The following is a 107822-nucleotide window of genomic DNA, read 5'->3' as shown; positions in this document are numbered from 1 at the left end:
CGTAGCCGAAGCCGGTCCCGACCTCGAGCACGCGGTGGCCGGGCTTGAGGGCCAGCGCCTGGATCAGGCGCGCCAGCACCATCGGCGCCGGCATGAAGCGGGTCTCGCCCTCCTCCGTGCCGATTGCCTGGGGCTGGTCGATATAGGCGAAGGCTTCCCGGTCCGCCGGCATGAACCGCTCGCGCGGGACGGCGTCGAACGCGTCGAGCAGCGCGATGTCGGTCACGTCGAACGTCCGGAGCTGGCAATCGACCATGAGGCGGCGCGCTTGCGCGTAGTCGAGCATGAACGTCTCTGGAGAGCTTGAGCGACGGCCAAGCCGCGACGGTCAAGCCGTCGGGCGACGCGGTTGTGGTGGATCGCCGGCCAAAAGGCAAGGATCCGGGCAGGGAGCCACGACGACCCGGTCTCGCGCAGGCGCGCCGGGCCGGTCTGCAGTCTGGAGGGAGAAAAGAGAAAGGTGGAGGCCTCGCCCGGAATCGAACCGGGGTGCAAGGATTTGCAGTCCTCTGCGTAACCACTCCGCCACGAGGCCATCCGGGCCGGCGCTCAGCCGGCAATCGGGCGGGCCGGGCTCGTGAGCACCGGCTGCGCCGTCTCCCCGGCGTCGGGCGGACGACCCGGGGACGAGGGGTCATTAGCAGAGCCCGCCCCGGCTCCGCAACAGGGATCCGGCGGCAAAACCGCGATCGGGCCGGCGAAATGAGCCGGCTCCCGACAATCCCCGCCGGAGATCCCGCCTGGCCGGGGTCCGGGCCAGAAACCCCTTGCGCGCCCTGCCCGCCTTGGATAGAGGTCCGGCCGCGATCCCCGATAGCTCAGTTGGTAGAGCAGGCGACTGTTAATCGCCTTGTCGCAGGTTCGAGTCCTGCTCGGGGAGCCACCCTCTCCCGCCCATCGCGAGTCCGTCGCCGCACCGGCCCCAGCTTGTGCCTGCCCGCGCCTGCGCTTCAGGCCGGCGCGGGAGCCTGCACGGTCGCCCGCCGGCTTTCATCCGAAAAAATCAACGGAACCTGTCGCCCGGTCCGATGGTTTCTCGTTCAACTTGCTGCAACGCTTCTCTGCACGGCGCCGCGAAGCAACCCAGCAGCCTTCGATACGGGAGTTACCAATGATCGGCTGGGCTATCACCTTCCTCGTCGTCGCCCTCGTCGCGGCTCTGCTGGGCTTCGGCGGCATCGCCGGCACCGCCATGGAGGCGGCCAAGATCGTGTTCTTCGTGGCGATCGTGCTGTTCGCCGTCTCGGCGATCTTCGGCCTGATGCGCGGCCGTTCGCCCAGAATTTGACGCCGAACCCGGCGGGCGGGCTCGATGAGCCCGCCACCCCGGACCAGGGCGGCCCCCGCGGGGCCGCCTTTTTTGTTGGCTGAGTTCGACAGGCCGGCGCTGCGGCGTCAGCCCTCGGCGGCGCGCCGCATCCCGTCGGCCGGCGCCGGCCGCGTCCGCGCCCGGCGCGGCACCAGCCGGTGCACCGTCGCGGAGGGCAGCGGGCGCGACGCCGCGGCACGGGCGGCGCGCAGATCGGCGCAGAGGATGGCCGCGGCGAGGTAGCCGCGCGCGGAGACCTCGATCCTGTCGGGACGGATCGGCCATTCGAAGCGGGCCGTGGCGTTCATTCGCACCCTCCCTGTCACTGCGTTCGTCGAGTCACGCATGGGGTCGCACGCGCTCGGCGCGGCCCCGTTCGGTCTCCCGCGGCGGACGGGCGGGCCAGGCAGCCCTCGGAGTCTCACTGCCTGGCCCGTCGACCACGCCCGGCCGTGCAAGGGAGAGTGGACACGGCGGGTGCAGTGAAAGGCTGTTCGCAAGCGCCGTGCCAGATACGGCACGAGGGCGTATCGGAATGCGTTCAACGCGACGGGGCATCGGCCGGGCCTCTCGCGGGGGGACGGGACGCCCTCGTTCTAGGCAGGCCCCGCCCTCCCCTCGTTAACATTCGATAGGAATCGGGTCCGGGCCGGGTGAGGGACTGCGGCACCGCCCGCGGGTCCCGGGGGCGATCGCGCCGCGAAACGCCGCTTTCGCGCGCGGATGGGTGGCGGCCCCGCCCGGAATTCGGGCACAATGCTCCCGACCGGCCCAAAAGCCCTTCAGGCTCGAGACCCGTCTCGAGCGCCCCTTCTTCGGAGACAGACAGGCATGTCGATCGGCCCCTTCGTCACGGCGGACTGGCTCGCAGAGCGGCTCGCGGCGCCCGACATCGTCGTGCTCGACGGCTCCTGGTACCTGCCGGCGATGGGCCGGGACGCCGAGGCGGAGTTCCGCGCCGGCCACATCCCGGGGGCGATCCGCTTCGACATCGACGCGGTGCGCGACGAGGCGAGCGCCCTGCCCCACATGCTGCCCTCGCCGGAGGTCTTCGCCTCGCGGATGCGCCAGATGGGCATCGGCGACGGCATGACGGTCGTGGTCTATGACGGGATGGGCCTGTTCTCGGCCCCGCGGGTGCGCTGGACCCTGAAGGCGTTCGGCGCCCGCGACGTCGCGATCCTGGAGGGCGGCTTCCCGGCCTGGGTCGCGGGCGGTCACCCGGTCGAGGAGGGCGAGGCGCGGCCCCGCGACCGGCGCCACTTCACCGCCCGCCTCGACCATTCGGCGGTGGCGAATGTCGGCGACGTGCAGCGGGCGCTCGCCGGCCAGGCCCAGGTGGTCGATGCCCGCTCGGCCGCCCGCTTCGCCGGCGAGGAGCCCGAGCCGCGCCCCGGCGTGCGTCCCGGCCATATGCCCGGCGCCCTGAACCTGCACTACGCGGTGTTGCAGGAGAACGGCCGGCTCAAGGACGAGGCGTCGTTGCGCGCGGCGGTGGCGCAGGCCGGCATCGACCTCGACCGCCCGGTCGTCACCACTTGCGGCTCCGGCGTCACCGCGGCGATCGTCGGCGTCGCCCTCGAGAGCCTGGGACGGCCGCCGCGCGCCCTCTACGACGGCTCGTGGTCGGAATGGGGTTCGCGGGAGGACCTGCCGGTCGCGACGGGGCGGTAGGTCCCTCGCCCGGCTGGGGCACAGTCAGCGACGGGACCTGCCATCCTCCATCGTCATCCCGGGGCCGCGCAGCGGAACCCGGGATCCATAACCGCCGACGCTTCAGGACGAAGCGGAACGCACTCCGCCTCGTTCTCCGACCTCAGCGGTTATGGATCCCGGGTTCTCGCCTGCGGCGAGCCCCGGGATGACGTGGAGGATGACTTGATGCAGGAGCGGGTTTGATCCGCGCCGGGCTCCCGCATCGACCCTCAATGCAGGATCTGGCTCAGGAACAGCCGGGTCCGCTCGTGCTCGGGCGCGCGGAAGAACGCCTCGGGGGTGTTCGATTCGACGATCTGGCCCTCGTCCATGAAGATCACCCGGTCGGCGACCTGGCGGGCGAAGCCCATCTCGTGGGTGACGCAGAGCATGGTCATGCCCTCGTCGGCGAGCCCCACCATCGTGTCGAGCACCTCCTTGACCATCTCGGGGTCGAGCGCCGAGGTCGGCTCGTCGAACAGCATGATCTTGGGCGCCATGCACAGGGAGCGGGCGATCGCCACGCGCTGCTGCTGGCCGCCGGAGAGCTGGCCCGGATACTTGTGCGCCTGGTTCGGGATCTTCACCCGGGTCAGGTATTTCATCGCGACCGCCTCGGCCTCGGCCTTCGGCATCTTCTTCACCCAGATCGGCGCCAGCGTGCAGTTCTCGAGCACGGTCAGGTGCGGAAACAGGTTGAAGTGCTGGAACACCATGCCGACCTCGCGCCGGATCTCGTCGATCCGCTTGAGGTCATTGGTGAGCTCGATCCCGTCGACGACGATGCGCCCGGCCTGATGCTCCTCCAGGCGGTTGATGCAGCGGATCAGGGTCGACTTGCCGGAGCCCGAGGGGCCGCAGATCACGATCCGCTCGCCCTTGCGCACGCTGAGGTCGACATCCCGCAGGACGTGGAAGGCGCCGTACCACTTGTTGACCCGCTCCAGCGACACCGCCGTCGGCGCGCTGGCGAGGCGCGTCGCCGAGGTGTTGCGGGGCGCGAGGTCCGGGTCGGTCTCCGGCAAGGGGCCAGGGGCTGTGTGGAGGGGGGAGGAAGCCATCGGGGATCTCACCGTGTCTGGCCGGCCGCGAGCCGCCACTCGACGAAGCGGGCGTAGCGCGACATGCCGAAGCAGAAGACGAAGTAGAACAGGGCGGCGAAGGCGTAGCCGGTCATCACCACGGTCGGCGCCGCCCAGGCGGGATCGACCCGTGCCGATTCGATCGTGCGGATGAAGTCGAAGATGCCGACGATCGAGACGAGGCTGGTGTCCTTGAACAGCGCGATGAAGCTGTTGACGATGCCGGGAATCACGATGCGCAGGGCCTGGGGCAGGATGATCAGGCGCATCCGGTGCCAGGGGCTGAGGCCCAGCGACATCGCCCCCTCGGTCTGGCCGCGCGGGATCGCCTGCAGGCCGCCGCGCACCGTCTCGGCCATGTAGGCGGCGGAGAACAGCGCGATGCCGACGAGCGGCCGCGCCAGCCGGTCGACCGTGACGTCGCCGGGCAGGAACAGCGGCAGCATCACGTTGGCCATGAACAGCACGGTGATCAGCGGCACGCCGCGCCAGAACTCGATGAAGATGACGCAGAACAGCCGCACGATCGGCAGGCGCGAGCGCCGCCCGAGCGCGAGCAGGATGCCGAGCGGCAGCGAGGCGACGATGCCGACGAGCGACACGATCAGCGTCACCAGCATGCCGCCCCAGAGCGCCGTCGGCACGGCGGGCAGGCCGAGGCTCGGCATCCCGGTGAGCAGCAGGTAGGAGGCGACCGGGAACACGACGAAGAAGTAGAGCGCGCCCCACGCGCGCTTGGGCGCGTCGAGCCACAGCATCCACCCCACCCCCACCGCCATCAGGGCGAAGAAGACGTTCGGCCGCCAGCGCTCCTCGATCGGGTAGGAGCCGTAGATGAAGTAGTTGATCTTGGCTCCGATGAAGGCCCAGCAGGCGCCGACCGGGCGGCCGATCACCTCGGCCCGGCAGGCGTCGCGGTTCTCGCCGGTCCAGACCGCGTCGAAGACGAGGAAGCGCAGGAGCGGCGGCACCGCGAGCGCGATGACCGCGAGCGCCGCCAGCGTCATCACGGCGTTGGCGGGGCTGGAGAAGAGATTCTGGCGCAGCCAGGCGAGCGGCCCGGCGACCAGGGAGGGCGGCGGGGAAGCGGGTACCGCCTCGCGGCGGACGAAGGTGAGCGGCAGGGGCTGGGAGCCGGCAGTCATCGGGTTCTCACCGCTCGATCAGCGCGACGCGCCGGTTGTAGAGGTTCATCGCGAAGGCGGTGACGAGGCTGATCGTCAGGTAGACCGCCATGGTGATCGCCACCACCTCGACCGCCTGGCCGGTCTGGTTCAGCACTGTGCCCATGAAGACCTGGACCAGGTCCGGGTAGCCGATGGCCACCGCCAGCGACGAGTTCTTGGTGAGGTTGAGGAACTGGCTGGTCAGCGGCGGCACGATCACCCGCATCGCCTGCGGGATAACCACCAGCCGCATCGTCGGGCCCGGCTGCAGGCCGAGAGCCCGCGCCGCCTCGGTCTGGCCGCGGTTGACCGCCTGGATGCCGGCCCGCACCACCTCGGCGATGAAGGCGGCGGTGTAGACCGTGAGCCCGAGCACCAGGGCGACGAATTCCGGATAGAGCTGCATCCCGCCGCGCAGGTTGAACGTGCCCTTGACCGGAAAGTCGAGCGCCACCGGGGCGATGCCGAGCAGCGCCAGCACCCCGTAGGCGAGGAGCGGCAGGCCGAGGACGAGGGCGAGGCCGACCGCCAGCACCGGCAGGCGCCGGCCGGTCCGCGCCTGCTCGCGCCCGGCATGGGCCCGGAACAGCAGCGTGCCGGCGATCCCGATCGCAAGCGCCAGGGGCAGCGCCCAGGCATCCGCCGCGAGCAGGGGTTTCGGCAGGTACAGGCCGCGCTGGTTGAGGAAGACGGAGGTGCCGAGCGCGTAGGAATCGCGCGCGGAGGGCAGGCTCGCCAGCACCGCGACGTACCAGAACAGCAATTGCAGCAGCAGCGGGATGTTGCGCAACACCTCGACGTAGATTGTGGCGAGCGTCCGCACGATCCAGTTCGGCGACAGCCGCGCCACGCCGACCGCGAAGCCGAGGAGTGTGGCCAGCACGATGCCGATGGCGGCGACGATCAGGGTGTTGGTGAGCCCGACCAGGAAGGCGGTGCCGTATGTGGAGGTCGCCGCCGTGAAGGGGATCACCGTCTGGTTGACGTCGAACCCCGCGGTGTTGCCGAGGAAGCCGAAGCCCGAGGCGACGCGGGCGTTGCGCAGGTTCTCGGCGGCGTTGCCGATCGCGATCCAGGCCACCACGCCGACCGCGAGCAGCAGCAGGATCTGGTAGGCCGCGCCGCGGATGCGGGGATCGTAGAAGGGCGAGACCCGGGGCGGACCGGACGGCGCATCGGCCGGAAGCTGCGTCGGCAAGGGGGCGTGCTCGCGTCTGTGGTGGCCGGGGGCGGCGCCCGGGGGGGCGCCGCGTGTCATGAGGTCAGCGGATCGGCGGGCCGTATTGCAGGCCGCCCTTCGACCACAGGGCGTTGACGCCGCGCTGGATCTTCAGCGGCGAGCCCTGGCCGACGTTCTTCTCGAACACCTCGGAGTAATTGCCGACGAGCTTGATGATCCGGTAGGCCCAGTCGTTGGTCAGCCCGAGGTCGGTGCCGTACTTGCCCTCGGTGCCGAGGATGCGCTTGACGTCCGGGTTGTCGGACGACTTCACCATCTGGTCGACGTTTCCTTGCGTGATGCCGGCCTCCTCGGCGTTGAGCATCGCGTAGTGGGTCCAGCGGACGATGTCGGCCCACTGGGCGTCGCCCTGGCGCACCGCCGGTCCGAGCGGCTCCTTCGAGATGATCTCCGGCAGGACGATGTTGTCGTCCGGCGCCGAGGCGCGCAGGCGCTCGGCGTAGAGGCCCGAGGCATCGGTGGTGAAGGCGTCGCAGCGGCCGGAATCGTAGGCCTTGAAGGTCTCGTCGGCGCTGGCGAAGGCCACGACCTCGTATTTCAGCTTGTTGGCCCGGAAGTAGTCGGCCAGGTTCAGCTCGGTCGTCGTGCCCTGCTGGGTGCAGACCGAGGCGCCGTCGAGCTGCTTGGCCGAGGTCACGCCGAGCTTCTTCTTCACCATGAAGCCCTGGCCGTCGTAGAAGTTGACGGCCGGGAAGTCGAGCCCGAGGGTCGTGTCGCGCGACATCGACCAGGTGGTGTTGCGCGACAGGATGTCGACCTCGCCCGACTGGAGCGCCGTGAAGCGGTCCTTGGCCGAGAGCGGGATGAAGCGGACCTTGGTGACGTCGTTGAAGATCGCCGCGGAGAGCGCGCGGCAGAAATCGACGTCGAGCCCGGTCCAGCGGCCCTGCGCGTCCGGCACGCCGAAGCCGGCGAGGCCCGGGTTCGAGCCGCAGGAGATGTAGCCCTTCTGCTTGATGCTGTTCAGCGTCCCTTGAGCCTGGGCGGCGCCCGCCAGCAGGGTGGCACCGAGCCCGAAGGCCAGGGCCGCAACGATTCTCTTCATGCGGTGTGCGTCTCCCGTTCCGGTTGCGGCACCCTGTCGGCCGCCACCCGTTTGCCCAAGCACGAACGCTGCCTAAGCAAGAGGCATTCCAAGCGAAGCGGATTGTCCGGTCAAGGGGTTGGCCCGTGCGACGAACAGCCTAGACGGGGCCGGGCTCCCTCGACCCAGGCTTGACGGCGACCGGTGGCGCGGGATGTGCTCCGGCGCGACAGATCACGCACCAGGGTCCCGATGAGCATCACCCCGCCCCGCGACAAGAGCCGCCTCGGCACCCGCACCCGCCTGGTCCATGCCGGCCGCGACCCGTCGCAGCAGCACGGCTTCGTCAACACCCCGATCTATCGCGGCTCGACCGTGCTCTACGAGAGCTACGACGCGCTCAAGCACCGGCGGTCGGACTACACCTACGGGACGGTGGGCACCCCGACGATCCGCTCCCTCGAGACCGCCTGGACCGAGCTCGCGGGGGCGGCCGGCACGGTGCTCACCCCCTCGGGCCTCGCCGCCGTCACGGTCGGGCTGCTCTCGTGCCTCAAGGCCGGCGACCACCTGCTGGTGACCGATTCCGCCTACCGCCCGACCCGGATCTTCTGCGACGGGTTCCTGACGCGGTTCGGGGTCGAGACCACCTACTACGACCCGACGCTCGGCGCCGGCATCGCCGAGCTGATGCGCGAGAACACCACAGCCGTGCTCACCGAGGCGCCGGGCTCGCAGAGCTTCGAGATGCAGGACATCCCGGCCATCGCCGAGGCGGCGCATGCGCGGGGCGCCTGCGTGCTGATGGACAACACCTGGGCGACGCCACTCCTATTCCCGCCGCACGAGCGCGGCGTCGACATCGCGATCGAGGCCGGCACCAAGTACCTGTCGGGCGGCTCGGACCTCCTGCTCGGCCTCACCTCCGCCAACGCGCAGTACTGGCCGGCCCTGCGCCGCACCTTCGACCAGCTCGCGATCTGCGCAGGCGCCGAGGACGTCTTCCTGGCCTTGCGGGGCCTGCGCACCCTGCCCCTGCGCCTGCGCGAGCACGGCGAGCAGGCGCTGGCGCTGGCCCGCTGGTTCCAGGACAGGCCGGAGGTCGCCCGGGTGCTGCACCCGGCCCTGCCGGAGGATCCCGGTCACGCGATCTGGTCGCGCGACTTCCTGGGCTCGTCGGGCCTGTTCTCGATCATCCTCAAGCCCTGCCCCGAGGCCGCCGTGGCGGCGATGCTCGACGGGCTGGAACTGTTCGGGATGGGGTTCTCCTGGGGCGGCTTCGAGAGCCTGGTGATCCCGTTCGACTGCGCGCCCTACCGCACCGCCAACCCGTGGGCGCCGGGCGGGCCGGGCCTGCGGTTCCAGGTCGGGCTGGAGGACATGGACGACCTGACGCGGGACCTCGAGGCGGGGTTCGCGCGGTTGCGGGCGGCGAGCTGACAACAGAATTCACTATCATTGCAAGTTAGAGCGCGCCTCCCCTCTCCCGTGTGGGAGAGGGGCCGGGGGTGAGGGTGACACGCTTCCGTGTAAAGCTCGAATCGCTGTGCTGGTGGCTCTGCTGTCCAGATCTATCCTGAAGCGCGCCGCCCTCACCCCTACCCCTCTCCCACACGGGAGAGGGGATCCCGCGACTCAATTTTATTCCGAATAGACATAGAATTATTCTTACGGCGCCAGCCACGTCGCCCCCGGCTCCGCCCCATCCCAGGTGAACGACGCCCGCCGGTGCCCCGCCCGGGCGAGGTACAGGAATTCGAGCCGGGCGGCGGTGAGCACCACGACGCGAAACTCCGGGAAACCCGCCTCCACCGCGGCGTCGTCCTGCGGCTGAGTATAGGCGCCGCCCTCGGGCAGGGGCGTGCCGGGGCCGGGCGCGGTGCCGTAGCAGATCCGGCTCATCGGCCGCGACGCCGCCCAGGCGGCCCGCGCCACGTCGTCCTGCCCGTGCAGCCGGGCGGTGCCCTCGATCCGGACCTGGATCTTGGCCTTGGGATCGTAGGCGTGGAGCGCCGCCCGGGGATCGGCGGCGATCTCGGCGGCCTTGGCGGAGCGGGCGTCGCAGTGGATCCGCAGGGTGCGCCGCTCCCGGTCGACCCCGCGCAGCACCACCGTGCGCAGGCGCGGGGCGCCGTCGCGGCCGAGGGTGGCGAGCGCCGGCGCGTGGAAGCCGCTCTGATGCGCCGCCCCCTCCTCCAGCCGGCGCCAGGCCTCGGCGAGGCAGCCCGCGAGGTCGTCGTAGAAGGGGGGCAGCTCGGTCATGCGGGGCTCACGCCCTCCGGTTCGTTCACCAATCTAGGGCACGTTCCGCGGAACCGGGATGCCCCGGTGAAGCTTGTCTGACGAAGCTTGTCCGTCAGGTCACCCTGCCCGAGGTTTTTGCGCGATGACGCTCGGTATGACGCTCCGTACGACGCTGGCCTGGCTGCCCTTGATGGCCGCCCTCACGGCCCTGCCGGCGATGGCGGCCGACATGCCCGGCGCCTACGCGGCGCGCGGCGGGGTGGAACCCTCCGCCGGCTGGCTGCCGCCGCCCCCGCCGCCTCCCGCTGTCGCGGTCGAGGCGGAGGTGGTCGTCGTCGAACCGCCGCCCCGCCGGCTCCTCGGATTCGGCTACGCGCCGGTCCTGCCCTATTACGGCGTCTCGACCGGCCCCTACAACTATCCGCCGCGGCGCGAGCCCGGGGTCGGCGTCGGGCTGTTCTGAGATGCGGGCGCCTCGCAGGCGGCGAGCCGCTCGGCCACCAGCGCCTGCATCGCGAAGAGGTGGCGGTCGCGGATGCCCGTCGCCTCGCAGGCCGCCACCGTGTTGAGCAGGTACTCGGCGCTCGGGCCGGTGGGGCCGCAGGCCGCCGCGACGTGCGCGGCGATCTGCGCGTCGGTCAGCCGGCCGGCGTAGCGCGCCCCATTCCGGTCGGCCACGAAGGCGAGCGCCGGCACCGGGCCCTCCGCGGTCTCGGCGGCGACCCAGCGGGCTTCGTAGCCGCGCCCGCGCATCTCCCGCCGCCAGACCGGCCGCACGGAGGCCCGCAAGTCGTCGCCGGCGATCCGGTAGGCGAAGCCGCGGCACTGCCCGCCCCGGTCGAGGGCCAGCATCACCCCGGGCCGCTCCGGCGTGCCGCGAAAGCCCGGCTGCCACAGGCAGAACCGGCGGTGCCAGCCCCGCACCCGGGCCTCGCGCCTTTCCGAGAACGGGAATTCCGGCCGCCACATCAGGGCGCCGTAGGCGAACAGCCAGAGCGTGCCCGCCTCGCCCGGCTTCTCGGCCAGCGCCGCGTCGAGGCGCGCATCGGCCTCCGCCTCGCCCATCAGCGCCATGCCGTAGCCGGGGCCGCGCCCGTCGGCGGTCACCGGGTGGGGATGGGCCCGGGCGATCAGCGCGGCATCGAGCGTGAGGGAGCGTTTCGGCATCGCAACCGTTAGTCGGTGAGGGGGGCGGCAGCGCGGCTGTGGGTCGATCGCGGCGGATCGCCTTTTCGCCAAGCGTGGCCGCCCCATGTTAGTGCCGTGCTAAACAGCACAGGTCCAGGTTGATCCCGGAAGGTGATCCGGGATCGGGTTGTCCGGGAATGGAGGACGCGTCATGGCCATCACGGGTCGCTTCAATTTCCGCAAGACCTTCACCGGCAAGCTCGTCCTGCAGGTCGAGACCGAGCGCCGCTCCTGGTGGCCCTTCGCCCGCGCCGCCTCGCCGGGCCATGTCTGGCGCGACGCCACGCCGAAGGACCTGACCGCGGTGGAATTGCAGCAGCTGCTCAACCTGCGCCGCAACCCCGGCTACATGCCGCGCAACCCGGTGATCTTCATGATGGGCCAGGGTCAGAAGGAGACCCCTTCCGCCGAGGTGGTGACCCTGGCGGTCCATCGCGCCGCCGGCCAGCAGCAGGCGGGGTGAGGCGCGGCACCGCGCGCGCCCGGCCGCGTTGTCCCGGTCCGGACGGCCGCTCGATGACGGCCGCGTCGAACGGGAGAGAGCGCAGCATGGGCATGACCTCCGTGAACCAGGCCGTGATCGAGGCGCTGTCGGAGCAGATCGTCACGACCTATTGCGACGCCGCCGAGCCCGCCGAGGCGCCGGCCCGCGCCCGGCTGATGGGCGAGGTGATGCACGCCATCGAGGAGCCGGTGGGCACCCGCACCCTGGCCGAGCACGGCCCCGAGCGGGTCAACGCCGTGCTGGCCGACTGGGAGGCGCAGGAGGGCCGCAGCTTCGGGCTGCGGCTGATCGAGATCGATCCCGGCCGCACCCTCGTCACGATGGGCTGACGGCTCAGGCCCCGCCGAGCTCGACCAGCAGGTCCGCGAGCGGGCCGGGGGCGCTCACCATCGCGTCGTGGCCGGTGGCCAGGTCCCGCCAGCCCCAGCCGGGCTGGCGCCGGACCCAGTCCTTGACCCGGTCGAGGGTGGCGTAGGACGGCGCGGTGCAATCGACGTAGGTGCGCGGCAGGCCGTTGCCGACCGGGCCGCGGATCGGTAGCGGGCTCTCGTAGGTGCTGAAGGGGTGCGGGGTCAGGCGCCGCTCCACCCAGGCCGCATCGGCCGGGTCGAACACCCCGAAGGCGGCGGCCGTCGGCGGCGGCAGGCTCAGGCCCCCGCTCGATTCCTCCGCCGCGTGGCGGCGGGCCGCCACCACCTCGGGCGGCAGCCCGTCGAAGGGGGAGCGGCCTGCTTCCGCAATCAGCGCGTCGAGGTAGACGAGGTGGCGCAGCCGCTCCGGCATCGCCTCGGCGACGCCGCTGATCGCGAGGCCCCCGAAGGAATGCCCGACCAGCACGACGTCGCTGAGTTCCTCGGCCGCGATCACGCCGGCGACGTCGCGCACGAAGGTATCGAGGGTGATCGTGTCGGAGAGGAGGTGCGCCCGCTCGCCGAGGCCGGTGCAGGTCGGGGTGAAGACCCGGTGGCCTTGCGCCCGCAGGATCTCCGCGACGCGCACCCAGCACCAGCCGCCGTGCCAGGCGCCGTGCACCAGCACGAAGGTCAGACCATCCGGCATCCCGCCCCTCCCGTCATCGGTCGGGAGAGCGAAGCGCGAACGGAGGCGGCGCGCAAGGACGGATCACACGAACGGATCACTCGTCCGCTTCGTCCCGGTCCTGCCGGTTCGCGTCGAAGCCGGCGATCATCCGCTCCAGCGACTGGAAGCTGCGGACCGCCTCCTGGGTGCGGCCGGCGGCGCACTTGCCCTCGGCCGAGCGGTACCACAGCAGCATGCTGTTGAAGGCGTGCTGGTGCGGCGCCTCGGCGACGCGGGCGCGCCGGGCGGTCTCGGCGTCGAACCAGACCCGCACGGCGTGGCCGGCATTGGTGCAGACATCCGCCGAGGGCGGCAGGGCGGCGCGGGAGACGGTCGGATCGCACAGCATGGCGAACCAGATCGCCCCGGCGGCGAGGCCGGAGGCGCCGACCATGCCGGCGGCGCCGCGCAGGCGCCGGCGCCAGTCGGGCCGGGTCGGTTCGGAAGCCGGCAGGGCCTCCACGGCTTCGGGCCAGCAATGGGTGTAGTGCACCGAACCGTCGGTGTGGTGGTGGGGCCACGGATGGGTCATCGAGCACCCCCTTCGGGCAGGGTGGGACTCCGGGGCCTCGCGTGATGGATCAAGGTGGCCGGGTCGCAAAAGGGTCGGCAGGAGGGTCGCGGCAGGACGAAAAGCCGCGGCCGATCGCCGAACGATCTTGCGGCGGCATCGGGACCTCGCGAGGTGGGCGAAGGCTTAGGCCTTGTGGGTGGCCATGGGCGTGTTCCAGCGCACATTCCGCGCGCAGGGGTGGATGATTTCCAGGCGCCTTTGCCCTTCCCGGCGGCAAGCGTTCCGTGGTCGATTGGTTCTCGGCAAGGGCGCGGCGACAGCGCCCGGGATCGGGAGGACGACATGCATCGGCACCCAGCGGCCATCGCGGCCGCGGTCTTGCTCGGACACGCCGCGGCCGTGGCGGCCGCGATCTGCCTTGGAGCCGCCTGGGCCGCCCCGGTCCGGGCGCAGGATGGGCGGCCCCCCGAGGCCGGGACTTCGGCGACGGCCGGAGCTTCGGCGACGGCCGGAACTTGGGCGACCGCCTGGGCCGGCTCGGTCCAGGGGCCCTATCCGGTCGGCAACCCGTCGGCCCAGCCCGATCAGAGCTTCGCCTTCCCCGACCCGGCCGAGGGCGCCCGCGACCAGACCCTGCGGCTGGTGCTGCGGCCGGACGTCTGGGGCCGCGAGGCCCGCATCCGGATCTCCAACGCCTTCGGGACCCGGCCGCTGACCCTCGACGGCGTCCATGCCGGGCTGCAGCTCGGCGGCGCGGCCCTGGTGCCGGGCACCAACCGCCCGGTGCGCTTCGCCGGCCAGGACCGGGTCACGGTCCCGCCCGGGGGCGAGGTGTGGTCGGATCCGATCGCCCTGCCCTTCGCGGCCGATCCGGACGCAGCCCTGCTCGCCGGGCGCAAGCTCGCGGTCTCGCTCCACGTCGTGGGATCGAGCGGGCCGATGACTTGGCACGCCAAGGCCCTGCAGACGTCCTACGCCACCGCGCCGGGCGCCGGATCGCGGGGCACTGACGAGGGCGAGGCCGCCTTCCCCTACTCCACCGCCTCGTGGTTCTTCGTCGACGCCGTCGACATGGCGACGAGCGCGCCGACCCCGGTCGTGGTCGCCTTCGGCGATTCGATCACCGACGGCACCGCCTCGACGATGAACGGCGACGACCGCTGGCCCGACGTGCTGTCGCGCCGCCTGCACGCGACGCGCGGCAACCGGGTCGCGGTGGTCAATGCCGGAATCGGCGGCAACCAGGTGGTCGGCCCGGCGGAATACGGGCCGCAGAAACCCTTCCCGGGCGGGCCCTCGGCCGTGTCCCGGCTCGATCGCGACGTGATCGGGCTGTCGGGGGTCGCCAGCGTGATCTGGCTCGAGGGCATCAACGATTTCAGCCGCAACGGCGAGGCCTCGCTCGCCGCCGTCGAGGCCGGGATACGGGAGGGCGTCGCGCGCCTGCGCGCCCGCATCCCAGGCGTGCGGGTGATCGGCGCCACCCTCCCGTCCGCCAAGGGCAGTTCCAGCGCCGCCCACGGCCATCCCGAGCAGGACGAGAAGCGCCGCGGCCTCAACGCCTTCATCCGCGAGTCGGGGGTGTTCGACGGGGTGGTGGATTTCGACGCCGCGACCCTCGACCCGGCGACCGGGGGCTTGCGCCCCGAGATGGTCCCGGAGAGCACCACCGGCGGCAAGGGCGACCGGCTGCACCCGAACCGGGCCGGCTATCTGGCGATGGGGAGCGGGATCGATCTCGGGGTGGTCTTGAAGGGGCGGTGACGATCGAGCGGTGGAGGGTGGGTCATCGTTCCACCGCACAGGGTCATCCCGGGTTCCGCTTTCGCGGCCCCGGGATGACGATGGAGATTGTAGGATCAGCCGAAGTTCATTGGAAATGCGAGCCTCACGCCCGCGCGTACAACCGGTCCGCCCGGCTCTCGAACGCGTCCGTGAACTTGCGGAAGGCCCGGTCGAACATCTTCCCCATCAGAAGCCCCAGAGCCAGGCTCTTGAACTCGTAGGTGATGAAGAACTCGACCGTGCAGCCGCCATTCGGCGCCTCGCGGAAGGTCCAGCGGTTCTCCAGATGCCGGAACGGGCCGTCGATGTACTCGGCCAGGATCTTGTGGTTCGGCCGGTCGAGGCGGACCCGGGTGGTGAAGTGCTCCGAGATCGCCTTGTAGCCGACGCCCATGTCGGCGACGAGCGTCTCGGTGCCGTCCTCGACCTCCTGCCGGCGCAGCACCCGCAGCGACTCGCAGAGCGGCAGGAACTCGGGATAGCGCTCGACGTCGGCGACGAGGTCGAACATCTCCGTCGGGCTGTGGCGGACGGTGCGGGTGGTGCGGAAGCTCGGCATCGGGTCAGACGGTCCCCAGCCGGTCGAGCCGGGCCTGCTTGAGCCGGGCGAAATCCTCGCCGGCATGGTGGGAGGAGCGGGTGAGCGGCGTCGCCGAGACGAGCAGGAAGCCCTTGGCGTAGGCCGTGGTCTCGTAGGCCTTGAACGCGTCCGGCGTCACGAAGGACAGGACCGGGTGGTGCTTCTTCGTCGGCTGCAGGTATTGGCCGATCGTCAGGAAGTCGACCTCGGCCGAGCGCAGGTCGTCCATCAGCTGGAGCACCTCGTTGCGCTCCTCGCCGAGGCCCACCATGATCCCGGACTTGGTGAAGATGGTCGGATCGAGCTCCTTGACCCGCTGCAGCAGGCGGATCGAGTGGAAGTAGCGGGCGCCGGGGCGCACCGTCAGGTACTTCGACGGCACGGTCTCGAGGTTGTGGTTGAACACGTCGGGGCGGGCCGCCACCACGACCTCCAGGGCGCCGTCCTTGCGCAGGAAGTCGGGGGTCAGGATCTCGACGGTGGTGGTGGGACTCAGGCGCCGGATCGCGCCGATCACCGCAGCGAAATGGGCGGCGCCGCCGTCCTTCAGGTCGTCGCGGTCGACCGAGGTGATGACGACGTGGTGAAGGCCGAGCTTGGCCACCGCCTCCGCCACCCGCTCCGGCTCGGCCAGGTCGAGGGCCTCCGGCATCCCGGTGCGCACGTTGCAGAACGCGCAGGCCCGGGTGCAGGTATCCCCCATGATCATGAAGGTGGCGTGCTTCTTCTCCCAGCACTCGCCGATATTGGGGCAGCCGGCCTCCTCGCACACCGTCACGAGCTTGTTCTCGCGCACGATGGCCTGGGTCTCGGCCCATTTCGGCGAGCCCGGCGCCTTAACGCGGATCCAGTCCGGCTTGCGCAGGATCGGCTGGTCGGGCCGGTGCGCCTTCTCCGGGTGACGGGGACGCTGGTCGTTGCGCAGGAGATCGAGGACGACGGCCATGGGATCCGGAACGGCAAGGGGTTTCGAGACGAAGAGCGCCCGCGAACCCCTCGCGGCGCCTCCGTGACTTAAGATGTCCGGGCCCTCGGGGCAAATGGGGCGTGACGCGCCGCCGCGCGGCGCGCCATGCATGTCGTGGCGTCGTCGGACCTCGGCCGGACTTGGAGGCCGTCCGGCACGCGCCTGTCCGGGCCTTCCGCTGCGCGAGGCGCGGCGGTCAGTAGCGCCGCTCGCCCCGGACCGCCCGCACCACCGCGATGATGATGACCGCCCCGATGGTGGCGGAGAACAGGTTGCGCCAGAACCCGAAGATCGGGATGTGGAACTGCGCCGCCAGGAAGTTGCCGACCACGCCGCCGATGATGCCGAGCACGATGTTGCCGAGCAGGCCCATGTTGGAGTTCATGAACCGCTCCGCCAGCCAGCCCGCCAGCGCTCCGATGACGATGGCCATCAGGAAGCCGACGCCCGGCTGACCGAGCGCTCCGTACACGTGACCGTCCATGGTGTTCCCCTGTCTCGCCGCGTGGCGCGGCCGCCAAGCTCCTAGATGGGGCTCGCGTGGCCGCGTTGCACCCGGCCGCCGCGCATCGCTCGGCCGAAAACCTGACGATGCGGAACTCCGCCGGCGCGGGCCCGTTCTGCGAGCGGGCCCGCCTCGCCCCACGTGCGGGCCTTCCCCCGGAGAGATTTGTCCCATGACGCTGAAGACCGCCCTCGCGACGGCCGCCCTCCTGCTCGCCTGCGGGCCAGTCCTGGCCCTGCCGGCCACGGCCCAGACCGCGACGCAGCCGGAGACCGGCGCGATGACGACGCAGCGGGTCAAGACCGCGACCGTGCAGTTCATCACCCTCGAGCCCGCCGCCGCGGTGACCTCGCGCCTCCTCGGCACCAAGGTCACCAACACCCAGAACGAGTCGATCGGCGACATCGCCGACCTCGTGATCGTCGACGGCAAGACCGTGCAGGCGGTGATCCTCGGCGTCGGCGGCTTCCTCGGCATCGGCGAGCGCTACGTCGCGGTCAGCCCCGAGAGCGTGACCCTGGTCCGCGACGGCGACGGCTGGAAGGCGAGCGTGGCCGCCACCAAGGACGAGCTGAACAAGGCCCCGGCCTTCGAGTACAAGAAGAAGGGCTGACGGCAGCCCGGCGCCCCGGTCCGCCGGGGCGCTCCTCAGGCGCGGGTGCTGCGGCGCTCGCGGAACACCAGGGCGAGGTTGCGCAGGTAGATCACCGTGCCGAGGCTCTGGCCGAGGATGAAGACCGGGTCGCGCCGGTAGAGCGCGTAGCCGAGCAGCACCGCCGAGCCGCCGAGCGACAGGAACCAGAACGAGAGCGGGATCACGCTGCGCCCCGCCTTCTCGCTGGCGATCCACTGGACCAGGAAGCGGGCGGTGAACAGCCCCTGCCCGACGAGGCCGACCATCAGCACGAGATCGATCGGGCCGGTGAACAGCGACCAGAAATAGGCGCTGAGCCCGTGCATGATGTCGGCGACCATCGGGCTACTCCGTCTTCGCCGTCGCGGCTTGCTCTGCCGCGACCACCTGCGGCACCCGGCGCCGGCGGCGGATCAGCCACCACACTCCGGCGAGGTCGAGGATGCCGACCCAGAGCCGGTCGAACAGGCCGTAATTCGAGTGCCCGGTGAGGCGCGGCCGGTCGACCACGTCGGCGTGGACGACGGCAAATCCCTCGCGGGCGACGAGGGCCGGCATGAAGCGGTGGAGCGCGTCGAAATACGGCAGGCGCAGGTAGACCGCCCGGCGGAAGACCTTGAGGCCGCAGCCGGTGTCCCGCGTCGCGTCCTTGAGGATGCGGCCGCGCACCCCGTTGGCGATGCGCGACTGGATCATCTTGCGCCGCCCGTCCTTGCGGCCGACCCGCTGGCCTTGCGCCAGCCCCGCCCCCGGCCCGGCCGCGACGAGCGCGGCGGCGAGCGCCGGGATGAAGGCCGGGTCGTTCTGGCCGTCGCCGTCGAGGGTCGCGACCAGTTCGCCGCGCGCCGCCAGCACGCCGGTGCGCACCGCCGCGCTCTGGCCGCAGCTCTCGCGGTGGCGCAGCACCCGCAGTTCCGGATGGCGCGCCCGCGCCTCCGCCAGCGCCGCCGGGGTCGCGTCCGTCGAACCGTCGTCGACGTAGACGATCTCGAACGGGCGCAAGGATGCGCAAGATGCCGCGATCTCGGCGACGAGGGGCGCGATGTTGCCGGCCTCGTTCTTCACCGGCACCACGACGCTGAGGCGGATCGCCTCCCGATCCGGCATGGCGTTCGGGCTTTCCTGCAAGGTCTGGATCACGGCGTCACCGCATAGGCCGACAGGCCGACCGGCTTGCCGCCGTTGATGTTGAAGCCCGTCACGCGGCCGACGGGTTGGGGCGGAATGCCGGCATGCGCGGCCGCGAACGCCGGGGCGAAGCGGTCCTCGACGTAGACGAGGCGGCAGCCGCCCTGCCGGAGGAAGGCCGCGGCCTCCTCGGCCGAATCGAGCATCGCCAGGTCGGTGCCGATCAGGAAGACCAGGCTCGGCTCGCGGTAGCCGAGCGTGCCGACCTTCGGGTTCGGGCAGGGCAGCGCGTCGCGAAGTGAGGCGAGGCGCGGCGAGACCTTGAGGGCGGGCAAGGCCGGCTGGGTGAGCCCGAACACCGCCGGGCCGAGCAGCGCGCCTGCGAGCACCGCGACGGCGAGCGCGCGCTCAGGCGAGCCGCCGACGAAGGCGCGCCAGGCCAGGAAAGCCACCGCGCTCGCCGCGAGCAGCAGCGGCAGCCCCGCCCACGGGATCGTCCCGTCGAGGCGCCAGGCGGCGACGCAGAGACCCGCCGTCAGGCCGGCGGGGATGAACGGCACCAGCAGCGCCACCCACCGCGCTCCCGGCCGGTCGCGGTGCACCGCCCCGCGGGCGACCGCCGTGACGGCGAGGATCGCGAGGGCGGTGCAGAGCGGCAGCACGTAATGCGGCAGCTTGGTCGGCACCGCCTCGAAGACCAGCCAGGACGGCAGCACCCAGGCGATCAGGAAGGCGATTCCGTCCTCCCGCCGGTTCGTCCAGGCGAAGGGCAGCGCCATCGCCGCGAAGGCCGCCGCCGGCCAGAAGGTGGCGAAGATGACCAGCAGGTAGGTGCCGGGCGGCGCCCAGTGCTGGGTCTGGGCGGTGCCGACCTTGCCGAGCATGTCGTGCCCCACCGCCTCGCCGTAGAAGGCGCCGCCGCTCTTGAGCGTGATGGCGACGAACCACGGCGCCACCAGGATCAGCACCAGGACGAGGCCGAGGCCCGGCCGGAGGCGTTTGAGCCAGGCGCCGGAGCGGGCGAAGACCGAGAGGCTGAGCGCCGCGAGGCCGGCGAATAGCGGCACCATCGGTCCCTTGACCAGGATGCCGAGGGCGACCGCGAGCCAGAAGGTCAGGACGGTGGCGTTGTTCAGGGGGGCTTGCGGCAGCCGGGCGGCGGTCGCGCGGGCGAGCCAGGCCCGGGCGAGCGCCCCCATGGCGGCGACCGCGCAGGCGGTGAGCAGCGCGTCGGTCTTGGCGAGCCGCGCCTCGGCCGAGAGCATGACCGAGGCGCCGACGAGGGCGGCCGCGAGGAAGGCCCCGCGCCGCGGCAGGAAGGCGAGCGCGGCCCAGTAGCTGAGCAGCACCGTGGCGACGGCGCCGACGAGCGAGGGGATGCGATAGAGCCAGATGGCGGTGCGGGCGCCCGGCACGCCGAGCGCCTCGCCGGCCGCGACGACCGCGCTTTGCGCCCAGTAGATGCCGACCGGCTTCTTGTGCCGGGCCTCGCCCTGGAAGCGGATGTCGACGAGGTCGCCCGATTCGAGCATCTGCTTCGAGGCCTGGGCGAAGCGCGGCTCGTCCCGGTCCATCGGCTGGAGCGAGGCGAAGCCCGGCAGGAAGCAGACCAGCGACAGGACGACGAGCAGCGCGCAGGCCGCCCCATGGCTGCGCGCCCCGAGATCGAGGAGGCGCTCCGCGAGAAGGCCCACGGAGGCGGCGCGGCCGGGGCGGCGCCCGGCGGCAAGGCTCGTCAATGCAAAGCTCCGAACCGGGGAACCCGACGCGAACGGCGGCGGTCGCGGCGGGCGCCCGTGTCGGTGATCCGGTTCGGAAAGTCAATTTTCGCGGGCGGGGCAGCCCTGCGCCCTCACGCCCGCTCGAACAGGAACCCGTCCAGGGCCGGGATCGGCACCGACAGGCTCACCCCGCGCGAGGCCCGCGACAGGCGCCAGGGGCGTTCGCGGCCGGCGCGCACGGCCTCGGAGGGGCGCAGGGAGCGGGTGGCGCCGTCCTCGCCGACCTCGTCGATGGTGAGGAAGCCGTAGACGAGCAGGCGCGAGGCGAGCAGCTTGGTCTCCCGGTCGCCCGCCGCCACCGGCAGGGTGCCGGCCTCGTAGACCGTGTCCATCAGGCTGCGCTGGTCGCGCCGCGCGGCGGCGACCCGGGGGCTGGGGGCGAGCTCGTGGTCGAGGCCGTGATCCGTGCGGGCCGGCCGCTCCTTGCGCCGGAACGCCACCACGGTGCCGCTCTCGACGGCGCTCCTCTCGCCCGACAGGTTACGCATACGCCCGATACCCTTCGCGACACAGCCCGCCGGCGCCCTCTAGGCCGCGGCGATGCGCAGGATTCGACGAATCGGCTTAACGCCCGATTGACCCTGACACGGCGGGTCCCGTGCCGGATCGGTGCAGGCCCGCGCGCCCTCGCCGGCCCTCCCCGGCCCGTGTATGAGCGCGACGCCCCGACCCGCCCGCCGAGGAACCCCGCGATGACCGAACCGGCCCCGTCCCGCCCGGCGCCCGCCCTGGCGGTGGAGAACCTGGCCTGCCGCTTCGGCCGGGTGCAGGCCCTGGCGGGGGTCTCGCTCACCCTGCGGCCCGGCGAGGTCATGGCGCTGCTCGGCGATTCGGGCTGCGGCAAGAGCACGCTGCTGCGGGTGGTGGCCGGGCTCGAGGCGCCGGATTCCGGCACGGTGCGGCTCGACGGGCGCCTCGTCGCCGGAGAAGGGGCGGCGGTGCCGCCGGAGGCGCGCGGCGTCGGCCTGATGTTCCAGGACTACGCCCTGTTCCCCCACCTGACCGTCCGGGAGAACATCCGCTTCGGCCTCAAGGGCCAGCCGGCCGCCACCCGCGAGGCGGCCGACGAGCTTCTGGAGCAGGTCGGGCTGTCGGGCCGTGCCGGCGCCTATCCCCAGACCCTGTCGGGGGGCGAGCAGCAGCGCGTGGCCCTGGTGCGGGCGCTGGCGCCCGGGCCGCGGCTACTTCTCCTCGACGAGCCGTTCTCCAACCTCGACCGGCGCATGCGCGACCGGGTGCGGGAGGACACGGTGGCGCTCCTGCGCCGCACCGGCACCACCGCCCTGATGGTGACGCACGATCCCGAGGAGGCGCTCGCGGTCGCGAGCCGCATCGCCCTGATGCGCCGCGGCCGCATCGTCCAGGTCGCCACCGGCGAGGCCCTGTATCGCCGCCCCGAGAGCCTGTTCGCCGCCCGCTTCCTCGCCGACGCGGCCGAGATCCCGGCCCGGGTCGAGGCCGGCCGGGCCGGGACGCCGCTCGGGAGCGTGCCCGCCCCCCACCTGCCCGACGGCGCAATGGTCCGGGTCTGCCTGCGGCCCGAGGCGTTGCGGGTCGGGCGTCCCGGCGAGGGCATCGCCGCCCAGGTCACGCGCCGCACCTTCCTGGGGGCGGCGAGCGTGCTGCATCTCGGGGTGCCGGGCGTCGAGGGGCCGCTGCGGGCCCGCCTCCCCGGCCCGGGACCCTACGGGCCGGGCGACGCCGTCGGGGTGACGCTGGTGCCGGACGCGGTGCTGGTCCTGCCCGAGGAGGATGCCGCGTGACCGGAAGATCCGGACCGCTTTACATTGAAACAACTAAAATCTAACGCGCTTGATTTTGTTTCGGGTTTGCTTCTCAAGGGGGCGCCATTCCCGGGAGACGCCCCTTGTCCCTGTCACGCACCGCGCTCGCCCTCTTCGGTCTCGCCGCCCTCGCGGCCCCGGCCTCTGCCGAGAGCGAGGTGAACCTCTACACCACCCGCGAGCCCGGCCTGATCCGTCCGCTCCTCGACGCCTTCACCAAGGCGAGCGGCGTGAAGGTCAACACGGTGTTCGTCGACAAGGGCCTGGCCGAGCGCGTCGCCGCCGAGGGCGCCCGCTCCGCCGCCGACGTGGTGATGACCGTCGATATCGGCAACCTGATCGAGCTCGTCGACCGCGACCTCGCCCAGCCGGTGCGCTCCCCCGCCCTCGAGGCGGCGATTCCCGCCAACCTGCGTGATTCCGAGGGGCGCTGGTTCGCCCTCTCGACCCGCGCCCGGGTGGCCTATGCCGATCCGGATCTGCGCGACCTCGCCGGGCTGACCTACGAGGACCTCGCCGACCCGAAGTGGAAGGGCAAGATCTGCCTGCGCGCGGGCCAGCACCCCTACAACACTGCGCTGATCGCCGCCTACCTGGTCAAGCACGGCGAGGCGAAGACCGAAGCCTGGCTGCGCGGGGTGAAGGACAACCTCGCCCGCAAGGCCGGCGGCGGCGACCGCGACGTCGCCCGCGACATCGTCGCCGATCTCTGCGACATCGGCCTGGGCAATTCCTACTATGTCGGCCTGATGCGCAGCGGCCGGGGCGGCCCGGAGCAGAAGAAGTGGGGCGAGGGCATCCAGGTGGTGCTGCCGACGTTCCAGGGCGGCGGCACCCACGTCAACGTCTCGGGCGCGGTGGTGGCCAAGTCCGCCCCGAACCGCGACAACGCCGTCAAGCTGCTCGAATACCTCGCCTCGGACGAGGCGCAAGGCCTCTACGCCAAGGCCGATTACGAGTACCCGGTGAAGCCCGGCGTCGCGGTCGATCCGCTGCTCTCCGCCCTCGGCCCGCTCAAGGTCGACACGACGTCGCTCGTCGAGATCGCCCGCAACCGCAAGGCGGCGAGCCTGCTCGTCGACAAGGTCGGGTTCGACCGGTGAGCCCGAAGTTCGCGTGATCTGATCCGATAGAGATAAGTAGCGCTGGCTTTCCCCTCTCCCCGTCCGCGCAGAGCTGTCCGTGGAAAGGAATGGCGCATGCCTTTTCCCTCCCCCCTCTGCGGGGGAGGGTGCCCGGCGGAGCCGGGCGGGAGAGGGGCAGCGCGACGCTGATCCAGGTGGCGCGTGTCATGAAACGCGCGACGTCTCCGGAAGCGTCGCCCCCTCTCCCGGCCCCCTCGGGGGCCACCCTCCCCCGCAGAGGGGGGAGGGAAAAAATCCGCGCTTCAGCCTGACGGGACGGATCGGGCAAAAGCCCATCGATCACTACGCAGCCGACCGGAGCGAACAACCACAGTGGAGGGAAGAGCCTTCGTGCCGTCGGGCCCGCCGGCGGCCGCGCGCCAGACCGCACGGCCTCCTCGGCCGCGACCCGCGGCGGCCCCGCGGTCGCGCAAGCCGTGGCTGCAGGTCTGGACCCTCGCCGCCGGCCTCACCGCCCTCCTGGTCCTCGCCCCGGTCGCGGCCCTCGGCGTCGAGGCGTTGCAGGGCTCGGGCGGCCTCTGGCCCCACCTCCTCGCCCACGTCCTGCCCCCGGCCCTCGTCGAGACCGGCCTGCTGCTCGCCGGCGTCGGAATCGTCGTCGTGGCAGTCGGCACCGGGGCGGCCTGGCTCGTCGCGGCCTACGAGTTTCCGGGCCGGCGCCTGCTCGACTGGGCGCTGCTGCTGCCGCTCGCGGTCCCCACCTATATCGGCGCCTACGCCTATCTCGACCTGCTGCACCCGGTCGGCCCGGTGCAGGGCGCGATCCGCGCCCTCCTCGGCTATGCCCGTCCGCGCGACCTGATCCTGCCCGACCTGCGCTCGCTGCCGGGCTGCGTCCTGCTCCTCGGCTTCGTGCTCTACCCCTACGTCTACCTGCCGACCCGGGCGCTGTTCCTGATGCAGTCGGCGACCCTGGTCGAGGCCGGGCGCAGCCTCGGGGCCGGGCCGGCCTCGGTCTTCCTCCGGGTCGCCCTGCCGCTGGCCCGCCCCGCCATCGCGCTCGGCGCCAGCCTCGCCCTGCTCGAGGCGCTCAACGACATCGGGGCGGCGGAATTCTTAGGGGTCCGCACCCTCACGGTCTCGATCTACGATACCTGGGTCAACCGCTCCGACCTGCCGGGCGCCGCCGGCCTCGCCCTCGTGATGCTCGCCGCCTGCCTCGGCCTGATCGCGGTCGAGCGCCGGGCCCGGCGCGGGCGCGGCTATGCCGGGGCGGCGCAGCGCCCGCGGCGGATGGCGCGAAAGGTCCTCACCGGCCCGGCGGCGCTGGCGGCCCTGGGGCTCGGCCTCGTGCCGGTCGCCCTCGGCTTCCTGGCGCCGGCGGGCTACCTCGCGGTCGAGGCGGGAAAGCGCCTCCACTTCGCCGGCCTGTCCGGGGCGATCCTGTCGGAGAGCCTCAACACCCTGCTCTATGCCGGCCTCGCGACACTCGTCGCCACGGCTCTCGGCCTCGTCGTGGCGGCGGGCCCGCGGCTGCTCGGCGGGCGCTGGCGCGGCTGGCTCCTGCGCTGCGCCACCTTCGGCTACGCGGTGCCGGGCGCGATCCTGGCGATCGGCCTCCTGCCGCCGCTCTCCGCCCTCGACGGCCTGCTCGACGGGGCGAGCCGGGCGCTCGCCGGCGTTCCGCTCGCCGCGATGGGCCTCGGCACCGGGGCGGCTCTGGTCTACGCCTACGTGGTGCGCTTCCTCGCGGTCACCGCCGGCAGCAGCGAGGCGGGCCTCGCCCGGGTGCCGCGCTCCCTCGGCGACGCCGCCCGGGTGCTCGGCCGGGGACCGGCCGGCGCCCTGGCGCAGGTCCACCTGCCGCTGACCTGGCCGGCGATCCTGGGCGGCGCCCTCCTGGTCTTCGTCGATTGCGTCAAGGAACTGCCCGCGACCCTGATCCTGCGTCCGCTCAACGTCGAGACCCTGGCGACCCACCTCTACGGCGAGGCCGCCCGGGGCACCTACGAGGACGGCGCGGTCGCCGCCCTCCTGATCGTCGCGGTCGGGCTGCTGCCGGTCGCGCTGCTGCTGCGGGTCTCGACGCCGAAGGCGTGAGGCTCAGGCCCGGCGCGGATGCTCCAGGAAGAACCGCAGCATCTCCGCGCTGGCGTCGGGCCCGCGCGGCTCGGTGTAGGACCCGTCCGGGCTGCCGCCGGACCAGGCGTGGCCGGCCCCGTGCAGCACCCACGCTTCGACGATTCCCCGCCCCTCCGCATCGGCGTGGACGCGGCGCGTATAGGCGATCCCGCCCGGTGCCTCGCCCCGCGTCACGGTCTCCCGCAGCGGCGCCCCCGGCAGGGCCTGGGCCACGACCCGCTCGCCGTTGATCGGGTTCACGGTCCGGTCGCCGTCGCCGTGGAAGACGATGGTCGGCACGGTCGCGCCCGGCCGCGGCGGGGCGGCGCCGCCCTGGCCCATCGCCGCGAAGGCCGAGGGCATGTCCCGGGCCGCGCCGCAGGCGAGGCCCGAATGGATGCCCGCCGCCGCGAACACGTCCGGATAGGTCGCCGCCAGGATCGCCGCCGCCGCGCCGCCCGCCGAGAGCCCGGCGACGTAGACCCGGGTCGGATCGGCCCCGAACTCCTCGACCACGGCCTTCGCGATCCCGGCGATCAGCGCCGGCTCGCCGGCGCCGCGGCCCTGGTCGCCGGGCTGGAACCAGTTCCAGCATTTCTGCGCGTTGGCCGAGCGCTCCTGGCGCGGATAGACCACGATCGCGCCTCGCGCCTCCGCGAGGTCGTTCATCCGCGTGCCGAGGGCGAAGTCGTCGGGGTCCTGGGTGCAGCCGTGCAGCATCACCACGACCGGTAACGCGGTGCTGTGTTCCCTGCCCTCCCGGCCGGCCGGCATGTAGACCTTGTAGGTCCGGCTGCCGGCGGCGCTGGAGAAGCTGCGCTCCTCGAACCGCGCTCCCTCCGGCACCGGCACCGGACGGCGGGGCTTCAGGCCCTCGCCGAGGCCGCCGGCCAGGCCGCTCGCCAGACCGCCGGCCAGGTTGCCGGACAAGCCGTCGAAGGCGCCCTCGCGCAGCAGGCCAGTCAGGCCGGCCGGCTGGCGGAGGGTCTTCAGGGTCTCCGGCAGATCGCGCAGGGCGTCGGACATGCCCCGCAAAGCCTCGGACACGCCCGGCATGGCCTCGGGCATGCCCCGCAAGGCGTCGGGCTTGTCCCGCAAGGCGTCGGGCCTGTCCCGCGGCGGATCGGACGGCTCACGCGCGCCGGCCTCCCCCGCAACCGTCCAGGCGCCGCCCGGCTCGGCCGGGGCCACGAGGTCGACCGCCGGCTCGGCCGCTCGCGGGGCGGGCGCGTGGGTGGCGGGCGCTTGGGTGGGCTCGGCCGGCACGGGACGGCCCTGGATCAGCGCCACGGCCTCGGTCAGCCGGCCGGCGCGGGTGAGGCGGGTCACCTCGGCCATGTCGACGGTGGCGCCGAGTCCGCCCGAGAAAGATCCGCCCGAAAAAGATCCGCCCGCGAAGGGTCCGCCCGGAGGAAAAGTCCTGAATGCGCTCATGATTGCGGTCCTGTGCGAGAAAGGTGTCAGACGATGCGGTCGGCGAGCGCCGCCTTGACGGCGGCGCTGGCGTGGAAGGCGCCGAGCACGTGGATGGACGCGATGGCCGCGCGGGCGAGCTCCGGCGTCACGTCGTCGGCGATGCTGGCGAGCCCGAGGACCTGGATGCTGAGCGGGGTGCCCGCATCCCGCGCCGCCTCCAGTTCGGCCCGCGTGATGGCGGTGAGCCCGAGGCTGAGCTGCCGGCGCGCCACCGACTGGCGCAACGCCTCGTCCTGCCGGTCGAGCTGGTTGCGCACCGCCGTGCGGATGAAGTCGGCCCGGTTGGCGTAGAACCCGTCCCGCACCATCAGGTCGATGCGGCCGAGATCGACGAAGCCGAGATTGACCGTGACCTTCTCGCTGTCGGGCAGCTTGGGGCCCGGCCCCTTGTGTCCTGGATCCTTGGGCCGCAGCTCGTGCACGTTCTCGGTCATCGCCATCTCCAGACCATCCAACCGGATGGTCTGGAGATGGTAGGCGGCGTCGAACTCCGCAAGGGTGCGTCGCCGATCAGACGATGGGCGTCCGGCCCGTCCGGCTCCGGGCGCCTGCGCGATCCAGACCACCCGAGAGCCTTCGCCGAGGCTGAGCGAACGACCATCTCGCCTCGACGCATCCCCGCGCCCCGCGTAAGGCTTGACCTTGCAGGAGGGCTCGACCTTGCCGGACGGCTCGAGGCCTCAGTGACTGGCTTCCCATGATTGGTCCCGCATGATCGGCCCCGCATGAGCAGACCCCATCCGAGCCCGCCGGACCGCGGCGCGGCACCCGGCCCCGCCGGGGACGAGACCGGCCTCGCCGCCGGTCTCGCGGCGGGCACGGCCACCCGCGTGCTCGCGATGCGGCTGGTGATGCTGGGGGTGCTGGCGGTCTCGGCTCTTCTCAGCGACGGCGCGCTGCATGCCGGCAGCCACTGGTTCATCCTCGCCGGCTACGCGGCGTCCTCGCTCTGGCTCGCCGCCACGGCGCGGCGGCGCAACAGCGAGCGCCTGGCCTGGATCACGACGTTGCTCGACGCGGCGCTCGCCGCCTACATTGTGCTCGAATACATGATGGCCGCGGCCGACGCCGCCGACGAGCCCGGCACCCTGGCGAGCCGGCTGCCGGCCTTCCTGCTGCTGCTCGAATCCGGTCTGACCCTGCGGCCGCGCCACACGGCCGTGTTCGTCGCCCTCGTCGCCGGGGTGTGGTCCGGAGCGCTCGGCCTCGGCCTGCTCGAACCCCGCCTCGGCCTGCCGCCGGCGGGACCCAACATCTTCGGCCTCCTGTCCTTCCTGGTCGCGGGCGCCTTCGTGATCGAGGGCTCGCTGCGCCTGCGCCGGGGCGTGGCGACGATGCTGCGCCTGGAGCACGAGCGGGCGACCCTGGCGCGCTTCGTGCCCGCCGGCATCGACCTGGTGCGGCGCGACGGGCCGACGGCGCTCCAGCCGCGCCATGCCTGCCTCCTCGCCCTCGACATCCGGGGCTTCTCCGCCCTCACCCGGCTTTGGGGCGAGGCCCGGGTGCTCGACTGGCTGCTGGCGGTGCGGGCGCTCGCCCACGAGGCGGTCACCGGGCATGGCGGCCTCGTCGACAAGTATGTCGGCGACGGGGTGCTGGCCCAGTTCGTCGACGGCGCGCCGGCCGCGCAAGCCGCGGCGGCGCTCGCCTGCGTGCGGGAGATCGAGGTCCGGATGCAGGCGATGAACGAGGCGCGTCGGCGCCAGGACCTGCCGCCCCTGGCGCTGACCGCCTCGCTCCATGCCGGCGAGGTGCTGGTGGGGGTGCTCGACGACGGCTTGCGGGCCGAGTTCACCGTGCTCGGCCCGGCGATGAACGCGCTGGCCCGGGTCGAGGCCCGGGCCAAGCGCGAGAACCTGTCGGTCGCGGTCTCGAAGCGGGTGATGCGGCTCCTCGGCCCCGCCGCGCCGCCGGCCCGCCGCCTGCCGCGTCGCCCGGGCGAGGACGATTGCCCGGACCTGTTCGGCCTCGAACCCGTTCCTCTGACCGTGGCGTCGTGAGCTGAGTCCCACATGACCGAGTTTCGCGGGTTGGAGAGGTCCATGGTCGAGTCTTCGAGGGCCGAGTCTCCGGCGCACAAGTCTTCGAGTGCAGAGACTTCGAGGGCCGAATCTCCGAGGGCCCCGTTCCGCCGGCCGCCCCGGCCCCTGCGGGCCGACGGGACGCCCCGCCGCGTCGGCGTCGAGATCGAGTTCATGGGGCCCCCGGCCCGGATCGCCGCCACGGCGCTCGCCGCCGGCCTCGGCGGGCGCGTCGCCGAAGAGGATCCGCACGCCTTCCGGGTCGAGGGGACGTCGCTCGGCGACATCCGGGTCGAGCTCGACCTGCGCGCCGCCCATCCGCAGCGCCGGGCCCCCCCGCAAGGTTCTGGGCCCGGCCTGCCGGTCCGCGCCGCGGGACGCACCCTGGCGGCCTTCCTCGGGCCGGTGGTGCCGCGCGAGGCGATCACCGGCCCCCTCGCCTTCGACCGCCTGCCGGAGGTCGACCGCCTCGCCGCCCTGTTGCACGGCGCCGGCGGGCGGGGGCGCGGGGCGGTGCTGCTCGGCTCCCTCGGGCTCCACTTCAACGTCGAGCCGCCGGACCTCGACGCCGCCACCCTCACGGGCCTGCTCCGGGCCTATCTGCGGCGCGAGCCGGATTTGCGCCGGGCGACCGCCGCGGGCGGGTTCCTGGCCGCCCGCGGCCTGCCGCCGCCGTTCCCCGCGCCTTACGTCGCGCGGGTGCTCGATCCGGGCTACCGGCCCGACCTCGACGCGCTCGCCCGCGACTACCTCGCCGCCAACCCGACCCGCCACCGCGGCCTCGACATGCTGCCGATCCTCGCCCACCGCGACGAGGCCGGGGTGCGGGCGGCCCTGCCGCCGGACGAGAAGGTGAGCCCGCGCCCGGTGCTGCATTACCGGATGCCGCAGGCGCATGTGGGCCTCGCGGGCTGGAGCCTGGCCCCGGCCTGGAACCTGTGGGTCGGGGTGGAGGAGCTGGCGGAGGAGAGTGTTCCGCAGGCAGCAAGTCCGCAGGCAGCAAGCCCCGATCCCGCTTGAGCGGAAGGCGGCCGCGGCGTAGAGCGTGACGGTGATGACCGACCACCGTTCCCCTCTCGCGACCTGCTGGTGGCGCTTCCTCTGAGGAAGCGGCCGTCGTTCATCCTGTCACGACCGATGCCGCCGTCCGGTGGGCACGGTCGTTGGTTTTCCGGCACCCTTCGGCGCGGCGGCTCATCCTCCGGAGAGCCCCCATGTCCGTCGAAGCGCCGTCCCGGCCCGTCATCCTCACCGGCGACCGCACCACCGGTCCGCTGCATCTCGGCCATTACGCCGGCTCGCTGCGCAACCGCGTGGCGCTCCAGCACAGCCACCGCCAGTTCCTGCTCCTCGCCGACGCGCAGGCGCTGACCGACAACGCCCACGATCCGGCCCGCATCGCCCGCAACGTGATCGAGGTCGCGACCGATTACCTGGCGGTCGGCATCGACCCGGCGGTCACGACGATCTGCGTGCAATCGGCCCTGCCGGCGCTGGCCGAGCTGACCCTGCTCTACCTGAACGTCGTCACGGTGGCCCGGCTGGAGCGCAACCCGACGATCAAGGACGAGATCCAGGCCCGCGGCTTCGGCCGCGACATCCCGGCGGGCTTCCTGTGCTACCCCGCCGCCCAGGCCGCCGACATCACGGCGTTCCGCGCGACCCTGGTGCCGGTCGGCGAAGACCAGGCCCCCCTGATCGAGCAGACCAACGAGATCGTCCGCCGCCTCAACCGTCAGGTCGGCCACGATCTCCTGCCCGAAGCGCGGGCGCTGATCCCGGAGGTCGGCCGGCTGCCCGGCGTCGACGGACGGGCGAAGATGAGCAAGTCGGGCGGCAACGCGGTGCCGCTCTCGGCCTCGGAGCCCGAGATCGCGGCGGCGGTGCGGCGGATGTACACCGATCCCGACCACCTGCGCGCCAGCGATCCGGGCCGGGTCGAGGGCAACGTGGTCTTCACCTATCTCGACGCCTTCGACCCCGATCCGGAGGCGGTCGCGGCCCTGAAGGCGCATTACCGCCGCGGCGGCCTCGGCGATGCCGCGCTCAAGGAGCGCCTCGCGGGCGTGCTGCGCGACCTCCTCGGGCCGATCCGCGAGCGGCGGGCCGGGATCGCCCGCGATCCGGATCTCGTGATGGACGTGCTGCGCGCCGGCACCGCGCGGGCGAGGATTGTCACCGCCGCCACGCGGGACGCGGTGCAGGACGCGCTGGGGCTGTTCCGGCTCTGATCAGACCGCGCCGGAGGGCGTCGACCCGCTCCGGACCGTCCCGGGACGGGGTACACGACACTGGCACAAGGCCAAGTTTCGATATGGCCAGGTTCGGGGCGGCCAACATCCATTGGATCGACATTCCGTTTCCGCTTCTCCCTTTCCCGGACGACTGAAGAGAAGCGGAAGGAGATCCGGGATCCAGCAGAGAAAGTGCCGCGAAGCGGCTCTGAATACTACCCCGTCACAGGCACGAGGACGCTTCGCGACTTTTTGCGCTGGATCCCGGATCTCCTTCCGCTTCGCTACAGTCGTCCGGGAAAGGGGAGGAGCGGGAATGGACTGGCTGACGGAGGAGCCTTCGGCGCGCTGGACCTCAGCTTGATGCCGGTGTCGAAGACGGTGATCCCGGGGCGCGGCCGGCCACCCGGGATCGGCTCACCCCTCTCCCGCCTGGGACAGGGGATCCCGCGCCCGGACGGGATCGGGTGGGGACGGGCGGTCCTCGTCCTCCGCACCGCCCGCCCGCCGCGCGCTCGCCCGCTCGCCGGCCTCGGCGGCGCATTTGTCGGCGTGGACCGCCCGGTTGACCACCTGGAGGTTCGGCAGGCCCCAGTAGCCGAGGAGCTCGGGCCAGGGCCGCGCCCGCTCCTCGCGCCAGATCCGGTAGAGCGGCATCCGGTGGTCGACCTCGGCGGTCCGCAGCAGGCGCTTGCCGGACTGGGCGCAGCGATGGCCCTGGCGGCGCTTCAGTTCCTTCACGTGGTCGCTGGGGGCGGTCCAGAGCTTCCAGGCGGCGACGCAGGCGGCGTGCCATGCGGCGTTGCGGTTGGGCGTGCCCGCCCCCCACAGGTCACGGTGCCAGCCGAAGCGGTAGACCGGCTGGCCGCAGATGCAGCAATGCCCCTTGCCCCGGGCGTAGGGCGTCTCGCGGAACGGCGCCGGCGGCATCCGGAAGCTGAACGCCAGGCCCTTCTCGGACAAATCCTGGTCCGCCGGGTCGAGGCGCCGGTCGTCGGGGCGCCAGCTGCCGAGGCGCCAGGTCCAGCCCTCAGGCTGGCCGGAGGCGGCGGCGAGCGCCCGCGCCAGCCGGTCGGCCCGCAGGATGTGGTGGCGCCAGTAGCTCTCGACGGCGAGCCGCGGCGTCGGCGGCACCAGGGGCCGCGACAGGGCGTGGCGCAGCACGGGCAGCGGGAACACCACCGGCAGGGATTTTTCCAGCCGCGCCCGGGCGGCACCGTTGCGCGCCTCGCGCCACAGGGAGGTCGCCGAGGGCGGCTGGCCCGAGGGACCAGTCTGCGCGGCCACCGTCGTCGCCGGAAGCCGCTCCGCCAGACTCGGCTTGGCCGGAACACTCTTGGCCGCCTTCACCGTCTTCGCCGTGGCCGCTCGCTTCGCCATGCCGGTCCCGAATCGGCCCGCACCGGCCGCGGCCAGGGCATAACGCCGGAGCGCCGCCGCACCAAGCGGACCTCCCGGATACCCGCCTCGAGTCCGCCCCGCCCCGCTGGTCCGCGGCGGAATGCCGCCTATCTGACCACGGCGACGCTCGCGGCGCCGGGAGGCGCCGCCCCCCGGACCAGGAGCCAAAGCCACCATGACCGCCCCGTTCCTCGGCCGCCTGCGCCTCCTCGTCCTGGCGCTCGGCCTCGCCACCACCCTGTCGGCCTGCGACGCGGTCAACCGGGTGCCGACCCTGGAGGAGGCCGCCAAGTCGCGCTGGGGCGAGGTGCAGAACCAGTACCAGCGCCGCGCCGACCTGATCCCCAACCTCGTCGAGACCGTGAAGGGCTACGCCCAGCAGGAGAAGGACGTGCTGGTGCAGGTCACCGAGGCCCGCGCCAAGGCGACCTCGGTCAAGGTCGGCGCCGCGACGGTGAGCGACCCGCAGAAGTTCCGCGAGTTCCAGGACGCCCAGAACCAGCTCTCCGGCGCGCTCGGCCGGCTCCTCGTCACCGTCGAGCGCTATCCCGACCTGAAGTCGAACGCCAACTTCCTCGCCCTGCAATCGCAGCTCGAGGGGACCGAGAACCGCATCGCGGTGGCGCGGCGCGACTACATCCAGGCGGTGCAGGCCTACAACACCGAGATCCGCACCATCCCGGGCCGCTGGATCGCCTCCACCCTCTACCCGGAGGCCAAGCCCATGGAGGCCTTCACCGCCACGCCCGATGCCAGCCGCCCGCCGAACGTGAAGTTCTAGGGTGATGCGCCGGGTCCCGGAGGCGGTCCTCGCCCTTCTCCTGCTCCTCTGGGCCGGAGGGGCTTGCGCCCTCGACCTGCCGCCGCTCACCGGCCGGGTGGTCGACGGCGCCGGCCTGCTGCGGCCCGAGGAGAGCGCGGCGCTCGCCGCCAAGCTCAAGGCGCACGAGGACAAGACGACCGACCAGGTCGTGGTCGCGACCGTGCCCTCGCTCCAGGGCACCTCGGTCGAGGATTTTTCGAACCGGCTCTTCCGCGCCTGGGGCCTCGGCACCAAGGCGCGCAACAACGGCGTGCTGTTCCTGATCGCCCCCGCCGAGCGCAAGGTGCGGATCGAGGTCGGCTACGGTCTCGAAGGGGCGCTGACCGACGCCCTGTCCAAGGTGATCATCGCGAGCGCGGTGGCGCCGAAATTCAAGGCCGGGGATTTTCCCGGCGGCATCCAGGCCGGAATCGACGGGATCCTCGGCATCCTCGGGGGCGACGCCGCCGAGTGGCAGCGCCGGGCGGAGGTGCGCGAGGATTCGGGCGGCACCCTCGATCCGGTCCTGGTGCTGATCCTGCTCGGGGTGACCGGTTTCGTCCTCGTCCGGCTCCTCACCCGGGGCGGCGGCGGTCCCGGACGGCCGCACCGGCGCAGCGGCGGCCACTGGATCGTCGTGCCCGGCCCGAGCGGCGGCTATGGCGGGGGTTTCGGCGGCGGCGGCGGAGGGTTCGGCGGCGGCTTCTCGGGCGGGGGCGGCTCGTCCGGGGGCGGCGGCGCCTCGGGAGACTGGTGATGCCGGACGTGACGCCTGAATCGGCGAACCCGACGACGATCCTGAGCGAGGCGGAGTGCGCCCGCATCGCGGCCGCGGTCGCGGCGGCCGAGCGCGGCACGGCGGGCGAGATCGTCGTGATGGTGGCGGCCCGCTCGGGCGCCTATCGCAGCCTGCCGCCGGCGCTGGCGCTGGCGGGCGCGCTCCTGGTGCCCTGGCCGCTGATCCTGCTCACCGGGCTCTCCGCCACCCGGATCTTCGTGGTCCAGCTCGCCGTGGCCCTGGCGCTGCTCCTCGGCCTGTCCGCGGCCCCGATCCTCGCCCGCCTGCCGCGCGCCCTGCCCCGCGCCTTCCGCCGCGCCCGGGCGCGGGCCGCCGCCCGGCACGAGTTCCAGTCCCGCGGGCTGTCCCGCACGAGCGGCCGCACCGGCGTGCTGATCTACGTCGCCCTGGCCGAGCGCTACGCCGACGTGGTGACCGACACGGGCGTCGGCACGGCCCCCGAGGCCTGGCGGCCGGTGCTGGACGACCTCGTGGCGGCGCTCCGCCGCGACGCCCTGGCGGAGGGGCTGGTGCGGGCGGTGGCGGGCGCCGGCGCGATCCTGGCCGAGGCCGCCCCGCCGCGCCCCGGCGACGCCGACGAATTGCCGAACCGGGTGATCGTGACCGAGTAGGCGCGGCGCGATCCCCGGTCCGGTATGACCTCCCGGGTCATCCGGTGATGACCTCTCGGGTCATCGACGGGCGCCCGGTCTCCCGTCCATTCTCCTCCCCGCACCCACCCGGAGGAAGGACGCCCCGATGACCGACCCCGCCACCCTCGCCGCCCGCTACCTCGCGACCTGGAACGAGACCGATCCGTCCCGCCGCCGCGTGCTCCTCGCCGAGACCTTCACCGAGGGCGCGCGCTACCGCGACCCCGTGATGGCCGGCGAGGGCCATGACGGGCTCGACGCCCTGATCGGCGCCGTGCAGGCGCGCTTCCCCGGCCTGCGCTTCCGCCTCGCCGGCCGGCCCGACGGCTATGGCGACCGCCTGCGCTTTTCCTGGGCCCTGGCGCCCGAGGGCGGCGAGGGCGTGGTCGAGGGCACGGACTTCGCCACCCTGGAGGGCGGCCGCCTCGCCGAGGTGACCGGCTTCCTCGACCGGGTCCCGGCCTGAGGGAGGCCCCGCCGATGCTAAGTCCCGCCGGCCCGCCGGGCGGCATCCTGCGGGCGTGGCGCCGGCACCGGCACCTCAGCCAGCTCGACCTGGCGCTGGAGGCGGAGATCTCCCAGCGCCACCTGAGCTGCCTCGAGAGCGGCCGGGCCCGGCCGAGCCGGGCGATGCTGCTGCACCTCGCCGAGCGTCTCGGCATCCCCTTGCGCGAGCGCAACGCCCTGCTGCTCGCCGCCGGCTACGCCCCGGTCTTCGTCGAGCGCTCCCTCGACGACCCGGCGCTGGCCCCCGCCCGCCGGGCGGTGGCACGGATCCTCGATGGCCACGCCCCCTACCCGGCCCTGGCGGTGGACCGCCACTGGACCCTCATCGCCGCCAACGCCGCGGTGAGCCCCCTCCTCGACGGGGTCGACCCCGCCCTCCTCGCCCCGCCGGTGAACGTGCTGCGCCTGAGTCTGCATCCCGGCGGCCTGGCGCCGCGCATCCTCAACCTGGGCGAGTGGCGCGCCCATCTCCTCGACCGCCTGCGCCGGCAGGTCGCCGCCAGCGGCGATCCCGTCCTCGCCCGGCTCGCGGACGAGCTCGCCGACTATTCCGCCCCGCCGGGCGCGCCGTCCGGGGACGGGAGCGGCGACGGCGTCGCGGTGCCCCTCGTCCTCGCCCTCCCGGCGGGCCGCCTCTCGCTCCTGTCCACCACCACGGTGTTCGGCACGCCGGTCGACATCACCCTGTCGGAACTCGCCGTCGAGGCCTTCTTCCCGGCTGATCCCGGGACCGCCGCCCTGCTCCACCGCCTCCTCCCGCCGCTCCTGCCAGGAGACACGGACTCATGAGCCTCCCCGCCTACGCCGTCGCCCATCTGCGCACCGTGGACATCGGCCCCGCGATCGCGACCTATCTCGCGCACATCGACGCCACCCTGGCGCCGTTCGACGGCCGGTTCCTCGTCCACGGCGCCCGTCCCGACCCGCTCGAAGGCGACTTTTCCGGCGACCTCGTCGTCATCGCCTTCCCGGACCGCGCCCGGGCCCGGGCCTGGTACGAGTCCCCCGCCTACCAGGCGATCCTGCCCCTGCGCAGAGCCCATTCCGACGGCGTCGCCTTCCTGATCGACGGCGTCCCCGCCGGCCATCGCGGCCCCGACGCCCTCGCCGGTTGACCTGGGCATGCGGAAGGGGCTTGCGTCGCGATGAGCGCGGCGCTAATACCCCGCTCGCCCTCTTCGGGGCGTCGGAGCGTAGCGCAGCCCGGTTAGCGCACTAGTCTGGGGGACTAGGGGTCGGAGGTTCGAATCCTCTCGCTCCGACCATTCGAAATTCTGCTCGATCAGAGATTTACGACAGGCGGCCCTCGGGCCGCCTTCGTCGTTTCTGGGATTCGGTGGTCAGCGCTGCGAGCCACCTCGGGCCGATCCGTCGCACCGTCCTGCTTCGCCTTCACCGATCCGTCGAGCCGCACGAGGTGGAGGCCACGTCACGACAACTTAAGAAGCGCACTCTGTCCTCTTCCGGATCGAGCCCGGGACATCCTGGCAGAGGAGGCCGTCCTCGGCCAGGATGTCCCCGCCGGCCCCCGGGCTCACCCGCCCGAGATCGGCTTGAGGACTTTCGGCTTGAGGAACTTGGCCTTGCCGCGGAACGACCAGGGCCCCTCCAGCCCGTGCTCGGCGCAGAACGCGTCGACGGCGCGGCCGACGCCGGGAAATTTTCCGCCGAGGCGGTCGTAATCGTCGGCGATGAACAACCCGCCGGGACGCAGCACCGGCCACCACGCCCGGAGATCCGCCGCCACCGAGGCCTCCTCGTGGCCGGCATCGAGGTGGATCACGTCGGCGGCGACGCCGCGCAGGCGCATGAGCTCGGCGGCGTTCACCGAATCGAGCGGAAGCGGCACGATCCGGTCGGCCATGCCCTCGCGCAGGACGTTGGCCAGGAAGGTTCGGTAGAGGCTCGGATAGCCGTTCTCCGTCGCGAGCTCCGAGAACAAGGCCGGATCGGCCCAGTGGTCGACGGCGCCGAGCCAGGTATCGACCGCGATCACCGTGCCGGGCACGCCGGCTGCGGCCATCGTCCGGGCGAGGTGGAGCGCGCTCGCGCCTTTCCAGGTGCCGATCTCGACCACCACGCCGGGGCGCCACTCGTGCACCGCCTCGTCGAGATAGGGGTGGACGCTACGCCAGCCCTGGAGGTCGAGGGGGCGCAGGGTCTCCGGCGGATCCGCGAAGGGATCGCGGCCGTGCCACAGCGCGTCGATGATCGTCTGGCGGGTCATGGTGCGGCTCGGGAGGCGGGGGACGGAGACGGCGCGCCGGCGCGGGCCTCGGCGTAGAGGGCCTCGCAGGCATCGAGCCAGCGGTCGCGGGTGAACAGGCGCAGGACCCGCTCGCGCGGGACGGAGCGCGGCACGGCGAGGGCCGCCGGGATCGCCGCGGCCAGGGACGCGGTGTCCTCGGACGGAACCAGGCGGCCGGCCTCGCCGATGATCTCCGCGGCGGCGCCGCGGGCGAATCCGGCGACGGGCAAGCCGCAGGCCATCGCCTCGATCGCCGCGAGGCCGAACGGCTCGTCCCAGCACGGGGTGAACAGGAAGACCGAGGCGCGGCCGAGCTCGGCGGCAAGAGCCGGTCCGGGCAGGTGGCCGCCGTAGCGGACCGGCCCGCCGAGCTGCGGGACGATCGTACCCTCCCAGTAATCCGTCTCCTCGACCGGGCCGAACAGGGTCAGGGGCAGGCCGGCGCGCCGCGCCGCGGCCATCGCGAGGTGGGCGCCCTTCACGGCCGCGAGGCGCCCGCTCCACACGGCGGAGCCGTCGCCGCGCCCGCTCCAGGGCCAGGCGGCGGGATCGATGCCGTTGTGGAGGACGGAGGCCTCCGGCGGGGCGCCGTCCGGCCACCAGGACCGGAGATGCGCGGCCGAGGTCGCGGTGAGGCGGTGGGTCGGGCTGGGGCTGTCGTGCACGAACCAGCGCAGGGCGTCGTAGGGCGGCGCGTGGAGCGAGGTGACGGTGGGAACCCGCTCCGTGCGCCGCCGCTCGAGCGGCAGGCGGCTCAAGGAATTGTTGTGCAGGACGTCGAAGCCGCCCGCCGCGATCCGGTCGCAGGCGGCGCCGTAGGCGGCGTCGACATGGGATCTCAGCCCCGGATCGCCCCGGTGCTCCAGCCTCGGGAAGCGCGCCTCGTGGTGGACCGGGCTCACCGCGTCGAGGGTGAAGGACGGGTCGCTGTCGCCGGAGGCGAACAGCACGACCTCGTGGCCCCGGGCGGTCAGTCCCGCGGCGAGGTGCCAGCAATAGGCCTCGAGGCCGCCCGCGAAGGGCGGCGCGATCGGGTGGCGCAGATGGGCGAGGAGCGCGATCCTCACGCCGGCACCGCGACGGCACCCGCCTCCCCGCGGGCCTCGATGGTGCGGATGACGGAGGCCGAGTTGGTGTAGGGCTGGTGGCCCTGCTGGCCGGTGAGCGCGAGGTCGTCGGCGTCGGGGTGGCGCAGGATGCGGATCGGCCGGTCCGGCGTGTCGTCGATCAGCCCCATCACCCGGAAGGCGTGGAGCCAGTGCCCCATGGTGCGGTAGCCCCATTTGGCCTCGAACAATTCGGCGTTGCGCACCACGCTGTCGAGGTGGTGGACCGGCGGCATGTGGTGCGGGTGGTACTGGTGATAGGCGAGCCCGCCCTTCATCCAGGCGATCGGCAGGCCGCTCCGGTCGAGGGCCTTGCCGAAATCGGTGTCCTCGCCGCCATAGCCGGTATAGCGCTCGTCGAAGCCGCCGCTGGCCAGGAAGGTGGCGCGCCGGATCGCGAAGTTGAGCGACCAGAAGCAGCGGTAGTCGGGGCAGATCTCGAGGCCGGAGGCCGGGGGTCCGCGGCGGTCGGAATGCTTTTCCGCGACATCGGCCAGCCGCTCGTAGGTCCAGTCCCCGAGGGTGGCGTGCTCGGGCAGGTGCAGCACCTCGCCCATCAGCAGTCCGTCGAGGGCGGACAACCCCGCCGCGTAATCGGCGACGAGGTCGGGTGCGGGAATGCAATCGACGTCGAGGAAGACGATCGCCTCGCCGGTGGCCGCCGCGACGCCGCGGTTGCGCGCGGCGGCGAGCGGCAGCGCCGCGCCCGGCACCCGGGTCTGGCGCACCGGGAAGGAGGCCGTTGGCAGATCGTAGAGGTCGTCCTGCATCACCGCGACGATGAACTCGACGGGCTTTTGCGTCTGGCGCTCCAGGCCGCGCAGGACGTTCGCCAGATGGGCCGGCCGGCCCTTGGCCAGGGTCACGACGGAAACGGTGGACATGCGGGCTCTCGGCTCCGGCAAGAGAAATTCCGGCACAGGGGATGAGGGAGGTTCAACCGGCCGCGACGACGCGCAAAGGCGGCGCCGCGGCGGCGCCCTGCCACAACTCGTCGGTCAGCCCTTCGAGCCAGCCGGCGGCGCGGGCGGCGGCGTCCGGCGCGTAGAGGCTCTTCAGGGCGGCCCCGTCGAGGGCGCGGGCGCGGGCGAGGAGATCGCGCCAGCCCTGGAGGTCGCCGGGCCAGACCGGGGCCTGGACCGCGGCGCCGAGGCGCACCAGGGCCTCGGCCTTGCGGGTCTGCTCGCCGAAATAGCGCCATTCCGGCATCACGATCAGGCGGCCGCCGACGCGGGCGACCTCGTGCACCGTGTTGTCGCCCGCCGAGGCCACCACGAGGTCGGCCGCCGCCAGGTACTCGGTGACCGAGGGCACCCAGCCGAGCTCGCGCAGGTTGGAGAAATCCGTCTCGTGGCCCTCGCGGTGGGTCGGCCCGAGGGTCAGCCACAGGGCGTCCGGCGCGGCGCGGGCCGCGACCGTTAGCGGCGCGTAGGGCGTACCGCTGCCCCCGCCGCCGGTGACCGCCACGACGATCTCGCGATCCGGGTCGAGGCCGAGCCTGGCCCGAGCCTCGGCCCGGTCGGGCACCCGGTCGACGCTGGTGCACAACCCGCCGCTGTAGAAGGTCTTGGCCCGCAAGTGAGCCGGATACTCGTCCTGCTCCAGCCGCGCGTCGAACGGCGCCAGCATCCCGACGCAGGCCTCGTAGGACCCGACATGGCCGATATCCTGGCGGTCGCCGTGCATGCGGATCTGCACCGCCGGCACGCTGGCGATGCGGGCGAGCAGCGCGATCTCGGCCGAGACGTCGACGACGAACAGGCCGATGCCGCGCTCGTCGAGATGGTCGAGGATCTGGCGCATCGTCCGGCGCATCTCGGTGAGCCCGAGGGGGACGCAATGCATCACCTGCGGCGTCGGCTCGGCGTAGAGGCGCGGGGTCGGCACCGCGGCGCCGATCATGTTCGGCAGGGCCACGATCTCGACGTCGCGGGAAAAGCCCTCGAACAGGTGGGGACCGGCGGTCAGCACCGAGACCGGGCGGTCGCGGGCGAACTCCGCCGCCACCGCCATCGTGCGGTTGGCGTGGCCCCGGCCCTGGTGGTGGACGAAGAACGCGATCGGCTTCTTCATGAGATTTCTCAGGAGAACAGGGCGTCGGGCCGCAAGGCGGCGGCGATCTCAGGGAGGGTCGGGGGGCGGAGGAGGCGGATCGCCTCGGCGCCCTCGTCCCAGTCGATCAGCCCGGCGTCGCGGAACTGGCCGAGCCAGTAGGTCATGCACCAGCGCCCGTGCCGGGCCCGGAAGCGTTCCGCGTTGGCGAGGATCGGCACGAAGTGCTGCAAGGGCGGCACGTGGACCGGGTGGTGCTGGTGGTAGGCCCGTGCTCCCGCGACCCAGTAGGTCGGCAGGCCGCTCAGGCTCAGGCGGGCGGCCAGATCCGTCTCCTCGCCGCCATAGCCGGCGTAAGATTCGTCCATGCCGCTGACCGCGCGCCAGGCCCGCGCCGGCAGCGCGAAGGACAGGCCCCAGAGCTGGCCGGCATCCGGCTCGGGGCGGATCCCGGTCACGGGCGCCGGGGGGCGGGCCGGATGGGCGCGGCCGAGCCGGTCGAGCGCCGCCTCGTCGCCCGCCGCGGCGTCGGGGGGCAGGTACAGCACCTCGCCGAGGAACAGGCCGTCGGTCCGCGCGGCGGCCCCCGCATAGGCCGCGACGAGGCCGGCGCCCGGGATGCAGTCGACGTCGAGGAAGATCAGGAGGTCGCCGGAGGCGGCCTCCGCCGCCCGGTTGCGGGCGGCGGCGAGCGGCATCGGCTCGCCCGGCACGTGCAGGTGGCGGACCGGGCAGCCGGGATCGGGCAGCTCGGGAGCCGGCTCCGCCTGCATCCAGGCGATGACGAGCTCGCGCGGATGCGCGGTCTGGCGGGCGAGGCCGCGCATCAGGTTGCGCAGCCGGTCGGCCCGGCCGCGCACCAGGGTGAGCACGCTGGACTCAGCCCGCATGGGCGAGCGCCCGGCGGAAATGTCCCACGCCCTCGATGATGCCGCGGGCATGCGAGGCCCGGGCGACGTAGGAGTGCCGGAGCGCCGCGTGGCCGGCGAGGTCGTCGGAATAGTTCGCCACGATGATCGACTGGGCGCGGGCGCGCAGCATCTCGACGTCGTTGCCCGAATCGCCGGCCACGAACAGGGCCCGCTCGGGCAGGCCGTAGAGGGCGCGGACGTGGTCGACGGCGGTGCCCTTCGAGGCCCGCTCGGGCAGGACGTCGAGGTAGCGGCCGTGGCTGTGGATCACGCTGGCGCGCAAGCCCGCGCGGGCGAGGCGGGCCCGCACGCCTTGAGCCGCCGCGGCGTCGCCGAAATAGCTCAGCTTGAACGCGCGCTGCTCCAGCGGGCCCTGGGGTGCCAGCCCGTCGAGGCCGTCGAGCGCGGCGCGTACGTGCTCCCGCTCCCAGCCGGCGGCGATCGTCCCGCGCCAGGCGGCGTCCGCCGTGTAGGTCACGCCGTTGCCGTCGAGGTGGTAGATCTCGGAGCCGACCGAGGTGATCATCACCTGCGGCCGCGGGCTGTCCTGCTGCTCCAGCACCGCCATGGCGCTATGGAACGAGCGCCCGGTCGCGACCCCGAAGGCCAGCCCGGCCTGCCGGCTGCGCCAGCGCCGGAAGGTGCTCAAGCCCGCCGCGCAGCCGACGAGCGTGTTGTCGATGTCGCAGACCAGGAGCTGGCGCGGCGCCCGCAACGGGGGCACGGGCGTGCCGAGCGCCCGCAGCAGGGCGTGGTAGCGCGCCGCGTGCCGGTCCCAGTCGTAGGCGGCGGCCGCCCGCGCGCCGCCGGCGACGCAGGCCGCGTAGAGGCCTGCGTCGTCGAGGATGCGCGTGCAGGCCGCCGCGATGGCGCCGGGATCGCGCGGATCGACCAGGATTCCGTTGCCGCAGGTCTCGACGATGTCGTTGGGACCGCCGCTGTCGGTGGCGACCAGCGGCAGGCCGGCGGCGGAGGCCTCGAGCAGGGTCAGGCCGAAGGGCTCGTTGAGCGCCGGGTTGACGAACAGGCCGCCGCGCGCCCGCGCATGGGCGTAGAGCGCCGGCACGTCCTCGGGCCGGTGGGTCTTGGGATAGGCGATCCGGCCGTAGAGATCGTGGCGGTCGATCAGGACCAGGAGGTCGCGCATCGTCGCGGCCATGTCGCCGTCGAGGGCGTCGATGTCCTCCCGGGTGCCGGCGACGACGACGAGGTTCGCCCGCGCCTGGAGGTCTGCGCTCTCGCCGTAGGCCCGGACCAGGGCGGCGAGGTTCTTGCGCGCCACCGGGCGGGCCAGCGCCAGCAGCACCGGCTTCTCCGGATCGTGCAGGAAGCGCGCGATCGTGGCGTCGACCCGCGGGTCGGGCCGGCTGTCGGCGAAGCGGGCGAGGTCGCTGCCCGGCGGCAGGACGCGCACCCGGCCCGGATCGTAGGCGGCGTAGCCGGCGTACTGCACCTCCGCCTCGTCGCGCGAGGAGGCGATGACGAGGCTGGCGCGGGCGAGCGCCTCCTCCTCGGTGGCGATCCGGCGGGCGAGTGCGGGGTTCTCCGCCGCCCCCTTCCCCAGCATCGACGCCTTGACCCGGCCCAGCGAGTGGGCGGTGAACACGAACGGGATGCCCAGGCGCGCCTCGACGATCGCCGCCACCGCGGCGGCGTCGGCGTAATGGGCGTGGATCAGGTCGGGGGCCGATCCTTGCGCGCCGATCCAGGCGATCAGGCTCCCGGCGAAGCTCGCCACCTCCGCGTGCATCTCCTCCTTGGTCCGGTAGCCCGGGGACGCGCTCGCCAGCCGCACGAGCACGACCTTGTCGCCGACCCGCTCTTCGGGCACGGCGTAATCGGGCCCGGGCGGGCCGTCGAACAGGCGCGTCGCCACCACGATCCGGTCGATCCCGGGATCCTGCGCCGAGGCGGCGACGAGATCGAGCAGGTAGCGGATATGGCCGCCGGTATCGGCGGTGAGCCCGTAGACGACGTCCCGGCCGCGCAGGCAGCCCTGCAGGGCGACGTGAAGAACGAACATCAGGCCGCTGCCGTAGCGGAGTATCCCGAAGGACAGGACGATTCAGGTGAGGTACAGTCTGTGATTCGCGTCGCCCAAATCGCTCCGAACATCTTTCCCATTCCCCCGACCCATCACGGCGGCACGGAGCGGGTCATCCACGACCTCAGCACGGCGCTGCGAAGCTTGGGCGTGGAGGTAACGCTGTTCGCCCCCTCGGACAGTGCGACACACTTACCCCGTATCGGTAATTATCCGAGCCTTGCGGCCCTGGAGCACCGCTACGGCACCGTCGCGCCGGGCGTGCCGGCAGCTCTCGATGCCCTTCAGCTCGAAGCCCTGCGCCTGCGCCTCGACGACTTCGACATCGTCCATTGCCACGGCGAGTTCGCCCATGCCGCGCTCCTGGGCGAGCGCCGGCGCCGCAGCCTGACGACGATCCATTGGCGGGTCGACGAGCTCGACCGGGCGTTGTTCTTCGAAGGGTTTCCGGACCTGCCGGTGGCGGCGATCTCGGCGGCGCAAGCGGCCGGCATCCCGGTCTCGAACCGGGCCGGGATGGTGCATCACGGCATCGACCGGGACCGCTACGCCGCGTCCCTCGCGCCGGGCGGGTACCTCGCCTTCGTCGGGCGGATGACCGACCAGAAGCGGCCCGACACCGCGATCCGGGCGGCGCGGGCGGCGGGCGTCCCGATCCGGCTCGGCGGCACGATCGATGTCGGCAACCCGGGCTATTTCGACCGCGCGGTGCGCCCGCTGCTCGCCGAGGACGCGGTCTATCTCGGGCCGGTCGATGACGCGGCCAAGGGCGCGCTTCTCTCCGGCGCCGCCGCGCTCCTGTTCCCGATCGACTGGCCGGAGCCGTTCGGCCTCGTGATGATCGAGGCGATGGCCTGCGGCACCCCGGTGATCGCCTGGAACCGCGGCTCGGTGCCGGAGATCGTCGAGGACGGGGTGTCGGGCTTCGTGGTCTCCTCCGAGGACGAGGCGGTGGCGGCGCTGGCCCGGATCGGCGAGATCGACCGGGCGGGGGTGCGCCGCCGCTTCGAGGAGCGCTTCACCGCCGAGCGCATGGCGCGGGACTACCTCGCCCTCTACCGGCGCCTGCTGGCGGTCTGATGCGCACCGCCCTCCTCGCCTGGGACTACCCGCCGGCCCCGAGCGGCCTCTCGACCGCGGCGCGGGAGATCGCCGAGAGCCTGGCGGAGGCGGGCGCCGACGTGACGGTGTTCACCCTCGACCGCACGGGCACGGCGCGGGTCGGCGGCGTCACGGTGGTCGGCCTCGGCCTGCCGCCGGCGGGCCGCCTCGCGCGTTTACGCATCTGGGGCTCGGTCGGCCACCTCGCCGCGCCCCTCGCCTTCCGCCGCGCGGTGCTCGCCGCCCAGGCCCGCGCGCCCTTCGACGTGGTCGAGGCGACGAACTGGTACGCCCCGGCGGCCTTGCTCGCCGGGCGCCGCGACCTGCCGCTGGTGACCCGCTCCTCGACCCCGGCGGCCTTCACCCGGGGCCCCGCGACAACCTTGCGCGACCGGCTCGACGGGGCCACCGCCGACGCCCTCGAACGACGCCAGGCGCGCGGCAGCGCCGGCCTCATCGCCAACACCGCGGCGCATGCGGCGGTGATCGCCCGGGCCTACCGCCTCCCGGGCCGCCGGCCCGACGCGGTGATCGGCCTCAGCCTGCCGCCGGAGATCGCCACGAGCGCCCGCGACGCGCCCTACCCGGCGGCGGAGGCGCCTGTGCGCCTGCTCTTCGTCGGGCGGGCGGAACCGCGAAAGGGCTTCGACGCGCTGCTCGCCGCGGTCGCGCTGCTCGCCGCGGAGCAGGAGCGGGGCGAGGTGCCGCCGTTCCGGCTCGACCTCGTCGGGGTGCCGCCCGGCGACCTGCCGGCGGACCTGCCCGCGGCGGCGTTGGAACGCCTCCACGCCCGCGGCCGGATCGATGCCGGGGCGCTCGCCGCGGCCTATGCCGGGGCGCACGCGGTCCTGGCGCCCTCGCGCTACGAGAGCTTCGGCCTCGTCTACCAGGAGGCCCTGGCCTATGGCCGGCCGGTTCTGGCCTGCGCCGAGGATGCCAGCGCCCGCGCCTTCGTCGGCGTGCCCGAGGCGGGACCGCTCGCGGCCGCCGCCACCGGCCCGGCGCTCGCCGACGCCCTGCGCCCGCTGCTGCGCGATCCCGCCCTGCGCCGGGTCTACCGCGCCCGTGCGCTCGCGGCGGCCGGGCGGTTCACCCGGGCGAGCCTGGGGGCTGAGACGCTTGCGTTGTATTGGCGGGCGATCGCGGCGGCGCGTGGAGATGACACCGTTTCCCCTTGATCTGTCCGAGTAAAGGTGAAGCACGCCTCCCCTCTCCCGTGTGGGAGAGGGGTCGGGGGTGAGGGTGCTACGGTCCTGAGTCAGGCACCAAATGTTGATCTGCTAGTACGGCGCTTAGAGCTTCACACGGAAGCGTGTCACCCTCACCCCTACCCCTCTCCCACTCGGGAGAGGGGATCCCGCGATTTATTTCAGAATTGGCACATCAATCCAATCCGAAGCACGCAATCTCATTCCCGAAAAGGCTGCAGCAACGCCTCCTCCTCCTCGATCCGCCCCCTCCCCGGATCGAGCGCCTCGTAGGTCCGCGACCGGGCCAGGACGTGGGTGCGGCTCAAGCGGTGGTCGATCGCGCCGTGGAGGGCGATGAAGCCGCGGCGCCAGCCGCCGTCGAGGACCGGGCGCTCGTGGACGCGGCCGGCATAGCGTACGGTCGTCCGGTTCAGCCGGTACTGCACGTCCGGGTAGACGTCCGACAGGACCCCGTCGACGCGGTTGCGCCGGGGCAGCCCGACCGAGACGACGTCGCCGTCCTCGGCCAGCGCCGCGAGCGCCGGCAGCCGCCGCCCTGTCTCGGGCTCGAGGGTCTCGTCGGCGTCGAGCTGCAGCATCCAGGCGTGGCGCGCGAGGTCCTGGAGGGCGTTGCGCTGCCCGGCGAAGTCGCCCGCGAGGGGCCGGCTCGCCACCCGCACCGCCCCGTCCGCGAAGCCCGCGACCGCTACCGCGCGGGCCGGCGCGGCCGCGCCGTCGAGGAGGATCGCGACGTCGTCGGTCCAGGCGGCGTGCGGTGCGAGGCCGGCCAGCACCGCGGGAAGCTCCGCCGGGCGGCAGAGGAGGCCGAGGGAGACCGGGGGGCCTTCCGCGAGGTCGTGGAGCCGGGCCCGCGCCGCGAGCGGGCTGTGCGGCGCCAGGAGCCCGGCGCGGTCCCGCGGGTCGAGCGGGGCGACGCCGCGGCCGCGGCGGGTCGCGGCGATGCGCAGGGTGTAGAGGTCGAGCCCGTAGGGCGCCTCCGGATTGGGCACGAAAGTAGGCTCGTCGAGGCGACGTCCGAGGTCGCGCCAGCACGCCGCCGGATCCGCGTCCCGCTCGGTCAGGACGCCGCAGGAGCCGCAGGCCACCGGGAAGGCGCGCTCGCGCCCGGAAGAGTCGGTCAGGCGGCGGTCGCTCGGTGCCAGCATGGCGGCCGCGCAGAGAAAGCAGCGGCGCGAAGAGGTCGTCACGGGCATCGCTCGGGTCCGTACCGGTCGGGGCTGGTCGCGCGGGCCGGGCGCCATACCTCCGGGATGCATCCGACGAACCCGGTCGTCGGTTCCCCCCGCCCCGAGACATCTGCCGCGCGTGCCCGACGACGTCGACCCCCTCCGCGCGGCCTGGCCGGGCCTGTCCGACCTCGGCGCGGTCGCCCTCGTGGGCAACGCCCCCGGGACCGAGGCGGGAGCGGCCGACGCGGCCGCATCCGTCCTGCGCTTCAACAACGCGCCGGGCTTCGGCGGCCGGAGCGGATCGCGCGTCACCCATCTCGCCCTGGTCAATCGCGGCGGGCAGATGCGCGAATGGCTCGCCGATCCGGGCTTCCTCGACCGCCCGGTGGTCCGCCGGGCCGAGGCCTTCGTGCTGCCGTTCCCGATGCTGCCGGAGGCGCACAATCGCCCCGAGCCGATCTGCTTCACCCGCGGGGCGCTGGCTCTGCTGCGCCCCCTCGGCAAGCCGGTCCACGTCCTGCCCGAAGCGCTCCACGACGAGGCCCGGCGCGTGCTCGGGCCCTGTGCCGGCGGCCGCCCGAACCCGAGCACCGGCTTCCTCGTCGCGCTCGCCCTCCTCCTCGGGCGACCGGCGGGCGCTCCCGCGGTCGAGGCCCACGGCTTCGGCTTCGCCGGCTGGCCCGGCCACCCTTGGGCGGCCGAGCGCGCCTGGTTCGCCGATGCCGCGGCGGCCGGCCGCTTGCGCCTGCACCCTCCCTCGTCCGACGGATGACCTCTCCCTCATGGCAACCCTGATCACCGTCCTGAAGAGCGGCGGCCGCTACGACGCGACGTGGGTCGCGCGCCTCGCCCGCGGCGTGCGGCGCCATGCGCCGGCCTTCGGGCGGATCCTCTGCCTCACCGACCTGCCCCTCGCGGTCGCGGGCGTCGAGCGGGTGCCGCTCCGGCACGACTGGCCGGCCTGGTGGGCGAAGATGGAGGCGTTTCGCCCCGGCCTCGCCGACGGGACGGTGCTCCTGTGCGACCTCGACACCGTCCTGACCGGGCCGGCCGACGCGCTGGCCGAGCCGGGCCTCGCGGCGATGGAGGATTATTTTCACAAAGACCGCGTCTCCAGCGCGCTGCTGCGTTGGCAGGGCGACGCGCTGTCCCCGCTCTACGCGGCCTTCGCGGCCGAGCCCGCGCGCTGGATGGAGCCGGGCTCCTGCGGCCCGGTCCCGAACGCGGTCCACGGCGACCAGGTCGTCATCGACCACTGGCTCGCCCGCCGGGCGCTGAGGCCCGCCTTCGTCCAGCACCGGTATCCGGGCCTGCTCGACTTCTACGATCCCCGCCGTGACGCGCACGGCCCGGTCGTGATCTTCATCGGCGAGGCGAAGCCCGACACCGCCCGCGGCATGGTGCACGCGGCCTGGGCCGGAGAGGAAGGCCCTGCCCCGTCATGGCCGGATCGGTGACGGCACGGCCGCGGAAACGTCAGCCCTCGGCCGCCCGCAGCGAGCGGGCGCAGGCCGTCAGGATCGCCTTGGCGTGTTCGGGATAATCGTCCTGCACGACCGCCTCGAGGGTGCCGACGGTCTCGGCGAGCAGCGCCTCGCCGTCGGCGACGCCCTGCTTGTGCAGGGCCACCGCGAGGGCGGTCGCCAGGGTGGCGAAGGCCACCCCCACATCCTGATCGGTCATGAGGAGGATCCCGTCGGCGAGGAGGAGACGGCACCAGATGCGAGAGGGAGGATGGTGGGCGCGACAGGGATCGAACCTGTGACCCCTACGATGTCAACGTAGTGCTCTCCCGCTGAGCTACGCGCCCATCCGGCCTGCCGTCGTCGATATCCGGAGGCCTTGTCCGGCAACCCTCGCGAGCGAGGGGCCGTCACTCTCTGTCATCCGATCCGGACCAACCGGTCCGGCACCGCTCCGGGGAGATGAACTCCCGACATCCGGAGTGGTGATGGTGGGCGCGACAGGGATCGAACCTGTGACCCCTACGATGTCAACGTAGTGCTCTCCCGCTGAGCTACGCGCCCTCGGCGCCGCGTGTCGCGGCCCCGGTGTGAGAGGGCGTATAGAGGCAGTTGCGGCGGGTGACAAGCGGGTTCCTTCGCCGGCTCCGGCGGCCACGCAGTTTTCCATTTTCGGCCCTCGACGGCGCCGCGATCGCACGCCGACCATGCCCCTGGCGAATCGGGGAGCGGGCGAATCATGGACCTGATGCAGGATCAGGCGGCGCGGATCGTCTGGGGCAAGGCCCACCCCTTCCACCCGGCCTGGGCCCACGGCCTCGACGTGGCGGCCGCCGGCCGGGCGCTGCTGCGGGCGCGGCCGCGGGCGGCCCGGGCCCTGGCGGCGGGGCTCGGGCTCGACGTGCCGGCCTTCGAGGCCCTGTGGCTGCACCTTCTCGCCCTGCACGACATCGGCAAGTTCTCCCACCTGTTCCAGGCCAAGGTGCCGGCACTCTGCCCCTCCCACCTGCCGCCGCCCGGGATCCCCGATCCCGGCCACCCGGCGGCGGGCCTGCGCCTCGTCGGCGGCCTTCTGATGGCCCGGGCCGCGCCCTCCGGCCTGATGCGGGGCTGGGGCGCGGCGCCGCGCAACCGCCTGCTCCAGCCGATCTTCGGGCATCACGGCCGCCCGGTGGCGATGTCGGAGAGCTGGCAGCCGGAGGATTGGCGACCGCTCTTCCCGCCGGCCTCGGCATCTGCGGCCCTCGCCTACTGGGAGGCGGTCGAGACGCTGCTGCCGGCGCCGGAGGTGCCCGCCCCGCGCGCGGCCGCGGCGGCGCAGGCGAGCTGGCTCGTCGCCGGGATGACCGCGCTCGCCGACTGGATCGGGTCCAACCAGGCCTGGTTCCCCTACGCCGCACCCGGGACCGACCTCGCGGCCTACCGGGACGAGACCTGTGGCCGGGCCGAGGCGGCCCTGCGCGAGGCCGGCCTGGTGCCGGCGCGGCCCGGCCCGCGCCTCGCCTTCGCGGACCTGACCGGCCTGTCCCGCCCGCCGACCGCGGTCCAGGACTGGGCCGGGATGGTCCCCCTGCCGGACGGGCCGCTCCTGATCCTGATCGAGGACGTGACCGGGGGCGGCAAGACCGAGGCGGCCCTGACGCTCGCCCACCGGCTGCTCGCCGCCGGCCGGGCCGACGGGCTCTACCTCGCCCTGCCCACCACCGCGACCGCCAACGCCATGGTCGACCGGATCCTCCCGCTCGCCGGGCGGCTCTACGCCGAGGGCGCCCGCCCCTCCCTGGCGCTGGCCCATGGCCGGGCCGGCCTGCACCCGCGCTTCCGCGCCGCCGCCGCGGGATTTTCGGATCCCGAGCCCGGGGCCGATCGGGGTGAGGAGGCGGAATCGGGCGCGGTCGCCTCGGCCTGGCTCGCCGGCGAGAGCCGCCGGGCGCTGCTCGCCGATCTCGGCGTCGGCACCATCGACCAGGCGGTGCTGGCGGTGCTGCCGAACCGCTACGGCACGGTCCGCCTCGCCGGCCTCGCCGGCAAGGTGCTGATCGTCGACGAGGCCCACGCCTACGACGCCTATGTGAGCGCCGAGCTCGCCCGCCTCGTCGAGTTCCACGCCGCCGGCGGCGGCACCACCCTGATCCTGTCGGCCACCCTGCCTTCCGGAGCCAAAGCCGAGCTGGTGGAGAGCTGGCGCCGCGGCGCCGGCGCCGCCGGGGCGGTGCTCGCGAGGACCGACTATCCCCTCGCGACTCTGCTGGCCCCCGGGCGTGACCCGGCGGAGGCGCCCCTCGACGCCCGGGCGGACCTGTGCCGCACCCTCGCGGTCACCCGCGTGCCGGACAAGGACGCCGCCCTCGCGCGGATCCGCGCCGCCGCGGAGGCCGGGGCCTGCATCGCCTGGATCCGCAACAGCGTCGACGACGCGGTCGAGGGCGCGGCCGCCCTGCGGGCGGCGGGCCTCGATCCCGACCTCTTCCACGCCCGCTTCGCCATGGGCGACCGCCTCGCGGTCGAGGCCCGGGTCCTGGCGCGGTTCGGCAAGGCCTCGACGCCGGCGGAGCGGCGCGGCCGGGTGCTGGTCGCGACCCAGGTCGCCGAGAGCTCGCTCGACCTCGATTTCGACCTCGTGGTCACCGATCTCGCGCCGGTCGATTCGGTGCTCCAGCGCGCCGGCCGCCTGTGGCGCCACACCGGCCGCGACCGGCTGATCCCCGGCCCGGAGCTCGTCGTGGTCTCGCCCGATCCCGCCGGCGCCGTCGCCGCCGACTGGGCCGCCGCCGCCTTTCCCCGCGCGGCCTACGTCTACCGCGACCACGGCCTCCTGTGGCGCACCGCCCGGGAGCTGGCGGCCCGCCCCGCCTTCCGGGTGCCGCAGGACGTGCGCCCGGCGATCGAGGCGGTGTTCTCCGACGACGAGACCGACATCCCCGCGCCCCTGCTGTCGATCCACTTCGACGCGGTCGGCCGGTCCGGGGCCGAGCGCGCCGCCGCCCGCGGCGCGCTGCTCGCCGCCGCCGCCGGCTACTGGCCCGACCAGGCCTGGCCCGACGAGGGCACGGTGCCGACCCGCCTCGCCGAGGAGAGCCGCACCTTGCGCCTCGCCCGGGTCGCGGACGGCCGGCTGGTGCCCTGGCATCCCGACGCCGACCTCCGGCTGGCCTGGGCCCTCTCCGAGGTCACGGTGGCGGTCCGCAAGCTGCGCGGCCACCTCGCCCCCGCCGCGACCTGGCACGACGCCGTCGCGGCGGCCCGGGCCGGCTGGAGCCGCTTCGACGACGCCGTGATCCTGCTGCCCCTGGAGCCTCAGCCGGACGGCACCTGGCAGGGGACGCTGGTGGCGGAGGATGGCGGGTCCCTCGTCGTGACGTATGGGACGCGGCTGGGGCTCATGCTCTGAGCGGGCTTCGCGCCTTCCTGAACCCTGGCGCCCGGCGCCGATCCGGGGCATCGTCGCCCCCGCAGGCGCGGCAGGGCTGTCCGGCAAAAATGTAAGGCGCGGGTTTCCCCTCTCCCCGCGGGCGGGGAGAGGGCTGTGTTCCCGTTCAGGGAACGCAGCAAGCGAAGGCGAAGCTGGAGCGAGGGTGAGGGGGCTCGACGCGTGAGACTCGTCCGGAAACACCCCCTCACCCTCGCGGCGAACCTTCGGTTCGCTGCTCCCTGAGCCCCTTCGGAGCTCAGGCCTCTCCCCGCCCACGGGGAGAGGAGAATATCTGCGCCACGTCTTTCCCCGGACAGCCCTGCAGGCGCGGGGATGAACCGATGACGGCGATGGGGATGCCCGTCGCGGCCTCGTATTCCCTGCAGGCGCGCAGCAGATGAACCGATCGGGCGGGGCGAGGACGGTGCGTTCTACATGTGTTCCCCGCAGGCGCGGGGATGAACCTACGATCCAGAGGTTTCGACGCCGGAGGCCGTGCGGGTGAGCTATCCGCCCCGCTTCGTGCGCGAGCGCTACGGCCTGACCCAGGCCCAGTTCGCGGCGTGGATCGGGGTTCCGGTCGAGACGTGGCGCGAGTGGGAGCTGGGGAGCATCCGGCCCGATCCGGCGGTCAACCCGCTCCTGACCCTGCTCGCCCGGGAGCCGGAGGCGGCACGGCGAAGCCTCGGCTCTGCGGCTTGAGTGGGGGCGCCATTGCCAGAGGTTGGCTTCATCTTCAGTTGAAGGATAGGTGTGAGTCCTTGTCCTCTCGACATGCAGCGAGACAGGAGTATAATTGCGGTAGCCGTCCGTAAGGAGTGTTCCCCGCAGGCGCGGGGATGAACCAAGATGGTGCAAGCCGCTAGGACGGGTGCGTTCCCCGCAGACGCGGGGATGGAAGAGATGGTGAAATCCGCTTTAGCGGATCTCAAAAATTCTCGTTGACGCTGTTCGCGAGGTAGTCTCTGATGCACATCAGCCGGCAGGGAGGTTGCCCCCTGCCGGCTGGTGGTAAGGTCCGCTCAAAGAAGCCGCCTCGGAGGCAGCGAAAGGAGGTCTGGGCATGTGGCTCATGACCCAAGCCAGAAGAGCCTAATTTATCGGCCCTGACGCGCGGGACTCCACTCCCGCGCGTCTCTTGTTTTTACACACACTCAGAGTCGCCGGAAAGGGCCTTTTGCGCCTTCCGTAAGGTCGTGCGTTATGCAACCGTGACCTGAGACGACTCAGAAACGATTCGCCCAGGGAGTGCCGTGGTCCCACCCTTCTCTCTCCTGACCGAGGCCTGGATTCCCGTCCTGCGGGCGGACGGCGAGCCGGACATGATCCGGCCGGCCGCCCTCACCGACGACATCGACGGAAACCCGGTCGTCGCGCCGGCCTGGGGCCGGGCGGATTTCGATGCGGCGACGCGGGAATTCTGGATCGGGCTGCTGGCGGCGGCATGCGGCACCCGGGCGGACGAGGACGAGTGGCCGGCCTGGTTCGAGGCGCCGCCGACGCCGGCCGCGCTGGACGAGGCCTTCGCCCCCCTCGCCCACGCCTTCGTGCTCGACGGCGACGGGCCGCGCTTTGGGCAGGACCGCGAAGACATCACCGGCGAGACCAGGCCGGTATCGCAATTGCTGATCGAGGCGCCCGGCGTCAACACGGTGAAAAACAACCTCGACCATTTCGTCCGCCGCGGCGGGGTCGAGACCCTGTCGCGGGCCGGGGCCGCCATGGCGCTGTTCACGTTGCAGACCTACGCACCCTCGGGCGGGGCCGGCCACCGCGTCTCGGTGCGGGGCGGCGGTCCCCTGACCACCCTGCTGATCCCGGGGGCCGAGGACCGTCGGGCGCCGGTGCCGCTGTGGCGCAGCCTGTGGCTCGCGGTGCCCCACCGGGCGGACGGGCCGCCCGTGCCCGAGCGGGTGTTTCCCTGGCTCGTCCCCACCCGCGTCTCGGACAAGGGGCAGCCGACCACGCCCGATCAGGTCGATCCGCTCCAGGCCTTCTGGGGCATGCCGCGGCGCATCCGTCTCGTCGTCGAGGCCAATCCCGAGGGGCGCCCCTGCGACCTCACCGGCCGCGTCGATCCGCTGGTGGTGCGCCACTACCGCACGCGGCCGCACGGCACGAGCTATGCCGGCTTCACGCATCCGCTCTCGCCGCACTACCAGACCAAGCCCGGCGAGCCCTGGCTGCCCCTGCACGGCCAGCCCGGCCGGATCGGCTACCGCCACTGGGTCGGCCTCGTCGTCGGCGACGACGGGGACAAGACGAAGCGGCAGGCGGCCGCCTCTGTCCATGACGGCATCAAGCGCCTCCAGAACCAGGACGATCACGCGGCCCGCCTCGGCACCCGCCTGATCGCCGCCGGCTACGACATGGACAACATGAAGGCCCGGGACTTCGTCGAGAGCGAGATGCCGCTGCACCTCGTCGGCAAGGTGGAGTTCCGGCCCTACGATGAGACCGTGCGCCGGATGGTGCGGGGCGCCTTCGAGGCCGAGTTCATCCTGCGCGTGTCGCTGAAACAGGCCCTGGCGATCGAGAAGGGCGGTCTCCTCGACCTCGGCCGCGGGCGCTTCTGGGAGCGGACGGAGGCGGCGTTCGGCAAGACCCTGGCGGAGCTGGCGAAGGCCCTGCCGGGGGCCGGCCTCGAGGGCGACACGCCCCATGGTCCGACGCTCGACCGGTGGTGCGGTCACCTGCGGGAGGCCGCGACGGCGGTGTTCAAGGAGCTCGTGCCGGTCGAGGATCTCACGGATCTCCGCCAGAGCGTCGCGGCGGAGCGTGTCAAGGCGGAGATCGGCCTCGACTGGGCGATGCGCGGCTACGGCAAGCTCGGCCAGACCCTGTTCAAGGCCCTCGGCCTGCCGCTGCCCGAGGCCAAGCCCAAGGACGGCAAGACCAAGGACACGAAGTCCGAATCCACGAAGACCGAGTCCAAGCCGAAGAAGGCCAAGGGAGGCCGCGGGTGAGCGCAGGGGATGGGAGCGCGGACGGGGCGAGCGCGGGAAGGCGGCCTCCGGCCGATCCCGACGACGTCCGGGAGATTCCTCGCGAGCGGCGCTGGAAGATCCGGCGCTGGTGGGAGCGCCTGCCCCCCGGCCGCAACGGCGTCGAGCCGCACCTCCTGTTCGACCGCGGTGCCCTTGCGCGCCTGCGCCGCGCCGGGACGCCCCTCGACATCCTCGACGAGGCGGTGGTGTTCCACCTCCATCGCGGCCTCGGCTACGGACCCCGGCAGGCCGCCGACACCCTGGTGCCGGTGGCGGTCGCGGCCTGCGTGCTCGCCCGCGTCGCCGCCGACAGCCCGGCACGCAGCCTCGCGACCGTGCTCGGACCGCCCTACGGCGAGGCGAACGCCCAGCCCCTGCTCTCTCCGTTGCGGCTCAAGCGCCTGACCGCCGCCTGCGACCCCGACGACCTGCTGCGCCAGATGCGCCGCGCCGTCGACCTCGCCGGCGACCGCCCGGTCGACGTCGCCGGCCTCGGCGAGACGATCCTCGACTGGCTGCATCCGGAGCGCGGCGACCGGGCCCGGGCGACCTTCGCCTTCGACTACCACGCCGCCGCCCATCGGCCCCCCGGCCGGGCCCCTGAGCCCCCGGCCGCCTGACGCCCCCTCCCCATCCCGAGCCCGACCATCTCCCCGAGCCTGCCATGACCACCTTCGTGCAGCTGCACCTCCTGACCGCCTACCCGCCCGCCAACCTCAACCGCGACGACACGGGCCGGCCGAAGACCGCGCGGTTCGGCAATGTCGACCGGCTGCGGGTCTCCTCGCAGGCGCTCAAGCGGGCCTGGCGCACCTCCCCCGCCTTCAAGGCGGCGTTGGAGGGGCATCTCGGCGAGCGCACCCAGCGCCTCGGCGAGGAGATCGAGGGGCATCTCCTGAAGCAGGGCGTGGCGGAAGGCCCCGCCCGCAAGGCGGCCCGGGAGGTCGCCGACGTGTTCGGCAAGATCAAGGGCGAGGGCGACAAGTACCCGACCCGGATCGAGCAGCTCGCCTTCGTGTCGGCCGAGGAGCGCCGGGACGCCCTGGCGCTGGCCGAGCGGATCGCCGGCGGCGAGAGCATCGACCTGACCAAGACCCCGCTGCTGCGGCCCGTCGACGGCGCGGTCGATATCGGCATGTTCGGCCGCATGCTGGCCGACGACCCGGACTTCAACCGCGAGGCGGCGGTGCAGGTGGCCCACGCCGTCACCACGCACCGGGCGGTGGTCGAGGACGACTATTACACCGCCATCGACGACCTGAAGACGCCGGCCGAGGATGCGGGCGCGGGTTTCGTCGGCGAGGCGGGGTTCGGCGCCGGCACCTTCTATCTGTATCTCTGCATCGACCGCGACCTGCTCGCCCGCAACCTCGGCGGCGATTCCGACCTCGCGAAGCGCGGCCTCGCGGCGCTGATCCACGCCGCCGCGACGGTGGGGCCGAAGGGCAAGCAGGCGAGCTTCGCCAGCCGGGCGCTGGCGAGCTACGGCCTCGTCGAGGTCTCCGACGGGGCGCCCCACACCCTGGCGGCCGCGTTCCTCAAGCCGGTCGGCGGCGAGGACGTGCTCGCCGGCTCGGTCGCCGCCTTCGAGGCGACGCGCAACGGCTTTCGCACCGCCTACGACCTGCCGCCGAGCCCGCGCGACGAGAACCCCGACGGCTGGCGCGGCAACGACGATCCCTGGCCGGTCTTCAACACGCTCACCGGCGAGGGCAGCCTCAAGCGCCTGATCGCCTGCGCGACGCGCTGATGCCCGCCGGCCTTGCCTTCACGCTCTACGCCCCCCTCGCGGCGCTGGGCGACCTCGCGGTGGGGGAGCGCCGCGGCGGCTTCGACCGGCCGGGCCGCTCGGCGGTCCTCGGCCTCGTCGCGGCGGCCCTCGGCTACGACCGGGCCGACGAGGCGGGCCACGCCGCCCTCGATGCGGGCTACGGCCTCGTCCAGCGCGTGCGGCGCACCGGCCGCCTGATGACCGACTACCACACCGTCCAGGCGCCGCCGGCCGAGCGCAAATCCGCCTGGGCCACCCGCCGCGCGGCTTTGGACCGGCCCTCGCACCGGCTCAACACCCTCCTGTCGAGCCGCGACTACCGCGAGGACCTGTGGGTGGAGGTGGGGCTGGTGCAACTCAGGTCCGTGGGTCCTGCCCCCGCCGAGATCGCCGAGGCCCTGCGGCGCCCGGCCTACACGCTCTATCTCGGCCGCAAGTCCTGCCCGCTCGGCCGCCCGCCGGCGCCAAGCTGCCTCGACGCGGTGACGAGCCTCGCCGCCCTCCTCGACCGGGCGGACGAGCCGGTGCGCCTGATAGCCGACGCCGGGTCCTACCCGTTCGAGCCGCTGCGGCTGTGGGAGGAGTGGGACGAGGCCGTCGTCTACGCCGATGCCGAACTCGAAGGCCTGCTCGCCCCCGATTACAAGGCCGACCGGATCGAGCGCCGCCGCGACCGGGTGACGAGCCGGGTGCGCCGGCAATTCGGCCTGCGCGACGAGATCGTCGCCACCCGCATCCCCCGCCCGGAGCCGGAGGCCGCCCGGTGAGCCTCTTTCTCAGCCGCGTGCGCCTGCGCCACGCCCCCGACACCGCCGCCCTCGCCCGCCTGCTGCTGCCGGAGGACGACGACGCCCGCCTCGCCGCCGGCCACCGGCTGATCTGGTCGCTGTTCGCCGACCATCCCGACCGGGAGCGCGACTTCCTCTGGCGCGAGGATGGCGGCTCGGCCTGGCAGCGCACCACCTTCTTGGTCCTGTCGGCGCGGGAGCCGTCGGGCGGCGGCCTGTTCGAGGTCGAGTCGAAGCCCTTCGCGCCCGACCTGTCGGTGGGACAGGTCCTGCGGTTCCGCCTGCGGGCGGCGCCCTCCTTCAGCGTCCCGTCGGAGACGAAGGGCGAGCGGGGCGTGAAGGTCGATCCGGTCTGGCACCGGCTGAAGAACCATCGACCGCCGCTGGGGGAGATGTCGCCCGATGACCGGCAGGCCTTGCGCCTCACGGTCGAGCGCGAGGTCGTCGGCGACTGGCTCACCCGCCAGGGCGGGCAATCCGGCTTCCGTCCGGTGACCGCGCCGGACGAGGCTGGCGTCGCGCGGCCGGTGCTGACCATCGACGGCGACGTCCAGCGCCGGCTGCCCTACGATGCCAAGCGCCTGCGCGCGATGCCTGGGCGCCGGCCCCGGGCGGAGAATCCCCGGCGCAGACATCCGGCGGTCGCCTTCACGACCTTCGACCTCGAGGGCGAGATCGTGGTCGAGGATCCGGCGAAGTTCCTCGCCGCCCTCGCCCGCGGCTTCGGCCGCGCCAAGGCGTTCGGCTGCGGCCTGATGCTGATCCGCCGGCCGTGAGCGGCGCCGCCCTTCCCGGCCTCGCCCCGCCGAAGCCGATCCCGATCCGCGACCGCGCCTCGCTGGTCTTCATCGAGAAGGGCCGGCTCGACGTGCTCGACGGCGCCTTCGTGGTGGTGGACGAGCGCGGGGTGCGCACGCAGATCCCGGTCGGCGGCCTGGTCTGCCTGATGCTGGAGCCCGGCACCCGGGTCAGCCACGCGGCGGTGGGGCTGGCGGCCCGGGCCGGGACGCTGCTCGTGTGGTGCGGCGAGGCCGGGGTGCGGCTCTACGCGGCCGGCCAGCCCGGCGGCGCCCGCTCCGACCGGCTGCTCTGGCAGGCCCGCCTCGCCCTCGACGAGTCGGCGCGGCTCAAGGTGGTGCGGCGCATGTTCGCCGTGCGCTTCGGCGAGGAGGCGCCCGAGCGCCGCTCCGTCGACCAGCTGCGCGGCATCGAGGGCGCCCGTGTCCGCCGCTTCTACGAGATCCAGGCGCAGCAGCACGGGGTGGAGTGGCGCCGCCGCGCCTACGACCGCGGCGACTGGGACGCCGCCGACATCCCCAACCGCTGCCTCTCGGCCGCCACCGCCTGCCTGCACGGGCTGGCCGAGGCGGCGATCCTCGCCGCCGGCTACGCCCCGGCCATCGGCTTCCTGCATTCCGGCCGGCCGCTCTCCTTCGTCTACGACATCGCCGACCTGTTCAAGTTCGAGACCGTGGTGCCGGCGGCGTTCAAGGTCGCGGGCCGCTCGGCGAAGGGCCAGCCGCTCCAGGGCTCGGTCGAGGGCGTGGTGCGGCGCGAGTGCCGCGACATCTTCCGCAAGACGAAGCTGCTGGAACGGTTGATCCCGAGCATCGAGGACGTGCTCGCCGCCGGCGGCCTGCCGCCCCCGGGCGAGCCCGCCGACGCCCAGCCCCCCGCCTTCACCGAGTCGCCCTCCGGCGACGGAGGCCACCGGGGATGAGGATCTGATGAGGATCTCGCGCGGATGATGGTCGTGGTGGTCGAGAACGCGCCCCCGCGCCTGCGCGGCCGCCTCGCGGTCTGGCTCGTCGAGGTGCGGGCGGGGGTCTATGTCGGCCAGTATTCCCGCCGCACCCGCGAGCGGATCTGGGCCGAGGTGCAGGCCGCCATCGGCGAGGGCAACGGCGTCATCGCCTGGACCGCCCAGACCGACATCGGCTACGCCTTCGACACCTGCGGCCGGAACCGCCGCATGCCGGTCGACCTCGACGGCCTGCCCCTGGTGGCGTTCCACCCCGACGAGACCCCGCTCTGACCGGACCCGGAACGGAGCGGAAACGCCGGTGCGTTCTTTGACATCGTGAAAGGTGAGGTGTATCAAGCACTTCTGGGAAGAGTGTTCCCCGCAGGCGCGGGGATGAACCGCAGGCAGCCCGCTCCCCGGGGGCTGCCCACATGTGTTCCCCGCAGGCGCGGGGATGAACCGCCCTCCAGGGGACGGAATACGAGGGCGCCGGGGTGTTCCCCGCAGGCGCGGGGATGAACCGCCCCAGGTCGGAATGATGTGGTCCATCTCGGGGTGTTCCCCGCAGGCGCGGGGATGAACCGCCCTCCAGGGGACGGAATACGAGGGCGCCGGGGTGTTCCCCGCAGGCGCGGGGATGAACCGCCCCAGGTCGGAATGATGTGGTCCATCTCGGGGTGTTCCCCGCAGGCGCGGGGATGAACCGCGTGGTCCGACAACAGGCAGCGGGCGATGCGCGTGTTCCCCGCAGGCGCGGGGATGAACCGCTCACGCAATGGTCCCAGCGCTCGGGCGATGTGTGTTCCCCGCAGGCGCGGGGATGAACCGCACCGGCCGGCCTGCTGCTGACGATCGAGCGCGTGTTCCCCGCAGGCGCGGGGATGAACCGCGCACCCGGGACCTCCGCACCTCCCACAAGGAGTGTTCCCCGCAGGCGCGGGGATGAACCGATGATGGTCTCGGAGCTGCTTCGAGCTTCTGCGTGTTCCCCGCAGGCGCGGGGATGAACCGCACCGGCGCCTCGAACACCACGACCCCCGGATGTGTTCCCCGCAGGCGCGGGGATGAACCGATGATGGTCTCGGAGCTGCTTCGAGCTTCTGCGTGTTCCCCGCAGGCGCGGGGATGAACCGCACCGGCGCCTCGAACACCACGACCCCCGGATGTGTTCCCCGCAGGCGCGGGGATGAACCGATGCTGTTCGAGCCGCACCGGTTCTACGCGGCGTGTTCCCCGCAGGCCCGGGGACGAACCGCTGCACCATCATCCGCGCCCCCCCGCCGCCAAATCGCCGATTGACCCAGGCCCGCCGACCGGCTTTCCGTAGCGCGACTTCTCCCACCCGGACGATACATCCATGAAGCGCGCCCGCCGCACCAAGATCGTCGCGACCCTTGGCCCGGCCTCCGAGGATCCGGCGGTGATCGAGGCGCTGTTCGCGGCCGGCGCCGACGTCTTTCGCATCAACATGAGCCACCTGCCGCGCGAGCGCCTGGGCGAGCGGGTGGCGACGATCCGGGGCATCGAGCAGAAGCTCAGGCGCCCGATCGCCGTGCTGGTCGACCTGCAGGGCCCGAAGCTCCGGGTCGGGCGCTTCGCCGACGACGCGGCGATGATCGAGAACGGCCAGAGCTTCGTCCTCGACGACGATCCGACGCCCGGCGACGCGACCCGGGTCCACCTGCCCCACCCCGAGATCCTCTCGGCGCTCGAGCCCGGCCACGCGGTGATCGTCGACGACGGCAAGCTGCGCCTCGTCGTGACCGAGGTCGGGCCCGGCCGGGCGGCGACCCGGGTGGTGACGGGCGGAAAGATCTCGAACCGCAAGGGCGTGTCTCTGCCCGACACCACGATCCCCGTCGCGGCGATGACCGAGAAGGACCGCCTCGACCTCGAAGCCGGCCTCGCCGCGGGCGCCGACTGGATCGCGGTGTCGTTCGTGCAGCGCCCGGAGGACGTCGCCGAGGTCAAGGCGGTGGCTCAAGGGAAGGCCCTGGTGATGGCCAAGATCGAGAAGCCGCAGGCGGTGGCGGCCCTCGACGCGATCATGGCGGTGGCCGACGGGCTGATGGTCGCCCGCGGCGATCTCGGGGTCGAGATGCCGCTGGAGCAGGTGCCGGGCGTGCAGAAGCGCATCACCCGCGGCGCGCGGCGCCTCGGCAAGCCGGTGGTGGTGGCCACGCAAATGCTCGAATCGATGATCACCGCCCCGGTGCCGACCCGGGCCGAGGTCTCGGACGTCGCGACCGCGGTCTACGAGGGGGCGGACGCCGTGATGCTCTCGGCCGAGAGCGCGTCGGGCGCGTTTCCGGTCGAGGCGGTCTCGACCATGAACCGCATCGCCGAGCAGGTCGAGCGCGACGGGATCTACTGGTCGATCATCGCGGCGCAGCGCAACCAGCCGGAATCGACCGCCTCCGACGCCATCGCGGCCGCCGCCCACCAGATCGCCGACACGCTCGGGCTCAACGCCGTGATGGCCTGGACCGCCTCGGGCTCGACGGCGCTCCGCCTCGCCCGCGCCCGGCCCGACGCCACGGTGATCGCGCTCACTCCGAAGCGCGAGACGGCGCGGCGGCTGGCGCTGGCCTGGGGCACCCACCCGATCGTCACCAACGACGCCAGCGACATCGACGACATGTCGTTCCGCGCCTGCAAGTTCGCGGTGCGCGAGAGCTTCGCGGGGGTGGGCGACCGGGTGATCGTGGTGGCGGGCCTGCCCTTCGGCACGCCGGGAGCGACGAACCTCGTGCGCATCGCCACGGTGACGCCGGAGCACGCGGCGAAGGCGTGAGGCCCGGACCGGTTCGGTGCTATCCTCCACCGGCTGCGACCACGGAGGCCTGGATGCCAGCCACCCTTCTGCGCGACCGGGGCGCCCGAAGCCGGACGCCACCGGACGACTTCGCCGAGGACGTGGATTTCGAGATGACCAATCTCGGCCGGAAGCACACGAACGTTCCGGGCACGATCTTCGTCTCGTCACGTCTCGGGGCTCACGGCCCGCGGGTGAAGTGGTACGCCGAGAAGCCAAAGGGCAATGCGCCCTGCGTCATCGTCCCGATCGGACCCGACCCGGTGGTGCGCGACGACTTCGTCGGGACCGTCCAGTCCCGGCAAGCCGCGGACCTCGTGCGGGCCTGGGTGCGTCTCAACCACGCCGAGCTGCTGGACTTCTGGAACAACGGCACCGGCTGGGACATCGACGAGCTGACGGACTTCACCCGCCGGCTCAAGCCGCTGCCGTGACGTCGGCGTCACGGGATGCCGATGCTCCGCGCAATGGCCTGCCAGACCTCCTGTCCCGGTCTTCAAGGTGGTCGTCTGCTTCGAGCGGCGACCGGATGGCGGGTTGCGGGCCTGGAGCGATGCCGTCCCGGAGTTCGTACTGTCTCATAAGAACGTCGATGCGCTCCTGGCTGACATCAAGCCTGCGCTCAAGATCATTCTGTCGGCCAAATTCGGAGAAGATATTCTCACGGAGCCGCTCGTCGATTTCCGTGAAGCGCTTGAGGAGCGCGGAATCGTCGAGGAACGAGCGGAGTTGCCCTTGAGTTGGGAGTATGTGGCGCAATATGCTCAGGCCTGATCCGCTCGCCCTGGCTCGACCGCTCCGAATGGGAAGCCAAACTTCGGTGGAACGGCTGCGAGCCTCGTCGCGGTAAGGAGCGGCTCGACACTGCGGAATGGTGGCATCGTCCGGTAAGGGACCGCGCTTCCCCGTTCCGGTGGAGGAGAATGGGCGCAGCGACTTCTGGGCGATCCAGCGGGTCTGCGGCGCGTTTCGCGATGTGCCGAGGCTGCCGTCGGATGACTAGAGCATTTTCCGACGAAGTGGATACCGATTCGTCGAAGAAAATGCGGCAAAATCAATGGCCTATAGAGCTTCGCGATTGCTGCGCAATCGTGAAGTGCCCTAGGTCAGAAATTATGTGGTCTCGATAATATTGATGCGCCACCCTTGTTATGGACTGGGATTGCCGGACTATGCGTATAGCTGTATTGGCCGACACTCACGGCAACCTAGTGGCTCTCGAGGCCATCCTGGCGGATTTGCGCACGCAAGCACCCGATCTCATCATCAATCTCGGTGACTTGTTCACTGGTCCGTTCGACCCGGCAGGAAGTGCCGACGTGCAGATCGGCCTGGGATGTCCGACCCTGGCTGGGAACCACGAACGCAATCTTCTCGAAGGTGACGACACGAGCAAGTCCGTCGCCTTCGCGCGCCCTCTTCTGTCATCTACGCACATGGCGTGGATCAGCCAACTGCCCGTGACCCTGCGGCTCGCGAGCGACGACGTGTTTGCCTGTCATGGCAGTCCAGCCGGCGGTGACCTCGACTATCTCCTCGAAGATGTGAGCAGTGGCAGACCAGTTCTTGCCGCGGACGACGCAATACGATCGAGGCTTGCTGGCGCGGGACCGGCGAGCCTCGTCTTGTGTGGCCATACGCACATGCAGCGTGTGGTCCAGGTCGGTCACGTGACTGTGGTCAATCCCGGCAGCGTTGGAATGCCGGCCTACACGGATGATCGCCCAATCCCCCACGCCATCGAGACGGGGTCGCCACATGCAAGATATGCTGTCGTTACGCGGAAGATGGGCGGCGCATGGTCGGCCGATCTGCGTTCGGTTGCCTACGATTGGGACCGAGCTGCGCAGCAGGCACGGGTGAATGGCAGTTCGAGTGTCGCACGCTGGACATTGACGGGGCGGGTTTAGGAAGCGTCGGAAAGTTGACTGGTGCTCCCAACACGTCACCATGACGTCAATCTGATTGGGTTGAGGCCTAGAGCACTTCACGATCGCGTTGCAATCGCGAAGCTCTCTATGTCTTTAATTTTGCCGAATTTTCTTCGACGAACCGGTATCTACTTCGTCGGAAAATGCTCTACTCCGCCCCTGCCCGCTCCCGCGCCGCCAGCGCCTCGATTTCCGCCACCACGGTATCGGCGGCGACGTACTGGAGCATGTGGCCGACGCCCGGTAGCACGACGAGCTTGGCGCCCGGCACCTCGCGGCCGAGCGCCGCGGCGTGGATGTCGGTCTTCACCACCGGGTCGCTATCGCCGGCGATGATGACGGTCGGCACGGCGATCTCGCGGTAGCGCGGGCTCTGGCGCTCAAGGAAGGCGTAGAGCCCGTCGAGGTCGCGAAGATTCGCCCCGAAGGTCGCGGGGCGCAGGATCAGCGGCACCCGGGCCCCGTCGAGATAGCCCTCGGGCAGCCCCTGCGGGCGGAAGACCACCTCGGCGAAGCGGTCGAGAGCGGCGAAGCCCAGGGGCGCCGCGACCGTGTAGGTGGCGAGGGTGAGCAGCATCCGTCCGGGCAGCGAGCGGTACCAGGCGGCGTAGCCGCCGACCGAGCCGCCGGGCCAGGGATGGCTGACGGGGGCGAGGAGCGCGAGGCCGGCGACCCGCTCCGGGTGATCGAGGGCGAGCGCCGTGGCCAGCGCCCCGGACCAGGAATGGCCGACGATCAGCGCCGGGCCGACCTTCATCGCCGCCAGCGCCTCGCCGATCAGCCGCGCCTGCACCGCCGGCGAGGCGGCGTCCGGCGCGATGCGGTCGCTGTAGCCGAAGCCGGGCCGGTCGAAGGAGAGCACCCGGAAGCCGTCGCCGGCGAGCCGCCGGCCGATCGCCTGCATCGGGTCCATGGCGTTGGCCGAGGCTCCGTGCAGCAGCACCACGGTGCCGCGGCTGGGTGCGCCCTCGCCGGGTCCCGCCTCCAGCACCGCGAGGTGCCCGCCCTCCACCGCCACGCGCCGGCCCGCCGGGGGATAGCGCGCCTCGACCACCATCGTGACGATCCAGGTCGCGAGCAGTCCCGCGGCGACGAGCGCCAGCACCAATCCGGCGAGCAGGCCGGCGACCAGGGTCAGCACGCGGGAGATCCGTCCTTGGAACCGGCGCAACGGCCGGCCGGTCACAGGTCGCGGCCGTCGACGTCGGGGCTAAGGCGCTCGATCGCCTCGTGGACCTTGCCCATGCGGGGATAGAGCGCCTCGGCGCGGCGGAAGGCGGCGAGCGCCCGGGTCTTGTCGTCGCTCGCCATGTAGATGTGGGCGAGCGCCGCCCAGGCCTCGAAGTGGCGCGGCTCCAGGGACAGGGTCTTGTGCAGGTCGGCCAGCGCGCTCGCCTGGTCCTCGAGCAGGAAGAACGCGGTGGCGCGCCGGCTCCAGCCCTCGGCCCAGGCCGGCTCCAGCACCGTCACCCGGTCGAGGAGCTCGACGGCGAGCGGGTAGTCCTTGGCCTGCATCGCCTCCGCGGCGCGGCTCGCCAGGAGATCGACGGTGTCGCTGCCGGAGCGGTCGAGGCGGCGCTCGATCAGCTGAGCCACGCCGCGGGCCTCGGCATCGTCCTTGGCCGCCTTCAGCCGGGCGAACAGGTCGTCGAGGGTGACGGGCGCGCGGGGGGCGTCCTTCGGGGCGTCCTTGGACGAGGCGTCCTTCGGGGCCGCGATCGCCGGCGTCGCGATCGGCACGATCGCCGAAACGACGAAAGCCGGCGCTCCGAGGAGGCCGGCCATCATGCAGATCGGAAGAGAGAGACGGCGCATGCCGGCACTGTCCGGCGCCGGCGCTGCCCCGTCAACGCGATGGCTTGCCGCGGGCTCGGGGGAGCCCGGCACGCCTCCCGCGTCTTCAGCCCTGGCGGGCCTTGTAGCGCTTCTGGGTCTTGTTGATGACGTAGACCCGGCCCTTGCGGCGCACGAGCTGGTTGTCACGGTGCCGGCCGCGGAGCGACTTCAGCGAGTTGCGGATCTTCATCGGTCTGGTCTCACGTCGGTGCGCCGGAACGCCCGGGCGCGGATGGGAAAGCGGGCTCGCGGCGAACGCCGACAAGGCGAACGCCGACGCCGGGCGATGCGGAGCACCGCCCGTGCGGAGGCGCGTGACTTACCCGGCGGGGACCCGAAAAGTCAACCGGACCGAGGCGAAAACGTCGCGGCCTTACGGCCGGGAGAACGGCGCGTTCGGGGTCAGGGCCGGCGAGCCGGGGCTGAGCGGCTCGCTGTCGCCGATCACGCTGGTGGTGCCGCCGGGCGGGCCGTCGAAGCCGACGACGCCCATCGGGTTGCTCGGCGTCACGTTCGGGTTCGGTCGCAAGGGGCGGACGCTGCCGGTGGCCAGCGGGTCGGCCGGGCTCGCCGCGCGGGGGCTCACCGTGATGTCGAGGGGTTCCTGGGCCGAGGCCGGGCCGGCGAGCCCGAGGGCGAGGAGGCCGGCGAGGGCGAGGGTCGTCTTCATGGCGTGTCTCCGGTGGCGACCGAGGTCGCTTGCTGCCGGGTCAACCCGCCGGTGACGGGCCCGGGTTCCCTGACCGCATGGGATGCCTCCGGCACGGGGAGGCCTGTCTCCGGCGCGGCAACATGTGCCGCTCCCCCCGCGTTGACCCGCCTCCCCCCGGGCCTAGCTTGTCCGGAACGGGCGCGTCGCCCGCTCGGGAGAGGCGTGATGGCGGGGACCTCGGTCGCGGTGGTCGGCGGCGGATTGGGCGGGCTGGCGGCGGCCTGCGTGGCGGCTTCGCGCGGGCACGACGTCACCCTCTACGACAAGAATGCCTGGATCGGCGGCAAGGCCGCGGTGCTGCACGAGGGCGGCTTCCGCTTCGACATGGGGCCGACGATCCTGACGGTGCCGCGGGTGCTCGAGCGCATCTTCGCCGAATCCGGCCGCTCGGTGCACGATTACATGGACCTGCGCCGCCTCGACCCGCAATGGCGCTGCTTCTTCGACGACGGCAGCCGCATCGACCTGATGGAGAACGTCAAGACGATGGCGGCCGAGATGGACCGCTTCGCCCCCGGCCAGAAGGCCGGCGAGGGCTACGAGCGCTTCCTCGCCCTGTCCGAGCACCTGCACGGCGTCTCGGAAAAGTTCTTCTTCTGGAAGCCGGTGCAGGACCTGTTCGACACGATCGACATCCGCGCCAACCTCAATCCCGGCACCCTGCGCGACGTGCTCTCGCTGCGCATGCACGCCTCGGTCGCCAGCACGATCCGGGGCAAGGTGCGCGACGCGCGCCTCGCCCAGATGCTCGACCACTTCGTGCAATATGTCGGCTCCTCGCCCTACGGCGCGCCGGCGGTGCTCTGCGCCATCGCCCACATGCAGACCGCCGACGGGGTCTGGTACCCGATGGGCGGCACCCGCGCGGTGGCCGAGGGGCTGATGAAGCTCGCCGGCGATCTCGGCGCCACGCTCAAGGCCGACAGCGAGGTCGATGGCGTCGCGATCGAGAACGGCGCCGTCAAGGGCGTGCGGGTCGGCGGCCGGGTGGTGCCGTACGATCGTGTCATCTCCAACATGGACGCGGTGCGCACCTACCGCGAGCTGGTCGGCGGCGAGGTCGGGCGGACTTACGAGAAGCGCAGCTTCGAGCCGGCCTGCTCGGGCGTGGTGCTCTATCTCGGCCTGAACAAGCGCTACGATCACCTCGCCCACCACGATTTCGTGTTCTCGCGCGACCCCGAGGAGGAGTTCGACGCGATCTACCGCAAGGGCGAGCCGGCCCCGGACCCGACCGCCTATCTCGCCGCGCCGAGCAGCACCGACCCCTCGGTGGCACCGGAGGGCGGCGAGGCGCTCTACGTGCTGGTCCATACGCCGTATCTTCGCCCGCACCACGACTGGTCGCAGATGCTGCCGGCCTACCGGCAAAAGATCCTCGACAAGCTGAAGCGCACCGCCGGCATGCCGGACATCGAGGAGCGCATCGTCGTCGAGCGCCACCTGACCCCGGCGGACATCCATTCCCGCTACAAGGTGCTGAACGGCGCGATCTATGGCCTCGCCTCCCACGGCCGGATCATGGGGGCGTTCAAGCCCGGCAACCGCTCGCGGGAGGTGCGCGGCCTCTACCTCGCCGGCGGCGCCGCCCATCCGGGGCCCGGCATGCCGATGGTGATGATGTCGGGCTGGATCGCCGCCGACGCCCTCGACCAGGATGCGCGCGGCGCCACCGAGGACCTGAAGGCGGCCTCGTGAGCGGGCGGGACGGCCCGCCCGGACGGACTCTGCCGTCCGATCCGGTCGCGGCCCGCTCCCCCGCCATCTGGCGCTTCATGGGCGTGTACTTCGCCCGCTACGTGCGGCGCCACCTCAACGGCCTGCGGCTCGCGCACTGGAGCCAGCCCCCGGCGGCGCCCGCCGCCGGGCCGGTGGTGGTCTATTGCAACCACCCGGCCTGGTGGGACGCGGCGATCATCATCCTGCTCGCGCAGCGTTTCTTCCCGGCCGCGGAGAGCTACGCGCCGTTCGACGCCGCGATGCTCGCCCGCTACCGCATCTTTGCCCGGATGGGCGCCTTCGGGGTCGATCTCGACAGCCCGCGGGGCGCCGCCGCGTTCATGGCCGCCTCGCGAAAGATCCTGGAGCGGCCGGGCCGGGTGATGTGGATCACCGCGCAGGGGCGCTTCAGCGACGTGCGCGAGCGGCCGCTGGGCTTGCGCCCCGGCGTCGCGCGGCTCGCCGAACTGGCACCCGACGCCCTGTTCGTGCCGCTCGCCCTCGATTACGCCTTCTGGGAGGAGCGCGGGGCGGAGGCCTGCACCGCCTTCGGGCCGGGGATCCCGGCCCGCGACCTCCTCGCCCTGCCCCGCCCGGACCGCCTCGCCCGCCTGGAGGCCGACCTGACCGCCACCCTCGACCGCCTCGGCGCCGACGTGCGCAGCCGCGATCCCGCCCGCTTCGCCTCCCTGCTGGACGGGCGGCGCGGCGTCGGCGGCGTCTACGATGCCTGGCACCGGCTGGTGGCGGCGCTCACCGGGCGCCGCTTCGTCGCCGGCCACCGCGAGGGCGGGGCGCCGTGACGATCCTGGCGCTCCTCGCCCTCGCCCTCGCGCTGCTGCCCGCCGTCCTGGCGCTGGCCAACCTGCTGGCCCTGCGCGGGACGCCGCCCGGAGCGCCGCCGCCGGACGGCTTGGTCTCGATCTTGATCCCGGCCCGCAACGAGGCCGCCAACATCCGCCCGACCCTGGCGGCGGCGCTCGCCAGCACCGGCGTGCCGATCGAGGTGATCGTCGCCGACGATCACTCGACCGACGGGACGGCGGCGATCGTGGAGGAGATCGCCGCCCGCGATCCCCGCCTGCGCCTCGTCGCGGTGCCGCCCCTGCCGCCGGGCTGGACCGGCAAGAACCACGCCTGCCACGTCCTCGGCGAGGCCGCGACCGGCCGGTTCCTCCTGTTCATCGACGCCGACGTCCGCCTCGCGCCCCACGGCGCCGCGTCCCTGGCGGTCGCGGCCTCGCGCGCGGCCCTCGTCAGCGGCGTGCCGCGCCAGGTCACCGGCTCGCTCGGCGAGCGCCTGACCGTGCCGATGATCAACTTCCTTCTGCTCGGCTACCTGCCGATCCCGCTGATGCGCCGCTTGGGCAATCCCGGCCTCGGGGCGGCCTGCGGCCAGCTGGTGATGGTGCAGGCGGAGGCCTATCGCCGGGTCGGTGGCCACGGGGCGATCCGCGCGAGCCTGCATGACGGCGTGCGGCTGCCCCGGATCTTCCGCCGCGCCGGCCTCGCGACCGATCTCGTGGCGGCGTCCCCCCTCGCGACCTGCCGGATGTACACGGATTTTTCCCAGGCCTGGGCCGGCTTCTCGAAGAACGCCCATGAGGGCCTGGCGACCCCCCGTGCCTTGCCGGTCTGGACGCTGCTCCTCGGCGGCGGCCACGTCCTGCCCCTGCTCCTCGTGATCGCCGCCCTGATGGGGGCCGGCGAATCGGGGGGCGGCGACGCGATGATCGCGGGGGCGGCCCTCGCCCTCTCCCTCGGCACGCGGGTGGCGATCACGCTGTTCACCCGCGAGGACCCCTGGACGATTCTCCTTCATCCCCTCACCGTGGCTTTGGCCCTGGCCTTGCAATGGAACGCGCTCCTGCGCCCGGCCCAGGCCGGGGTCGCGACCTGGAAGGGGCGCACCTACCCTGCCGGGTGAGTGGCCCGGCCGGGCCGAGTCGATGAGGGAGACAGCATGACCGAGATCCGCGACCTCGACGGCACCGCGATGGTGCAGGCCTACCGCGACCGCACCCTCTCGCCGCGGGAGGTGGCGGCGGATGCCCTCGCGCGGATCGACCGGTACGGCCCGGATCTCGACGCCTTCGTGCTGGTGGACCACGACGGCGCCCTCGAGGCAGCGGCGGCCTCCGAGGCGCGCTGGGCCAGGGGCGAACCCCTCGGCCCCCTCGACGGCGTGACCTTCACGGTCAAGGACAACATCGCCTGGGCCGGCCACCCGATGCGCCGCGGCTCGCTCACCACCCCCGACACGCCCGCGACCGAGAACGCGCCGATCGTCGACCGGCTCATCGAGGCCGGCGCGATCCCGCTCGCCAAGACCACGATGCCGGAATTCGGCTGGAAGGGCCTGGGCGATTCGAGCCACACAGGCTCGACCCGCAACCCCTGGGACACGCGGACCACCACCGGCGGCTCCTCGGCCGGGGCCGCGGCGGCGGCGGCGCTCAATCTCGGCCTCCTGCATATCGGCACCGACGGGGCGGGCTCGATCCGCATCCCGGCCGCCTTCTGCGGGGTCTTCGGGCTCAAGCCCAGCTTCGGCCGGGTGCCGGCCTTCCCGCCCTCGCCCTTCGGGCCGGTGGCGCATCTCGGGCCGATGACCCGCGGCGTGCGCGATTCCGCCCTGATGATGCAGGCGATCAGCCGGCCCGATTCCCGCGACATGGCGGCCTCGCTCGCCGAGCCGCCGGACTATCTCGCCGGCCTGGAGGACGGGGTGCAGGGCCTGCGCGTCGCCTGGAGCCCGCGTCTGGGCTTCGCCCCTCAGGTCGATCCCGAGGTGGCACGGCTGACGGAAGCCGCGGCCAGGCGCTTCGCCGAACTCGGCGCGATCGTGGAGGAGGCCGATCCGGGCTTCTCCGACCCGGTCGAGACCCTGAACGGGATCTGGCTCGTCGGCGCCTGGTATGTCCTGCGCGGGATCCCGGAGGAGAGGCGCGGCCTCGTCGAGCCGTCCTTACGGGCGGCGGCCGAGCGCGGGCGGCAGATCTCGGCGCCGGACTTCGTCGCCGCCCTCAACGCCCGCGGCGCGCTCTACACCGCGATGGCGCGGTTCCACCGCACCTACGACCTGCTGCTGACCCCCGCCCTCGCCACCCCCGCCTTCACGGCCGGCAACCTGACGCCGCCGGACGGGCGCTTCGGCGACGACTGGCTCAACTGGACCCCGTTCTCCTACCCCTTCAACCTGACGGGACAGCCGGCCGCGAGCGTGCCCTGCGGGCTGACGGAGGGAGGCCTGCCGGTCGGGCTGCAGATCGTCGGGCCGATGGGGGCCGATGCGCGGGTGCTCGCGGCCTCGCGCGCCTTCGAGGCGGCCGCGCCCTGGCCGGTCCTGGCCGAGCCGCGGGTGACGCATCGGGGGTGATCCCGCCCGTCGCGGCTCGCCCCAGCGGTCGGGCGCCGGCGCTCGGCCGTCTCGCGGGAGAAGTCGGCGGGTCCCCCGACGGTCTTATCCCGCGCCGGCGCGGTCTCGGACCTTCGCCCGTCGGCGGCGGCTTCCATCGCGGGGCCTCGGGATTCAGATCATCGCTGTCGAGCCTGCTTGGGTGGTTGCGCCGATCGATCTGCACACAGGCCGACATCTCTCTGCGTCATCCCGGGTTCTCGACTTCGTCGAGCCCCGGGATGAGATCGAGGGTTTCAAGGCAGTCGGCCAACTCAAACAGGCTCTGGGGTATCGGGCGACCACAGATCGCGAACGAAGTAAGCCTCCTTCGGACTCGGTCGATTTTTAATCGACTAACACATCGCGATGAGGTTGGAGGTGGGATAAAATCTACCCATTAATCAAACACTCTCTCGAACCGTCTCTGTCAGATCATTGCTGTCATGGCGACGCTGTTCTGGCTCAGGCAACCATGCACCTTGTCGTCGATGAAGGTGTCGATCAGCGAGCACGGTACGATGAACGGGCTGTCCGTGCATGGCAGCGAGAGGGTCTGCGCCGACGGATCGTCGATCCAGGCGATGGTGAAGCCCGACGCCGAGGCTTTGCCCTGATTCGTCGTGACCGTCATGCCGTAGCCGGCAGCGAGCTGGACGCCGCACTTCCAGGCAGCCGGAATGACGGTGTCGTCATGAGTATGGCGGGGGCGGACATGACGATTTTCAGGCACGGTTCTGCTGAATAAGGGTCCAGCCCGCAAATCGTCTGCCGCGGACGAGAGCGTGTAGGGGTCGGAATATTGATGGCAAACTGAGGATTTCAGAAATATTCATGCAATGGTCGAGGCTCGCAGTGGGAGCGATTGTCCTGGGCCCGCTGCAGCCGCGAGAATGCCCGGACCGTCCGCCCCGAGCCGCCGATGTCCGGGAGGCATTTGCCTCACGAAGCCGCGAGCCGACGGCATCCGGCGCGTAGGCGCCGAACCGCCCTTGTTCACCGGCGTTGTTCGGCCCTAAGGAAACCCTTTCTTCACGATCAGGAGATGGTGCCATGAGGCATCTCGCTCTCGCATCCGCGCTCGCCGCGGGCGCCCTCGCCCTGTCCACGGCCGGGGCCGATGCCCGCGGCGGCTTCGGCGGCGGTGGTTTCCGGGGCGGTGGTTTCGGAGGTGGCGGCTTCCACGGCGGCGGCTTCGGCGGGGCCGGGTTCCGGGGTGGTGGCTTCGGCGGCGGCTTCCGGGGCGCGGGCCTCGGTGGGGGCTTCCGTGGAGCCGGCCTCGGGGCGGGCTACCGCGGCGTCGGATTCGGAGGCGGCTACCGCGGCGGCCTCGGCGGGTACCGCGGCGCCGGCTTCGGCGGCTACCGGGGCGGCTACGGCGGTTACCGGGGTTACGGCTATCGCGGCGGCTACGGGCGCGGCCTCGGTTACGGTCTCGCCGGGGTCGGGCTGGGTCTCGGGCTCGGCTACGGCCTCTCCAACGTCGGCTATTACGGCGGCTACGGCTATGGCGGCTACGGCGCCAGCTACGGTGGATGCGGACCCTACGCCTATTACGACGACGTCTACGGGACCTGCGTCTCGTACGGCTACGGCTACTGACGGGGGAGGCGGAGCCGGGCGGTCGTGCCCGGCTCCGCCTCCCGTTTCATCGGAGGGGCGCCATGGCGAATTCACCCGAGCCGGGAGACCGCAAGCCCGGGGACAAGGCGGATCCCGGCACGCCCGGCACCGGCGAGAACCTCTGTCCGGCCTGCGCCGGCACCGGCCGGATCCGGGGCGAGCCCTGCCCGGACTGCGCCGGATCCGGCACGGTGACCGAGCCGATCGGCGGCGCCTGAGCGCGGGGATCCGGGACGCCGGCCCGCGTCCCGTCAGGGTCCCGCGCCGGTCAGGGCGTCAGGATGATCTCCGCCAGCGCCACGGCCTTGGCGAGCGCCGCCTCGGTCTTCGGCGTCGGCGGGGCCGGCACCTGGGCCTCGCGCCGCAAAGCCGCCAGCACCGCCTCCCGGGCCTGCGGATCGCGCTCGGCCCGCTCGCGCAGGAGGGCGGTCACGATCAGTTCGAGGGCGCCCAGGCGTGCCTCGACGTCGTCCTCGAAGGTGAGCGGCGCACTCATGAGTGCCTCTCCCGGTGGCTCACGAACCCGCCTCCTGCAACTCGTCGATCCGCGCCCCGAGGAGCCGGATCTTGCACGACGAGGCGAGCTGCCCCGCCGCCGAGCCGCCATGGTAGTCGAAGTCGTAGAGGCTGTCGCAGTGGCGCCGGAAATACTCCTCCCAGGCTCCCTGCGCGGCGAGAAAGGCCTTGCGCCAGTTCTCCGCATCCTCGCGCCCGGCGAGGCTGCCGGGGCTCGGCGGACGGGTGGCGACCGCCGCGATGGCGGCGAGCCGGCGCTCCACCAGCGCTCCCAGGCGCTCGCGCAGCGCCTTGGCGGCATCGTCGAGGCACGCCCCCTTCCGGTATTCCGGCAGCGCCTTGCCGGTGCAGGCGCGCAGGGCCGCCGCCGCGGAGACGGGCTTGTCCCCGGGAGCGGCCGCCCGGGCCGGGGCCGCCCAAGGGGCGAGAAGTAACGAGGCGACAAGCACGACGGCGGGAAAAGCGAGGGCGGACGCGCGGCCCACCGCGCCGTGGCGCCGCCTCATCCGGGCCAACGCCCCAGCCAGTCGCCGCCGGCCAGCGCGACGCCGACGGTCGCGATGGCCGCGCCGGTCAGGACCAGCAGCGCCTGCTCGCGCGACGGCAGGCGGCGTCCGCGCGCCTGCCGCCAGGGATTGGCCAGCGCCATCCTACTCGGCCGCGGCTTTGCGCGAGCGGCGGCGGGGAGCGGGCTTCTCCGCCGGGGCCTCCGGCGCTGCGGGAGCAGGCGTCGGCTCCGGTGCGGCCGCCTCCGCTTCGGCGGCCTGGGCCGCCGCGGCGTCGCGCCGGCGCTGTCCGAGGCCGAGGCTCTTGGCCAGAGCCGAGCGCTGGGCGGCGTAGCTCGCCGCAACCATCGGGTAATCGTGCGGCAGGCCGAACTTCTGGCGGTATTCCGCCGGCGTCATGCCCTGCGAGGTGAGGTGGCGCTTCAGCGAGCGGTAGGGCTTGCCGTCGAGGAAGCTGATCAGGTGGTCGGGCGTGACCGACTTGCGGATCTGCGCCGGGGTCGCCCGGCTCTCCTCGACCACGGGGGCCGCCGGCTGGCCGAGCGCCGCCAGCGAGGCGTGCACCGACGCGATCAATCCCGGCAGCTCGGCGACCTGGAGATTGTTGTTCGCGACATAGGACGAGACGATGTCGGCCGCGAGGCCGACGAACTCAGACTGCTGCTCCAGGTTGACGTCCGACACGAGGTTCCATCCCGATCTGAGCAACCCGGTTCGCTCCGAGTCGTCCAGGCATATCGGGCGCAGCACGCCTTCATCAAGTGAAACCGTACCGACTTGAAGGAAAACCTGTGTATCCCGGAGGAGCTCCGGCCTCTCCGGACCGTTCTTCATCCGCCCATCGGCCGCCGCGACGTTGGTCACGCGGCGCAGGCCCGACGTGTTGCACCGCCCCCGTCGCCGCCTCAGCCTTCGCGGTGCGGCGGCGAGACCGGCACCGCCGGGCGGCCGGCTCGCCGAAACCTTCCGGGCATCGGACCCGGCCCGGATCGATCCGCCGCGGGCCTGGCCTGCCGCGTCCGCGCGCATCCGGCGAAGATGACCCGCGTCTCGAAGAATGCCCCGCGGCCCGCAAGAATGCCTTGACCGGTCCGGCGAACCGGCCTATCAGCACCGCACCCGAGGCGGTGACGCGCCACCCCGGACAGACGGATCGCTCCTCTGCTCCACAGCGCGAAACGCTTCGTTGGGGGATAGTTTAACGGTAGAACAGCGGACTCTGACTCCGTTAGTCGTGGTTCGAATCCACGTCCCCCAGCCAACAGATCATCCCGTCAGGTCAATGACTTGGCGGGTTTTTTATTGTCTGAGCCCTGCCCTACCCTTGTTGCGACTGCCTGCAACACGGGTGCAGGTTTTACAACGGGTTACGGCGTAGCGTAGGCTGCTCCGCGCAACACCAACGCAACACGAAATCGGGTCCCGTGATGCCGTCCAAAGGCAGGCTGTAGCCGAAGGCTTCTACGCCAACGTGGGCGTCCTGCATGGGGCCGCGCGGTGCCGGCACGGCATCGGACCGCATGAGGTGAGAGCCATGCCGCGCACGTCGCCCCGCAATCATGGCCTGTTCCCGTGCAAGGCCGAGGTGGCCCGGCGTCTTAGCCAGACGCCGACGGAGTGGAAGCCGAAGGCAAAGATCCTCGAGCGCCACGGACTGCCGAGGATCGATCCCCTCATGGGAGGGCGGTACTGGCCGGCCGTGCAAGCCTACTTCGATCGGCGCTACGGTCTCTCCACCGTCGAGGTGATAGCACCCGACGGCACGGAGAACCTCGATGTTCTCTGAAGCAAGGAGAACGGTGACGGGCCGCGGTGGTGAAGCGGACAAGGCAGTGGTGGTGAGAACAGCCCAGGGATTGGGATGGTTGGTGTGGGTGCGTCTGTCTCGCACGAGGAGCACAGCCATGCCTATTCGGATCCCATCACGCACCGATATCACCGACGACACACCGCTCCGGCTGGAGGCTGCGGCCGCTCTCGGATGGCCGGCTGGCGGTATGACCGTGGCGGCGCTCCGGCGTGAAATCGCGAGTGGACGCCTTGCTGCTGAGTTCCTGGCAGGTAAGCACTGGACGACCCTCGCGGCGATCCGGGAGCTTCGCGAGCGGTGCCGCGTCCAGGTGACAGAGACCGTCCCCGTGCCGCGGATGACGGTGGCGGCTGGCAGGTCCGAGGCGATCCACGAAAGCGCGGCACTGACGGCTCTGGAGAGGCTCGTGAGCACTCCGATTAAGCGCGGAGCAGGACTGACGATGCGCGGGGGGCGGGGCGCGTACAGCAAGCGAGGGGTTGGGCGTGAGGTCGCCAAAGGAGAGGAGGCCTGACCATGCCACGTATTCGACCGAAGGTTTCGCGCGCTGCTTTTGACGCCCTCCCCCTCTTCGCCAGCGACCGCGACATTGCCGTGGCGCTGGTGGGCGAGGATATGGCACCCACCATCATAGACATGATGCCCGTGCTCGAGCGCATGGGCTTCCCCAAGCCAGATCCCTTCTTCGTTGGCCGTTACGTGCCAGCAGTGCGGCAATTCCTCGATCACCGTTATGGGCTCACCGCTACTACAGCGACCGCATGCGACGGGGGAGTTGAGTCGGAACGATGGGACCTGTTGGATAACAAGACAGGACGCCTGGCCTCGTCTGGTACCAGAAAGGCGGCCGCGCCATCCCAAGTTGGGTTCTCAGGAAACAAGCTCGAGCAGACGGCTTCACGCCGGCAACGGTGAACCTCGCTGGCTGGATCTACGATCCGCAGCGGATGGTGTGACAGTGCGCGGCCCTCACAGATGGTGTCGGCTCGGGCACACTTGCTGGACGGCGCGGCATGGTCAGGCATCCTATCCGATCGTGGCCATGGTAACCGCGGCCGCCTACGTGGAAGGCGGCCGCACCGGCGGCAGAGCCGACAGATAGGCTTCGAGATCGGTGCGCAGGATGATCGTCGAGCCGACGAGCTTCCAGGCCGGGATCTTGCCTTGGGCGATCAGGTCCCAGACCTTCGAGCGGCTGATGCCGGTCGCGGCCGCCGCATCGTCGACCCGGTACGCGAGCGGCTCGGGCGGCCGCCGGCCGGCGTGTTCCTGCCTGGGCTGCATTGGAGCGGAGCGTTGTGCTCGCGGCATGGTCAAAGCCTCCTGCTTCGCGCCAGGATGCCACCGCGGCAGCCCGATTCCATCGTGACCTGTCGCGGGCACGATGGGGCCGGGGTGAGCCTCGACTTCGGCACAGATCGGCAGAGGGCACGACCTACCGGCACGAGCCGGTAAATGCCGGTGTGGATGACGAAGCGATGAAGACCGCTAGCAATCTCTACCGCGAAGGCCTCCTGACCGACGACGCACTCGACGCGGCGATCCTGGCCTACCTCGCGGACCCGCAAAGCCGGTGGCCGTCGAGATTGGGAAGGGCAGCATCGACGTCGCTGCGGCTGTCCTGGCGCACCGGTAGTCGGCCAACGAACTCGCCGTCGAGAATGCTACACCGGCCCGGCTGCAGAACGCGGTGAGGACGGCAATTCTTATTGCGCCGTTCTGATGAGCGCAGCAGCCTATTTCGCTCTCACCTCCACTCCAGTCCTATCCTGCGCCTGGGGTGCGATAGTGTTGCCGTAGTCAGCCGCGCAGCAGCTGGATGGCAGGGGGCGCCAGCGACGCATCTGCCCGCGGATCCCGATCTTCTCGATGTTATAGCTCGTGGGTTTTACGATTAAGTGTGAGACTGCTACGAAGAAACACCTGCAGCTGGCTCAGCTTGAAGCATCGAGGCTGCCGAACACGAGGGTTTTTAGTTATTCAAGCTTCGGGTGTAGCCGTGATGACATCGGGATGAAGTGGCCGGACTGCGGCATCGCCCTTATCATTCGTTAGCGATGCGAAACTAGATGCAACCCGCTCGCGCCAGTGCGCATCCCAAGCCGCGAGATATTCCTTTTGCGCTTCAAGGGTTTCGCGGATTGACTCCTCAACCGTATCCAATGCACCCTCTCGCTTAGAAGCTGTACTGTGCATGGCCCGTTCCTCTCGCCATGCTGGTGGTAGCAGTGCTAGAACGTGACGTGAACCCTATGGTTGCGAAGATCCCCGAAATTCCATGTCCCGAACTTTTTTTTGGATTCGTTGCACCAATAGGTGCAGATGTTAAGAAATGCATTAGTGACTTCAGGAAATGTTTTGAGGAGTTCGGCTATCGGGTGGTAGAGATTAAAGTAACAGATATTTTTGAGCGCCTAAAGCATTTTATAGAGCCAAAAGAAGAATTAGACGCATCTACCCAGCGAAAAAGATACGATACATATATTAAATACGGTAATCAACTTAGATCTGAATTTGATGATAATGCATTTATGGCAGCAATGGCTGTTGGAAAGATTACTCGCATCCGACAGCTTGATGTGAAGCTTAATACGCCCAATCCAGCCGAAAAGACGGTGTATTTGATGCACCAATTTAAAAGAAAAGAAGAAATAACGCTTTTACGATCTGTGTATGGTAGGTTATTTTTTCAGATATCCGTCTACTCGAGACGGGGCGCACGTGTTGACAATTTGGCTAACATCTTTGCTAGCGATGTTGGCTCGGCTAATATAAACGAATATAGAACGTATGCCGAAGCAATGATCCAGATTGACGAAGATGAGAAAAACGCCGAACACGGTCAGCGGGTCTCTAAGGTATTCAGTGACGGAGACTTGATAATTAGTACCGACACGCAAAAGCCCACTACATACGAGCAAGCAAAGAGATTTTGCAATTTGTTATTTGGTGCAAATTTTATCTCCCCAAACAAAAATGAATACGGCATGTTCATCGCTAAAGCAGCAGCCCTGCGAACGCTTGATTTATCGCGGCAAGTCGGCGCCGCGATTTTCTCGCCTGAAGGCGAAATCATCTCTATAGGATCGAATGAGGTTCCAAAAGGCCACGGCGGCACATACTGGTGCGACGATCCATTTGATGATAGAGAATATTTAAGAAATCAAGATTCCAATGATAAAAGAAAAAGGGATCTTCTTTCGGAGATTGCGGCTATTATAAAAAAAGATGTTGATGAACTATTATCAATCAAAGAAATTCAAGAGTCGCAATTCATGGATGCCCTCGAATACGGGCGTATCGTGCACGCTGAAATGTCTGCGATATCGGATGCAGCTCGGCTGGGACGATCGGCCAAAGGTAGCTCTCTGTATTGCACAGCATTTCCCTGTCATATGTGCGCGAAACATATTGTCGCGGCCGGGGTGGAAAAAGTCGTATTCCTTGAGCCGTATCCCAAAAGCCTTGTTGCAATACTCCATAGCGATTCGATAGCTGTCGAGGGCGGCGATCGTGGAAAATACAAGTCTTTCCCTGCGGCTGAATTTGAACATTTTTACGGTATTGCTCCGCGTCGATACGACGAACTCTTCGAAAGAGCAAAGCGCAAAGAAAAAAATGGGTCGTTCAGATCATGGGTCCATGGCGAACCAAGGCCAAGCCTTAACGTGACATCGCCATATTATACACTTGATGAGCAGAAGATATTTCAGGACGTTGTTGGGGCGTATATGCGCTTGAAAAGCATTCCCGCTGAGTTCCTTGATCCCCCAGAGGCTGTACAGACGGAAGCCGTAAGACCAGCGCGCAATTAATATTCTGCGCAGTGAGTAAAACCGGCGCTATCTAGTCAGGGAAGATCCCCGGTAGCCGTGGCAGGCTGCCATCGTTGCTATCGACCGCCAAGGCGCGCCGGATCTCGTCCTGGAAGCGGGCGGAGCTTTAGAGGTTGCACATACCCTGATTCGTAGCACGCTGACCTGGCCTCTTATTTCTGAGGAAGGGCGAGCGCGCGCACATGGTCCAACCATCCAGGCGAATAGGCACCGCGCTTGATGCGCAACGACTCCATCGCAAGGAAGCGCCCGGCGAGCGTCTCCACTCCGGAACCCCAATGCGAGACGGCGGCTTCGACCAGGCGATCGTCGACGCCGGAGGATCGAAGAATGAATATCATCTCGAAGAAGAGGCTGTCGGGGCGGGCCCGCGGGCGCACCAGTTCGGCGAGAAGCTCCGTGTCGCGGGTACTGTCGCCCGTCAAGATGCTCGGCACGGAGCGGCACAGCCTTCGCGTAGCAGCCGGCCAATAGCCGCTGGGCGACGCCGGCTCGTCCACCTGCATGGCCTCCTCCAAAATCGCCCGTAAGGCTTGCCAGAGGCGGCGCTTAGATTCGCCCTGCGTTATCTCCATCGCGCAGATGCCCCAGAGGACCGCGAGCTCGGCTGCGTTACTGCGTGCGTGCTTGCCCAAGCTACGCCAAGCGCGCTCGCGCGTCGGTCGAAGGTCGTGCCACAGCGCCGACACGAACGCGGCGGGCTCAGGCACAGCGAGCACGTGCGTGGCCCCAACGCGCCCAACCACGCGGTCGGTGCGTTGGATCGCCTCTTCACATCCGGCGAAAGCAGGTTCGAGCGTGATCAAGAGTTCGCGCAGGGTCTGTCCGGCTTCCACCAGCGGACCCGACGCGCGGGATCCATCGACGGCTAGCACGGCCATGAGACGGTCGATGCGCCATAAGTCTCGTGCGTTCTCGATCCACGCGCGGCGGTCCTCGCGCGGTGGAAGCCTCGACGCCAATGCACCAATCAGAGTCATCAACGGGTCCAAGACGAGACCCGCTCTCTCTCCGTTATCAACACGCCAGATCCCGCGATGCTCGCCCTCGAACACGAGGCGTTCGAGCCAGAGCCATCCGACGGCCACCGCGTCGTCGCGCGAGAAAAGGGCGTCGAGGACGCCCTGGACCGCCATTTCGGTCTCCACCCGGGCGGGTTCGAGAGAACCCGCCTCAGCCTCGTCGACCGGCTGGGGAGCTCCGTCGATTCCCCAGGCGAGGCGCCTGCACATTGCCCCGCAAGCCCGCAGCAACGCGAGAAGTACGGCCCCTTCGCAAAGGAACTGTCCGGCTTTGTCGCAGGCCGGCGGCGCCGCGCGGATCAAACGGTTGAGATCGCTCGCCTCCTCTTCATCGAAGGCCTGCGCAATGAATGCCGGGTGAGGTAGTCGGGCAAGGAGGGCGAGGTAGCGGTCAGGGTCGAGGCGGCGTGCTGGCGCGAGCGGGAGTTCACTATCCATCAGCACGTAGCTGTCGAGACGTGTCTCCCAAGCCTCTTTCACGTCCGGCGACGAGCGGTACGCCTCGACCGTCGCGCGAACGCCCTCGCGCTCCCTACTTAGCGCCCCGCGCTCCGGCTCGGATCGTACTCCCTCAACGAGCGCCTCGAGCGCCCGCCAGTAGCCCTCAATCACATCCGCATCGGCGTTCAGGCGCTCAGAGAGCCTGTCCTTGAACACCTCCCAGGCGCCGTAGCTCTCTAGACCCCAGAGGGCGAGGGGTCGACGAGCGTCCGAGGCCAGCCCATCCGCGCAGCGGTCGCCCTCGGCGACCCCGACGAGGCGAGCGAGCAACCAACGTCCGGGCGGGATCGCGCCCTCGTGCTGATCCAACAGGCGTAGCGCCTCGGCAACCGTCTCAAGACCCCTGCGGTCGAACGCTTCGGCGAGATCTACCGTCTCTGGCAGAGTCGCAAGGTTCTCGTGCGGAGCCGGAAGGCGCGCCCGCACCGTGTCGGCCCATGCCGCGACGAGGCCGGGGAGCACGTCCGCGTCTCGTCGAGCGTTCATAACTCGCGCGGCGTCGGCGATGCCCAGCGTGCGAACTTCCTCCCATCCGGGCATCACGCGCTTCCCGCCGACGTGGGTATAAACCCCGAAAGTGGGCGCGAGTCCCGCCATACCCGCGCGATCATCACGCGGACGTCGAGAGGGTTCGGCAGGCATACGATCACGCCGAGTCGCTCGCCGAGCTCGTTGAAGCTCGGCCCGCAGTGCCAGACGTCATCGTCGACGATTAGGTAGCGGTCGTGGATGACGGGAAGGTCCTGGCCGGGCATGACGCGCACCTGCGGCGCGCGCGGGCCGAGTTGCGCCGCCAAGCCTTTGAGGTCGTGCGCGAACTGCAGGCCCTGCTGGACCTGAAACCCCGCTTGGTCCCCAACCAAGGATTTGAGCGCGGGCAACCCCGTAAGGATGCGCGGCGTGACGGCACTGTTGGGGTTTTGCAGCGCGAAAAGGCGCATCTCCCGTGGCCCGAAAAAGGGATCGACGAAGACGAGGCGCCGCCGCGCCTGTCCCACGATATTGACAATGATGTCCTGCGCTTCCCTTCGTTTCGCTTCGACGTCGCGCGACTGGCCCGTCCGTTTGGACGACGGCAGGCCAAAAATGTGCTGTCTCGCCGCTTCGCGGCGCTCTCGTTCGCGCCGGCAGCCCCTCAACTTGATGAGGCGGCTTCTGGCGCGGTCGTCGGCGGGGCCGCCGACGACGAACGATCGCTCCATGGTGCGTAGGGGGACCTCGTAGTCCTGGGCGGGCTTGCGTCGACCGCCTGAGGGCACCTCGACCTTCGCGGTGCTTCCTATCATGGCCATGCCAACGTTGATCTGATTGAGCCAGGGGTTCGGCTCGGACAACCGCAGCAGGCCCCGCTCCGCGCAGACCAGCGCCCAGCCAATCCGATCCGTCGGCTGTGAGGCGGGAAGGGAGGCGTACCCATCCTGAGCCAGGGGCACCGACTGCAGGCTAGTCCATCCGCCGGGGCGTCGCTCAACCACATGGAGGGTTAGCGTGGTCATATCGGCCGTCCGCGCGGCAGTGCGCCTCGGGACGGCGCTCACTGACAGCGTCTCGCCGCCGGTCGGCGATCGCGCGCTGGGGAAGACCTCGAACGACGCGCAGACGGGGTCCGGCGCGAGCATCGCGAGGCCGCACAGCCATTCCTCGTGCGCGAACGGGTCGAAGCCGAGATGCTCCTCCAGCCATTGACGCGCTTGTGGAATAAGGCCGAGTTCATGAACGGGGCGGCTGGGGCGCCGCATGGGCACGAGCCGATGTACCCGAGGGCCGTCGTGCCACCTCATTGCGAAGGGGGCCTCGACGGAAGCGGCAAGGCGTCCCCACGCCGGCTCGGGCGCCACTGGGCGCTCCTCGGCTATTGCGGGTGCCGGCGCGCCCACTGCGACATTGACGCGCCCCGCCGCGGCCTGCGCGTACCATCGCACCGCCTCGGTGGCACAGGTTGAATGAGTCGAGAAGCCGCACGACCAGCCCGAAGACCCCGGTACGGTCCACGGCTTTTTCCCGGCCTTCCATCCAGGCGGGGCGTCCATATCGAATGGAAAGAGTTCAACCCAACCGAACAGCAGGTGCTGCCGGCGCTCGGCACGCAGCGAGGCGACGCGCACGAGTGCCGTCGGGTAGTCGCGTGCAAGTTCCAGAAGCGCGCTCTCAACCGGGTCGATTTCTGCCGAAATCTCCATCACGCTCATTCCCAACTAGATCGGCACCTCGCTAACGGCCGTCAATCCGGGTCCTTCGGGCTCCGACGTCAACTCGCGCGTTCGCGGCAAGGCTTTGCTGATATGATGGCACTGGCGAAAGCCGCAGTCGACGCGCTGAAGGCCTTAGGCAATGGTCCAGAGGACTGTCCACTCCGGGACTCCCTTCCGCAAGGCGAGTGTCGGCTGAGGGCGCAAAGCCGAATTTCCGCTTCTCGACAAGCCCGGCCTGTGCCGGCACCACAGCGACGCGTCCGAATCGGCCGTTGTAGGCATCCAGCGCCGCCATCAGCGCGCCGGACATCCCACGATCGGGCGCATCGAACAGCACCTGGAGGATGATGGACTGAAAGTCAGCCGTCCGCAGCCCGCCACGGAGACAAGGCGCGGTCGGGCAAAGATTTGGAGGATGCTACCAAGTAGCGTGATAGCCGGCCAGCTTTCAAACCCGCTGTGGGTGAAAAGCGGAAGCCTAAGGAATGTTCGTTCGCTATAGCACAGCACCCGCTGACCGCCGAAGCCAAAGCAGAGCAAAAAGAAGGGGCCACTGGCGATGCGGCATCGCGCTAGAGCGCGCACGGCATCAAGACGGCGACATGGTAACAACTTATTGTGAATGTGGTCATATATATAAAAAGCCAGATCATTCGGGAAGGTTGGGTATGCCAAGTCAAGACATCGAATTGTTAGTTGTCAGCTTGGCGAAAAGTAAAGCCTATAGGATTTTTCGAGAAAGCCGCAGCCTAAGCATAGTTTCGATGATTGTGGATGTTGATAAAAAATCTGTCAATTCGATAGGTGAAACATTAAAAAAGGTAATGCAAACGCTAGATCGCTATGAGATAAACGGAAGTATAGATAATCTGGCTTTTATAAGTTCAGTTGCAGGTAACATTGAAGAGTGGGAGCGCTCAGCGGCGGACAGTGGCGCAGTAGATTTTTGTCAGCAACTAAGTGACCTTCGTTATTTTCTTTTCGCAATAGTCAAAAAAGATGAGAGTCCTGAAATTATTACCCATATATACGAGTCGCTTATAAAACCAATCGAGGAACATCTTAAATCAGAGAATATTGAACGGTCGATATCGTCTGCGCCAAAGGCAGCATCTTCATACACAAGGGATCATAAGTTAGTAAAAACTATTAACAATGATGAAGATCAAATATTGGTCCACAACGAGACCACTAAAATTACGGCCAATGCTATAACTTCTACTGCTGTTGGCTTATATGTCGGCGGGGTCGTTCTGCCTATGATTGCTGTGACTTACCCGCTTCCCTCTGCGCCTACGTTAGATTTCGGGTCCGCGTTGCTGGCGGGGATTTGGAGTTTAAGCGCCCTGTGGTTACACTACTTGTCTAGGGACGCTCTCGGGGACCTCAAGGCATGACTACAGCTCAGGTTCTTTTGCTGCTGCCGCCAATCGTAGCGATATTCGCGGCACTACTAGGAAGGCTGGCGATCCGCAAAAGCGCGTCTCGGATTGATGCTCTACGCCAGAAGCGTACAAGAGCGCCGAATATAGATCCAGCCGGCTCTCCGCTAGATTTAGCATCACATTATCAATCGAGTGGACAGCAAGCACCCCCCAACAAGCGCACATGGAGGCGGATTTTGCTGAAATAATCATATTGATAATATCAAAACAATATTAATTTGACGTGTATCTCTATACCGCTGCCTGTGTTTAGTCCTGCTCTTGCGCTGCCATAAGTGAGTATTCGGGGTCGTGAACTCAGAAACCCAGATCGTCCTGCCGGATCTCTGAGCGGGGGTCGATGCCGCGGCTTCGCAGCGATTCAGCGGCCCGCCGATCCGCAGCTGTCTTATTGAGCCGCTGCTCCGCCGTTTTCTCGGGAGCCTTCCGGCGCCGGCCACCGGCGCTCCGGGTCGAGGCCGGCGGCGCGGTTCGGCGCTCCTCACAGGCGGACCGCACCTGCCGCTCGCCATCGCCACTGCCGGTCGGCGCCTGGCGCTCCTCGCGCGGCTGCGGCTCCTCGAGAAACACGCTCCACCGCGCCACCTCTCCGCCGGTGAGCTCGGCGCGATCGTCACGCAGCATTGGTCAGCCCCCATCGGAGTGGTCCGCCCTGAAGTATGGCTTTGAGCCGACGGAGGACGGACGAGATGGGAACGAAGAAGCACAAGCCGGAAGAGGTCGTGGCCAAGCTGCGGCAGGTGGACGTGCTGGTCTCGCAGGGGCAGAGCGTGGCTGACGCGATCCGGGCGATTGGCGTGACCGAGGTCACGTATTACCGCTGGCGCAAGGAGTTCGGTGGACTGAAGTCCGACCAGGTGCGCCGGATGAAGGAGCTGGAGACTGAGAACCAGCGGCTGCGCAAGGCGATCGCGGATCTTACCCTCGACAAGCTGATCCTGCAGGAGGCGGCCCGGGGAAACTTCTGAGCCCCGCGCGCCGGCGCGCCTGCATCGAGCATGTTCGGGACGTCCTGCACGTCTCTGAGCGCCGCGCCTGTCGCGCACTGGGCCAGCATCGCTCGACGCAGCGCAAGGTGCCGCGGGGCAGGGATGACGAGGCGGCGCTGACCGCTGATCTGATCGAGCTGGCGCGTCGCTACGGGCGCTACGGCTACCGGAAGATCGCGGCACTGCTGAAGGCTGCCGGCTGGCTGGTCAACGACAAGCGGGTCGAGCGGATCTGGCGACGCGAAGGGCTGAAGGTTCCGGCCAAGCAGCCCAAACGCGGACGGCTCTGGGACGGAGACGGATCGTGTCTTCGGCTGCGACCTGAGCACCGCAACCACGTCTGGGCCTACGACTTCGTGGAGGCGCGCACGCATGACGGACGCAAGTTCCGGATGCTGAACGTTGTTGACGAGTTCACCCGCGAATGCCTGGCGATCCGTGTGGCTCGCAAGTTGAAGGCAGCCGATGTGATCGACGTGCTCGGCGAGCTGTTCATCGTGCGCGGCGTGCCGGAGCACATCCGCTCGGACAATGGTCCGGAGTTCATCGCCAAATCTGTACAGGCCTGGATCGGGTCGATCGGCAGCCGGACTGTCTACATCGAACCTGGTTCGCCGTGGGAGAACGGATACGTGGAGAGCTTCAACGCACGACTGCGAGACGAACTGTTAAACGGAGAGATCTTCTACACGCTGAAGGAGGCACAGATCATCATCGAGAGCTGGCGACGGCACTACAATGGGGTGCGCCCGCACGGCGCGCTGGGCTACCGACCCCCGGCCCCGGAGGTGTTTGTGCCAGGCTTGCCCGCTTGGCCGGCTGCGCTCACCCGACCGGCTCCGCCGGCCAAGCTACCCGTGGAGCAAACGCCGACACTGCACTAACTTTGAACTTGGACCACCTCGTGGGGGCCGATCAGACAGAGGCTCTGGCCGCGGATCTCCACGAAGCAAGGTCAATGGCAACGACAGATGCTGAGATCGATGCGATTGACTGCGCCCGCTTTGTTACCTGTGCGCCTGCAATACACGCAACGCGCGTTTCGGGGCAGTTGGGCGACTGCTATGATTGGATTTGGACATCGATCGCGTCCACCCATGTGCGTGGACAGAGAATCAATAAAAACACTTACACGTTCCTGAGTTTGAATAACGCGCCTAATGAGTTGTTTGATTCGTACTTAAATCATGTGCCCGCGTTCGCAGCCGCCTGCTTCTATGTCGCCTACAAATTCGGCGGCCTCGATGCCTTGAGCGCGAACGTGGCGCCTGGTTGCTGGATGGTTGTTTCTAGCTTGCACGCACGTAACATGGATGATGAGCAAGCATTCGAAGCAATGGTCCAAATGGTGGTGTGGGCTGCGCATCGGAACTGGTCCGACGGTCACATTTGGGCACACAAACTACTAGCGCAAGCTGAGCAGGCGCAGTCGCCGCGGCAGCGTTTGCAGGCTGCGATGACATTTATCACGCCTGCCAACTGCTATGTCGACGGCACGCCTCAGGAGTGGGCAGTGCGAGCGCTCCGCGACCACCGCGGCGCGATGCTTGGGCATGAGTGCCTTCAGGCCCACGCGGTGGCTCTCGCGGGGCCATCGGAATGGCGGGAGCGACAGGCGGAGATCCTGGCGGAAATATCAAAATTTCGGGAAGAGTGTGTCGCCGCCGTGCGGGCAGGTGAGTCGGAGTTGGAGGTGCTGGAGCAAAGAGTATCGATCCTGCATCCGTTGATTTTTGTGCTCATGCAATGGGGCGAGGTAGAAGACATCGTTATAGTACTCGGAACTTGGTATCGAGCTCCCCACGCAGAGGCTGCTGATTCGGACGTATTGGTGATTGTACCCACCCTGAGTGGCGGCGCAGGTTACATTTGGCCGGGCGGACGGTGGCTTACGGGCACAGGCTCCTTTGTTAGTCACGATGCCATGCAACTGGCGGCAGGGACGGCACTCGGGTCCTATTTCCGCGGCTCCGAAGGTGACCACTTGCCGGATGGCTACGAAGAATTTCGCTTCGATATCGTTGACGCTGCCAAAGGGCATGTCTTTGAGGCCGCGATGGCCAAACACTACCGGTTCGAGGAACTCAAGGAGCGGCTACCCACCGGCTGGTCGCCTCGCGCGACGCTAGTATTTCCGAGCGGTCCAGAGCCAGTGCAGGCACTGCTCGCTAAGATGGCCGATGTGATGGCACCGATCGAGATCAGCTTCGAGCACCCGAGACCAACTCGTCCCATCCGGCGCGTTGCAGTATGGAGGGGTGGCCCTTGGCACGACGTCTTCGAGCTCGATGCCATCTGCCACGTTGCTGACCGAGCAGGCTGGACGGTCGATGTCCACGGCTCCGACGACGCCACGCGCGAGGATCTGCGCAGCTTCTACGAGAACGAAGAAGCCGACGTCGTGTGGGTCATCTCGCACGGCGCTCACGATCCATTCGCCGTTCGCGGCACAGGTCTTCACTTACCAGACGAAACATTGGTCGGTCTTGAGGACTTGCGCGGTTGGACGACGCCGGGCGATGGGCGACGCCTACTCGTCCTAAACAGCTGCAGCGGTGCCACAGCACAAGGCCGAGCCGGCATCGCGCGGATCGGCTTGGCACAGAGCCTTGTCTCCGGGTACCAAGCGGTGGTCGGCCATCTATGGCCGGTGCACTGGACTGCGGGCCTCGCGTTCGGCGCAGTGCTAGCAGCCAGCCTTGAAGATGATCCAACCGAGGCAGCGGTGCTCACGGCTGCAAAACGAATGAGATCGCCTGATCAGTTGCTGGCGTTTCTGGAGGATCGCTTCGAGGGATGCGGCGATTTGCTTGAGCGATTGCGCCGATCGGGAGAAGATTTGTCAAGCATTACGAACTGGGGTTGTCCTGTATTGCTAACATAATGAAGTTATTTTACAATCTGTGACTAGGGCCCCACCCGCCACGTGGCGTGGTCGGGCATAAGCGCCATGCGCTGACCAAAACGGATGGGCGCTTGGCTGGTAGCGGCAGTCTCACCGGCCAATCTGCATGAACAGCCACGTCCCTGTCACGCTGCTGCGCACCTTGCGCAGCCTGCGGCCGTACCTCGCGCGCTGCTTCGTCTATCGCGCCTGCCGGAGATCCGCTAAGCTATTTCGGTAGGTGCGATCCACTATCCGCCAGGAGGCAGCAGGCCGAAGCGCGCCGGGCCGCAGGCCGCTGTCGCAGAACCTCGACGATATGAGGGGCAATCGACCAGCAGGCGAGGCGGGAGGCTCAAGCGACCGTGCGCCGGCGCTATCATTCCTGAGAGGTGCGCGAATCGTCAGGCGTCAGGGCCGGAACTTGCTCTTTGTCGTCCGGTCGCTGTCCACGTAGCACTTCCAGTCAGCCCGGCCCAATCGATCCGGCTTATCTGCTAGAAAATTGTAATCGAAAAGATCGTCGGCGGATCCGGAGAATACGGTTTTCATGCACCTGCAGTACCTATCCTTATTAGCCCCGGCCCAAGAGGCTCCAACCCGGGTGTCCGCTATCTTGTCGAACGCCTTACTGCATTGAAGTTCGAAAGGGTCGATGGCATAGACGCTGGACGACATCAGCGTCAGCGCGAGGGCGGTGGCAAACAGGCGCATGCGCGGGTTTCTCGTTGCACGGTTGGGTGGGCCTTAACGGTAGCACGTGCGCCACAGAGGGGGGCGGTCCTCTCCCCTACCGCGGTCGGGAAGGGCTGCGATCTGCGAGAGAGGCGGCGGGCTTGAGTTCGCGGAGCCGCTGGCCGAAGCCCTCCATCGCCCCAGAGAACCACTTGTCGAGGTGGCAGGGGCGGATGCCCTCCCGGCCCATGTCGATCCGGGTGTTCAGCAGGTGGGACATGAACTCGGCCACCAGGGCGCCTTCCTCGCCCTCCGGCAGACATTCGCCGGCCAGCCCCAGGAACAACCCGTCCGCGTAGGCTGCCCCGAACAGCTCGCCCTCCGCCCGGTAGGCGCTCCGAACGTGCATGTCAGCGAGCTCCGCCGGGCAGGTCGTCCCACCGCTCGACGATGCGGGTGACGATACCACCTGGGGTGATCATTGTGTGCTGAGCGAAGGCACCCACCGTCCGGGCTCGCATGCCGTTCGGCAGGATGTCCGGCACAGCACGTTGGTGTTGGAGAAGTGCTAGCAGGTTCGGCACGTCCTGCGCCTCGTCCTCTGGGCACCAGCCGTGCGCCTCCAGGCGGGCGATCAGCTCCGGGTTGTTGCCGGGCATGATGACGCCGACGCCCTTGGGCTCGAGCTGCCACTCCGGCCGCTCAGTATTCAGCTCGTAGAGCTCGCCGCGGCCGCGCCGGTGCGACCACCCCGCCAGGATGACCTCCACCCGCTTTAGGTCCAGCCGGATCCCTGCTTCCGCCACCGCATCCGCCGGCAGCCCGTTGAGGCCGTTCTGCAGGTAGGCGTGCGTCAGGGGGATCACCTGCGAGAGCAGATCGTCGAAGTCCACGAGGTTGGCGGAGTTGAGGAGCGTAGCAAAGCCGCCGCCGAACCAGGTGGGCCCGCGGTAGGCGACCACGGTGGAGAGGTGGGCGAGGATGTGGACCTTCTGGGTGATGCCGGTCACCTGCCCCTCGGGGTTGTAGACGGCCCCGTCGGTCATGAGGTGGATGCGGTCGCGCCGCACGATGGCGTTGATGGCAGTCATGGGCGCTGCGTCCAGGTCGAGAGGAGAGAGAGGGAGAGCGACGGGGCGCCGATCGGGAGCGCGCCCGCGATGGCGCCTCCCACCGTGCCGAGAGCGGTCGCTAACGCGGCCCCGAGGGGGCCGGCCGGGCCCGCCACCGCGGTCAGCGCGATCATGGCGACGATCGCCAGGATGCTCTTGCCTGACGAGCCGCCGCCGGAGTTGCCGCCCATGGGTCGCGAGATGAACTCGACGTTGTCGTTGACCGCGAGGTGGTAGGTCTCCCACTCGGCCCGGCCGTAGCACTCGCCGTTGATGCGGCAGATGGTCGGGAGGTCGAACCGCCACGCGACCCGGGCGAGGTACGCTGCGACGGTCTCGCCCATGACGGCCTCCCCTTGCTCCATGGGGAGGATGAGGGCGCTGGGGTCATCGTCCGCCAGCGCGTCGATCAGCTGCAACCGTCGAACCACCGCGATCTTCATGTGCTGCTCTCCGTTGATGAGGCGCCGGTCACCTCCGACGCGCAGTTCGGGCCGGAGGCCGGGTCGATCATCTCGCCGATGTGGTCGGGCCAGCGGTGGATGATGGACGTGCTGCACCCGTCCTCGGTCACCATCGCGACCTGCACGAAGCCGCCCACCTGGAAGTTGGACCGGGCCAGGTCCTGGTCCATCGGGCAGGGCGTGTTCCGGGCGCCGGCCATGAACCGGGTCGCGATCTCGAACGGGTCCGACACGATGGCGGGATCGTCGAGGCCGTAGCGGGCCCGCAACTCGGCGCCCGGCCACGGCGCACCCTCGGCGTAGGCCATGGGCCGCAGGGTGTAGGCCGGCGTGTCGCCCTCCGGCTGCGAGCTGATGGCGTAGGTCTCGAACCGGGCCCGTCCTGGCGAGAAGCCGCCGAGGAACAGCTTGCCGTTAGTGGGAACGCCGCTCTCCCGCCGGAGCCAGGCGATCACCTCCTCGAACTTGGAGGGCAGGATGTCCTTCAGCCGGTCGAAATCTGCGGCGGCGAACCCGATCTCGAACCGGAGCGTCGGCAGGAGGAACCCCATCCCCTGCGCCACCATCACGGCCCCGCATTCCGGCATCAGCAGGATCTTCGAGCCGAAGCCGTGCACGCGCCCGTCCGGGCCGTAGAAGACGCCATCCGACGCCGCCAGGACGCCGTTGGCGCCCCGGGCCATGAAGATCGCGCTCACGGCAGCACCTCGCCGAACCCACCCGTCTCGCCGCACACGCCGCCATCGTTGAACTTGGGGATGGGGCTGACGCTGCCGGTCAGGAAGCCGAAGGCTTGCCCCAACATGCCGCCGAGCCCGCCGCTACCGGACCCTGACGCCGCGCCGAACAGGGGGTTCAGCAGGCTGTCGATGGTCTTGTTGATGAGGCTGTCGCCGATCCGGCTGAGGGCGTTCCCGAAGGCGCTCGCGGCCGACGTGCCGTGCATGAGGTCCGAGACGATTCCCTTCACTGCGCCGCCAGTGAGGTCGCGGCCGTAGGTGATCTGCTGGATCTCGCGCAGCTCGTTCGAAATCTTCCCGAACTGGTCGCTCCCCGGCGCGGCGTAGCGAGAGGCCTGCCGGAACACGTTCTCCTCGTCGGGCGTCCGGCCGATCGATCCGCGCATCAGGCGGACGTCCTCGTCGAACCGGCGGTTGAGGCTGGTGCTTGCCGCCTTGGCCCGCGCATCGGCGTTCTGCAGGATCACCGCCACCTGCTCCTTAAGGGCGCCGGTGAGATCCTTGGATTTCGCTCCCAGCACATCGTCCGCGGTCTTGAAGCGGTCCGCCACCTCGAGCCCCGCGGTGCGGGCCTGCGTCAGCTGGTCCTCGATGGCCTGTCGGCGCGACAGGGCCTCACCCGTGAGGCCGATCGCCCGCGTCTCGGCGTCGGTCCGGCGGATGGCCTCCTCCTGCGACCGGCCGATGGCGCCCTTCTGGACGGTCACGCGCTCGAGGGTGGCCAACGCTTGATCGACGGTCTTGCCGCCCCCGTAATAGCTGGCGTTGTTCGCCACGAGGGATTTGTCGATTCGGTCGAGGACAGCCTGGGCAGAATCGCCACCACGCCCGTCGCGCTCGGCGTCCAGCAGCGAACGGATGCCGGCCGCGCCGATGTTGTGGGCGCCATAGAGGTTGCGGGTCGTGGCGTCGTAGCCGTAGCGCCCCAGGTACTCGCCGTTCTCCCGGGTGAGCGAGGTCGCCAGCTGGTCCTGGTAGGTCGGGTTCCGTCGCAGGTCGAGGATGGCGCGGCGCGCCTCCGCGTTGAGGGTCGAGCCCTGCGGATCCGGGTACTCGTTTCTGATGCTCTGGTAGAGGTCCGGCAGGTTGCGGCGGAACTGGTCCAGCCAAGTGCTCGCCGTGAACTGGTACCGGCCGACGGCGCCGGAGGGGCTGACGGCCTTGTTGTCGAGAGCTCCGCTCTCGGCCGCCCGGATCGTCTGCAGGTAGTCCGCCGGGATGGCGACCTGACCGCGGGCGCGCTCCCGGGTCACGGCGTCGAGGTTGGCGATTTCGATGCTGCGGACGGCGCCCTGGCCGGCGAGGATCTGGGCGTTGCCGCCAGCCGTTTTGGCGAGTTCCTCGTACCGGTTCCGGATCTCGGTCAGGGCGCGATCGTAGGCGTTGAGGCCGGTGAGGCTGAAGGCGTCGCGGGCGGCCTTCTGTAGCTCGTAGGCGGCCGAGCCGCCGGCGCGGATCTTCTCCCGGATCTGGTCGAGTTGGCGCTGTGCGAGGTCGGCGTTGTCGAGGGTGGTGGCGTCCCTCAGCGCCGTCTCGAACTTCGCGGCATCCCGAGTCAGGCCCTCGAAATCGAACACCTCGGGGAAGGCCTTCCGGGTCAGGTCGTTGGCGCGCAGCGAGGCCTCAGCTTGGATCTTCGCCTGCGCCTGGCTGTATTCCAGCTGCGACTGCCGGCGGCGCTGCTCCTGCACGTCCTCGAGGTCGAGGGTGGCCTGTCCGATCTGGCGGGAGGCGCTCGGGGTGTAGGTCGGGACGATGGCGCGCACCTGCGCGTCCGTCAGGCCGCTCTTTAGCAGCTCGGCGACGTAATCGGGTTCGGTGGTGGGCGGGCCCTGCAGCGGCCGGGCCGTGACGCGCTGCAGGCGCTCCGTCAGCTCGCGCTGGCGCTGCTCCAGGCCCGGGGTCGAGAGGGCGGCGCCGATCGCGTCGCTGGCCTCGCTCGCCTTGCGCTTCACGTAGTCCCACGCATCGCCCCAGAGGCTCGTATCGGCCGTGTTCTGCTTGATGATCGGACTGAAGGCCTGGAACAGCGTCCGCTGCGCGCCGAGCTTGTTGCCGAGGTCCTCGGACCGGCGGATCTGTTCGAGCGTCGCCGCGGTGAGCCCGCCGAACCGGGTGTTGAGCTCTAAGGCGCCCTGCGATGGCGAGGCGAAGGCCTTCGTCAGCGACGTGTTGGCGGCGGGCAGGTCCTCGCCGACAGCCCGGCCGTAGTCCTTCACCACCGACAGCAGGTCGCCGAAGATCTCGCTCTGCACTCGGCCGGAGCGCGCGTACTCGGACGCCATGGTTCGGGCGGTGGAGGCGGTGAGCCGGCCGCTGTCCGCGGTCGAGGCAGCCACGCGGTTGATGCTGTCGGCCGTGGCGCCGCTGAGGGCGCCGACGTTCCTCACCGACTGCCGGACCTCCTCCTGGCCGTCGCTGTACCGGCTGAAGGCGACATAGGCGGCGGCTGCGGCCGCTCCCGCCGCGGTGAGGCCCACCGCCATCAGGCCCAGGGGCGAGGCGATCAGGCTGGCGCGCGAGGCGATGTCCTTCAGGGCCCCGCTGACGCCGCCTTCGGCGCCTTGCAGGATCTGCAGCACCTGGCCGCCCTGCGTCGCGACGACCTGCATCGCCGACGACCCGGACAGCAGCATGGTGCCCGCGTCGTTGGCCTGGAAGGACAGGTTGCGCCAGGCGTAGCCCTGCAGGCCGATGGCCTTGGTCAAATTGTCGTTGGCCGCGACACCGCCCTTGATGCGCGCCTCGGCCGCCGCATACAGCTGATCCGCGCGGGCCACGGTGGTCAGGTTCTGCGACAGCGCCGTGTCGAGTTCGCGCCGCACCTTGGCCAGCTTCTCGGACGCCCGGAACTCGTCGTCATACCGGCGCTGTACCGCGTCGAACCGGCGCTCTGCACTCAGCTGGGACCGCTCCAGCCTCTCGGTGGCGCCGACGACGCCGTCATAGGCCTTGGCGACCTTGTTGGCGGCGGCCTCGACCTGCGCCTCACCCGACGTGGTGTAGCGGATATCAATGACGGGGTTGGCGAGTTCGGCGAGCGACGGCATGGGGCCTCACAGGTGGATGATGATCGCGGGGACGCGGGTTTCCCGCTCCATCCGCATGGCGGATCGGCGGGCCGGCTGGTTCCGGAGAGCGGCGCGCTCGGCCCGGTTGGCGCCGCCGGCCACGTAGGACATGAGCGGCGAGCGGAAGCCGAACGAGATGCTGGCGAGGTTGCCGAATCGGCGGGACGCCAGGGCTGCGACGCCTTCGTAGACGCCATCGGGCGCCTGTTTCGACAGGCCCCGTTCGATTTTGCGGGCGTAGGGGGCGAGCGACATGAACACGAGTTCGGAGGCTCCGGCCGGGATCGGCTGGCCCACCTCGGCTTCGTGGCCGTCAACGTAGAAGGTGTGGGATTTCTGGTATTCGCCGGTCAAGACGGGCGAGTTCTCTTCGAGTCGATCGCGGATCCAGAGCAACGCCTGTTCGATCATCTCGAACCGGAAGACGATGTGGCCGCCGTCCGGGTTGACCGTCTCGAGGGCGGTGCCCTCCCGCCCGTCGACGAAGGTGTGGTGATCGGGCACCCGCCCCAGGACCGCCTTATGAGCGTCCTGAGCCTCCGACAGGATTGCGCGGGCCGCCGCCGCGGCGTACTGCGCCCGCACTTCCTTCGAGAGTGCCTTGTCGAGGACGAGGCCCACGCTGCGATCGAAGGGCGCGATGCGGCGGATGATGGCCATCAGTCACCCACGAGCCGGCCGACGCGCTCGGCGGCCCAGATCACGCCCAGCCGGAAGTTCTGGTAGAGGGGATCGGTCAGCAGCATGCGCGCCGTCTCGGGATCGTAGCGCAGCAGTTCGCCGTCCTCGCCAGTGAGGCCGGCCCAGTCGACCAGTGCGACCTCGTGCAGGCACCGGCTGGCGATGCCCTCTGCGGTGTCCCGGTCGATGCCGCGGGTGCGCTCCGCGCGCGGTACGGTTTCGATCAGCCGTGCCTCGAGCCGCCGGTAGGCCGTGCTGCCGACGCCGCGCACCTTGAGCCGCAGGCCTGGCAGGCCGGGGATGTCGTCCATCCAGCCGCCGTTCTCGATGCGGTCACCCAATTCCTTGATGTCCGAGATTTTCACGGTGTCTCTCCAGTTTGGGGACGCTCGGGCAGCCGGCATTTCCGCCGCCTGCTCGGGGTTGCCGGCGCACCGGCTCTGCGAGGTCCACCCGCAGCATCCGCCAGGGCCGGCGGGAATTTGATCAGAGGGCGCGCTGCTCCGGGCGCGGGACGCCTCGGTGGACGCGGTCAGCTTCGCGAGGCGGGCGTCAGGGCCGAGCCTCCGCCCCGGCCAACTCCTCCACCAGGCGGCTGAGGTGATCCCGCAGAGCCTCGGCCGGCATCAGACGTCCGAGATGCGCAACGCCTGCGGCGAGCATCGCCAGGCCGACCACCTTCTCGTCGATTCCCGGGCCGATCAGGCGCTCCCCGGCGATGACGATGCTGTTCGTGGCGTGCCGCAGCGCGGGGTTCTGGTTGTCGTTCACGGCGGGCTCCTGGTCGTGAGGCACGGCTCGGTCAGTGGGCATTTCGCGACAGGCTGCGCGAAAACCTCAACGGCCTGAAACATCAAGGGAAACGGCCCGGAAATGTCTCCAGAAAGGGGTCTTCGCCGGGGGTTTTGTGACGTGAAAATTCCAAGGGTGGCAGAAAAAATCTACGCCGGGCACCCGTTGCGGTGCGAACCCCCATCCGCCCCAGACTTTTGACCTCCCCCTCCCCCTCGACGTCAGTGGCAGCCCCATGGGTATCGGGCTCAGGGGCTGGCTCAGGCGGGCCGTGGGCGGGTTCGGTCGTGTGGGACGCTGCTTGCTGGACTGGAAGCCTGGTGGGCTTCCCTGGCCTCCTAATCGATGGGTCATGCTGCCGAGCGAGGAAGGGCAGCACGATGCTCACGCTGCTGGTCGAGGTGCTCCTCTGGAATATCTGCTTCCGGTGAGGTCGGTTCGTGCGAGATCTGGTGCGCCTCCGCACCACGAAACAATTCGCCTCGATCCACAACACACGCACGCAATCACCGACGGCTACGAAATCTCGCAACGCCGGCTGAAAGCAGTCGCTTGGGAGGCTCACATGGTCACGTCCAACCAATTCCGTCGCATGGCAGTCGCCGCCTTCGTTCTCGGTCTGGCGCTGGCGCCGGTGCTGAACCCGCTGCTGCCCTGATCCGGCAGCGGCCCGTGGCCGGCGCGCACTACCGCGTGGGGACCTCGGGCGGGTACACCGCCGCCATGCTCCGCGTCCTCAAACACGTCCTGATCGAGTACGGCCCCAATCGCGAAGCGCACATCGATGCGGCCGCGCGAGCCATCCTTGAGGCCTTTCCCGAAGCCTCGCTCGAGGTGGCGCCAGGGCTGCTCGACGATGATCTCCTGATCGAAGCCCGCATCCCGCTGCGCCGTGCGAAAGAGTGGCCGGCCGTGAGCCGTCGTGCGTACGCCGTAGGCGGTTTCGACGTGGGCTGAACTTTCCCCGGGGAGGCTTGTTGCCGACCTGCATCCACGCATGTCGGAGCTCCCCATGCCGAAGACTATCACAGCTGATTTTAAATCGCGCCGGGACGCCGAGATGGCGGTCGAGCACATCGTGCAGGAGCACGACCTGGACCGGAAGGCCGTCAGCATCGGGCCGGCATCAAGCGAGAACACGTCCGGGACGGAAGCGGCGCGGGCTGACGTGGAAGATGGGCACTTGAAGTCCGACACGGACGGCGAGCCAGCATTGCGCGGGAAGGTCAGGGTTTCGGTCCAGGTCGACGATGCGAATGCCGATAAGGTCATGGACTCGATAGAGACCTTCCATGGGGAGAAGGTCGCCTAAGCGAGGGGCCAACGGGGTCGTTTGTGCCGGCTGGTCAGCGGTATCGGCGGCCTCGCCATCACGAGAGCGCTGGGCGTGAACCGCGTTCAGCGCAGCCCGTGGCGGCGAGCACGGGCGTCGGCAGATTTCAGGGCGTGATGGTCCCTGCATAGTGCTTGGCCGTTCGCCGGGTCGTAGAGGGTGCCACCGTCGGAGCGCTCGACGATGTGATCGGCGATCAGGCTCACGCCGCCCTGTCCACCCTGGGCGTCGCAGCCGGGCCACTGGCAGCGCCAGTGTGCAGCCCGGAGGACAGCGAGGCGCCAAGCTCTATGCTCGGGCGTCAGCAACTCCGGGTCAGCGGATTTCGGCGGCGGGCTCACGGTCCGATGGTCGGCGACCTTCAGGAGGGGCCGGGCGAGACGGATCTTCGGGGACTTGCGCATCACCGCACCGCAGAAGTGGCCGGCTTGGGCTGCTCGTAAGCGAGCGCGAGCATCTCGAGGGTGCCGGCGCCAGCGCCGCAGTCGCGCAGCATCTGAATGCCGGCGAGGACGAGCTGCTCCCCAACGAGCTGCGCAGAGGTGCCGCTGTCGATCGCCCGAGCGGCCGTCACGTCGAGCTCGCCGCGGACGATATCAGGCGGCATCGGGCTGCTGGCCTGGTCGCGGGCGGCGATGCCGAGGGCGCGCACGTGCGCGGCGCCGTGCTGGTCGAGCACCTGCCGAGCGCCAGCGATGGTGCGGCCCTGGTCCCGCAGAAGGTGCCGGATCCCGGCGAGAAGCTCGAGGGTTGCGCGGTCGTAGAGCCGACGCCCGCCGGCCCTGATGAGCGGGCGGATCTGGGGGAACTGCTGCTGCCAGAACCTCAGGACGTGCGCGGGCTCGCCTACCTGCTCCGCCGCGGCGGCGATCGTGACATAGGAGGGGGCTGCCTGGCTGGGGCTGGGCATGGGTCGACCTCGGGTGCGCGAGTGGTGGCCCCAACGCCGTGCGGCCCACGGCCCGGGAGGGCGCAGGCTGGGCTCGCCGATGGGCGAGATCACGAGGGTTGGGGATCAGGGGGAAATGCAGCCGGCTGGCTGGCGCCAGGCTCTGGACACACTTCGAACTGTAGGAAGATTGATGCCGGGGTCTGCGCACAACTGCAAGGGGTTAACCGAAGACGCTTCGTGAACTAATGGAACCCAAATCGCGGATGGAGTTCACGTAATACGTCAACGTCGCAGGGCGGCGATTTTCTCGCGCGAGGGGAGACGCTGGCCGCTGGGCCGGATTGCGTTGGAGGTCCAGCCAGCGGCCGGACGCGCGCCGCCGCGGCGCACGCCACCCCAGAACGATGAAAGGTGGCCCTGCGGCCGCCCGGTCGATCCTTCGGGGTGTGGGCGCCCCACGGCGGGGCGCATCAGGGATCACGCCGCGAGGCGGTCGTTCCAGGCCTGCGCCTCCTCGGCTGTTGCGACGAAGGCGTAGACCCCGCCGGTGACCGGGCAGCGTACCGGATGCCGGGGCGCCGGCTGCGGGGTGGTTCCGGCGAGGAGCGTGGCGAAGGCGTCCTCGATGCTCTGTTCGGCCGTGGCCGGAGTAGCCTGGGCGATGATCTGGTTTAGGGCGGTGGCGAGTTCGTGGTTCACTTGGTATCTCCTCTGCCTGTGTTTATGTTTTACTTGCAGGCAGATGCGCGGTCAACAGTATATGACCGATAAATTTGAATATTATCTCGTTCACAGACGGTGGGCTAAGTTGAACTTAGGTCTTCATGCGCATGATGCCTGGGCCATCGCCGCATCGAGGCGTTCCACCTCGGGAGCGGGCCGGCCGAAGCCGTAGAAGCCGGCGACGCTGTCGATCGCGGACAGGACCAGGGCGGACACGTCGCGCGCATCGCGGCCTGTGACCCGGGCGATGGCGGTGAAGTCCTGCCGGTCCACCACGCGCATCCAGAGCAGGGCCTGCCCCTGGCGGCCGATGTAGGCGGTGAGGCGCTGCATCTCGGCCAGGCCATCCATGCGGTGGGCGGTGATGCCTGAGGCACCAGCGGAGGTGTCGACGGCAGGCTCGAACCGCGGCTCCGGGTAGAGGCCGACCTCGGCCCGGTGCCAGAGTTCGTCGAATGCCTCCATGGCGCGCAGGCGAGCCTCGGTGCGCTCCTTGGGGTCTCGGATGAGGGCGCCGTAGCCCGCCAGGGTGAGCCGTGCCTCGCTCCGGCCCTTCGCGTTGCCGAGGCGGATCTCGCGGCTGCCACCGGCGATGCGGCGGTCGAAGGTGAGGTTGGCGTCGAGATCCCGAAGCGCCTTCGTTCGGGCGGCATCGGCCTGGGCAAGGGCGGCCTCGCGCTTGCGTTCCGCCTTCAGCCGGCGGCGGAAGCCGGGGTGGCGCTCCTCGTGGCCGGTCAGGGCAACCTGAAGATCGGCGGCCGCCTGCTCCATCCCGATCGCCCGCTTGCGGGTCAGTTCGGCTTGGATGCTGCAGCCTGCCTGCTCAAGGCGAGCCGCGCTCTCACGCAGGCGCTCCGCCTCGCGCAGCAGCTGATCGCGGGCGCCGACGGCCCCGCGGTAGCTCTCGAAGTCCTGGGCCTCGTTGATCGGCATCGGCAGGGGGGACGCACTCACGCTAAAAACTCCGTCCATCGTCGGGAAGCTGCAGGCGGGATCCTGGTGCGCCACGGCGCCGCGCATCACGCTGCCAGCCAGCGTTTCAGATTGGCCGCGGCGCTTCGGCTGAGGCCGCGCGAGCCGTTGAGCGCCCGGATGATCTGGGGGTGCTCGACGCCGATCGCCCGGGCGAGTGCCGTCTTGGTGGTGTCCCGGCGGCGGAGCGTGTCGAGCACCAGCGTGGCGAGGGTCGCGGTGAGCCGCCCGCCCGCATAGGCCTGCAACTCGCCAGCGAGCGCCTGGGCGTCGACCGCCGGCGCGGCCAGATCTCCAAGCCCGATCTGCTCCGGTAGGCTCTCCGAGGTGGGATCGATGGCGGGGATGTGTCCTTGACGAACCGAATGCGCGCGGACGGGCGAAGGGGCGAATCCCTTGCCGGCGTGCTTCCACCGGACGCCAGGCTTCGGTCCGTATCGGCGATCCCACGGGATGCCAGCCGTGGTCCCCTCGCCGTTGCAAACGTCAGCCTGCTGCTGGGCTCCGCAGGCGAACAGGTCACTGGTGGCGTGATCGCGAGTGGGACGGGTCATGCTGCGACATCCCTGTTCGATGCTGAGGCGCTGGGGCGCCTTCGGGTGAGATGATGCCAGGCCGGGACTTCACCGCCGCGAAGCCGAAGCGCGCCGCGGTGGCGCGCTTGGGGCTCGGGGGGCTCCTGGGCTCAGGAGGACGAATCGGCGCTCCGACGGATCGTCCCAACGGTGGTGGGTGAGATGCCGAGCCGCCGGGCCACCTCACGGTCGGAGAGGCCTTCGGCGATCAGGGCTGCGGCGGCAGCGCGGCGCTCAGCCCGCGTCGTCGGCCGGTGTCCAGTTTGAACGGTCTGAGATTTGAGCCGGTCCTCTTGGCCGCCCACATATCTGGACGGCTTCAAGCCCCCGCGTTCACCGTGTCCAGTTTGGATGGCTGGACTGTGCTCCGCTGCCCGGATCCGCTCACCCATCCGGTCGACATCGCCACGAAGGGCGTTGAGGCAAGCCTGATCCTGCTCAGCTGGCCGGCTAAACCCAAGGTCCAAGACGTGCTGCATCCACGCTAGGCGCGCTCGTAGATCCCGCATCGAGCGCGCCGGCAGGCTATCCAGCAACTCCTCCAGGACGTAGCGCCGGGCCTCCACCCACGAGTGGGAGCTATAATCGCCTCCGTTGATCGCGCAGCGATCATCTTCAAGCCGTTCGGCCTCCTGAAACTCGGCAAAGGCCTGGGCGACTGTTACGGGCAGCGGCCAGCCGTGGCAGACCGCCTCGCGCACGGAGGCAGGCAGCTTGTCACGGCCGTCGAACGGATCCCAACCGGCAAGCCGGTAAGCGCCCTCGAAATCATGGCGTGGCTCGTAGATATGGGCGCAGGCCGCCCGGAGAGCGGCTTCCCGGGGCGTGTCAGCGAACACCGCTTGCTCGGTGTCGTACCGCGTCATGATCTCCTGGCACTTGGCCAAGCGATCAGCCTCCACCTTGGCGCGCTGCGCCCGCGCCTCCGGCGAGTTGAAGAGCTCATTGAAGGCGTCGACCATGGCTTCGGCCCGCGTCTTCAGGTTGGGGGTATCCAATTTGAACACCGCCTCCGCGACCGTCATGCCGACAGAGCGGGCGAGCACCTCCATCCGGCTCGCGGCCGCAGCCTTCTCGCCCGGGGTCGAGGCGCGATCGTGAAGGGCGCGGACCTTGGCGAATGTCTCCAGGCCATCAGCCATGGCGGCGGCCTCCAATGGAGCCGCCGAGCTCCTGAGCGACGAGCAGCCGTGCCTCCGCCCGGGCCGTGAAGGCGTCGTGGAGCTCGAGGTGGCGCCGGGCGCGCCGTGTGTCGCTCCTGGAGCCCGTCAGGAGCCGCCATGCCCGTGCGGCGCGGACGAGGGCAGTGATGCCGGCTCGAGCGGTCACGGCCGGCCCTCCTGCATCGTGCGGTTCAGATCCTCGATCACCTCGTCGGCTTCGGCATCAAGGAGCGCAACCAGGGCTTCTGCCCGCTTGGCGACGTCGTCGAGGACGAACTCGAGGATTTCCAGCTCGCGCGGCGACAAGAAGAACCGGCGATCCTCGCTGTCCAAGCCGCGGTTCGACAGCGACGACAACCACTGCTCGCCGAGGCGGGCAGCCCGGGCCGTGTCGCGCAGCGGGATGTCGATTTTCATGGTGAAGGGGACGGAGGCCATGGTCACGCCTCCCGGCCCGGAAATTCGAAGGCAATCGCGACGGCTGCCTGCCACCGCTCCTCGATCTGCTGGTGGAATTTCTCGATCGCCGCGCCCACAGCGTACAGCACCTCGGGCTCGATTTTGTGCGGACTGTCAGCGAGGTGGCCCATCAGCTTGCCGATGCCTTCTACGTGGGCGAGGTCGTATTCGATCGCGCCGAGCGCCTCGTTCAGTCGCTTCACCTGCCCTTGTCTCACTTGGACAACGCGCGTCGCGTCGATGTTCATTGTTTCGCAAGACTGCTCACTGTATATCTTGGTCGTCATCAGGTTCCCCTGTCTGGTGATGCGGCTGAGGGGCGCGGTCCAGGCGCTCCTCGGCCTCCCTCGTGTCAGGCTCACCGATCGGCAGAGGGCAGCCGACAGGCCCCACGCACCGGGCAGGTGCGCGATCTCAGCATTCGAAGCTTGGGGTTGAAGGAGGCCAGTACAGGAAGCGTCTCGTCCGCTTCGCTCCCTCACTGGTAAATTATATAGTGTCCGCCCTGAGTACCTATGGACGGCCTTGAACGGCGTTCACAGTCCGCGGAGAGGGACAGAAACGGCCACTTTGGATTTTAACAGTCCGCCCTGAGGGACAGACAGTCCGCCCTGAGGGACACCCTGTCCCTCTCCGCGGACTGTGAAATTGCTCCCGGGGGTCCAGCGCATGAAGCGCTTCGAAGGCAGATTCCCGGTCACATCGCATCGGTGTTCGGTCAGCAGCCATTCCGTCGCCCGCCGATCCTTGCGCCCTCCGAAGCTGCCGCGGATCACTGCCTCGATGAAGCCGTGCGCCTGCAGCTCGAGGAACGCCTTCGCAGCGGTCGACTTGCTGATGTGGAGTTCCTCGACAACCTGCCGGACGGACAGGACCAGCAGGCCGTTGTTGTTGCCCTTGTAGAGCGCCTTGAGGAGCACGTAGAGGGCCCTAGCGACCGGCGTGAGATCCCGCCAAGCCGCGCTGTCCATGAACCAGGCGTAGAGCCTGACGTGATCGGCGGCTTTCTCCGATCGGCCAGTGTGGTTGTGCCGCTTGGTCATGCGGCACCACCTTCTCCGACGATCAAGAGCCGCCAGAGGTTGGCTCGGATCGCAGCCTCGTAGCTGGCGACCTCGCTCCGGACGAGGGGGTCGGCGACACCCTTCTTGCGCAAGCCATCCTCAAGGCGCCGCAGCTGGTCCCGGAGGTGTCCCTCGGCGTGCTTTGCCGGCAGGCCCGCCATGTAGGCCGCCGTCTTCCGGATCTGCGAGACGCGGCGAGCGAACCGGAAGGGCACCACGATGGCGCTCATCGGCTGTCCTCCGTCGTGCCGGCGGTCTGGGCCGCGAGTGCGGCTGTGGCGGCCTTCTGATCCCCGAAGGCGCCAACGGGCGTCCCATCGACCATGAAGGCGTAGACGCTGCCGGCCGAGCGCCGGATCGTCCCGAGGAGGGTGCGGCCGGCGTAGACAGAGATCTCGCCGCGGGTCTGCTGCTGCTTCATGACCGCGCCTCCTGCCGCTCGATCCAGGCCAGGATGGTCGACCGGCGGGCGCAGATCGTGCCTCCCAATTTGAAGGTCGGCAGTCCGAGCTTGTCGGCAGCGTGGTAGATCCGACGACGGTTCGCCTCGCTCGCATCGCCGAACATGAACTCGGCAATGACCTCAGCTCCGGTCATAAGATCTTCAGCGAGCGGCAAGCCACTATCGTTCGCGCCCAACGAGCGCGTTGCATTTACAGTCATATTTTTCTCCTGAATTATTTGACTAGAGCTTTGGCTATCTTCAGGACTGTAATTTGACTTATGATAGTCAGGTCGAGCCTGTCTTTTCGCGGCCTCGCTATATCGGGCAGGAAGTTGACAGCAACAAATTTGTAGCCACCTCCCCTCTCTTTGAGTTCTAACGATGCTCCACCACTGGGTTTTAAGAAGTTTATTTCAAGTCTGATTTGATTGTGTATGTCTGAGATTAGGTCATGTCTATCAACACCGCCTTTCGGAAAATCGAAGCCATCGACAACTGCAGTTCCAAGCTTGTCCTCTCCGGAGAACGAATCGAATGCAGTCGCCATCATACATTCTAGAACGTCGCCGAAATCAGCTTTCGCCATTATGATATCCCAGAGGGGGCCCTTACCGTTAGGGAGCAGGCCTCTTGCTGATTTCTGTCGAAAGCTGCGGAATTCATCGACTATTTCACCAGCTTCGCGATTTGAGCTGGAGCCATTGACGCCGATCAGTAGATTTGTTGCGTCCTTTGCGGTCATTTTTGCAGCAGAAAGGCCTCGCCCTCCTTTAGATATATGGCCTTTATCGCGTACGATTATGCCAATTCCACGGACTGTCATTTCATCCATGCCCTCTGCATCTGCGAGTGCACGAACCATGTCGTTGAAGAACGCCATTGGCGCCGTCCCATGTCGGTAAAAATTACATGAACCCATGGACGCGTCAAGCGCCATGTCGTACCATTCTACATGGCGCTGGCAAAAATCGTAAGGGGCAGGCCCGCGTCGGTAGCTCAGTTAGGGAATGCAACGGCATGGCAACGATACGAAAGCGAACGCTCCCGAGTGGCAAGCAGGTCTGGCTCGCCGGCTATGTGGACGGGGGTGGCAAGCGCCGCTTTAAGCAATTCAGCACGAGGAAGGAGGCCGACCAGTTTCTGACCCGCGCTCGGTCCGAGGTCGCCCACGGGGTGCACGTCCCGGAATCACAGAGCATGACCGTCGGACTGGCGGCGGACGCCTGGCTCAAGCACGCCGAGGAGCAGGGCCTCGAGTGGTCGACGGTGCTGCACTACCAGCAGCACGTGAACGAGCACATCCGACCCCTCATTGGCAGCTTGCGGCTGACCGCCGTCACCACTCCGAGGGTCTACGCCTTCGCGGAAGAGCTCCGAGCGAAGGGCCGCTCACAGGAGATGGTCCGCCGTGCGGTCCAGTCGCTCGGGCGCATCTTCCGGTTCGCCAAGGGCCGCGGGCTGGCCGGTCAGAACCCGGTGGCGGACGTGAAGCTGAAGCGCTCGAAGCGCGATCAGGGACGCGTGGAGATCCCGACCAAGGAGGAGCTGCGGGCGATTTTGGCGGCCGCGCAGGGCCGCTGGCGCCCGCTCATCGTGACGGCGATGTTTACGGGCCTGCGGGCAAGTGAGCTGCGCGGGCTGCGGTGGGCCGACATCGACATGAAGCGGCGCGTGCTCACGGTCCGGCAGCGGGCAGACGCCTGGAAGCGCATTGGGCCGCCGAAGTCCGAGGCCGGCACGCGCGACGTCCCCCTCGGCCCGATGGTGGTCAACACGTTGCGGGAATGGCGCCTGGCCTGTCCGAAGGGGGAGCTTGACCTCGTGTTTCCTTCCGGGGCCGGACAAGTGGAGCACCATCCCAACATCATCGCCCGGGGATGGGAGCCGACGCAGGTCGCAGCCGGCGTGTCCGAGATGGTCGAAGGCAAGGGCAAGGATGGTAGCCCGGCGAAGGTGGCGAAAGGCCGGTACAACTTCCATGCCCTCCGGCACGCCGCGGCCTCCATGTTCATCGAGAGCGGCATGACGCCGAAACGCGTGCAGGCGATCATGGGGCACTCGAGCATCGTGGTGACCTACGACACGTATGGGCACCTGTTCAGCGACGACGAGGCGGACCAGAACGCCGTCCGAACGATCGAGGAACGTCTCCTCGGCTGATCGCGCAACACGCCTGCAACACGGGCGGAAAAATCCCTATTACTTCAAATATGTTAGCTGGACTCTGACTCCGTTAGTCGAGGTTCGAATCGTCGTCCCCCAGCCACCATATTCTTCACGCACTTGGCGGCTATGATGCTCCCCTCACGGGGGTCCTTGGTGCCGTTCTGGGCATGTGTTCTAGACACCTGACCCAGTGACCTGTTTAGAGGTCGGGTGCTTTGCCCTCCCCGTATGGGTCTCCCTCCTCTCCATACAAATCGTCGATCACGCGCCTGTTCGAACTCCGCCTGTCTGCGGTCCTGACGCAGGTCGTCCTCTGGCCGAGGATATCGGCGATCTCGCGCTCGGTCTTGCCGTGCTCGCGCAGGCCCAACGCCACCGAATGCCGGAGCCCATGCGGCGCCAGCTCGGGCTGACCTTCCCGTCCCCCTCCAGGCGCAACCGCACCTCACGCTTCCGCGGCGCAAAGTTCAGGGCCGACTGGAACGTATCGAGCGCCAAATCGTAGTTCGGGCAGACGTGGCGCGCCGGAGCGGCGCCCAGCAACTCACATTCGAAAGTCGAACGGTCATGTTGCTTTTTGAAGTGACAGACGCCCTTGGCGTGGGCGATCTTTTTCGCGATGTCATGAGGCCGCTCGACACCTATCTCTCCAATGGCGAGGTCGAGGCAGGTCAGCCGATCGGGCATCGCGATGCCGATCCATCGGCGACCACGCTGCGTGACGGGACCATTCGGCGCAACGCCATTCGGCGCGTGCCGGAGACCGTCTCGGCCCACGGGTGAGAGCGGCGGCCTCACCGCGCCCTCGCCAAGTATCCTTTCGAGTCGAGCGTCACTCAGCACAAGGAAGGCGCGCCGAGCGTCTCTGAGCACGGTCGAGGCTTGCCGAAAGGCACGCCGAACCGCCGAGATCTCAGCCCGCCCGGGTCACCCCGCGGCGGGCTTGTCTATGAACGAGCGCGGTCCCGCGCGATCAGCTCGCGTGCCTCTCGCAGACGGTCCCGATCAGGCGGCGGAGCGGGCGGCGTGGGGAGAGAGGGTTGCTCCAATGGCGTTGTCGGCGTGACCGGCCTCGGTCCCGGCGCTCGGCGCCCGCCAGCGCAGAAGATCCCGCTTCGCGACCTCGACCAGGAGCGTGACCTCCCCCTCGTCCCCTTCCTCGGCCCCTTCCTCGTCTCCTTGCCACAGGCTCCGGGGCAGCAGCGCATCCCCATCGGTCCAGCGGTGCAGGCCGCCCGAGGCAAGCGGCTCGACCGGGTAGAAGCCCCGGCCCAGGCGCGCGTCGTCGAGGCCGATCTCACGCCGGACGCCTCGCCCGTCGCACAGCGCCAGCCGCTTGAGATCGACGCCCAGCCGGCGCCCGTCCCGGCTGTCGCTCACCCCCGACGGCGTGCTCGCGAGGGAGCGCAGTCGCACGTCGCCGCAACCCGCCGGCAACCGGAACCGCGCCGTCGCGCCGTCCAGG

118 protein-coding genes, 6 tRNA genes, 2 pseudogenes and 1 CRISPR repeat array (1 of these 127 running past the window's edge) are annotated in these 107822 nt (G+C 70.1%); of the genes and pseudogenes, 58 read left to right on the top strand and 68 right to left on the bottom strand.

What is annotated here, in order from left to right; translation table 11 throughout:
- Both BM430_RS02440 and BM430_RS02435 read right to left on the bottom strand, forming a co-directional pair.
- Positions 1-286, bottom strand: partial view of a protein-L-isoaspartate O-methyltransferase family protein gene (locus BM430_RS02440; protein ID WP_093564935.1) — the beginning only. Its footprint begins 383 nt before the window's first position; 286 of the gene's 669 nt are visible here — the first part of the coding sequence; the start codon lies at positions 284-286; the stop codon falls past the left edge of the window.
- Between the two features lie 175 nt (positions 287-461).
- Positions 462-535: transfer RNA gene (locus tag BM430_RS02435), tRNA-Cys, on the bottom strand.
- A 272-nt stretch (positions 536-807) separates the two neighbouring features.
- Between BM430_RS02435 and BM430_RS02430 the strand changes: the two genes are divergently transcribed.
- Positions 808-883: transfer RNA gene (locus tag BM430_RS02430), tRNA-Asn, on the top strand.
- A gap of 228 nt (positions 884-1111) precedes the next feature.
- Complete coding sequence (locus tag BM430_RS02425; protein WP_048431004.1) at positions 1112-1288, top strand: DUF1328 domain-containing protein; 177 nt, start codon at positions 1112-1114, stop codon at positions 1286-1288.
- Positions 1289-1395: 107 nt separating this feature from the next.
- On the opposite strand, the gene BM430_RS02420 is transcribed toward BM430_RS02425, so the two are convergent.
- Complete coding sequence (locus tag BM430_RS02420) at positions 1396-1617, bottom strand: hypothetical protein (protein WP_093564934.1); 222 nt, start codon at positions 1615-1617, stop codon at positions 1396-1398.
- A gap of 523 nt (positions 1618-2140) precedes the next feature.
- Between BM430_RS02420 and sseA the strand changes: the two genes are divergently transcribed.
- On the top strand, positions 2141-2983 hold the full coding sequence (gene sseA / locus BM430_RS02415) for a 3-mercaptopyruvate sulfurtransferase (protein WP_093564933.1): 843 nt from the start codon (positions 2141-2143) through the stop codon (positions 2981-2983).
- 251 nt (positions 2984-3234) lie between these two features.
- Here the strand turns inward: sseA and BM430_RS02410 are convergent, their stop codons facing one another.
- The 4 genes from BM430_RS02410 to BM430_RS02395 form a co-directional block, all read right to left on the bottom strand.
- Positions 3235-4065, bottom strand: coding sequence for an amino acid ABC transporter ATP-binding protein (locus tag BM430_RS02410; protein ID WP_093564932.1), 831 nt, complete (start codon positions 4063-4065; stop codon positions 3235-3237).
- 8 nt (positions 4066-4073) lie between these two features.
- Positions 4074-5231, bottom strand: a complete 1158-nt coding sequence (locus BM430_RS02405; protein WP_093564931.1) for an amino acid ABC transporter permease — start codon at positions 5229-5231, stop codon at positions 4074-4076.
- Positions 5232-5238: 7 nt separating this feature from the next.
- Positions 5239-6450: an amino acid ABC transporter permease gene (locus tag BM430_RS02400; RefSeq protein ID WP_244539275.1), complete on the bottom strand. Its 1212-nt coding sequence runs from the start codon at positions 6448-6450 to the stop codon at positions 5239-5241.
- Between the two features lie 64 nt (positions 6451-6514).
- Positions 6515-7537, bottom strand: coding sequence for an amino acid ABC transporter substrate-binding protein (locus BM430_RS02395; RefSeq protein ID WP_093564929.1), 1023 nt, complete (start codon positions 7535-7537; stop codon positions 6515-6517).
- Between the two features lie 231 nt (positions 7538-7768).
- On the opposite strand from BM430_RS02395, the gene metC reads away from it, so the two are divergent.
- A complete protein-coding gene (gene metC, locus BM430_RS02390; RefSeq protein ID WP_093564928.1) occupies positions 7769-8956 on the top strand; it encodes a cystathionine beta-lyase in 1188 nt (395 codons plus the stop codon).
- A gap of 228 nt (positions 8957-9184) precedes the next feature.
- On the opposite strand, the gene BM430_RS02385 is transcribed toward metC, so the two are convergent.
- Complete coding sequence (locus BM430_RS02385; protein ID WP_093564927.1) at positions 9185-9778, bottom strand: pyridoxamine 5'-phosphate oxidase family protein; 594 nt, start codon at positions 9776-9778, stop codon at positions 9185-9187.
- A 136-nt stretch (positions 9779-9914) separates the two neighbouring features.
- Between BM430_RS02385 and BM430_RS02380 the strand changes: the two genes are divergently transcribed.
- On the top strand, positions 9915-10223 hold the full coding sequence (locus BM430_RS02380; protein WP_093564926.1) for a hypothetical protein: 309 nt from the start codon (positions 9915-9917) through the stop codon (positions 10221-10223).
- On the opposite strand, the gene BM430_RS02375 is transcribed toward BM430_RS02380, so the two are convergent.
- On the bottom strand, positions 10178-10927 hold the full coding sequence (locus BM430_RS02375) for a gamma-glutamylcyclotransferase (protein ID WP_093564925.1): 750 nt from the start codon (positions 10925-10927) through the stop codon (positions 10178-10180). The two genes, BM430_RS02380 and BM430_RS02375, sit on opposite strands and share 46 nt — an antisense overlap.
- A gap of 172 nt (positions 10928-11099) precedes the next feature.
- Here BM430_RS02375 and BM430_RS02370 point away from each other — a divergent pair, with 172 nt between their 5' ends.
- Both BM430_RS02370 and BM430_RS02365 read left to right on the top strand, forming a co-directional pair.
- The gene (locus tag BM430_RS02370; RefSeq protein WP_093564920.1) at positions 11100-11411 is read left to right on the top strand and encodes a hypothetical protein; all 312 of its coding nucleotides are present in this window, start codon (positions 11100-11102) and stop codon (positions 11409-11411) included.
- Between the two features lie 86 nt (positions 11412-11497).
- On the top strand, positions 11498-11782 hold the full coding sequence (locus BM430_RS02365; protein WP_093564918.1) for a hypothetical protein: 285 nt from the start codon (positions 11498-11500) through the stop codon (positions 11780-11782).
- Positions 11783-11786: 4 nt separating this feature from the next.
- On the opposite strand, the gene BM430_RS02360 is transcribed toward BM430_RS02365, so the two are convergent.
- Together BM430_RS02360 and BM430_RS02355 are read right to left on the bottom strand one after the other, a co-directional pair.
- On the bottom strand, positions 11787-12512 hold the full coding sequence (locus tag BM430_RS02360; RefSeq protein ID WP_093564916.1) for an alpha/beta fold hydrolase: 726 nt from the start codon (positions 12510-12512) through the stop codon (positions 11787-11789).
- A 76-nt stretch (positions 12513-12588) separates the two neighbouring features.
- Positions 12589-13065: a hypothetical protein gene (locus BM430_RS02355; protein WP_177302900.1), complete on the bottom strand. Its 477-nt coding sequence runs from the start codon at positions 13063-13065 to the stop codon at positions 12589-12591.
- 324 nt (positions 13066-13389) lie between these two features.
- Here BM430_RS02355 and BM430_RS02350 point away from each other — a divergent pair, with 324 nt between their 5' ends.
- Positions 13390-14811, top strand: coding sequence for a GDSL-type esterase/lipase family protein (locus tag BM430_RS02350; RefSeq protein WP_143131935.1), 1422 nt, complete (start codon positions 13390-13392; stop codon positions 14809-14811).
- 124 nt (positions 14812-14935) lie between these two features.
- Here BM430_RS02350 and BM430_RS02345 read toward each other — a convergent pair whose 3' ends face one another.
- From BM430_RS02345 to BM430_RS02335, 3 genes are all read right to left on the bottom strand, one after another.
- Positions 14936-15391, bottom strand: a complete 456-nt coding sequence (locus BM430_RS02345; protein WP_093564914.1) for a type II toxin-antitoxin system RatA family toxin — start codon at positions 15389-15391, stop codon at positions 14936-14938.
- A gap of 4 nt (positions 15392-15395) precedes the next feature.
- Positions 15396-16358 (bottom strand): lipoyl synthase, encoded by a 963-nt coding sequence (gene lipA, locus BM430_RS02340; protein WP_093564912.1) that lies wholly within the window; start codon positions 16356-16358, stop codon positions 15396-15398.
- Positions 16359-16575: 217 nt separating this feature from the next.
- The gene (locus tag BM430_RS02335; RefSeq protein ID WP_093564910.1) at positions 16576-16863 is read right to left on the bottom strand and encodes a GlsB/YeaQ/YmgE family stress response membrane protein; all 288 of its coding nucleotides are present in this window, start codon (positions 16861-16863) and stop codon (positions 16576-16578) included.
- A 193-nt stretch (positions 16864-17056) separates the two neighbouring features.
- On the opposite strand from BM430_RS02335, the gene BM430_RS02330 reads away from it, so the two are divergent.
- Entirely contained in the window at positions 17057-17497 is a 441-nt protein-coding gene (locus BM430_RS02330; RefSeq protein WP_177302899.1) for a PRC-barrel domain-containing protein, read from the top strand.
- Between the two features lie 35 nt (positions 17498-17532).
- Here BM430_RS02330 and BM430_RS02325 read toward each other — a convergent pair whose 3' ends face one another.
- The 4 genes from BM430_RS02325 to BM430_RS02310 form a co-directional block, all read right to left on the bottom strand.
- Positions 17533-17859, bottom strand: a complete 327-nt coding sequence (locus tag BM430_RS02325) for a lipid-A-disaccharide synthase N-terminal domain-containing protein (RefSeq protein WP_093564906.1) — start codon at positions 17857-17859, stop codon at positions 17533-17535.
- 4 nt (positions 17860-17863) lie between these two features.
- Entirely contained in the window at positions 17864-18625 is a 762-nt protein-coding gene (locus tag BM430_RS02320; protein WP_093564904.1) for a glycosyltransferase, read from the bottom strand.
- Between the two features lie 29 nt (positions 18626-18654).
- Positions 18655-20385 (bottom strand): ArnT family glycosyltransferase, encoded by a 1731-nt coding sequence (locus BM430_RS02315; protein ID WP_093564903.1) that lies wholly within the window; start codon positions 20383-20385, stop codon positions 18655-18657.
- A gap of 113 nt (positions 20386-20498) precedes the next feature.
- Positions 20499-20915, bottom strand: coding sequence for a hypothetical protein (locus BM430_RS02310; RefSeq protein WP_093564902.1), 417 nt, complete (start codon positions 20913-20915; stop codon positions 20499-20501).
- Positions 20916-21119: 204 nt separating this feature from the next.
- Here BM430_RS02310 and BM430_RS02305 point away from each other — a divergent pair, with 204 nt between their 5' ends.
- The 3 genes from BM430_RS02305 (at position 21120) to BM430_RS02295 (ending at position 25396) form a co-directional block, all read left to right on the top strand.
- Entirely contained in the window at positions 21120-22190 is a 1071-nt protein-coding gene (locus tag BM430_RS02305) for an ABC transporter ATP-binding protein (protein WP_093564901.1), read from the top strand.
- Between the two features lie 110 nt (positions 22191-22300).
- Positions 22301-23314 (top strand): extracellular solute-binding protein, encoded by a 1014-nt coding sequence (locus BM430_RS02300; protein ID WP_244539295.1) that lies wholly within the window; start codon positions 22301-22303, stop codon positions 23312-23314.
- A 462-nt stretch (positions 23315-23776) separates the two neighbouring features.
- Complete coding sequence (locus BM430_RS02295; RefSeq protein ID WP_177302916.1) at positions 23777-25396, top strand: ABC transporter permease; 1620 nt, start codon at positions 23777-23779, stop codon at positions 25394-25396.
- Positions 25397-25399: 3 nt separating this feature from the next.
- Here the strand turns inward: BM430_RS02295 and BM430_RS02290 are convergent, their stop codons facing one another.
- Together BM430_RS02290 and BM430_RS02285 are read right to left on the bottom strand one after the other, a co-directional pair.
- Positions 25400-26755: an extracellular catalytic domain type 1 short-chain-length polyhydroxyalkanoate depolymerase gene (locus BM430_RS02290; RefSeq protein ID WP_093564898.1), complete on the bottom strand. Its 1356-nt coding sequence runs from the start codon at positions 26753-26755 to the stop codon at positions 25400-25402.
- A gap of 122 nt (positions 26756-26877) precedes the next feature.
- Positions 26878-27327 (bottom strand): CopG family transcriptional regulator, encoded by a 450-nt coding sequence (locus BM430_RS02285; RefSeq protein ID WP_093565392.1) that lies wholly within the window; start codon positions 27325-27327, stop codon positions 26878-26880.
- A 291-nt stretch (positions 27328-27618) separates the two neighbouring features.
- Between BM430_RS02285 and BM430_RS02280 the strand changes: the two genes are divergently transcribed.
- The 3 genes from BM430_RS02280 to trpS all read left to right on the top strand — a co-directional run bounded on the left by BM430_RS02280 (position 27619) and on the right by trpS (position 31145).
- Entirely contained in the window at positions 27619-28893 is a 1275-nt protein-coding gene (locus BM430_RS02280) for an adenylate/guanylate cyclase domain-containing protein (protein ID WP_093564897.1), read from the top strand.
- Between the two features lie 147 nt (positions 28894-29040).
- Positions 29041-29934: an amidoligase family protein gene (locus BM430_RS02275; protein WP_280142259.1), complete on the top strand. Its 894-nt coding sequence runs from the start codon at positions 29041-29043 to the stop codon at positions 29932-29934.
- A gap of 194 nt (positions 29935-30128) precedes the next feature.
- Positions 30129-31145: a tryptophan--tRNA ligase gene (trpS, locus tag BM430_RS02270; RefSeq protein WP_093564895.1), complete on the top strand. Its 1017-nt coding sequence runs from the start codon at positions 30129-30131 to the stop codon at positions 31143-31145.
- A gap of 420 nt (positions 31146-31565) precedes the next feature.
- Here trpS and BM430_RS02265 read toward each other — a convergent pair whose 3' ends face one another.
- Positions 31566-32528 (bottom strand): hypothetical protein, encoded by a 963-nt coding sequence (locus tag BM430_RS02265; RefSeq protein WP_244539273.1) that lies wholly within the window; start codon positions 32526-32528, stop codon positions 31566-31568.
- Positions 32529-32724: 196 nt separating this feature from the next.
- Between BM430_RS02265 and BM430_RS02260 the strand changes: the two genes are divergently transcribed.
- The 7 genes from BM430_RS02260 (at position 32725) to BM430_RS02230 (ending at position 36554) form a co-directional block, all read left to right on the top strand.
- The gene (locus tag BM430_RS02260; RefSeq protein WP_093564893.1) at positions 32725-33330 is read left to right on the top strand and encodes a LemA family protein; all 606 of its coding nucleotides are present in this window, start codon (positions 32725-32727) and stop codon (positions 33328-33330) included.
- 4 nt (positions 33331-33334) lie between these two features.
- A complete protein-coding gene (locus BM430_RS02255) occupies positions 33335-34108 on the top strand; it encodes a TPM domain-containing protein (RefSeq protein ID WP_093565387.1) in 774 nt (257 codons plus the stop codon).
- Entirely contained in the window at positions 34108-34761 is a 654-nt protein-coding gene (locus BM430_RS02250) for a TPM domain-containing protein (RefSeq protein ID WP_244539272.1), read from the top strand. Before BM430_RS02255 ends, BM430_RS02250 begins: the two co-directional genes overlap by 1 nt.
- A gap of 127 nt (positions 34762-34888) precedes the next feature.
- Positions 34889-35248: a nuclear transport factor 2 family protein gene (locus BM430_RS02245; RefSeq protein WP_093564891.1), complete on the top strand. Its 360-nt coding sequence runs from the start codon at positions 34889-34891 to the stop codon at positions 35246-35248.
- A gap of 14 nt (positions 35249-35262) precedes the next feature.
- On the top strand, positions 35263-36078 hold the full coding sequence (locus BM430_RS02240) for a helix-turn-helix domain-containing protein (RefSeq protein ID WP_093564889.1): 816 nt from the start codon (positions 35263-35265) through the stop codon (positions 36076-36078).
- The gene (locus BM430_RS02235) at positions 36075-36404 is read left to right on the top strand and encodes a DUF1330 domain-containing protein (RefSeq protein WP_093564887.1); all 330 of its coding nucleotides are present in this window, start codon (positions 36075-36077) and stop codon (positions 36402-36404) included. Before BM430_RS02240 ends, BM430_RS02235 begins: the two co-directional genes overlap by 4 nt.
- Positions 36405-36476: 72 nt before the next feature.
- Positions 36477-36554, top strand: a tRNA-Pro gene (locus BM430_RS02230).
- Between the two features lie 269 nt (positions 36555-36823).
- Here BM430_RS02230 and BM430_RS02225 read toward each other — a convergent pair.
- From BM430_RS02225 to BM430_RS02200, 6 genes are read right to left on the bottom strand one after another with little or no spacing between them, the layout of a single operon-like run.
- Positions 36824-37516 carry a class I SAM-dependent methyltransferase gene (locus BM430_RS02225; RefSeq protein WP_093564885.1) on the bottom strand — a complete coding sequence of 231 codons (693 nt, stop codon included), beginning with the start codon at positions 37514-37516 and terminating at the stop codon, positions 36824-36826.
- The gene (locus tag BM430_RS02220) at positions 37513-38604 is read right to left on the bottom strand and encodes a glycosyltransferase (protein ID WP_093564883.1); all 1092 of its coding nucleotides are present in this window, start codon (positions 38602-38604) and stop codon (positions 37513-37515) included. The genes BM430_RS02225 and BM430_RS02220 overlap by 4 nt, the downstream gene beginning before the upstream one ends.
- Entirely contained in the window at positions 38601-39527 is a 927-nt protein-coding gene (locus BM430_RS02215; protein ID WP_093564881.1) for a glycosyltransferase, read from the bottom strand. Before BM430_RS02215 ends, BM430_RS02220 begins: the two co-directional genes overlap by 4 nt.
- 52 nt (positions 39528-39579) lie before the next feature.
- Positions 39580-40716 carry a glycosyltransferase gene (locus BM430_RS02210; RefSeq protein ID WP_093564880.1) on the bottom strand — a complete coding sequence of 379 codons (1137 nt, stop codon included), beginning with the start codon at positions 40714-40716 and terminating at the stop codon, positions 39580-39582.
- 8 nt (positions 40717-40724) lie between these two features.
- Entirely contained in the window at positions 40725-41585 is an 861-nt protein-coding gene (locus tag BM430_RS02205; RefSeq protein ID WP_177302898.1) for a glycosyltransferase family 2 protein, read from the bottom strand.
- Positions 41575-43629, bottom strand: coding sequence for an HAD-IIB family hydrolase (locus BM430_RS02200; RefSeq protein WP_093564879.1), 2055 nt, complete (start codon positions 43627-43629; stop codon positions 41575-41577). The genes BM430_RS02205 and BM430_RS02200 overlap by 11 nt, the downstream gene beginning before the upstream one ends.
- A gap of 60 nt (positions 43630-43689) precedes the next feature.
- On the opposite strand from BM430_RS02200, the gene BM430_RS02195 reads away from it, so the two are divergent.
- On the top strand, positions 43690-44730 hold the full coding sequence (locus BM430_RS02195; RefSeq protein WP_093564868.1) for a glycosyltransferase family 4 protein: 1041 nt from the start codon (positions 43690-43692) through the stop codon (positions 44728-44730).
- Entirely contained in the window at positions 44730-45929 is a 1200-nt protein-coding gene (locus tag BM430_RS02190; RefSeq protein ID WP_093564866.1) for a glycosyltransferase family 4 protein, read from the top strand. Before BM430_RS02195 ends, BM430_RS02190 begins: the two co-directional genes overlap by 1 nt.
- A gap of 230 nt (positions 45930-46159) precedes the next feature.
- On the opposite strand, the gene BM430_RS02185 is transcribed toward BM430_RS02190, so the two are convergent.
- Positions 46160-47107 carry a glycosyltransferase family protein gene (locus BM430_RS02185; RefSeq protein WP_244539294.1) on the bottom strand — a complete coding sequence of 316 codons (948 nt, stop codon included), beginning with the start codon at positions 47105-47107 and terminating at the stop codon, positions 46160-46162.
- A gap of 160 nt (positions 47108-47267) precedes the next feature.
- Here BM430_RS02185 and BM430_RS02180 point away from each other — a divergent pair, with 160 nt between their 5' ends.
- Together BM430_RS02180 and BM430_RS02175 are read left to right on the top strand one after the other, a co-directional pair.
- Positions 47268-47903: a hypothetical protein gene (locus tag BM430_RS02180; RefSeq protein WP_093564863.1), complete on the top strand. Its 636-nt coding sequence runs from the start codon at positions 47268-47270 to the stop codon at positions 47901-47903.
- A gap of 10 nt (positions 47904-47913) precedes the next feature.
- Entirely contained in the window at positions 47914-48588 is a 675-nt protein-coding gene (locus tag BM430_RS02175) for a hypothetical protein (protein WP_093564861.1), read from the top strand.
- A 19-nt stretch (positions 48589-48607) separates the two neighbouring features.
- On the opposite strand, the gene BM430_RS02170 is transcribed toward BM430_RS02175, so the two are convergent.
- The 3 genes from BM430_RS02170 to BM430_RS02160 form a co-directional block, all read right to left on the bottom strand.
- On the bottom strand, positions 48608-48814 hold the full coding sequence (locus tag BM430_RS02170; protein WP_093564859.1) for a hypothetical protein: 207 nt from the start codon (positions 48812-48814) through the stop codon (positions 48608-48610).
- Positions 48815-48866: 52 nt separating this feature from the next.
- Positions 48867-48941, bottom strand: a tRNA-Val gene (locus tag BM430_RS02165).
- Between the two features lie 142 nt (positions 48942-49083).
- A tRNA-Val gene (locus tag BM430_RS02160) sits at positions 49084-49158 on the bottom strand.
- A 175-nt stretch (positions 49159-49333) separates the two neighbouring features.
- Between BM430_RS02160 and BM430_RS02155 the strand changes: the two genes are divergently transcribed.
- The 13 genes from BM430_RS02155 to BM430_RS02095 all read left to right on the top strand — a co-directional run bounded on the left by BM430_RS02155 (position 49334) and on the right by BM430_RS02095 (position 64021).
- Positions 49334-51985, top strand: coding sequence for a CRISPR-associated helicase/endonuclease Cas3 (locus tag BM430_RS02155; RefSeq protein ID WP_093564857.1), 2652 nt, complete (start codon positions 49334-49336; stop codon positions 51983-51985).
- A 522-nt stretch (positions 51986-52507) separates the two neighbouring features.
- Complete coding sequence (locus BM430_RS02150; RefSeq protein ID WP_093564855.1) at positions 52508-52708, top strand: helix-turn-helix domain-containing protein; 201 nt, start codon at positions 52508-52510, stop codon at positions 52706-52708.
- Between the two features lie 551 nt (positions 52709-53259).
- Positions 53260-54972 (top strand): type I-E CRISPR-associated protein Cse1/CasA, encoded by a 1713-nt coding sequence (gene casA / locus BM430_RS02145; RefSeq protein WP_210188398.1) that lies wholly within the window; start codon positions 53260-53262, stop codon positions 54970-54972.
- The gene (gene casB, locus BM430_RS02140) at positions 54969-55613 is read left to right on the top strand and encodes a type I-E CRISPR-associated protein Cse2/CasB (protein ID WP_177302897.1); all 645 of its coding nucleotides are present in this window, start codon (positions 54969-54971) and stop codon (positions 55611-55613) included. The genes casA and casB overlap by 4 nt, the downstream gene beginning before the upstream one ends.
- Before the next feature lie 44 nt (positions 55614-55657).
- Positions 55658-56743, top strand: a complete 1086-nt coding sequence (gene cas7e, locus BM430_RS02135; protein ID WP_093564851.1) for a type I-E CRISPR-associated protein Cas7/Cse4/CasC — start codon at positions 55658-55660, stop codon at positions 56741-56743.
- A complete protein-coding gene (gene cas5e, locus BM430_RS02130; RefSeq protein WP_093564849.1) occupies positions 56743-57531 on the top strand; it encodes a type I-E CRISPR-associated protein Cas5/CasD in 789 nt (262 codons plus the stop codon). The genes cas7e and cas5e overlap by 1 nt, the downstream gene beginning before the upstream one ends.
- Positions 57528-58328 (top strand): type I-E CRISPR-associated protein Cas6/Cse3/CasE, encoded by an 801-nt coding sequence (gene cas6e / locus BM430_RS02125; protein ID WP_093564847.1) that lies wholly within the window; start codon positions 57528-57530, stop codon positions 58326-58328. The genes cas5e and cas6e overlap by 4 nt, the downstream gene beginning before the upstream one ends.
- Positions 58325-59272 carry a type I-E CRISPR-associated endonuclease Cas1e gene (cas1e, locus tag BM430_RS02120; RefSeq protein ID WP_093564845.1) on the top strand — a complete coding sequence of 316 codons (948 nt, stop codon included), beginning with the start codon at positions 58325-58327 and terminating at the stop codon, positions 59270-59272. Before cas6e ends, cas1e begins: the two co-directional genes overlap by 4 nt.
- 24 nt (positions 59273-59296) lie before the next feature.
- The gene (cas2e, locus tag BM430_RS02115) at positions 59297-59587 is read left to right on the top strand and encodes a type I-E CRISPR-associated endoribonuclease Cas2e (protein WP_093564844.1); all 291 of its coding nucleotides are present in this window, start codon (positions 59297-59299) and stop codon (positions 59585-59587) included.
- 81 nt (positions 59588-59668) lie between these two features.
- Positions 59669-60552: a CRISPR direct-repeat array (repeat unit 29 nt; unit sequence GTGTTCCCCGCAGGCGCGGGGATGAACCG).
- Between the two features lie 101 nt (positions 60553-60653).
- Positions 60654-62090: a pyruvate kinase gene (gene pyk / locus BM430_RS02110; RefSeq protein ID WP_093564843.1), complete on the top strand. Its 1437-nt coding sequence runs from the start codon at positions 60654-60656 to the stop codon at positions 62088-62090.
- A 53-nt stretch (positions 62091-62143) separates the two neighbouring features.
- Complete coding sequence (locus tag BM430_RS02105) at positions 62144-62545, top strand: hypothetical protein (RefSeq protein ID WP_093564842.1); 402 nt, start codon at positions 62144-62146, stop codon at positions 62543-62545.
- A 67-nt stretch (positions 62546-62612) separates the two neighbouring features.
- Positions 62613-62885, top strand: a complete 273-nt coding sequence (locus BM430_RS02100; RefSeq protein ID WP_143131932.1) for a hypothetical protein — start codon at positions 62613-62615, stop codon at positions 62883-62885.
- Positions 62886-63262: 377 nt separating this feature from the next.
- Complete coding sequence (locus tag BM430_RS02095) at positions 63263-64021, top strand: metallophosphoesterase family protein (RefSeq protein ID WP_348273069.1); 759 nt, start codon at positions 63263-63265, stop codon at positions 64019-64021.
- Between the two features lie 169 nt (positions 64022-64190).
- Here the strand turns inward: BM430_RS02095 and BM430_RS02090 are convergent, their stop codons facing one another.
- The 4 genes from BM430_RS02090 to BM430_RS02075 form a co-directional block, all read right to left on the bottom strand.
- The gene (locus BM430_RS02090; RefSeq protein ID WP_244539269.1) at positions 64191-65183 is read right to left on the bottom strand and encodes an alpha/beta fold hydrolase; all 993 of its coding nucleotides are present in this window, start codon (positions 65181-65183) and stop codon (positions 64191-64193) included.
- 41 nt (positions 65184-65224) lie between these two features.
- Complete coding sequence (locus tag BM430_RS02085; RefSeq protein ID WP_244539268.1) at positions 65225-65857, bottom strand: tetratricopeptide repeat protein; 633 nt, start codon at positions 65855-65857, stop codon at positions 65225-65227.
- An 85-nt stretch (positions 65858-65942) separates the two neighbouring features.
- Positions 65943-66068: a type B 50S ribosomal protein L36 gene (gene ykgO, locus BM430_RS02080; protein ID WP_012334921.1), complete on the bottom strand. Its 126-nt coding sequence runs from the start codon at positions 66066-66068 to the stop codon at positions 65943-65945.
- A 183-nt stretch (positions 66069-66251) separates the two neighbouring features.
- Complete coding sequence (locus BM430_RS02075) at positions 66252-66548, bottom strand: hypothetical protein (protein ID WP_093564839.1); 297 nt, start codon at positions 66546-66548, stop codon at positions 66252-66254.
- Between the two features lie 204 nt (positions 66549-66752).
- Here BM430_RS02075 and crtI point away from each other — a divergent pair, with 204 nt between their 5' ends.
- From crtI to BM430_RS02055, 4 genes are all read left to right on the top strand, one after another.
- Entirely contained in the window at positions 66753-68288 is a 1536-nt protein-coding gene (crtI, locus tag BM430_RS02070) for a phytoene desaturase family protein (protein WP_093564838.1), read from the top strand.
- 77 nt (positions 68289-68365) lie between these two features.
- Complete coding sequence (locus BM430_RS02065; RefSeq protein ID WP_093565374.1) at positions 68366-69112, top strand: lysophospholipid acyltransferase family protein; 747 nt, start codon at positions 68366-68368, stop codon at positions 69110-69112.
- Complete coding sequence (locus BM430_RS02060; protein ID WP_093564837.1) at positions 69109-70236, top strand: glycosyltransferase family 2 protein; 1128 nt, start codon at positions 69109-69111, stop codon at positions 70234-70236. The genes BM430_RS02065 and BM430_RS02060 overlap by 4 nt, the downstream gene beginning before the upstream one ends.
- A 36-nt stretch (positions 70237-70272) precedes the next feature.
- Positions 70273-71688 carry an amidase gene (locus BM430_RS02055; RefSeq protein ID WP_093564836.1) on the top strand — a complete coding sequence of 472 codons (1416 nt, stop codon included), beginning with the start codon at positions 70273-70275 and terminating at the stop codon, positions 71686-71688.
- A gap of 448 nt (positions 71689-72136) precedes the next feature.
- Here BM430_RS02055 and BM430_RS02050 read toward each other — a convergent pair whose 3' ends face one another.
- Positions 72137-72439 (bottom strand): hypothetical protein, encoded by a 303-nt coding sequence (locus BM430_RS02050; RefSeq protein WP_143131931.1) that lies wholly within the window; start codon positions 72437-72439, stop codon positions 72137-72139.
- A 320-nt stretch (positions 72440-72759) separates the two neighbouring features.
- Here BM430_RS02050 and BM430_RS02045 point away from each other — a divergent pair, with 320 nt between their 5' ends.
- Both BM430_RS02045 and BM430_RS34475 read left to right on the top strand, forming a co-directional pair.
- Positions 72760-73308: a hypothetical protein gene (locus tag BM430_RS02045; RefSeq protein WP_093564833.1), complete on the top strand. Its 549-nt coding sequence runs from the start codon at positions 72760-72762 to the stop codon at positions 73306-73308.
- Between the two features lie 62 nt (positions 73309-73370).
- Positions 73371-73547 carry a hypothetical protein gene (locus BM430_RS34475; protein ID WP_177302896.1) on the top strand — a complete coding sequence of 59 codons (177 nt, stop codon included), beginning with the start codon at positions 73371-73373 and terminating at the stop codon, positions 73545-73547.
- Between the two features lie 50 nt (positions 73548-73597).
- On the opposite strand, the gene BM430_RS02040 is transcribed toward BM430_RS34475, so the two are convergent.
- The 4 genes from BM430_RS02040 to BM430_RS02030 are packed head-to-tail and all read right to left on the bottom strand — an operon-like array spanning position 73598 to position 75035.
- Positions 73598-73825, bottom strand: coding sequence for a hypothetical protein (locus BM430_RS02040; protein WP_093564831.1), 228 nt, complete (start codon positions 73823-73825; stop codon positions 73598-73600).
- A 19-nt stretch (positions 73826-73844) separates the two neighbouring features.
- Entirely contained in the window at positions 73845-74351 is a 507-nt protein-coding gene (locus tag BM430_RS02035; RefSeq protein WP_093564829.1) for a lysozyme inhibitor LprI family protein, read from the bottom strand.
- Positions 74348-74494: a hypothetical protein gene (locus BM430_RS34470; protein WP_177302895.1), complete on the bottom strand. Its 147-nt coding sequence runs from the start codon at positions 74492-74494 to the stop codon at positions 74348-74350. Before BM430_RS34470 ends, BM430_RS02035 begins: the two co-directional genes overlap by 4 nt.
- A gap of 1 nt (position 74495) precedes the next feature.
- A complete protein-coding gene (locus tag BM430_RS02030) occupies positions 74496-75035 on the bottom strand; it encodes a Ros/MucR family transcriptional regulator (RefSeq protein ID WP_244539267.1) in 540 nt (179 codons plus the stop codon).
- Between the two features lie 503 nt (positions 75036-75538).
- Here BM430_RS02030 and BM430_RS02025 point away from each other — a divergent pair.
- From BM430_RS02025 to BM430_RS33710, 4 genes are all read left to right on the top strand, one after another.
- Positions 75539-75612, top strand: a tRNA-Gln gene (locus BM430_RS02025).
- A gap of 273 nt (positions 75613-75885) precedes the next feature.
- Entirely contained in the window at positions 75886-76137 is a 252-nt protein-coding gene (locus BM430_RS02020; protein WP_093564825.1) for a hypothetical protein, read from the top strand.
- A gap of 118 nt (positions 76138-76255) precedes the next feature.
- Positions 76256-76675 (top strand): hypothetical protein, encoded by a 420-nt coding sequence (locus tag BM430_RS02015; RefSeq protein WP_093564823.1) that lies wholly within the window; start codon positions 76256-76258, stop codon positions 76673-76675.
- 2 nt (positions 76676-76677) lie between these two features.
- Positions 76678-77076, top strand: coding sequence for a hypothetical protein (locus BM430_RS33710; RefSeq protein ID WP_143131930.1), 399 nt, complete (start codon positions 76678-76680; stop codon positions 77074-77076).
- Between the two features lie 144 nt (positions 77077-77220).
- Here BM430_RS33710 and BM430_RS02010 read toward each other — a convergent pair whose 3' ends face one another.
- The gene (locus tag BM430_RS02010; RefSeq protein WP_244539266.1) at positions 77221-77472 is read right to left on the bottom strand and encodes a helix-turn-helix domain-containing protein; all 252 of its coding nucleotides are present in this window, start codon (positions 77470-77472) and stop codon (positions 77221-77223) included.
- Positions 77473-78374: 902 nt separating this feature from the next.
- Between BM430_RS02010 and BM430_RS02005 the strand changes: the two genes are divergently transcribed.
- A complete protein-coding gene (locus BM430_RS02005) occupies positions 78375-79976 on the top strand; it encodes an anti-phage dCTP deaminase (RefSeq protein ID WP_093565371.1) in 1602 nt (533 codons plus the stop codon).
- A 173-nt stretch (positions 79977-80149) separates the two neighbouring features.
- On the opposite strand, the gene BM430_RS02000 is transcribed toward BM430_RS02005, so the two are convergent.
- Together BM430_RS02000 and BM430_RS01995 are read right to left on the bottom strand one after the other, a co-directional pair.
- Positions 80150-82117: a hypothetical protein gene (locus BM430_RS02000; RefSeq protein ID WP_093564819.1), complete on the bottom strand. Its 1968-nt coding sequence runs from the start codon at positions 82115-82117 to the stop codon at positions 80150-80152.
- Entirely contained in the window at positions 82060-83709 is a 1650-nt protein-coding gene (locus tag BM430_RS01995; protein ID WP_143131929.1) for a VPA1262 family N-terminal domain-containing protein, read from the bottom strand. The genes BM430_RS02000 and BM430_RS01995 overlap by 58 nt, the downstream gene beginning before the upstream one ends.
- 605 nt (positions 83710-84314) lie before the next feature.
- Between BM430_RS01995 and BM430_RS33700 the strand changes: the two genes are divergently transcribed.
- A complete protein-coding gene (locus BM430_RS33700; protein ID WP_143131928.1) occupies positions 84315-85109 on the top strand; it encodes a hypothetical protein in 795 nt (264 codons plus the stop codon).
- 345 nt (positions 85110-85454) lie between these two features.
- On the opposite strand, the gene BM430_RS01985 is transcribed toward BM430_RS33700, so the two are convergent.
- Positions 85455-85781 carry a hypothetical protein gene (locus BM430_RS01985; RefSeq protein WP_093564807.1) on the bottom strand — a complete coding sequence of 109 codons (327 nt, stop codon included), beginning with the start codon at positions 85779-85781 and terminating at the stop codon, positions 85455-85457.
- Between the two features lie 65 nt (positions 85782-85846).
- Here BM430_RS01985 and BM430_RS01980 point away from each other — a divergent pair.
- The 3 genes and pseudogenes from BM430_RS01980 to BM430_RS35145 all read left to right on the top strand — a co-directional run.
- Positions 85847-87030, top strand: a protein-coding gene (locus tag BM430_RS01980; protein ID WP_093564805.1) for an IS3 family transposase whose coding sequence is annotated in 2 segments (ribosomal slippage) — positions 85847-86111 and positions 86111-87030 — 1185 coding nt in all. Because the reading frame shifts where the segments join, the coding sequence is not laid out codon by codon here.
- A gap of 74 nt (positions 87031-87104) precedes the next feature.
- Positions 87105-89030: a CHAT domain-containing protein gene (locus BM430_RS01975; protein WP_143131927.1), complete on the top strand. Its 1926-nt coding sequence runs from the start codon at positions 87105-87107 to the stop codon at positions 89028-89030.
- Positions 89031-89065: 35 nt separating this feature from the next.
- Positions 89066-89241 (top strand): annotated as a pseudogene (locus tag BM430_RS35145) (IS5/IS1182 family transposase); the annotation flags it as partial.
- Between the two features lie 200 nt (positions 89242-89441).
- On the opposite strand, the gene BM430_RS01970 reads toward BM430_RS35145, so the two are convergent.
- From BM430_RS01970 to BM430_RS01930, 9 genes are all read right to left on the bottom strand, one after another.
- Entirely contained in the window at positions 89442-89744 is a 303-nt protein-coding gene (locus BM430_RS01970) for a hypothetical protein (protein WP_093564802.1), read from the bottom strand.
- Between the two features lie 76 nt (positions 89745-89820).
- Complete coding sequence (locus BM430_RS01965; RefSeq protein ID WP_093564800.1) at positions 89821-90114, bottom strand: hypothetical protein; 294 nt, start codon at positions 90112-90114, stop codon at positions 89821-89823.
- A gap of 1 nt (position 90115) precedes the next feature.
- Positions 90116-90796 carry a hypothetical protein gene (locus BM430_RS01960; RefSeq protein ID WP_093564798.1) on the bottom strand — a complete coding sequence of 227 codons (681 nt, stop codon included), beginning with the start codon at positions 90794-90796 and terminating at the stop codon, positions 90116-90118.
- The gene (locus BM430_RS01955) at positions 90793-91260 is read right to left on the bottom strand and encodes a hypothetical protein (protein ID WP_093564796.1); all 468 of its coding nucleotides are present in this window, start codon (positions 91258-91260) and stop codon (positions 90793-90795) included. The genes BM430_RS01960 and BM430_RS01955 overlap by 4 nt, the downstream gene beginning before the upstream one ends.
- Positions 91257-91979: a hypothetical protein gene (locus BM430_RS01950; RefSeq protein WP_093564795.1), complete on the bottom strand. Its 723-nt coding sequence runs from the start codon at positions 91977-91979 to the stop codon at positions 91257-91259. Before BM430_RS01950 ends, BM430_RS01955 begins: the two co-directional genes overlap by 4 nt.
- A complete protein-coding gene (locus BM430_RS01945) occupies positions 91976-95071 on the bottom strand; it encodes a phage tail length tape measure family protein (protein ID WP_093564794.1) in 3096 nt (1031 codons plus the stop codon). The genes BM430_RS01950 and BM430_RS01945 overlap by 4 nt, the downstream gene beginning before the upstream one ends.
- Before the next feature lie 6 nt (positions 95072-95077).
- Positions 95078-95752: a hypothetical protein gene (locus tag BM430_RS01940; protein ID WP_093564793.1), complete on the bottom strand. Its 675-nt coding sequence runs from the start codon at positions 95750-95752 to the stop codon at positions 95078-95080.
- The gene (locus tag BM430_RS01935) at positions 95752-96138 is read right to left on the bottom strand and encodes a hypothetical protein (RefSeq protein WP_093564792.1); all 387 of its coding nucleotides are present in this window, start codon (positions 96136-96138) and stop codon (positions 95752-95754) included. The genes BM430_RS01940 and BM430_RS01935 overlap by 1 nt, the downstream gene beginning before the upstream one ends.
- Before the next feature lie 187 nt (positions 96139-96325).
- Positions 96326-96544, bottom strand: coding sequence for a hypothetical protein (locus BM430_RS01930; protein ID WP_093564790.1), 219 nt, complete (start codon positions 96542-96544; stop codon positions 96326-96328).
- Between the two features lie 693 nt (positions 96545-97237).
- Here BM430_RS01930 and BM430_RS01925 point away from each other — a divergent pair.
- The gene (locus BM430_RS01925; protein WP_244539265.1) at positions 97238-97522 is read left to right on the top strand and encodes a hypothetical protein; all 285 of its coding nucleotides are present in this window, start codon (positions 97238-97240) and stop codon (positions 97520-97522) included.
- Between the two features lie 55 nt (positions 97523-97577).
- Entirely contained in the window at positions 97578-97877 is a 300-nt protein-coding gene (locus tag BM430_RS01920; RefSeq protein WP_093565366.1) for a hypothetical protein, read from the top strand.
- Positions 97878-97963: 86 nt separating this feature from the next.
- Here the strand turns inward: BM430_RS01920 and BM430_RS35510 are convergent, their stop codons facing one another.
- The 14 genes from BM430_RS35510 to BM430_RS33690 form a co-directional block, all read right to left on the bottom strand.
- Entirely contained in the window at positions 97964-98302 is a 339-nt protein-coding gene (locus tag BM430_RS35510; protein WP_093564788.1) for an HNH endonuclease, read from the bottom strand.
- Entirely contained in the window at positions 98302-98808 is a 507-nt protein-coding gene (locus BM430_RS01910; protein WP_093564786.1) for a MerR family transcriptional regulator, read from the bottom strand. The genes BM430_RS35510 and BM430_RS01910 overlap by 1 nt, the downstream gene beginning before the upstream one ends.
- Positions 98809-99267: 459 nt before the next feature.
- Positions 99268-99489 carry a hypothetical protein gene (locus BM430_RS01905; RefSeq protein ID WP_093564784.1) on the bottom strand — a complete coding sequence of 74 codons (222 nt, stop codon included), beginning with the start codon at positions 99487-99489 and terminating at the stop codon, positions 99268-99270.
- 123 nt (positions 99490-99612) lie between these two features.
- Entirely contained in the window at positions 99613-100467 is an 855-nt protein-coding gene (locus BM430_RS01900) for a hypothetical protein (RefSeq protein WP_143131926.1), read from the bottom strand.
- 65 nt (positions 100468-100532) lie between these two features.
- A complete protein-coding gene (locus BM430_RS33695; RefSeq protein ID WP_143131925.1) occupies positions 100533-101039 on the bottom strand; it encodes a hypothetical protein in 507 nt (168 codons plus the stop codon).
- Between the two features lie 131 nt (positions 101040-101170).
- Positions 101171-102202, bottom strand: a complete 1032-nt coding sequence (locus BM430_RS01890; protein WP_143131924.1) for a helix-turn-helix domain-containing protein — start codon at positions 102200-102202, stop codon at positions 101171-101173.
- Positions 102195-102389: a hypothetical protein gene (locus tag BM430_RS01885; RefSeq protein WP_093564776.1), complete on the bottom strand. Its 195-nt coding sequence runs from the start codon at positions 102387-102389 to the stop codon at positions 102195-102197. The genes BM430_RS01890 and BM430_RS01885 overlap by 8 nt, the downstream gene beginning before the upstream one ends.
- Entirely contained in the window at positions 102386-102661 is a 276-nt protein-coding gene (locus BM430_RS01880) for a hypothetical protein (RefSeq protein WP_093564774.1), read from the bottom strand. The genes BM430_RS01885 and BM430_RS01880 overlap by 4 nt, the downstream gene beginning before the upstream one ends.
- A gap of 2 nt (positions 102662-102663) precedes the next feature.
- Complete coding sequence (locus BM430_RS01875; RefSeq protein ID WP_143131923.1) at positions 102664-102969, bottom strand: hypothetical protein; 306 nt, start codon at positions 102967-102969, stop codon at positions 102664-102666.
- A gap of 249 nt (positions 102970-103218) precedes the next feature.
- Positions 103219-103725 carry a GntR family transcriptional regulator gene (locus BM430_RS01865; RefSeq protein ID WP_093564771.1) on the bottom strand — a complete coding sequence of 169 codons (507 nt, stop codon included), beginning with the start codon at positions 103723-103725 and terminating at the stop codon, positions 103219-103221.
- On the bottom strand, positions 103722-103976 hold the full coding sequence (locus BM430_RS01860) for a DUF6074 family protein (protein ID WP_093564769.1): 255 nt from the start codon (positions 103974-103976) through the stop codon (positions 103722-103724). Before BM430_RS01860 ends, BM430_RS01865 begins: the two co-directional genes overlap by 4 nt.
- A complete protein-coding gene (locus BM430_RS01855; RefSeq protein WP_093564767.1) occupies positions 103973-104167 on the bottom strand; it encodes a hypothetical protein in 195 nt (64 codons plus the stop codon). Before BM430_RS01855 ends, BM430_RS01860 begins: the two co-directional genes overlap by 4 nt.
- A complete protein-coding gene (locus BM430_RS01850) occupies positions 104164-104364 on the bottom strand; it encodes a DNA-binding protein (RefSeq protein ID WP_244539263.1) in 201 nt (66 codons plus the stop codon). The genes BM430_RS01855 and BM430_RS01850 overlap by 4 nt, the downstream gene beginning before the upstream one ends.
- 59 nt (positions 104365-104423) lie before the next feature.
- Positions 104424-105071, bottom strand: a complete 648-nt coding sequence (locus tag BM430_RS33690; RefSeq protein ID WP_143131922.1) for a hypothetical protein — start codon at positions 105069-105071, stop codon at positions 104424-104426.
- Between the two features lie 317 nt (positions 105072-105388).
- On the opposite strand from BM430_RS33690, the gene BM430_RS01845 reads away from it, so the two are divergent.
- Complete coding sequence (locus BM430_RS01845) at positions 105389-106351, top strand: tyrosine-type recombinase/integrase (RefSeq protein WP_244539262.1); 963 nt, start codon at positions 105389-105391, stop codon at positions 106349-106351.
- 573 nt (positions 106352-106924) lie between these two features.
- The gene (locus BM430_RS01840) at positions 106925-107140 is read left to right on the top strand and encodes a hypothetical protein (RefSeq protein WP_093564761.1); all 216 of its coding nucleotides are present in this window, start codon (positions 106925-106927) and stop codon (positions 107138-107140) included.
- 222 nt (positions 107141-107362) lie between these two features.
- Here the strand turns inward: BM430_RS01840 and BM430_RS01835 are convergent.
- Positions 107363-107822 (bottom strand): annotated as a pseudogene (locus BM430_RS01835) (hypothetical protein); the annotation flags it as partial.

This window comes from Methylobacterium sp. 174MFSha1.1, from assembly GCF_900116815.1.
Lineage (GTDB): Bacteria > Pseudomonadota > Alphaproteobacteria > Rhizobiales > Beijerinckiaceae > Methylobacterium.
The sequence above is the reverse complement of the archived record's forward strand: the minus strand, read 5'-3'. Positions and strand labels throughout refer to the sequence as shown.

Bases quoted from the DNA above. Each gene is read 5' to 3' on its own strand.
- BM430_RS02425 (WP_048431004.1), top strand. From the start codon at position 1,112: ATGATCGGCTGGGCTATCACCTTCCTCGTCGTCGCCCTCGTCGCGGCT.
- BM430_RS02420 (WP_093564934.1), bottom strand. From the start codon at position 1,617: ATGAACGCCACGGCCCGCTTCGAATGGCCGATCCGTCCCGACAGGATC.
- sseA (WP_093564933.1), top strand. From the start codon at position 2,141: ATGTCGATCGGCCCCTTCGTCACGGCGGACTGGCTCGCAGAGCGGCTC.
- BM430_RS02410 (WP_093564932.1), bottom strand. From the start codon at position 4,065: ATGGCTTCCTCCCCCCTCCACACAGCCCCTGGCCCCTTGCCGGAGACC.
- BM430_RS02405 (WP_093564931.1), bottom strand. From the start codon at position 5,231: ATGACTGCCGGCTCCCAGCCCCTGCCGCTCACCTTCGTCCGCCGCGAG.
- BM430_RS02395 (WP_093564929.1), bottom strand. From the start codon at position 7,537: ATGAAGAGAATCGTTGCGGCCCTGGCCTTCGGGCTCGGTGCCACCCTG.
- metC (WP_093564928.1), top strand. From the start codon at position 7,769: ATGAGCATCACCCCGCCCCGCGACAAGAGCCGCCTCGGCACCCGCACC.
- BM430_RS02385 (WP_093564927.1), bottom strand. From the start codon at position 9,778: ATGACCGAGCTGCCCCCCTTCTACGACGACCTCGCGGGCTGCCTCGCC.
- BM430_RS02380 (WP_093564926.1), top strand. From the start codon at position 9,915: ATGACGCTCCGTACGACGCTGGCCTGGCTGCCCTTGATGGCCGCCCTC.
- BM430_RS02375 (WP_093564925.1), bottom strand. From the start codon at position 10,927: ATGCCGAAACGCTCCCTCACGCTCGATGCCGCGCTGATCGCCCGGGCC.
- BM430_RS02370 (WP_093564920.1), top strand. From the start codon at position 11,100: ATGGCCATCACGGGTCGCTTCAATTTCCGCAAGACCTTCACCGGCAAG.
- BM430_RS02365 (WP_093564918.1), top strand. From the start codon at position 11,498: ATGGGCATGACCTCCGTGAACCAGGCCGTGATCGAGGCGCTGTCGGAG.
- BM430_RS02360 (WP_093564916.1), bottom strand. From the start codon at position 12,512: ATGCCGGATGGTCTGACCTTCGTGCTGGTGCACGGCGCCTGGCACGGC.
- BM430_RS02355 (WP_177302900.1), bottom strand. From the start codon at position 13,065: ATGACCCATCCGTGGCCCCACCACCACACCGACGGTTCGGTGCACTAC.
- BM430_RS02350 (WP_143131935.1), top strand. From the start codon at position 13,390: ATGCATCGGCACCCAGCGGCCATCGCGGCCGCGGTCTTGCTCGGACAC.
- BM430_RS02345 (WP_093564914.1), bottom strand. From the start codon at position 15,391: ATGCCGAGCTTCCGCACCACCCGCACCGTCCGCCACAGCCCGACGGAG.
- lipA (WP_093564912.1), bottom strand. From the start codon at position 16,358: ATGGCCGTCGTCCTCGATCTCCTGCGCAACGACCAGCGTCCCCGTCAC.
- BM430_RS02335 (WP_093564910.1), bottom strand. From the start codon at position 16,863: ATGGACGGTCACGTGTACGGAGCGCTCGGTCAGCCGGGCGTCGGCTTC.
- BM430_RS02330 (WP_177302899.1), top strand. From the start codon at position 17,057: ATGACGCTGAAGACCGCCCTCGCGACGGCCGCCCTCCTGCTCGCCTGC.
- BM430_RS02325 (WP_093564906.1), bottom strand. From the start codon at position 17,859: ATGGTCGCCGACATCATGCACGGGCTCAGCGCCTATTTCTGGTCGCTG.
- BM430_RS02320 (WP_093564904.1), bottom strand. From the start codon at position 18,625: ATGCCGGATCGGGAGGCGATCCGCCTCAGCGTCGTGGTGCCGGTGAAG.
- BM430_RS02310 (WP_093564902.1), bottom strand. From the start codon at position 20,915: ATGCGTAACCTGTCGGGCGAGAGGAGCGCCGTCGAGAGCGGCACCGTG.
- BM430_RS02305 (WP_093564901.1), top strand. From the start codon at position 21,120: ATGACCGAACCGGCCCCGTCCCGCCCGGCGCCCGCCCTGGCGGTGGAG.
- BM430_RS02290 (WP_093564898.1), bottom strand. From the start codon at position 26,755: ATGGCCGAGGTGACCCGCCTCACCCGCGCCGGCCGGCTGACCGAGGCC.
- BM430_RS02285 (WP_093565392.1), bottom strand. From the start codon at position 27,327: ATGACCGAGAACGTGCACGAGCTGCGGCCCAAGGATCCAGGACACAAG.
- BM430_RS02280 (WP_093564897.1), top strand. From the start codon at position 27,619: ATGAGCAGACCCCATCCGAGCCCGCCGGACCGCGGCGCGGCACCCGGC.
- trpS (WP_093564895.1), top strand. From the start codon at position 30,129: ATGTCCGTCGAAGCGCCGTCCCGGCCCGTCATCCTCACCGGCGACCGC.
- BM430_RS02265 (WP_244539273.1), bottom strand. From the start codon at position 32,528: ATGGCGAAGCGAGCGGCCACGGCGAAGACGGTGAAGGCGGCCAAGAGT.
- BM430_RS02260 (WP_093564893.1), top strand. From the start codon at position 32,725: ATGACCGCCCCGTTCCTCGGCCGCCTGCGCCTCCTCGTCCTGGCGCTC.
- BM430_RS02255 (WP_093565387.1), top strand. From the start codon at position 33,335: ATGCGCCGGGTCCCGGAGGCGGTCCTCGCCCTTCTCCTGCTCCTCTGG.
- BM430_RS02250 (WP_244539272.1), top strand. From the start codon at position 34,108: ATGCCGGACGTGACGCCTGAATCGGCGAACCCGACGACGATCCTGAGC.
- BM430_RS02245 (WP_093564891.1), top strand. From the start codon at position 34,889: ATGACCGACCCCGCCACCCTCGCCGCCCGCTACCTCGCGACCTGGAAC.
- BM430_RS02240 (WP_093564889.1), top strand. From the start codon at position 35,263: ATGCTAAGTCCCGCCGGCCCGCCGGGCGGCATCCTGCGGGCGTGGCGC.
- BM430_RS02235 (WP_093564887.1), top strand. From the start codon at position 36,075: ATGAGCCTCCCCGCCTACGCCGTCGCCCATCTGCGCACCGTGGACATC.
- BM430_RS02225 (WP_093564885.1), bottom strand. From the start codon at position 37,516: ATGACCCGCCAGACGATCATCGACGCGCTGTGGCACGGCCGCGATCCC.
- BM430_RS02215 (WP_093564881.1), bottom strand. From the start codon at position 39,527: ATGTCCACCGTTTCCGTCGTGACCCTGGCCAAGGGCCGGCCGGCCCAT.
- BM430_RS02210 (WP_093564880.1), bottom strand. From the start codon at position 40,716: ATGAAGAAGCCGATCGCGTTCTTCGTCCACCACCAGGGCCGGGGCCAC.
- BM430_RS02205 (WP_177302898.1), bottom strand. From the start codon at position 41,585: ATGCGGGCTGAGTCCAGCGTGCTCACCCTGGTGCGCGGCCGGGCCGAC.
- BM430_RS02200 (WP_093564879.1), bottom strand. From the start codon at position 43,629: ATGTTCGTTCTTCACGTCGCCCTGCAGGGCTGCCTGCGCGGCCGGGAC.
- BM430_RS02190 (WP_093564866.1), top strand. From the start codon at position 44,730: ATGCGCACCGCCCTCCTCGCCTGGGACTACCCGCCGGCCCCGAGCGGC.
- BM430_RS02185 (WP_244539294.1), bottom strand. From the start codon at position 47,107: ATGCTGGCACCGAGCGACCGCCGCCTGACCGACTCTTCCGGGCGCGAG.
- BM430_RS02175 (WP_093564861.1), top strand. From the start codon at position 47,914: ATGGCAACCCTGATCACCGTCCTGAAGAGCGGCGGCCGCTACGACGCG.
- BM430_RS02170 (WP_093564859.1), bottom strand. From the start codon at position 48,814: ATGACCGATCAGGATGTGGGGGTGGCCTTCGCCACCCTGGCGACCGCC.
- BM430_RS02155 (WP_093564857.1), top strand. From the start codon at position 49,334: ATGGACCTGATGCAGGATCAGGCGGCGCGGATCGTCTGGGGCAAGGCC.
- cas7e (WP_093564851.1), top strand. From the start codon at position 55,658: ATGACCACCTTCGTGCAGCTGCACCTCCTGACCGCCTACCCGCCCGCC.
- cas5e (WP_093564849.1), top strand. From the start codon at position 56,743: ATGCCCGCCGGCCTTGCCTTCACGCTCTACGCCCCCCTCGCGGCGCTG.
- cas2e (WP_093564844.1), top strand. From the start codon at position 59,297: ATGATGGTCGTGGTGGTCGAGAACGCGCCCCCGCGCCTGCGCGGCCGC.
- pyk (WP_093564843.1), top strand. From the start codon at position 60,654: ATGAAGCGCGCCCGCCGCACCAAGATCGTCGCGACCCTTGGCCCGGCC.
- BM430_RS02105 (WP_093564842.1), top strand. From the start codon at position 62,144: ATGCCAGCCACCCTTCTGCGCGACCGGGGCGCCCGAAGCCGGACGCCA.
- BM430_RS02095 (WP_348273069.1), top strand. From the start codon at position 63,263: ATGGACTGGGATTGCCGGACTATGCGTATAGCTGTATTGGCCGACACT.
- BM430_RS02085 (WP_244539268.1), bottom strand. From the start codon at position 65,857: ATGCGCCGTCTCTCTCTTCCGATCTGCATGATGGCCGGCCTCCTCGGA.
- ykgO (WP_012334921.1), bottom strand. From the start codon at position 66,068: ATGAAGATCCGCAACTCGCTGAAGTCGCTCCGCGGCCGGCACCGTGAC.
- BM430_RS02075 (WP_093564839.1), bottom strand. From the start codon at position 66,548: ATGAAGACGACCCTCGCCCTCGCCGGCCTCCTCGCCCTCGGGCTCGCC.
- BM430_RS02065 (WP_093565374.1), top strand. From the start codon at position 68,366: ATGGGCGTGTACTTCGCCCGCTACGTGCGGCGCCACCTCAACGGCCTG.
- BM430_RS02055 (WP_093564836.1), top strand. From the start codon at position 70,273: ATGACCGAGATCCGCGACCTCGACGGCACCGCGATGGTGCAGGCCTAC.
- BM430_RS02045 (WP_093564833.1), top strand. From the start codon at position 72,760: ATGAGGCATCTCGCTCTCGCATCCGCGCTCGCCGCGGGCGCCCTCGCC.
- BM430_RS34475 (WP_177302896.1), top strand. From the start codon at position 73,371: ATGGCGAATTCACCCGAGCCGGGAGACCGCAAGCCCGGGGACAAGGCG.
- BM430_RS02040 (WP_093564831.1), bottom strand. From the start codon at position 73,825: ATGAGTGCGCCGCTCACCTTCGAGGACGACGTCGAGGCACGCCTGGGC.
- BM430_RS02035 (WP_093564829.1), bottom strand. From the start codon at position 74,351: ATGAGGCGGCGCCACGGCGCGGTGGGCCGCGCGTCCGCCCTCGCTTTT.
- BM430_RS34470 (WP_177302895.1), bottom strand. From the start codon at position 74,494: ATGGCGCTGGCCAATCCCTGGCGGCAGGCGCGCGGACGCCGCCTGCCG.
- BM430_RS02020 (WP_093564825.1), top strand. From the start codon at position 75,886: ATGCCGCGCACGTCGCCCCGCAATCATGGCCTGTTCCCGTGCAAGGCC.
- BM430_RS02015 (WP_093564823.1), top strand. From the start codon at position 76,256: ATGCCTATTCGGATCCCATCACGCACCGATATCACCGACGACACACCG.
- BM430_RS33710 (WP_143131930.1), top strand. From the start codon at position 76,678: ATGCCACGTATTCGACCGAAGGTTTCGCGCGCTGCTTTTGACGCCCTC.
- BM430_RS02010 (WP_244539266.1), bottom strand. From the start codon at position 77,472: ATGCCGCGAGCACAACGCTCCGCTCCAATGCAGCCCAGGCAGGAACAC.
- BM430_RS02005 (WP_093565371.1), top strand. From the start codon at position 78,375: ATGCTGGTGGTAGCAGTGCTAGAACGTGACGTGAACCCTATGGTTGCG.
- BM430_RS02000 (WP_093564819.1), bottom strand. From the start codon at position 82,117: ATGGCGGGACTCGCGCCCACTTTCGGGGTTTATACCCACGTCGGCGGG.
- BM430_RS01995 (WP_143131929.1), bottom strand. From the start codon at position 83,709: ATGAGCGTGATGGAGATTTCGGCAGAAATCGACCCGGTTGAGAGCGCG.
- BM430_RS33700 (WP_143131928.1), top strand. From the start codon at position 84,315: ATGGTAACAACTTATTGTGAATGTGGTCATATATATAAAAAGCCAGAT.
- BM430_RS01985 (WP_093564807.1), bottom strand. From the start codon at position 85,781: ATGCTGCGTGACGATCGCGCCGAGCTCACCGGCGGAGAGGTGGCGCGG.
- BM430_RS01975 (WP_143131927.1), top strand. From the start codon at position 87,105: ATGGCAACGACAGATGCTGAGATCGATGCGATTGACTGCGCCCGCTTT.
- BM430_RS01970 (WP_093564802.1), bottom strand. From the start codon at position 89,744: ATGCGCCTGTTTGCCACCGCCCTCGCGCTGACGCTGATGTCGTCCAGC.
- BM430_RS01965 (WP_093564800.1), bottom strand. From the start codon at position 90,114: ATGCACGTTCGGAGCGCCTACCGGGCGGAGGGCGAGCTGTTCGGGGCA.
- BM430_RS01960 (WP_093564798.1), bottom strand. From the start codon at position 90,796: ATGACTGCCATCAACGCCATCGTGCGGCGCGACCGCATCCACCTCATG.
- BM430_RS01955 (WP_093564796.1), bottom strand. From the start codon at position 91,260: ATGAAGATCGCGGTGGTTCGACGGTTGCAGCTGATCGACGCGCTGGCG.
- BM430_RS01945 (WP_093564794.1), bottom strand. From the start codon at position 95,071: ATGCCGTCGCTCGCCGAACTCGCCAACCCCGTCATTGATATCCGCTAC.
- BM430_RS01940 (WP_093564793.1), bottom strand. From the start codon at position 95,752: ATGGCCATCATCCGCCGCATCGCGCCCTTCGATCGCAGCGTGGGCCTC.
- BM430_RS01920 (WP_093565366.1), top strand. From the start codon at position 97,578: ATGCCGAAGACTATCACAGCTGATTTTAAATCGCGCCGGGACGCCGAG.
- BM430_RS35510 (WP_093564788.1), bottom strand. From the start codon at position 98,302: ATGCGCAAGTCCCCGAAGATCCGTCTCGCCCGGCCCCTCCTGAAGGTC.
- BM430_RS01910 (WP_093564786.1), bottom strand. From the start codon at position 98,808: ATGCCCAGCCCCAGCCAGGCAGCCCCCTCCTATGTCACGATCGCCGCC.
- BM430_RS33695 (WP_143131925.1), bottom strand. From the start codon at position 101,039: ATGACCCGTCCCACTCGCGATCACGCCACCAGTGACCTGTTCGCCTGC.
- BM430_RS01890 (WP_143131924.1), bottom strand. From the start codon at position 102,202: ATGGCTGATGGCCTGGAGACATTCGCCAAGGTCCGCGCCCTTCACGAT.
- BM430_RS01880 (WP_093564774.1), bottom strand. From the start codon at position 102,661: ATGGCCTCCGTCCCCTTCACCATGAAAATCGACATCCCGCTGCGCGAC.
- BM430_RS01875 (WP_143131923.1), bottom strand. From the start codon at position 102,969: ATGACGACCAAGATATACAGTGAGCAGTCTTGCGAAACAATGAACATC.
- BM430_RS01865 (WP_093564771.1), bottom strand. From the start codon at position 103,725: ATGACCAAGCGGCACAACCACACTGGCCGATCGGAGAAAGCCGCCGAT.
- BM430_RS01860 (WP_093564769.1), bottom strand. From the start codon at position 103,976: ATGAGCGCCATCGTGGTGCCCTTCCGGTTCGCTCGCCGCGTCTCGCAG.
- BM430_RS01855 (WP_093564767.1), bottom strand. From the start codon at position 104,167: ATGAAGCAGCAGCAGACCCGCGGCGAGATCTCTGTCTACGCCGGCCGC.
- BM430_RS33690 (WP_143131922.1), bottom strand. From the start codon at position 105,071: ATGGCGTTCTTCAACGACATGGTTCGTGCACTCGCAGATGCAGAGGGC.
- BM430_RS01845 (WP_244539262.1), top strand. From the start codon at position 105,389: ATGACCGTCGGACTGGCGGCGGACGCCTGGCTCAAGCACGCCGAGGAG.
- BM430_RS01840 (WP_093564761.1), top strand. From the start codon at position 106,925: ATGTTGCTTTTTGAAGTGACAGACGCCCTTGGCGTGGGCGATCTTTTT.